Source organism: Luteimonas kalidii (genome assembly GCF_029887935.1).
GTDB lineage: Bacteria > Pseudomonadota > Gammaproteobacteria > Xanthomonadales > Xanthomonadaceae > Luteimonas > Luteimonas kalidii.
In genome coordinates, this window is sequence record NZ_JARXRO010000007.1 from 1 (window position 1) to 96,023 (window position 96,023).

The following is a 96,023-nucleotide window of genomic DNA, read 5'->3' on the forward strand; positions in this document are numbered from 1 at the left end:
CACGCCATCCATGGCGTGCTTGCCGCGGTCCCTGCCGGCCGCGCTCGGCTTCCGGTGACCGGTGGGCTTTGGATTCTTCAGCAGTTGCAACCTGTTGCCAAAGCTGCGTTCCGACACGTTTCCGGGACGGTCCAAATCCGCCGCGATTTCCTTCCCTGAAATCCAGCGCCTGCAGTCGCCGACGCCGTAGCCGACACACCCGACTGACGAAGCGACGCGGACGAAGCTCAACGAGCCGCGCCCTCTCGCCCGGTGGTCGCGGCCAGCGCGCCATGGATGGCGCGCGCCCGAGTCGGGGAAGGAGCCCCGACCGAGGGAAGAGCGACCACCGGGCGGGAGGGTGCGGCGTCCCACTCGAAGGCGCCCTGCAGCGCCATCAGCCACCCCATCTGCAACACATCGTGCGATCCGGATCCGCGCCCCGTCACGCCGCCCGGGTTAGCATCTTCCCATGTCCGCGTTGCCCGAAATCGCGAGCGACGACGAATCGGCCGCCGTGCTGCGCGACTGGCTCGCCCTCCACCGGCGCGTGTTCGTGCTGACCGGCGCCGGCTGCAGCACCGCCTCGGGCATTCCCGACTACCGCGACCGCAACGGCGAGTGGAAGCGCACGCCGCCGATCACGCTGCAGGCACTGACCGGGAGCGATGCCGCCTACCGGCGTTACTGGGCGCGCAGCAGCATCGGCTGGCCCCGTTTCCTCGCCGCACGGCCCAACGCGGCCCACCGGGCACTGGCCGAACTCGAAGCACGCGGCACGATGCACCGACTGCTGACCCAGAATGTCGACGGCCTGCACCAGCGTGCGGGCAATCGCGAGGTCATCGACCTGCACGGACGCCTGGACGGCGTCGTCTGCCTGGGCTGCGGCGCCCGCAGCGGGCGCGAGGCCATCCAGGCCGACATCGAAGCGGCCAACGCCGACTGGATCGCCGGCCCCGCGGGCACCGCCCCCGACGGCGACGCCGACCTCGACGACGACGCGGTCACGGGCTTCCGCCCGCCCTGGTGCGAACAGTGCGGCGGACAGCTCAAGCCCGATGTCGTGTTCTTCGGCGAGAACGTTCCGCGACAGCGCGTGGCCGACGCCCAGCAGGCGCTGCAGGCCTCGGACGCCCTGCTGGTGGTCGGATCCTCGCTGATGGTCTGGTCGGGCCTGCGCTTCGTGCGCATGGCCGCCACGGCCGGCCTGCCGATCGCGATCCTCAACCGCGGGCGCACCCGCGCCGACGAGCTGGCCACCCTGCGCCTCGACGCCGAGATCGCCACCACCCTGCACGGGGCCCTGCAATGATCCGGCGCCTGCGCCGCAGCCTGCTCGCCGCCGTGCTGTGCGCCTGCGTTGCCCCAGCCGCCGCCCAGCAGTGCGTGGCCGGGTTTCCCGAGATCTACGGTGACCTGTTCGCCGATGCCCAGCGCGCGCTGCCGGACGCGAAGGCGATGGTGGACGCCATTCCCGCCGCTGCCCCCGCGGCGATCGCCGCCGAGTACGCGCAGCGCCGCGACGAGCCCGGCTTCGACCTGCCGTACTTCATCGCGCAGCGTTTCGAACTGCCGGCGCAGGCCGCGGGCGGCTACCGCACCGATCCGCGCCACGACGCCTCCACCCACATCGACCGGCTCTGGCGCGAACTCGAGCGTCCTCCCACGGACGGCGATGCGCGCAGTTCGCTGCTGCAGCTGCCGCATCCGTACATCGTGCCGGGCGGGCGCTATGGCGAGATCTACTACTGGGATTCGTACTTCACGATGCTGGGCCTGGTCGAGAGCGACCGCCTGGACCTGGTGCGCGGCATGGTGGCGAACTTCGCCGACATGATCGACCGCTACGGGCACGTACCCAACGGCAACCGCACCTACTACCTCAGCCGCTCGCAGCCGCCCTTCTTCGCCGCGATGGTGCAGCTGCTGGCCGCGCACGACGGGCGCGACGTGCTGACGGACTACCTGCCGCAACTGGCGCGCGAATACGCGTTCTGGATGGACGGTGCCGACGCGCTGGCGCCCGGCAGCGCGTACCGGCGCGTGGTGCGTCTGGCCGACGGCACCGTGCTCAACCGCTACTGGGACGATTGCGACACCCCGCGCGACGAAAGCCACGTGATGGACGTGGACACTGCCGCCAGATCCACGCGGCCACCAGCCGAGGTCTACCGCAACCTGCGCGCCGGCGCCGAGAGCGGCTGGGATTTCAGTTCGCGCTGGCTGGCCGACGGGCGCAGCCTGCATACGATCCGCACCATCGAGATCGTGCCGCCCGACCTCAACAGCCTGCTGCACAGGCTGGAGTCGACGCTGGCCGAGGCCTACGCGCTCGCCGGCGATCCGGCGCGCGCAGCCGACCTGCGCACCCGCACCGACGCGCGCGCGGAGGCGATCCGGCGCCTGCTGTGGGACGAGGCTGCGGGCGCGTTCGTCGACCTGCTGTGGCGCGAAGGGCGGCCCAGCGGCCAGTTGACCCTGGCCACGGTCTACCCGCTGTACTTCGGCATCGCCGACCCGCCGCAGGCCGCGCGCGTCGCGGCCACCGTGCGGGCGCAACTGCTGCAGCGCCACGGCCTGGCCACCAGCACGGTGCGCAGCGGCGAGCAGTGGGACATGCCCAATGGCTGGGCACCGCTGCAGTGGCTGGCGATCGGTGGTTTCGAGGGCTACGGCGAGCAGGCGCTGGCCAACGACATCGCGCATCGCTGGATCCGCCGCAACCTCGAGGTGTTCCGCGCCGAGCGCAAGCTGGTGGAGAAATACGATGTCACCGGCGACGCCGCCGCGGGTGGCGGTGAGTATCCGCTGCAGGACGGCTTCGGCTGGACCAACGGCGTGCTGCGCGCGCTGATGGCGCGCTATCCCGACGTCGCCGGCGCCCGCTGACGCCGCGCCGTCCTCAGCGCGGCGCCACGTATCCGGCCGGCACGCCGCGCGGCGACAGCACCAGTTGCCAGAGCTGGATCAGCCGCACCCGGAAGCAGGCCATCGACGCCGCCAGGTAGTAGCGCCACATCCGCCGGAAGCGCTCGTCGTAGCGTGCGCCCAGTCGCGGCCAGGCGCCCTCGATGTTGCCGCGCCAGGCCTGCAGGGTGCGGTCGTAGTCGGCGCCGAAGCTGTGCCAGTCCTCGATCACGAAGCGGCCCTCCAGCGCGGTGGCCAGCTGCGCCGCGGACGGCAGCATCGAGTTGGGGAACACGTACTTCGCGATCCACGGGTCGGTGTGCGTGCGACTGCGGTTGCCGCCGATCGTATGCAGCAGGAACAGCCCGTCGGGCGCGAGCCAGCGGCGCGCCAGGTCGAAGTAGCCGGCGTAGTTGCGTACGCCCACGTGTTCGAACATCCCGATCGAGACGATCCGGTCGAAGCCGCCGTCGAATTCGCGATAGTCCTGTACCCGGATCTCGACCGGCCAGCCGGCGCACAGCGTTCGCGCGTAGGCCGCCTGCTCGCACGAGATGGTCAGGCCCACCCCGGACACGCCGTAGCGCTCGGCCGCGAACCGGAGCATCTCGCCCCAGCCGCAGCCGATGTCGAGCAGGGTCATGCCGGGCCGCAGCCCGAGCTTGCGGCAGCACAGGTCGAGCTTGGCCTCCTGCGCGGCGTCCAGGTCGGCCGCCTCGCGCCAGTAGCCGCAGCTGTAGACCAGGCGCCGCCCGAGCATCGACGCATACAGGTCGTTGCCCAGGTCGTAGTGGCGTTCGCCGACCGCGCGACCGCGGCGGCCGCGCTGCAGGTTGAGCAGGCGCGCGAGCAGCGCGATGCGCATGTCGGCCAGTCCCAGGACCCGCCGCTCGAGACCCGCGCCCAGCAGGCGCTGCAGGCAACCGTCGAGCGAATCCGCGTCCCAGCCGCCGTCCATGTACGACTCGCCGAGTGCCAGCGATCCACCCGCCAGCAGCCGCGCCGGCACCTGCGGATCGAGCACGCGCAGGTCCCACGGCCGCTCACCGTCCAGGCGTACGTCCGCCTCGGCCAGCAGGGATTGCAGACGGTTCCGGAACCGGTCCTCGCGCATGCTCCCGCCTTCGGGGCGGGACGTGGCCCGGCCCCAGCGGGAACGAGTCTACTGCGACGCGGACGGGTCGGAAAACAGCGGCCGGTACTGCTCGACGATGTGCGGCAGCAGCACGCCCGCAGGCACCTCGACGGTCTGCACGCCGTCCGAGTAGGGGCCCACCTGGTAAGGCGGGAAGACGAACCGCAGCGCGACCACACGACCGTCGGCGCCGATCACCGGCTCGAACTCGGCGAAGCTGTCGGCCTCGGGGGTGGCGCCCTCGTCGATCATGCGTCCGGCCGACCGCACCACGCGTTCGCGCTCGGCTGGCTCGAGGTCGTCGGCATCCACCCGCTGCGAGAGGGCGGCATGCAGCTGTTCGCGCACGTAGCGTGCGATCGTGCGCCAGGCCTCGGGATCGCGCACCAGCGCGTCGGCGGTCAGCAGGCGGTCGTGCTGCGGCAGCCACACGAAGCGCGCGATCAGCGGCGCACCGTGGGCGCCGCCGGTGAAGCTGCTGCCGTCGGCGGCCACGGCGAAGATCTCCGGCGTGTCGGCGATCACCTTGTACTCCAGGGCGAGGTCGTACATCGTGGTGCCCGACCCGCCATCGGCGTCGAGCCCGGCGACGGCCTGCATCAGGTCCTCGCGCGCGGCATCGGAATAGGCCTTCAGTTCGGTGGCGAGCCCCGGATAGCGATTGACCTCGGGCGGATAGGTGATGCCGACGATGTAGCGCGGATCGGATTCCACGACGTCGTTCAGCTCGACCGGCTCACGCGGCGGCGCGGGGTCCGGCGATTCGACCGCGGCCTGCGGCGCCCGGGTGTCCGGCGCGCGCGGCGCCTCGTCGCGGCAGGCGGCCAGTGCCAGCAACAGCAGCGGCAGGACAATCGGGCGAGACAACCGGTTCATTCCTCACGTCCCCTGTGAACGATGTCATGTGGAAGGCGCGCAAGCATACGCGCGGTCTAACGCTTTTGTAACAAGCCATCGGTGCACGCAGAGTCAAGGCCGCACATCGCGGCCGGGGGGCACCGGTCGACGCCGCCGACCTCCGGATGCTCCGCGGCGGCGCAGCGGCTGGCTGGCTCGAATGCCGTCGTGCAGGGAGACCGCCACGGACCCGGCAGCGGCCGTCCGACCGGGCGCCGTGCCGTCCGATCGCCGCATCGGTGTGCTGCAAGGCGGTGGCAGCAGGCAGGGACGACACCTGCGCGGCGCACAAAGAAGAAGCCCCGGGTGTCGCCACCCGGGGCTTCCTGGCATCGCGAATCGCGGCGTCGCTTAGAGCGGCTGCACTTCGTCGGCCTGCAGGCCCTTCTGGCCCTGCACGACCTTGAACGAGACCTTCTGGCCTTCCTGCAGCGACTTGAAGCCGGTGCCCTGGATCGAGCGGAAGTGGACGAACAGGTCCTGGCCGCTTTCCGGGGTGATGAAACCGAAGCCCTTGGCGTCGTTGAACCACTTGACGGTGCCGGTCTGGCGATCTCCAGTCATGGAGCTACTCCTTGAAACTAGACAGTGGATGGATACCAGGCTCCCTCTGGGATGCCTGGACTGTATCGAGCAAGGGGTAACGCGAACGATGGAGCGGATCGCCTGGAGCGGCCGCCGGGGGGGACGGCTGGAGACTCTTGTGATCTACCGCATCGGAGCCACGATGTACCGTGATCCCGGCCTTGAACAGTGGGCGAACGATATCGCACTTTCCGGGCGATGTGTAAATACCCTCGGGTACGCCCTACCACGCCTCCCGGCCGGGGACCAGGGCCGCCAGCTCGGGGTCGGTCAGGTTGCGCCACTGGCCGGGTTTGAGGTGTCCCAGCTGGACCGGGCCGATCCGCACCCGCCTCAGCTGTTTCACCCGCAGCCCGAAGTGCGCGGCCATCAGCCGGATCTGCCGGTTCAGTCCCTGCACCAGCACGATCCGGAATCCGAAGCGCCCGACCTTGCCGGTCCGGCACGGCAGGGTGACCTGGCCGTGCACCGGCACCCCGCGGCTCATGCCGCGCAGGAATTCGGGCGTCACCGGGTGGTTCACCGCCACCAGGTACTCCTTCTCCAGCGTGTTCTCGGCGCGCAGGATCGCGTTGACGATCTCGCCGTTGCTGGTGAGCAGGATCAGGCCTTCCGAATCCTTGTCCAGGCGCCCGATCGGGAAGATCCGCTGCTCGTGGCCGACGAAATCGACGATGTTGCCCTTGACCGAGGACTCGGTGGTGCAGGTCACGCCCACCGGCTTGTTGAGCGCGATGTACACGTGCCGGCGCCTGCCCTTCGCCGCACTGCGCGGCTTGAGCGGCTGGCCGTCGAGCAGCACCGCGTCGCCCTCGCCGACCTCGGCACCGATGCGCGCGCGGACCCCGTTGACGCTGACCCGGCCCTCGCCGATCAGGCGGTCCGCCTCGCGTCGGGAACAGTGGCCGGTGTCGCTGATGTAGCGGTTGAGACGCATCACGGGGCGGTCGGTCGGCGTGGGGCGCGCAGTCTGGCAGATCACGCGTGCGACGCGCAGCACGACGGCGGCGCGGCGCGCCCCGGGACCTCAGCCGGTCGCGAGCAGATCGGCGAACTCGGGATGGCGCCCGCTCCATTCGGCGGCGTAGCTGCAGCGCGGTTCCACCCGGAGTCCCGCGGCACGTGCGTGCTCGAAGGCTGCACGGACCAGTTGCCCGGCCACGCCGCGCCCGCGCAGTTCGGCCGGAACGCCGGTATGCACGATGACCAGGCGTCCGTCCGCCAGCTGGTAGTCCAGCACCGCCCGCCCTTCCGGAAAGACGGCCTCGAAGCCCTCGCCGTCACGGTGGCGGATGTCGATCGGGTCCATGGGGGGTTCCTGTGTCCGCTGGGGGGCCTGCATTGTGGGTCGGGCGGCGGTGGCCGTCACCTCGGCGCGCATCGCGCCTGCGGGTGACGCACCGGGGCGACAGATCGTTGACGGCGATCACGCTTCCGGCTGGCACGGAACCTGCTTCCCCATGGAACACACGCGCCAGACCGGGGGATCCATGATCGACCACGCAACCCAGCAGCAGGCCATCGTGCGCCTGTTCGACCTCGTCCGGAACGGCGATGTCGACAATCTCGAATTCTCGCAGCTCGACTCGCTGATCTACGGTGCGCTCGAGCAGACCTACCAGGTCACCGACGCCGGGAACGACCAGCACATGGTCCGCACCACCGCGCTGTAGTCCGGGCACGCGGCCCGGCCGCGTACCGCCCCGCCCTGCTCAGCCGAACGACGGGCTGAGCAGCCGCGACGCGAAGGTGGACGCCACCCTCGGCTCCATCAGCACCGTGAACAGCACGCCGTAGGCCGCGCCCCACAGGTGGGCGCTGTGGTTGACGTTGTCGCCGCCGCGCCGGTCCATCCAGATCGAATAGCCGATGTACAGCGCGGCGTACACGATTGCCGGCACCGGCAGGAAGAACACGAAGATTAGGTTCCACGGCGCGAACAGGATGAAGCTGAAGAGCACCGCCGACACCGCGCCCGATGCGCCCAGGCTGCGGTAGCCCGCGTCCTTCTGGTGCCGGAAGTAGGTCGGCATGATCGCCATCACGATCGCCGACAGGTAGAACGCGGCGAAGCCCAGGTGGCCGATGCGGTCGACGAACACCGGCTCGATCGAACGCCCGAAGAAGAACAGCGTGATCATGTTGAACAGCAGGTGCTGGGCGTCGGCATGGATGAAGCCGTGCGTCACCAGCCGGTCGTACTGGCGGTGGCGGTCGATCGCCGGCGGCCAAAGGATCAGGCGGTCCAGCAGGCGGCGGTCGTTGAACGCGCGCCAGGACACGAACACGGTGACGGCGATCAGGACGAAGGTGACGATGGATTGCATGCGGGCTGCCGGCTGGCCTCAGGTCGCGACGCGGTAATTGTCCTGCATCGGGTAGCGCCGCGCATACAGCGCGAACGCCAGCGCGGCCATGAACGCGAACGCGGCGAAGAAGAACATCAGGAACGCCGGCTCGCTCAGGCCGGTCTGCACGATCATCGCCTTGAAGCCGTCGTTGCGCACGCCGGCGTTGGTCAGCAGCACCCACAGGCTGCCGAAGGTGCTGGTGAGGTACCAGAACGCCATGATCACGCCCTTCATCGCGTGCGGCGCCTGGCTGTAGGCGAACTCCAGGGCGGTCGCCGACACCAGCACCTCGCCGAAGGTCAGCAGCAGGTACGGGAGCGACTGCCACGCCAGCGACACCTCGGCGCCGCCGTCGATCCACAGCTGCAGCACGCCGGCGACCACCCAAGATGCGCCGGAGATCGCGATGCCCCAGCCCATCCGCCGCAGCGCGGTGACCACGAAGCCCAGCCGACGCAGCAGCGGGTACAGCACGAGGTTGTTGAACGGGATCAGCAGCATCACCAGCAGCGGGTTGAGCGCCTGCATCTGCGCCGGCTCCTTGACCAGCCAGCTGGGCCACCACCACTGCTCGTGCGGCACCACCATCGCGTTGCCCTGGATGATCCAGGTCGAGGCCTTCTGGTCGAACAGCGACCAGAACGGCGTCACCAGCGCGAACACGATCAGGATCCGCAGCACCGCGCGCACGCCGTCCACCGCCGCGTCCGGGTGCCGGCCGCGGGCGCGTTCGAGCTGCAGCGACGCGCCCCAGCCGCCGAACGCGATCAGCACCCCCAGCGCCAGGCAGGCGGTGATGACGAACCCGAACGAGTCGGGCCACCACGCCAGGCCCACGCCCACTGCCTTGAGCGCCCACAGCACGAGCATCAGCGCCGCCACCGCGATCCCGCCCCACGCCACCAGCGTGCCGGCGTTGCCCTGCCCCGCGCGACGCTCGCGCAGCGCCGTGCGGATCACGCTGAGGAAGGAATCCGGGTCGTTGCCCGAAGGCGGAACGTTGACGTACTGCTTGCGCCCCATCCAGAAGATCACCGTGGCGATGAACATCAGCACGCCCGGCACCCCGAACGCGACCGCCGGACCGAAGTTGCGCAGCAGCAGCGGCGCGAACAGCGAGGCGAAGAACGAACCGAAGTTGATGATCCAGTAGAACGCGTCGAAGACCAGCTTGGCCTTGTCCTTGTTCGACTGGTCGAACTGGTCGCCGCAGAAGCTCACCACCAGCGGCTTGATGCCGCCCGAGCCCAGCGCGATCAGGAACAGGCCGGTGTAGAACCCGGTGCGGTGGCCCTCGAACAGCGCCAAGCACGCGTGGCCCGCACAGTAGATCAGCGAGAACCACAGCACGGTGTTGTACTTGCCGAAGAACCGGTCCGACAGCCAGCCGCCGAGCAGCGGGAAGAAGTACACCCCGATCACGAAGGTGTGGAACACGTCCTTCGCCATCGCCTCGCGTTCGCTGCCCTCGGGCAGGTAGCCCAGCAGCACCGAGCTGATCAGGAACGGCACCAGGATGTTGCGCATCCCGTAGAAGCTGAAGCGCTCGCAGGCCTCGTTGCCGATGATGTACCTGATCTGGCGCGGCATCGGCCCCTGCGGGGCGGGCGTCACGGGTGAGCTCATGCGGAAGGACCGGTCGGCGCGAAGCGCGCAGGCTACCCGATCCCGGCGCGGCGCGCGCCCGGACCATCGCCACATGCGCCCCGGCCGCGGGCTGGCATCATGCCCGCTCACCGAATGCCCCGGACTGCCGATGAAGCCGCTGCTGCTCGCCACCGCCCTCGTCCTGCTGGCCGCGCCGCCCGCCACACCGGCGCAGGCGCCGCTGACCACCGCCGCCGAACGCGGCGGCTTCGCCACGACCGGCCGCTACGACGAGACCATCGCCCTGTGCGCCGCCTTCGCCCGGGACTATCCCGACGCGGTGCGCTGCATCGACTTCGGCACCACGCCCGAGGGCCGGCCGATGAAGGCGCTGATGGTCTCGCGCAGCGGTGCGCTGACGCCAGGCGACGCGCACGCGGCCGGCCTGCCGGTGGTGCTGATGCAGGGCGGCATCCACGCCGGCGAGATCGACGGCAAGGATGCCGGCTTCCTCGCGCTGCGCCAGGTGCTCGAAGGCGAGGCCGCCGCCGGCGTGCTGGAGCGTCTGGTGTGGGTGTTCGTGCCGGTGTTCAACGTCGACGGCCACGAGCGTTTCGGCGCCTGGAACCGCCCCAACCAGCGCGGCCCGGAGCAGATGGGCTGGCGCACCACGGCGCAGAACTACAACCTCAACCGCGACTACGCCAAGGCCGATTCGCCCGAGATGCGCGCGATGCTGCGCCTGGTCGACGACTGGGACCCGATCGCCACCATCGACCTGCACGCCACCAACGGCGCCCAGTTCGAGCACGACATCTCGATCCAGGTCGAACCGCTGCACGGTGGCGACGAGGCGCTGCGCCAGGCAGGGCGGTCGCTGCGCACGCGCACCATTGCCGACCTCGCCGCGCAGGGCTCGCTGCCGCTGCCGTTCTATCCCTCGTTCGAGGACTACCAGGACCCGGCCTCTGGGTTCGAGGACGGCGTGTCGCCACCGCGCTTTTCCACCGGCTACTTCCTGCTGCGCAACCGGCTGGCGATGCTGGTCGAGACCCACTCCTGGAAGCCGTATCCGGTGCGGGTGCGGATCACCCGCAACACGATCGTCTCGGTGCTGGAGCAGATCGCCCGCGAGGGTCGCGACTGGATGGCGCTGGCGCGCGCCGCCGATGCGCGCGACCTGGCAGGCACGCCGGTGCCGCTGGACTACCGCGCCACCGAACGCGCGCGCACGATCGACTTCCGCGGCTATGCCTACACGCGCACGCCCTCGGAGATCTCCGGCGCCCTGATGACCCGCTACGACGAATCGACGCCGCAGGTGTGGAAGGTGCCGCTGCGCGACGAGATCGTGCCGCGCACGGTGGTCGAGGCCCCGCGCGGCGGCTACCTGGTGCCGGTCGCGTTCGCGGCGCGCGTGGGCGAGACGCTGCGCGCGCACGGGATCACCCACAGCGTGCTGGCCGGCCCCTGGCGCCACGACGAGACCGAGACCTTCCGCGCCACCGCCACCACGCTCGCCACCGGTACGGTGGAAGGCCACCAGCGGCTGGCCGTGGAAGGCGCCTGGGCGCGCGAGCGACGCGAGGTGCCGGCCGGATCGCTGTTCGTGCCGATCGCGCAGCCGAAGGCGCGGCTGGTGATGGCCCTGCTCGAACCGCAGGCGCCGGACTCGCTGCTGCAGTGGGGCGTGTTCAACAATGCCTTCGAGCGCAAGGAATACATGGAGGCGTACGTGGCGGAAGCCGTGGCGCGCGAGATGCTGGCTGCGGATCCGGCGCTGCGCAGCGCGTTCGAGCGCCGCCTGCGCGAGGACGAGGCGTTCGCCGCCAGCCCCACCGCGCGGCTGGAGTTCTTCCATCGCCGCCACCCGTCGTGGGACGAGCGGCTCGACCTGTATCCGGTCCTGCGTACCGCGCACCGGCCCGAGTGACCCCGCCGCGTCGGCATCGCGCGGCCGGTTTGCGCCGCTGCCGCGCATGGCCGACAGTGGCGTCCCGGCCCCCCGCGGAGACCCGCCATGCGTCAGCCCGCATTCCGCCCCGTGCTGTCCTGCGTGCTCGCCCTGCCCCTGCTGCTCGCCGCCGGCTGCCGTCCGGCGCCGACGCCCGACGTCCCGGCTCCGGCACCCGACGCCGTCCCGCCCTCGGCCGATGCCGCGGCGCCGCCTGCACCGCCCGACACCGCCTCGGCCCGCTTCCGCTGCGGCGACATGCTGGTCTCTGCCCGCTTCGACAACACCGCCGGGCAGGTGACCCTGTCCACCGGCCTGCGCCAGGTGCAGCTGCCGCAGGCGATGGCGGCCTCCGGCGCCCGCTACGCGGATGCCGCCGGCAACGAATTCTGGAACAAGGGCGACCAGGCGAGCCTGACGCTGGACGGCGCGACTTCCGGCTGCCGCGTCACCGACGACGTATCGCCCTGGGACGAGGCCCGCGACCGCGGCGTCCGGTTCCGCGGCCTGGGTACCGAGCCGTTCTGGTCGCTGGAAGTCGGCGAAGGCGAGCCGCCGGAGATCGCGCTGGCGCTGGACATGGGCGAACGCGAACTGGTGGTGGCCGGCGCCGGCCCGCTCGCATCGGGCGAGGGCTTCGCCGGCCACGCGGACGACGGCAGCCCGGTCACGCTCCGCATCACCCGCGGCGACTGCAGCGACGGGATGAGCGACCAGGTCTATCCGGCGGCGGTCGAGCTGGGCGTCGGCGACCAGGTCTACCGCGGCTGCGGCGCGTTCCTGCAGGAGTAGCGACGACGGGCGCGATGGGCCGCGCGGTGGCGATGGGCCGCGCAGGGGCGATGGGCCGTGCGGGGCGTTCGCATCGACCGGCCGGCCCGCCCCCGCCCCGTGCCCGGACGGCCGGGCGTCCTGCCCCTGTGCGCCCGGCGCGCGCCGCAGTAAGCTTGCGCCGCCAACCACCGGGAGACCGCCATGGCCAAGAACCTGGACAAGCGCAAGGAAGACAAGAAAAAGCCGGAAAAGTCGCTGAAGGAAAAGCGCGCGGCGAAGAAGGACAAGAAGGCCGGCAAATAGCCGGCCTTTTTTTGCCTGCTCCCACATGGGACAGGCACTGGACCGGCGCGCGTCACGGCATCAGGAATGGCCACCTCGAGCATGGGGCCGCCTGCGTGAGTGCCGGGTGCCAGCGTCGTCAGGAGCTGCACGACAGCATCGAACACCCCGCCCGCGTGCGCGCCCACTCCGGACGCTTCGCGGCAAAGGCCTCGCGACCCGGCTGGTCTTCGTAGGGCCGGCGCATGACGTCCAGCAGTTCCGCGACGCCCGCCACGTCGCCGGCTTCGGCGCGGTCGATCGCCTGCTGGGCGAGGTAGTTGCGCAGCACGTACTGCGGGTTGGCCGCCGACATCCGCGCGCGGCGGGCAGCGGCGTCGAGCGGGTCACGCGCCAGCCGCTGCGCGTAGGCCTGCAGCCACGCATCCAGCCCGGGCGCATGCGCCTCGCGCAGCGACGGATCGTAGAACGCGTGTGCCAGCACGTCGGCCGAGGGATGCGCCGGATCGAGCCTAGCCAGCGCGCGGAAGCCCAGGGTCATGTCGACCTGCGCGGCCTGCATCAGCGCCTGCATACGCTGCATCAGGGCGACGTCGTCGTCGTCGCAGGCGGCCAGGCCAAGCTTGCGCGCGATCGTGTCGCGCTCGGCCTGCACGTAGACGTCGGCATAGCGGTCGAGCCCCGCCTGCAGCGGCGCGGCATCGTCGAACAGCGGCGACAGGGCCTGCGCCAGCCGCGACAGGTTCCAGTGCGCGACGCGCGGCTGCCAGCCGAAGCGGTAGCGCCGGCCCTGGGCATCGGTGGTGTTCGGCGTCCAGTCCGGATCGTAGTCGTCGATCCAGCCGTAGGGCCCGTAGTCGATGGTCAGGCCCAGGATCGACATGTTGTCGGTGTTGAGCACGCCGTGCACGAAGCCCACCCGCATCCATCCGGCCACCAGCCGCGCGGTGCGCTCGCAGACCTCGGCGAACCAGGCGGCGTAGCGCGCCTGCGTGAAAGCGCCACGGCGCTGCAGCGTCGCGAGCGGTTCATCGGCATCGGACTCCAGCAGGTGCGGGAAGTCGCGCCGGATGCAGACGTCCGCCAGCTGCCGCAAGAGCGCCGTGTCGCCGCGCGCGGACGGCAGCTCGAAATGGCCGAAACGCAGGAACGAGGGCGCGACCCGGCACACGACCGCGCCCGGCTCCGCCTGCGGATGGCCGTCGTAGAACATGTCGCGCACCACGGTTTCGCCCGTAGCCACCAGCGACAGCGCGCGCGTGGTCGGGATGCCGAGGTGGTGCATCGCCTCGCTGCACAGGAACTCGCGCACCGACGAGCGCAGCACCGCGCGGCCGTCGGCGCTGCGCGAGTACGGGGTCAGTCCCGCACCCTTGAGCTGCAGTTCGCGTCGCTCCCCATCGGGCAGCACCGCCTCGCCCAGCGTGATCGCGCGGCCGTCTCCGAGCTGCCCGGCCCAGTGGCCGAACTGGTGGCCGCCGTAGTTGGTGGCGAACGGATCCATGCCCGGCACCAGCGCATTGCCGGCGAAGACCTCGGCGAACGCGGGCGCGCGCACCTCGGCCTCCGACCAGCCAAGCTCGGCCGCCACTTCGCGCGAGTGTGCGAGCAGGACCGGCGCGGCGACCGGCGTCGGCCGTACCCGCGACCAGGCCGCCTCCACCTGGCGCAGGCGCGGGCCCTGCTCGGGATCGCCCGGCAGTTCGCGCAGCAGCACGTTGTCGAAGCGCGGCGCGTGCATGTTCAGCGGCCCGCCGCAGACCGGGCCTCGCCGGCAGCGTGGCCGACGGGGTCGGCCGAGCGGCGGATGCCGGGCAGCGGCGGCGAATGGAGCATGGCGTGGCCGAAGATCGGGAATTCCATCGTAATGCGTAGTCCGTCACCGGCACGCGACGGCGCCCTGATGGCGCGGCGCGTACACTGTGTCCCCCTTTTTTTCACGAGACCGGCGCAGCCCGGATCCCCATGAGCGCCGAAGCCATTCCCACGCCGTTCGCCGATTTCGGCCTGTCCGAGCCGCTGCTGCGGGCGCTGACCGACGTCGGCTACGAGTCGCCCTCCCCGATCCAGGCCGCGACCATTCCGCCGCTGATGGCGGGCCGCGACGTGCTCGGCCAGGCCCAGACCGGCACCGGCAAGACCGCCGCCTTCGCCTTGCCGGCGCTGGCGCGGCTCGACGCCGCCGCCCGCAAGCCGCAGGTGCTGGTGCTCGCGCCCACGCGCGAGCTCGCCATCCAGGTGGCCGAGGCGTTCCAGAAGTACGCCACCCACCTGCCCGGTTTCCACGTGCTGCCGGTGTACGGCGGCCAGGGATACGGCCCGCAGCTGGCCGCGCTCAAGCGCGGCGTGCACGTGGTGGTCGGTACCCCCGGGCGCGTGATCGACCACCTCGACCGCGGCACGCTGGACCTGTCGGAACTGCGCACGCTGGTGCTCGACGAGGCCGACGAGATGCTGCGCATGGGCTTCATCGACGACGTCGAGGCGGTGCTGAAGAAGACCCCCGCCACCCGCCAGGTGGCGCTGTTCTCGGCGACCATGCCGTCGCAGATCAAGCGCATCGCCCAGACCTACCTCAAGGATCCGGTCGAGATCGCGATCAAGTCGCAGACCACCACCGCGGCCAACATCCGCCAGCGGGTGTGGATGGTCAGCGGCACCAACAAGCTCGACGCGCTCACCCGGATCCTGGAGGCCGAGCCGTTCGACGCGATGATCGTGTTCGCGCGCACCAAGCTGGGCACCGCGGAACTGGCAGAGAAGCTGGCGGCGCGCGGATTCGCCGCGGCCGCGATCAACGGCGACCTCGACCAGAAGCAGCGCGAGAAGACCATCCAGTCGCTCAAGGACGGCCGCATCGACATCCTGGTGGCGACCGACGTCGCCGCGCGCGGGCTGGACGTGGACCGCATCAGCCACGTGCTGAACTACGACATTCCCTACGACACCGAAAGCTACGTGCACCGCATCGGCCGCACCGGCCGCGCCGGACGCAGCGGCGAGGCGATCCTGTTCGCCGCGCCGCGCGAACGCGGCATGCTCGGCGCGATCGAACGCGCCACCCGGCAGAAGATCGAGGCCATGCAGCTGCCCAGCGTGGAGACGGTGAACGAGCGCCGGGTGTCGAAGTTCATGGAGCGCATCACCGGCGCACTCGAGAGCCCGGACCTGGCCCTGTTCCGCGACCTGGTGGAACGCTACGAGCGCGAACACGACGTGCCTGCGGCCGAGATCGCGGCGGCGCTGGCCAGGATCCTGCAGGGCGATACGCCGCTGCTGCTGGCCGCGTCGGTCGAGCGCACGCGCAAGGATCGGGACGAGGGGCGCGGCCCGCGCGAACGCATGGAGCGTCGCGAGCGCGATGCCCCGGCCGCGGCCTCATCGGCACCCGCCTCGGCACCCGTATCGGCGCCGGCATCCGCTCCCGCGCAGCGGCCCGCGCGGCGCGAGCGACCCGCCAACGCCGGTGAGACGCTGTTCGAAGAGGCCCCTTCGCCCGCCGAGCGTGCGTCGCCGCGACCGCGCGGCGCGCCGGCGGCGCCGCCCGTCGCGGGCGGCGACTTCGCGATGGAGACCTTCCGCATCGAGGTCGGCCATGCGCACGGCGTGCAGCCGGGCAACATCGTCGGCGCGATCGCCAACGAGGCCGACCTGGAGAGCCGCTTCATCGGCCGCATCGACATCCGCGACGACCACAGCCTGGTCGACCTGCCCGAGGGCATGCCGCGCGAGGTGCTCGAACACCTGAAGAAGGTCTGGGTGTCGGGCCAGCAGCTGAAGATGCGCCGCGCCGAGGCCGGCGACGCGCGTCCGCCGCGCGGTCGGGCCCCGCGTCCCGGCACCGGCCCCGGCGCGGGCAAACCGCGGCCTCGACCAGGCGGGAAGCGGCCGCCGCGGTAGCGCGGGGACGCTCCCGCTTCCTGTGAAGCGCACGGGCGGCTGGACGGGGAGCCCGCAGCCGCACCCCATCCGCCTTCGTCACCTTCCACCCGTGAAGGGTGCACTGCCCGCAAACGTGGGAAGGAAAGCGCGGACCGGGCTGGTACGAGCACGCGCCTGCGGCACGACCCTGTCCGCGTTCGCCGCCGTCCCGCCGTGAAGGGCGCAATGCCTCCGCAGGCGAAGGGCCGGCCGAACCGGGATTGGTCCGAGGCCGACCGCCCGGCCAGGCGATCGCGTCCGCCTGAAGATCGACTCCCGCCCCGATGCAATCCGGACCCCGATCCGGTCCGCATTCGTCACAGCCGCAACCGCGTGGTTCCGCTCCAGGCCATCGCTTCCTAGAATCGCTGCATGCCCCGCATCCTCGTCTTCCAGCACGTGGCCGCCGAACCGCTCGGCACCCTCGACCCGCTGATCCGTCGCCGCGGCCACCGCATCCGCTTCGTCAACTTCGAGCGCGACCCCGACGCCCAGCCCAGCGTCGACCGCTACCAGGGGCTGGTGGTGCTCGGCGGCCCGATGAACGTGCAGGAGCAGGCCACGCGCCCGCACCTGCGCACCGAACTGGCCGCGATCGAGCGCATGCTCGGCCAGGGCAAGCCGGTACTCGGCATCTGCCTGGGCGCGCAGCTGCTGGCGCACGCGCTGGGCGCGCCGGTGAAACGCCACCACGTGCCCGAGATCGGCTGGTACCGCCTGCGCGCGACGCAGGCCGGACGCGACGATCCGGTGCTCGCCCCGCTGGGCGAGGACGCCCCGGTGTTCCAGTGGCACGGCCACCACTTCGAGATCCCGCGCACCGCGACCCATCTCGCGCGCAGCGATACCTGCGAACAGCAGGCCTTCCGCTGGGGCGAGAAGGCCTACGGGTTCCAGTTCCACCTGGAGATGGACGAGCCGCTGATCGAACGCTGGCTGGCCACGCCCGGCTACCGCGAGGAACTCGAACGCCGCGAAGGCCTGCACGACGAAGCCGCGATCCGGGCCCATACCCGCGAGCACATCGCGACGATGCAGGCCGGCGCCGACGCGGTATTCAACAATTTCCTCGACCTGGTCGGGCGCCCGGACCGGCGCATCGCCCTGCCCTCGCGCGAGTTCGGCGAGTAGCGCCGCGCCAATCGACGGCGGGCCGCTGCCGGCGCGCCGTCGCGTTGGCGGGCTCAGGCGCGGGCCACCGGCCGCGCGCGCAGCCCGAACCAGCCCAGCTCGGCGAACGCCAGTACCGCCAGCGCCTGCGCCAGCACGAAAGCGACGCCCATCGGGCCCGGTTGCCAGGCCCCGCCCCACACGACCCATGCGCTGGCCGCGACCCATGCGAGGTTGACCACGACCACCGCGGCCACCCAGCGCCGTGCCGGTGCCACCTGCCGCGACAGGCCGTAGACCAGCGCCACGAACGGCAGCAGCACGACGCCGGCGCCACGCAGCAGTCCGGCAGGCAACTGCAGCACCGGGGCGAGCACGTCGGCGGCGGCCACCAGCACCACCGCCGTGGCGCCGGAGGCGACGGCGTCGAGCAGCAGCACGCGCGGCAGGAAGCGGGGATGGGCAAGCATCTGGCGCAGTGTCATGGCGATCTCCTCGGGTCGGATGGGACGCCGTCATGCTGGCTGCGCGGCGTCACCGCCGCGATTACCTCCCGGGTAAGGTCAGGGCGCCGGGCCAGCGGCTATCGTGTGGTCCATGAACACACCTTCCCCCATGCGTCCCGCCGTCGGCACCCAGCTGCGCGACTGGCGCCAGCGCCGGCACCTGTCCCAGCTCGACCTCGCCGGCCTGGCCGACATCTCCGCGCGCCACCTGAGCTTCGTCGAGACCGGGCGCTCGCTGCCCAGCCGCGCGATGCTGCTGCGCCTGTCGGACCGGCTCGAGGTGCCGCTACGCGAACGCAATGCGCTGTTCGTGGCTGCGGGCTATGCCCCGGTCTACAGCGAGCGCCGCATCGACGATCCCTCGCTCGACCAGGCGCGGCAGGCGATCGAACTGGTGCTGCGCGGCCACGAGCCGTATCCGGCGCTGGCGGTGGACCGCCACTGGCGGCTGCAGGCGGCCAACCGCGCGCTCGCACCGCTGCTGGCCGGGGTGGCGCCACACCTGCTGGAGCCGCCGGTCAACGTACTGCGCCTGAGCCTGCACCCCGAGGGCGTCGCGCCGCGGATCGCGAACCTGGGCCAGTGGCGCGCGCACCTGCTCCACCGCCTGCGCCAGCAGGTGGCGGCGACCGGCGACCCGGTGCTGGTGGCGCTGGACGCCGAACTGTCGGCCTACCCGTCACCCGACCACGACGAGACGCCGGACGCGAACGCGGTGGTGGTGCCGATGCGCCTCCATTCCGCACTGGGCGAACTGGCCTTCCTCAGCACCACCACCGTGTTCGGCACGCCGGTGGCGGTGACCCTGTCGGAACTGGCGATCGAATCGTTCTTTCCGGCCGATGCGCAGACCGCGGAGGTGCTGCGCAGCGCCGCGTTCGCCGACGCGATCGAAGCGAGTCCGTTCCTGGCTCCGGGCGCGTGAGCGCGCCACGCCCGGGCCTGCCGCGTGCGACCGCATCGCGCCGCAGCCGTGCACCGGGGCCGCATGCAGTCCGCACGCTGCCGCGCGCGCCCCGCACCTGCCGTGGGCGATGGCATTCCGCCCGCGCCGTGGCGACAAGACGCCCTACCGAATCGGTTGCACGTCCCCGTCGGCCGGCACCGGCGGCGCCGGTTGGTCCGCCGGCGCGACCTCGGGCGGGGATCCGGGCGCCGTGACGCGCTCCATCACCCCGTCGGCCACCTGGTCGGCGACCCGCCCGGCCACCTCGCCCGCCACGGAGGACGGTTGCAGGACCTCCTCGATGCGGCGCCCGCCGAAGTCCGGCCCCAGCACGTAGACCAGCTCCGAGACCGTGGGCCAGCCCAGGTGCGGGGCGAGGAACCAGTACGCGCCCACCAGCGCCAGCACGAAGAACACGATCTTGAGCAGCGCGCCGACCAGCTTGTAGGCCAGGTAGGCGCCGAGCACCAGCAGTACCAGCCCCATCCAGCTCATGCGGCCTGCACTCCCGCATGGACCGGCGCGGGATGCGCGCCGCCGGCCAGCGGCCGCAGGTCGGGATCGAGTGCGACCCGGTCGTCGAACACGAAGCAGCGCCCCTCGAAGCCCTCGCCGCCCACGGCTTCGAAGTAGCCGAGGATGCCCCCTTCGAGCTGGAACACCCGGTCGATGCCGCTGGCGCGCATCCACGGCGCCGCCTTCTCGCAGCGGATGCCGCCGGTGCAGTAGCTGACCACGGTGGCGTCGGCCAGCGCGGCGCGATGCGGAGCCAGCGCCGCGGGCAGGTCGGTGAAGTTGTCGATCGGCAGGGTCAACGCCCCGGCAAAGGTGCCGTAGCCGGTTTCCTCGCGGTTGCGCGTGTCGAGCGTCACCACCGGGCGGCCATCGTCGTCGCGGCCCTGGCGCAGCCAGCGCGCCAGCACCGCGGGCGCGACCGCGGGTGCGCGTCCGGCACGCAGCGGCGACGCCCCGTCACGCCGGAAACTGATGATCTCGCGCTTGAGCTTCACCTTCAGCCGCGCGAACGGCACCGCCTGGCTCCAGCTGTGCTTGACTCCGATCGCGGCGAAGCGCGGATCCGCGCGCAGCCGATCGAGGAAACCCTCGATCGCGTCGTCGGCCCCGGCCAGGAACAGATTGATCCCCTCGGGCGCCACCAGCACAGTCCCGCGCAGCGCACCGGCCTCGGCCCAGGTGCGCAGGTCGGCGGCGAGGGCCGGCGGGTCGTCGACCTCGACGAAACGGTAGGCGGCGATGTTGCGGATCATGGCGCCATTGTAGGGGGCCGACCGGCGCTACTCGTGGTGGTCGCGCACGAAGCGGTCGAGCAGGCGCACGCCGAAGCCGGAGGCTCCCTCGGGCACGGTGGGATCGGCGCTGTCGTTCCAGTCCGCGCCGGCGATGTCCAGGTGCGCCCACGGCAGCGCGCGATCCACCCATTCACCGATGAAGTAGGCGCCGACACCGGCCCCGGGCGAACCGCCCCCGTTGCGCAGGTCAGCGATCGGCGATTCCAGGCGCTTGCCGTAGTCGTCGCGCAGCGGCAGCCGCCACAGCGGCTCGCCGCTGGCCTCGCCGGCCGCGAGCAGTTGCGCCGCCAGGGCGTCGTCGCGCGAGAACAGGCCCGCGTAGTCGCCGCCGAGCGCGGTGACCACTGCACCGGTGAGCGTGGCCACGTCGATCACCAGCTTCGGGCTGTCCTGCCGCTTCACGTACCACAGCGCGTCGGTCAGCACCATGCGGCCCTCGGCGTCGGTGCTCATGATCTCGAAGGTCTTGCCCGATGCCGTGCGCACCACGTCGCCGGGTCGCGACGCGCTGCCCGAGGGCATGTTCTCGGCCAGCGCCGCCACCGCCACCGCGTTCACCGGCGCCTGGCGGCCGGCCAGCGCCAGCACCGTGGACACGACCGTCGCCGCGCCCGTCATGTCGCCCTTCATCTGCCACATGTTGGTATTGGGCTTGATCGAGATGCCGCCGCTGTCGAAAGTGATGCCCTTGCCGACGAAGGCCAGCGGCGGCTCGCCCGCGGCACCGCCGGCGTAGCGCACCAGCAACAGGCGCGGCGGGCGCACGCTGCCCTGACCGACGGCGAGGATGCCGCCCATGTCCAGCGCCCGCATCGCCGGCACGTCGAGCACTTCGATGCTGAGCGGCAGGCCGCGCGCGGCGGCACGCACGCGGTCGACGAACTCCTCGGGCCACAGCGCGTTGCCCGGTTCGGTGGACAGGTCGCGCGCGAAGGCGACCGCCCCGGCCACCGGCTGCCACTGCGCGCGATACCCCGCTTCGGCCGCGGCGCCCTCGCGGGTGCGGATCGCCAGCGTTCCCTGCCCGGCCGCGGCCGGCGCGTCCTCGTCGGACTTCGAGCGGTACTTGTCGAAACGGTACTGACCGATCGCGGCGCCGAAGGCCAGGTGCGCGGCGGCCCCGGCTTCGGCGCCGTCCCACACCAGGTCCACGCGCGCGGCGCGGCTCTTCGCGAACGCCTGCGCCACGCGGCCGCCGACGTCTTCCAGCTCGCGCGCCGACTGCAGACCGGCGTCGCCCAGTCCGAGCACCAGCAGGCGCTCGTAACCGGCGAAGCCACGCAGCTCCAGCCGGCTGTCGGCCTTGCCGCGGAAGCCGTCGGCCTCCGCCGCGCGCCGCAGCGCCCCGCCTGTGCGCGCATCGACGATGTCGAAGCTGCCACCAGTGGGCAGCCCTTCGGCAACCGTGATCGCGACCGAGCCGTTCTCCGGGACCTGGTGCGCCTCGAACGCCAGCGCGCGCTGCGCCAGGGCCACGGACGGCCATGCGGACACCATGCCCAGGAACATTGCGAGCGCGAACAAGAATCTGGACATCGGATGCCCCATGAGGACGGAACGGGAGATTGCGCGCGACGCACTCTGAAGCGCCGGCGCAGGAACGACGACCTTACCCCGCGCCATCCGGCGTCGCGGCCTGCCGAAAGTCATGCGCGCTGCGAGCTGCGCTTCCCCATCGCCGCCGCCAGCGCCATCAGGGCCGCGCCGACCGCCATCGCGATCGCCACGTTGCGCAGTTCCGCCAGCGCCGCGTGCGCCACCAGCCAGGCGATCACCAGCATCGCCGCGGCGGCGACCCAGCCGCCGGCCGGGACCCGGAACGCGGCCGGTGCGATGCCCGCCCCTTCACGCCGCCGCAGGACCGGCAGCGCGAGGCAGGTCGCCGCATAGGCCAGCAGGCGCGTGATCGTGCTCAGCGCCACCGCGGTGAGGAACGATCCCGACAGGGTGAGCGCCAGCATGCACACGGCGGTGAGCGCGATCGCCCAGTGCGGCGTGCGGTAACGCGCGTGCGTGCGTGCGAACGCGGCCGGCAGCTGGCCGTGTTCGGCCATCGCGTACAGCAGCCGCGGCGCGGCCAGCACCAGGCCATTGAGCGTGCCCGAGATCGACACTACCGCGCCGAACACGATCACCGCGGCCCCGAGGCTGCCCGCGAAGCGCCCCGCGGCATCGGCCAGCGGCGTGGTGGAATCCGCCAATTCGGGCAGGGTGCCGATCGAGACCACCTGGATCAGCAGGTAGAGCGGCACGATCACCGCCATCGAGGCCAGGATCGCGAACGGCAGGGTGCGCCTGGGTTCGCGCACTTCGCCCGCCGGCACCGTGGCGGTCTCGAAGCCGGTGAAGGCGAACACCAGCAGCAGGATCGCTGCCGGGTACTCGCCCGCCGCAGGCGTGGCGGTCGGCACGAAGTTCGCGGGCGCGACGAAGAACAGGCCCACCGCCACGAACAGCACCAGCGGCACCAGCTTGCCCACCGTGAACACGTTGGCGACGATCGCCGCGGTGCGCACGCCGCGGATGTTGATCGCCGCGATCACCAGCGTCGCCAGCGTCGCCACCGCCACGCGACCGGGGAGCGAGGCGACCGCCGGCCACGGATGCGCCAGGTAGTCGATCAGCAGGTTGCACAGCGCCGCGAACGCGGTCACGCGCGTCAACCAGACCAGCCAGCCGACCTGGAAGCCCACCAGCGGGCCGAACGCGGTGCGCGCGTACAGGTACGGTCCGCCGGTGTCCTCGAAGCGGCTGCCCACCTCGGCGAAGCACAGCACCACCAGCAGCACCAGCAGCGCGCACGCCAGGTAGGCCAGCAGCGCATACGGCCCGAGGAGGTCGTGCACGCGCGAGGGCAGCCCGAAGATGCCGGCGCCGATGACGGAATTGATGAACAGCGCGACCATGCTGCCCCGTCCGATGCCGCGGACGAGGTCGCCCTGCGCGCGTGACCCCATCGATCAGCGCCCGATCAGGATGGCGGGCAGCGCCATCAGCCCGAGTAGCAGCGCGATCGCGACCACGATCAGCGCCACCCGCAGCGGATTGGCGCGCGCGATGTCGGCGAAGGTCTCCGCGGTGCCATCGCGCACGGCCTGTGCGTGCTCGCCCCGTACGCGTTCGGCGCGCTGGCGCTGGTACTCGGCCATGCGGCGCTTGGCCTCGGGCACGTCGGTGTCGTGGCGGACCCAGATCCCGCCGGCGGAAATGCCGAACGGCCCCGGCCGGGTCTCGTAGTGTTCGATCCGCGCCGCGTCGAGGAAGGCGCGGACGTCGTCGGCCTCGTCGTCGGGCACGTGGCGCAGGTTGAGCAGGAGTTTCGCCATCGACGCGATCATAGCCCGATCCGCCGCGAGGCCGTCGCCACGATCGTCTTCCCGCCTACGCGGATCCGCCGGTTTTGAGCGCACGACACCTGCGCGCCATCGCAATGCACCCGGTGGAGCGCCGCGCCACGCTCGCAGACGGGCGCGCGCGATCGACCGCACGGTGCATGCTCAGCGCTTGCCGGTGACGACCCGCCGCAGGTTGGCGCGCGCCTGCGCGTCGAGGCGCGCATGGAAGAAGTCGCTCAGGTAGATCCGCGGCCTGGCCAGCAGCGCCTTGAGGAAGCGGCGGCGGTTGATCCGGAACAGCCAGTCCGGCACGTGGCCGCGATATTCGGCGGCGATCGCACGGTCGTAGGCGTCGAACACGTCCGGGTCGGCGCCGAGGATCGCCATGTCGCAATCGAGGAAGTGGCAGCTGTCGACGGCGACCGCGGTCTTGCCGAAATCGTGGGCCGACAACTGGCCGTGGCGTGCGGTGAGTTCGATCAGTTCGGCCACGCGTGCGCGGTCCAGCGGCGCGTCCGGCAGCCAGCGCGCGATCTCTTCCAGCGCGAACTGCGCCGAGCGCGCCTCGTTGTCGCGCCGGCCGGCCTCGTACACCGCATCGTGGTACAGCACCGCCAACCGCACCTCGTCGGGCTGCACCCAACCCGGACCCGCCGCGACCGCATCGTAATGACGCAGCACCTCGCGCACGTGGTCGAAGTGGTGGTACGCGCGCGGCGGCGTGGCATAGGCGGCCTCGAGCGCCTCGAGCTGTCCCGGCGGCAGCGCGATCACCTGCGCCGTCAACCCGACTGCCAGGGGCGCACGACCAGCGCCGCGCCCACGATCACCAGCAGCGCGCCCGTGACGCGCACGAGGTCGGCCGGCCGTGCCGTTCCGAGCACGCCGAAGTGGTCGAGCACCAGCGACGACACCACCTGGCCGAGCACCACCAGGCAGATCATCGCGCCGGCGCCGAGCGTCGGCACCAGCCAGGTGGCCGCGAACACGAACACCGCGCCGATCGCGCCGCCGACCCAGATCCACGCCGGCAGCGCAGCCACCGGCACAGCGGGCAGCAACGGCGTGCGCGTGACGACGATCACCACCCCCAACAGGCAGGTCCCCACCAGGAACGAGACGAACGCGGCATACAGCGCGCCCTGCGTGAGCGCGCCCAGGCGCGCGTTCACCAGCGCCTGCAGCGGCAGCAGCGCCCCGATCGCGACCGCCGCCACGATGCCCAGCGATGCCCAACCCTTCATGCCTGTCCCGCTCCGGAGATCGTTCGTCGGATGTTGACCAGTCTAGTGGGTCGGGCGTGGAAAGCCGCATCCGTGGCCGTGGGCGCCCTGAGGGCCGATCACCGCCCCCGGGTGCGCTGCGCTTACCCGGGCTACGCCGACAAGCCCCCCGTCGGGCATGAACTTCGCCACGGGTCGACCTGATCGACGCCACGACCGCACCGACGGACGCCACAGGCTCCCGGCGCGGAGGCGTTGCCAGGCACAGGGACGTGCCACGGCCGCGAGCGCGGTTACGGACGCGTGCCCGAGCGGGGCCACGCCCCGGCGCCGTGGGCCTGCGGCCGATCCGGAGCCCTGTACGCCGCTCGCGATGCAGCGACTACCTGCCGCGCGAATCCCGCCGCACCGTGAGCAGCGCCAGCAGCGTCAGCCCCCCCATCGCCGCCAGGTACCAGCCCACCGACTGCAGCCCGTAGCGCTCGCCCAGGCGCGTGGCGATGTAGGGCGCGGGAGACGCCCCCAGGATGCCGGCCAGGTTGAAGGCCAGCGACGCGCCGGTGTAGCGCACCGCGGTCGGGAACATCTCGGCCAGGATGGTGCCGCACGGCCCGTAGGTCAGCCCCATCGCGCCCAGGCCCAGGGCGAGGAACGCGAGCACGCCCCAGTCGCTGCCCGATTCGAGCAGCGGCGCGAACGCGAATCCGAACGCGATGATCAGCACGGTGGCGGCGAGCATCGCGTTGCGCCGGCCGAACCGGTCCGCGTACAGCGCCGCGGCCGGGATGGTCAGCGCGAAGAACAGGACGCCCAGCATCTGCAGCCAGAGGAAGTGCTCGCGCGAATAGCCGAGCTTCGAGGTGCCCCAGCTCAGTGCGAACACCGTCATCAGGTAGAACAGCACGAACGTCGCCACCAGCGACAGCGTGCCCGCCAGCAGCCGGCCCGGATGCTCGCGCAGCACGCTCGCCATCGGCAGGCGCACGCGCTCGCCCTGCTCCAGCGCCTGCTGGAAATCGGGGGTTTCGGTGATGCGCAGGCGCACCCACAGCCCCACCAGCACCAGCACCGCGCTGGCCAGGAACGGGATGCGCCAGCCCCAGGCCAGGAACGCCTCATCGCTCATGAAGTGGGTGAGCGCGAGGAACACGCCGGTGGACAGCAGGAAGCCGATCGGCGCGCCCAGCTGCGGGAACATGCCGTACCAGGCGCGCTTGCCCGGAGGCGCGTTCTCGGTCGCCAGCAGCACCGCCCCGCCCCACTCGCCGCCCAGGCCCACGCCCTGGCCGAGCCGGCACAGCGCCAGCAGCAGCGGCGCGGCGATGCCGGCCTGGGCGTAGGTGGGCAGCAGGCCGATCACCACCGTCGACACGCCCATCGTCAGCAGCGCCGCCACCAGCGTCGCCTTGCGCCCGACCCGGTCGCCGAAATGGCCGAACAGCGCCGAGCCGAACGGCCGCGCGATGAAGGCCAGGGCGAAAGTCGCGAACGACTGCAGCGTGGCCGTGGCCGGATCGCCGGGTGGGAAGAACAGGTGCGGGAACACCAGCACCGCCGCCGTGGCGTAGATGTAGAAATCGAAGAACTCGATCGTGGTGCCGATCAGGCTCGCGAACAGCACCCGGCGCTTGTCGGCGCCGGACACCGTGCGCACCGCCGCTGGGGCCGCTGCGCTCATCGCGTCGCCGCCCGCCACCGGACGCGAACGTCGCTCACTTGCCTTCGGCTTCCGGCAGCGCGTATTCGAGCGCGTACGCCGGCGGCTCGCCGCCGGGGCCCTTGAGGTAGTGGTCCATCCACCGCATCAGCCGCAGCGAGTAGTCGTAGCGCGACGCTCCGCGCGCGTTGCCGTGGCCTTCGCCCGGATACAGCACCAGCCGCACCGGCGCCTGGCCGGCCAGCTTGAGGTAGCGGTACATCATGTGGGACTGCATCACCGGCACCCGCGGGTCGGCCTCGCCGTGCAGGATCAGCGTCGGCGTCTTCGACTGCTGCGCGTAGGTGATCGGGCTGGTCTTGCGGAACAGCTCCGGGTCTTCCCAGGGCCACGTGCCCATGTGCACCAGGTGCTGTTCCCAGGGGATGTCGCCGGTGGTGACCAGGCTGGCCTGGTCGGAGATGCCGACGAACATCACCGAAGCCGCGAAGCGCTCGCTGTAGTACGTCGCGCCCCAGGCGCTGGCATAGCCGCCGTAGGAACCGCCGGTGATGCCGACCTTGTCCCTGTCCACCAGGCCGATGTCGACCAGGTGGTCGACGCCATCCACCACGTCGTCGAATTCCTCCATGCCCGGACGCCCGAAGCCCTTCTTCGAGTACTCCACCCCGCGGCCGGTGCTGCTGCGGTAATTGGGCAGGAACACCGCATAGCCCTGCGCCGCAGCGTGGTGCAGCGGCTGCGAGTACGCCGTCAGCCAGCCGTTGGTGTAGTGCGATTCCGGGCCGCCGTGGACCACGACGATCAGCGGTACGCGCGCATTGCCGCGCCGCTGCAGCGGATGCACCAGCAGCCCTTCGATCCCGAGTCCGTCGCGGGCCTGATAGCGGATCACTTCCTGGCGCGCGAGCTGCACGTCTGCGAGCCACGGATTGCTGTCGGTCAGCCGGCGCGGCGATGCGCCTTCGCCGGTGAGCAGGAACACCTCGTTCGGATGCGACGGTGTGCTGCCGATCAGCGCGATGTCGCCGTTGCCGGCGCGGTCGAACCCGCTCCACACCGGCCCCTCGGGCGCCAGCACGGTGCGCTGCGGGCCACCCGCCACGCCGACTTCGCCCAGTCGGGCCTGCACGCCTTCCCAGCTCAGGAACAGCAGCGTGTCCGCATCGCGCCACTCCACGTCCACCACGTGCCCGGGCAGATCCGGCAGCAGGTCGCGCCAGGCGCCGCCATCGCGGCCGACAACGAACAGCCGTCCCTGCTGCGCGTCGTGCTCGTCCTGCGCCGAAATGAAGGCCAGGTGCGCGCCGTCCGGACTCCACGACAGCCCGCCCACCTTGCCGGGATTGTCGACGCGCCCCAGTTCCTTTCCGTCCGGGGACACGATGCGCACGCGGGTGAACACCAGGGTGTCGTCGGTCAGCTGGCGGGGCGCGACCAGCAGCGCGAGGCGATCGCTACCCGGGCTCCACTGCACCGACTGCACGCTGCCCTCAAGCTCGATCCGGCGCGGCGATCCGGCATCGCTGCCGACATCGGCGATCCACAGCTGGACCGGGCGCCAGTCCTCCTCGTACACCTTCTGGCTGAAGCCCTGCTTCTTCAGCGCCTTGGCCTCGTCGCTCTCGGGTGCGGTGGCCAGAAGCGCGACGCGGCGTCCGTCGGGCGACAGGCTGAAGGCGGTGATGTCGGACTCGAGCGTGGCGATCGCCTCGGATTCGCCGCCGTCGACCGGGATGCGGTAGAGCGTGCGCGTGTCGTCGCCCTGGCGCTTGGCCAGGTACGCCAGCGAGCGTCCGTCCGGGAACCAGGCCACGCCGGCCACGTTCACCTTGCCGGTGACGAAGCCGCGGCCGGCGCCTTCGCGCGAGAGCGTGTGCAGTTCGGCCCAGGCCGGACCGTCGTCGTCCTTGCCGATCTCGCGCGGCACCGACAGCACGTACGCCATTCCGCGCCCGTCCGGGCTGATGGCGGCCTGGGTGACGGCCCGCGTCTTCGCGATCTGTTCGAGCGTCAGACCGCCACCGGCGGCGGACGCCGGCAGTACGAGCGCGAGCAGCAGCAACAGGCCCGCGGCCCGCAACATCGGATGGCGCATCATCGAACCCCTGTCAGGCATGAGCGGGAAACTTTGGCCCGGCCCGGGCGCGATGGCAAGCCGAACGGTCAGCGCGCGCGCCACGCCGCCGCGACCCGTTGGAACTCGCCGGCCAGGTCCTTGGCCAGGCGCGGGGGAAGGACACGCGCGATCGCCGGCAGGTCGATGCGCCCGTCCGGGAACGGATCGCCCACCCACGCGAACGCCACCCGGTTGCTCTGCCGCGCCTCCTCCAGCATCCAGACATGCTCCGCGCCGAAACTGCGCCGCAGTTTGGACAGGTGGTCGGCGAAATCGGTGGCGTAGAGGTTGCTGGCGAACACGCCGCCCGGCGCCAGCGCATCGCGGCAATCGTCGTAGAAGCGCTGGCTCGACAGTTCGGCCGGGATGCCGGACGCGTCGTATCCGTCCACCAGCAGGATGTCGAACCGACCGCGTCGTTCCTGGACGAATCGCGCGCCGTCGGCAAGCAGCACCTGCAACCGCGCGTCGTCGCGCGGCACGCGAAACGTGCGTCGCAGCGCGATCACGTGCGGATTGTTTTCCGCCACCTCCAGCCGGGTCTGCCGCAGGTAGCGATGGCAGAACTTCACCTGCGATCCGCCGCCCAGCCCGACCATTCCGATCAGTGCCGGCCGCGGACACCAGAGCAGGCTCGCCATCATGGTGCGCGTGTAGTCGACCGCGAGATGCCCGGGCCGGAAGGTCCGCATCCGGCTCTGCGACACGCCGCCCGCGAACTGCAGGTCGGTGTGGCGCCAGCCGCGCAGGATCACCGGTTTGGCGGAGGCCGACGTGGCGTCGGCACCGCCGCCGGCAGTCTCGCCGACACACGGGACGTCGGATCCGGTGCGCACGGCATGTTCCCCCGCCCGCTGCCAAGTCGAGGCCCGGTGTTGCGTCGAGGTTCGCTGATCCCGCTCGTCGCCCGGCTCCGCCATGTCCCCATCGTGTCCCGAAAAAGCGCCCGCGCAAGGCTACCCCAAGCCCGACCGCACAGGATCGCCCTTGTCGACAGGGACCGGTGTCGTCGGCGATGCACCGCTGTCGCAGCGCAGCATCCGGATTCCCGCCACGGCGTACACTGTGGACGGCTGCCACGCCCAGGAGGAGGCCGCCATGATCGCCTGGTTGCTGGCGGCTGCACTGGCCGCATCCCCGGCCACCCCCGTGGATCACGGGATGCCATCACCGACGGTGCCATCGCCCGAACAGGTGATGGAACTGCCCCCGCCACTGGCGCAGGCGCTGCAGACGCAGGTCATCGACCGCACGCCACGCAGCATGGCGCGGCTCGAACGCCTGGTCGCGTTCATGTACGAGCCCGACGGGCTCGGTATCCAGTACCGCCACGATGCCAACCACACGGTCGGCGAGACCTGGAGCACGCGCGAGGCCAACTGCCTCTCCTTCACCCTGCTCACGATCGCCCTGGCGCGTGCGGCGGGCATCGAGGCCTACGGCCAGGAAATCGCCAGGACGCTGGCGTGGTATGCCGAAGGCGACACCCTGTATTTCAGCAACCACGTCAATGCCGGCATCCGCATCGGCAGGCACGAGTACACGGTCGACGTGGGCAGCGACAGCCTGATGACCCTCGACACGCCGCAACGGGTCGACGACCGCCGCCTGATGGCGGTCTACTACAGCAACCGGGCCGCGGACCTGTTGGGTCGCGGCGCAACCGTCGACGCCGCGCGCTACATCGACGCCGCGCTTGCGGCCGATGGCGGTTACGCCACTGCCTGGAACAATGCCGGCGTGCTCAGGGTGCGCTCGGCGCAGCCCGACGCCGCCGAACAGGCCTTCACCCATGCGCTCGAACTCGACAAGGCCCACGACGGGGCGCTCATGAACCTCGCCTCGCTGTACACCGCACGCGGCGACGACGCGAGGGCGGCGCGCTACCGCGACCGGCTCGAGCGCCTGCGCCTGCGCAACCCGTACCACCACTTCATGCAGGCCGTGGACGCCGAGCGCCGGGACGATCATGCCGCGGCCGCGCGCCAGTACCGGCGGGCGATTTCCCTGTACGACGGCGAGCACCGCTTCCACTCGGGCCTGGCGCGTGCGCTGCTGCACCTGGGCGATGCGCGCGGGGCCGGGCGCGAACTGCAGCGCGCCCACGACCTCAGTAACGGCGACATGCAGGCGCGCTATCAGAGCAAGCTGGACCGGCTGCGGCGCGCAACTCCCTGAGTCAACGCAGCTGGCTGTCCTTGCTGCCGCGGCGGTTGTAGCCGCTGCCGGGCTGCTCCTCGCTCTCCTCCGCCTCCTGACAGGCGATGCACAGCCGCACCCCGGGCATGGCCTTGCGCCGCGCCTCCGGGATCGGGGCGTCGCACTCCTCGCAGTGCATGCGGCCGGGGCCCTGCGGCAGCTGGCTGCGCGCACGCTTGATCGCATCCTTCACGGTCGCGTCGATCTGGTCCTGCACCGCGCCGTCACCCGCCCATCCGGTCGCCATCGCCGTCCTCCCGGCTTTCGCCTGCCTGCGGTTGTACCCCAGGCGTTGTCTACGTCTCGTCGGGCCAGCGGACCGCCGGCGCCGACGCTTCCCGCGGCATGGGCACGGCGGCCACCGCACTCCAGACCTTCAGCGCATCCACGGTCGCGGCCACGTCGTGGACGCGCACGATGCCCGCGCCCCGCTGCACCGCAACCAGGTGCGCGGCGACCGAGCCGGCGACCCGCTCACGCGGCAGCTCCCGCCCGGTCAGCTCGCCGATCGTGCGCTTGCGCGACAGCCCCGCCAGCACCGGCACGCCGAGCTCGATGAACCGCTGCAGTTGCGCCAGCAGCTGCAGGTTGTGGGCGGTCGTCTTGCCGAAGCCGAAGCCGGGGTCGACCAGCAGGCGCTGCTTCGGGATGCCGGACATCTCCGCGGCGAAGATGCGCTCGGCCAGGAACCGGTGCACCTCGCCGACCACATCGTCGTACTCCGGTGCCTCCTGCATCGATCCCGGCTCGCCGTGCATGTGCATCAGCACCACCGGGACGCCCAGGGACGCGGCCGCGTCCAGCGCGCCGTCGCGGCGCAGCGCCTGGACGTCGTTGATCATGCCTGCGCCGGCCGCGACCGCCGCACGCATCACGTCCGGCTTCGACGTATCGACGCTGACCGGAAGCGCCGTTTCACGCACCAGGCGTTCGATGACCGGCACCACGCGCCGCAATTCTTCCTCGACCGGCACGTCGACCGCGCCCGGACGTGTGGATTCGCCACCGACGTCGAGCACGTCGGCCCCTTCTTCCACCAGCCGCAGTCCATGCGCGACCGCGGCGTCGGCATCGAAGTGCTCGCCGCCGTCGGAGAACGAATCGGGCGTCGCGTTGACGATGCCCATGACCCGTGGCCGGTCGAGCCGCAGGATGCGTCCGCCGCAGTCGATCTGCGGACTGGTATCGAACATGGGCAGGCTCCGCGCCAGGGCGTTGCATGATAGCGGGCGCCGCGTTCAGTCCAGGCAGGCGAGGATCCGGCGGTAGCGCGGCAGCCCGCGGACCGACGCCAGCTCCGGGTCACGTTCGATCCAGTCGCCGAAGCCCTGCCCCGTGGCGACCGCCCGCTCGAGCAGGTCCAGGGCCCGGTCCGCCTCCCCGGCCATGGCGTGGAAGCAGGCGGCGTTGTAGAGCACGTCGAAGTCGGCCGGACGCAGGGCAAGGGCAGTCACGACACACTGCCGCCCGCCCTCCACGTCGCCCTGCCGCAACAGCAGCGCCGCGGCCATGTAGTGGGCGCGGGCATTGTCCGGGTCGATCTCGACCTGGTGCAGCGCCGCCTCCAGCGCCTCGCGCGCCAGGCGCGCCGTCCGGTCCCGGTCTCCCTCGGCCTCGGCCGCGCCCACCGCCAGCGACAGCGCCTGGAATTCGCCGGGATCCACCGCGTGCGCGGACTCGAACAGGTCGGTCGCGCGCGCGAACTCGCCGCGTGCGAAACAGTGCCTGGCGAAGTAGTAGTGCGCGACATACAGCGTCGGGTCGAGCTCGAGCGCGCGACGGAACGACGCCGCGGCCGCGTCGTGCCTGTCCTCCAGCCACAGCGTGTGCGCGAACGCCACGTGCGCCTCGGCGAGTTCCGGCGCCAGCTCCAGCGCCCGGCGGGCGGCGGCGCGGGCCTCCTCCAGCACGGTGTCCGCCGGTTCCAGCCGCCACAGCGACAGCTCCACCAGCGCGTCGGCGAGACCCGCGTGCGCATGCGCGTAGCCGGGGTCCAGCGCGATCGCCCTGCGGAACATCTGCGGCGCCTGCCGCCAGCTCACCGCGGTCGTCCGCCCCTCCAGCTGGCGGCCACGCAGGTAGAACTCGTATGCACGCATGTCGCGTGGCGCATACCGCTGCAGGTCGAGTTCGGGCGCGGATCCGCACGACGGCCGCATCAGCTCGACCACCTTGCGCGCGATCTCTTCCTGGATCGCGAAGATGTCCTCCAGCCGGCGGTCGAAGGTGCGCGACCACAGGTGGTAGCCGTTGCCCGCGTCGATCAGCTGCGCGGTGACGCGCACCTGGTCGCCCGCCTTGCGCACGCTGCCTTCCATGACCGCCGCGACCCTGAGCAGGCGGCCGATCTCGCGGGTATCGGTCGCGCCATCGCGAAACCGGAAGGAGGACGTGCGCGACGCCACACGCAGGCCACGCACGCGGGTGAGCGCGTTGAGGATCTCTTCGGCCAGACCGTCGCAGAAGTAGTCCTGGTCGTGGTCTTCGCTCAGGTCGGCGAACGGCAGGATCGCCACCGAGGCTTCGGCCGGGGCGACGCCAGCGGCCGCAGTCGCGGATTGCGGCAGGACGTCGGCAGGTGCGGGCGGCTCCGTCGGTCCGGGCGGAGGCAGCGGGGTGCGGGCCACGCCCTGCGGCCCGATGTCATAGATCCATGCAAGCACCACGGTAGGCGCGAAGCCCAGCGCCAGCAACACGATCAGCAGCCGCGCCGACCACTCGGGCAGCGCCAGCGGCTCGAACGTGGCATCCGCGACCTGCACCAGCAGCCAGGCGACCACCAGGTAGACGGCCATGACGCGGAACACCCTGCGCCGCCGGAATTCGGCCAGGCCGCGCCTGAGCGCTCCGATCCAGTCCGACATGGCGGTGTGCCCCTCCCTGCGGTCGCGGCCCGCGAGCGTCCGGAGGTGCACGACATGCACCTACGGCCTTCCGGCACCGTCATCCACAGGCAGAACGCGCGCAGCGGCCGGCAGCGGCCGCCGCGCCCGGGTCAGGTCTGCTCGGCAGGCCCGCCGATCGGGGGCAGCGGACGCGAATCGCCATCGCCACCCTTGCCGCTGCCACCCTTGCCCGACTCGATCCAGCCCATCGGCGGAGGCGGCTCGCGACCTTCCATGATGGCGTCGATCTGCGGCACGTCGATGGTCTCGTACTCGAGCAGCAGTTTGGCCATCGAGTGCAACTTGTCGATGTTCTCCGTGAGGATCGCCGTGGTGCGGCCGTAGGCCTTGTCGAGGATGCCGCGCACCACCTCGTCGATCTTGCGCGCGGTGTCGTCGGAGACGCTCTTGTGCTGCGTCACCGAGCGGCCGAGGAACACTTCATCCTCGTCCTCGCTGTAGGCGATCGGCCCCATCTCGTCGGACAGGCCCCACTTGGTGACCATGTTGCGCGCCATCTTGGTCGCGCGCTCGATGTCGTTCGACGCGCCGGTGGTGACCTTGTCGTTGCCGAAGATCAGTTCCTCCGCCACCCGCCCGCCGTACAGCGAGCACAGCTGCGACTGGATCGCGGTGCGGTTGTAGCTGTACTTGTCGCCTTCGGGCAGGTACATGGTCACGCCCAGGGCGCGGCCGCGTGGAATGATCGTCACCTTGTAGACCGGGTCGTGCTCGGGCACCAGGCGGCCGACGATGGCGTGGCCGGCCTCATGGTAGGCGGTGAGCGTCTTCTCTTCCTCGCTCATCGCCATCGAGCGGCGCTCGGCGCCCATCAGGATCTTGTCGCGCGCCTTGTCGAAATGGTCCATGCGCACGTCCTTGCCGTTCTCGCGCGCGGCGAACAGCGCCGCCTCGTTCACGAGGTTGGCCAGGTCCGCACCGGAGAAACCGGGCGTACCGCGCGCGATCACCAGCGGTTCGACGTTGTCGGCCAGCGGCACCTTGCGCATGTGCACGCGCAGGATCTGCTCGCGGCCCTTCACGTCCGGCAGGCCGACCACCACCTGACGGTCGAAGCGTCCCGGGCGCAGCAGCGCGGGGTCGAGCACGTCGGGGCGGTTGGTCGCGGCGATAACGATCACGCCCTCGCCACCCTCGAAGCCGTCCATCTCGACCAGCAACTGGTTGAGGGTCTGCTCGCGCTCGTCGTGACCGCCGCCCAGGCCGGCGCCGCGATGGCGGCCGACCGCGTCGATCTCGTCGATGAAGATGATGCAAGGTGCGTGCTTCTTGGCCTGCTCGAACATGTCGCGCACCCGGCTGGCGCCGACGCCGACGAACATCTCCACGAAATCGGAACCGGAGATCGAGAAGAACGGCACCTTGGCCTCGCCAGCGATGGCCTTGGCGAGCAGGGTCTTGCCGGTGCCGGGCGGGCCGACCATCAGCACGCCGCGCGGGATCTTGCCGCCCAGCTTCTGGAACTTGGACGGGTCGCGCAGGAACTCGACCAGTTCGGAGACCTCCTCCTTGGCCTCGTCGCAGCCGGCGACGTCGGCGAAGGTGACCTTGGTCTGGTCCTCGTTCAGCAGCTTCGCGCGCGACTTGCCGAACGACATCGCGCCCTTGCCGCCGCCCTGCTGCATCTGCCGCATCATGAAGAACCAGAAGCCGATGATCAGCGCGACCGGCAGCAGGTTGATCAGGATGTACACCAGCGACGGCCCGCTCGACGGCGGCGCGGCCTGGATGTCGACCTTGTGGTTGATCAGGTCGTCCATCATCCCTTCGTCGCGGCGCGGTGCGATCACGGTGCCGCTCTCGCCGCCCTTGGTGACGAACTCGACCGTCTTCTCGTCCTCGGCGATCTTCACCGACTTGATCTGGTCGCGCCGCACCTGCTCCATGAACTGCGAGTAGCGCACTTCGCTCGACGCGCCGGTGCCCGGGCTGAAGCTGTTGAACACCAGCATCAGCACCACGGCGACCATCGCCCACAGCAGGAGGTTCTTCACCAGGTCGTTCATCGGGGTTTCCGGGACTCCAATAGGGGCATGCTACTTGATTGCCGCCAGCTTGCCCTGCGCGAGCGCATAGACTTCCGGCGAACGCCGACGCGATGCGGCCGGCTTGCGGATCGCGACCTTCGCGTAACGCTTGCGAAGGTCACGGACGAATCCGTCGAACCCCGTTCCCTGGAACAACTTGATCAGGAACGTGCCGCCGGGCTTGAGGTGGCGGTCGGCGAACTCCATGGCCAACTCGGACAGGTGCATCGCCCGTGGCTGGTCGACCGCTTCCACACCGCTTTTGTTGGGGGCCATGTCGGACAACACAAGGTCCACCGACTGTCCGGCCAGCAACGTCTCAAGGCTGGATAAGACCGCATCCTCCCTGAAATCGCCATGAAGGAACTCGACCCCGGCCAGCGGTGGCATCTCCAGGATGTCGAGCGCCAGCACCCGGCCGGGGCGCGCCGGATCGAGGCGGTCGAGCTCCTGGCGCACCCACTGCGACCAGCCTCCCGGCGCCGCGCCGAGATCCACCACCAGCATGCCCGGCTTGAGCAGGCGGTCGCGGCCGGCGAGTTCCTCGAGCTTGTACGCAGCGCGCGAACGCAGGCCCTCGGCCTGCGCCTTCTTCACGTAGGGGTCGGAGAAATGTTCCTTCAGCCAGCGCTGGCTGCTCTTGCTGCGGGTGGCCATCGGGTCATCCCCCTCCCCGCGGCGGGGAGGGTCGGTCGGGCGCGGTTGCCGCGCGGGCGGGCGCGGTGGCGTCCCGGTAAGGAGTCGCGGGGCGGCATGATACCCTGCCCGCACTCCTTCCCTCGCCGCCCTTCCCGATGTCGACCGTCCTGACCGCCGCCCAGAACCGCTTCCTGCGCGGGCAGGCGCACGACCTCAAGGCGATGCTCCAGGTCGGGGGCAAGGGCGTCACCGACGCGCTGGTGGCCGAGATCGACGGGGCGCTGGAGCACCACGAGCTCATCAAGATCAAGGTCGCCGCAGCCGACCGCGACGAGCGCGACCAGCTGATCGCCCGGATCGCCGAATCCGCCGGCGCGGCGCTGGTGCAGCGGATCGGGCACGTGGCGGTGCTGTACCGCCCGTCGAAGGACCGACGCCAGATCGTCCTGCCGCGGGCGTAGGACCGGGGTCGCGATGCAGCTGGTCCACGAACGGCCCGACTTCGACTATTTCCTGCGCGGCGCCGACGGCCATTCGGCGCTCGTGAACGACCGGCGCCTGGAACGCAGCTTCCTCGTCGCTCCGGATCGCCTGGTCGAGGATTGGCCGGTCGACGACGTCAGGGCGCTGCAGGTATCCGACCTCGAACCGGTCCTGGCGCTGCAGCCCGAGCTGATCGTGCTCGGCAGCGGCGCGACCCAGGCGTTTCCGCCACCCAAGGCCATGGCCGCCTGCCTGGCACGCGGGGTCGGCCTCGAGACGATGACCAATGCGGCAGCCGCGCGCACCTACAACGTGCTTGCCGGCGAGGGCCGCCGCGTCGTCGCCGGGTTCATCCTGGGGGACTGACCGGCGTCAGACGCCGCGACGCCTCAGCGGCAGGGGAGGTACTGGAGCGGATCGACCGGCTTGCCGTTGTAGCGGGTGAACGGACGCGGCTCGCGATCCGCAGGATCGCGCGTCCGTGAACGCCCGGCGCGCTGCGCCGGGCCGGGGATCCGCCGGCTCCGCACGCCGCGATGCCTCAGCGGCGCGGGAGGTACTGGAGGGGGTCCACAGGCTTGCCGTTGTAGCGGATCTCGAAATGCAGCATGTCGCGCGCTGTGCCGGTGCTGCCCATTTCCGCGATCTGCTGCCCGGCCTGGACGCGCGTGCCCTCGTTCACCAGGCGGGTGCGGTTGTGGCCATAGGCCGACAGCCACTGCTCGTCGTGCTTGACGATCACCAGTTCCCCGTACCCCACCAGTCCCGAGCCCGAGTACACCACCACGCCATCGCCGGCGGCGCGCACCGGCTGGCCACTCTTGCCGGTGATGTCGATGCCCTGACGGGTCGGGTCGCCGCCGGAGAAGCGGTTCAGCACCTGGCCGTCCGTCGGCCAGCGCCACCGCACGGCACTGTTCACGGGCGGCGGGGCAGATGGCTGTGGTGGTGCCTGCGTGGGACGCACCGGCGGTCGCTGCACGGTGGACGCGCCGCCGGACGGACGCGATGCCTGGCCGCGGGTCGCGCCCGCGGCGGGATACAGCCGCAGCCGCTGTCCGGGATAGATCGTGTACGGCGACGGGATGCCGTTCCAGAGCGCGAGGTCCATCGGACTGATGCCGTTGTCGACCGCCAGCCGGTAGAGCGTATCGCCGCGCCGCACCACCACGCTTGCACCCGGCTTGGGCGTGGACGTGCCCGGTGCGGTCGATGCATCCGATGTCCGCACCACCTTGCTGCTGCAGGCCGCCAGCAGCGCAAGCGCAAGTGCCGCGACCACCACTCCTGCGACGCGCCGCGCCGTCGATGTCGTCCGTGGATCGAAAGAAGCCACCGTGCCCCCCGTGTCCGTATCGGTGCGGATCATGCCGTGAACCGCTTGAACAGTTCCTGCGCGACCATCCCGCCGCCGCCGATCAGCAACGCGAAGTACACCATGGTGCCGACATTGGCGAGGTGGCCGAGCAGCACCGCACCGCCGTCGCGCTGGATGAATCCGACCCCATAGGCCAGCAGGGCCAGGGCCGGCAGCGTGTTGCTGAAGGGGACGAACCCGAACGGCGCCATCAGCAGCAGCGCGGCGAGGATGAAGCCCAGGTTGTTGACCACGTCCTGCGTGCGCCCGTCCACCAGCGCGGACAGTCGATGCGGCCGGCTGAGCCGTTCCATCCGCTGCACCCACCGCAGGCCACCGAGCAGCCCGGGCCGCAGGCGGTCCGACGGCAGCCGCCGGTCGCGCACGCGCCCGGGCAGCCACAGCTGGCGCGACAGCAGGCGGCTCACGCCCACCAGCAGGATCGCGGCGCCGAACACGGTGCTCACGCCGGGGATCGACACCGGGATCAGGAACACCAGCGTCAGCAGGATGCACAGCAGCAGCAGGCCTTCGTCGCCGAACAGGTCGAGCAGCTCGCCGAGGGTGACGTGGTCGGGCGGCAGGCGCTCGATCATGCCGGCGATCTGCGCGCCCAGGCTCTGGCCGTCCGGATCGGGCGGCATGGCGGTCTGTCCTGTCACCGGTCAGTCGACCGTGCCGGAAAGCAGCGGCACGAACACCACCGGCCCGAGGTCGCGGCGCGTGATCGAGCCGTCGGCCTCCTTGCGCAGCATCAGCAACTGCTGTGCGCTTGCGGCGCCCACCGGTGCGACCAGGATGCCGCCGGGGGCGAGCTGCGCGGACAAGGCGTCCACCAGGGCCGGCGCGCCGGCGGTGACCAGGATACCGTCGTAGGGGCCGTTCTCGGGCCAGCCGATGCGGCCGTCGTCATGCTTGCTGCGCACGTTCAGGCCGAGCGAGCGGAAGCGCTTGCGCGCCACGCGCAGCAGGTCGCCAATGCGCTCGACCGTATGCACCTCCAGGCCCAGCGCGGCCAGCACGCTGGCTTGATACCCCGAACCCGTGCCCACCTCCAGCACGCGCGCGGGGGCATGGCCGTCCGTGAACAGCGCTTCGGTCATGCGCGCGACCACCCAGGGCTGGGAGATCGTCTGGCCGTGGCCGATCGGCAGCGCGGTGTCCTCGTAGGCGCGGGTGGCCAGCGCCTCGTCGACGAACAGGTGGCGCGGCACGGTGCGGATCGCGTTGAGCACACGCTCGTCGCCAATTCCGTTCGCGCGCAGTCGTTCGATCAGCCGGTCGCGCACGCGCTGCGAGGTCATGCCGACACCGATGGCCTCGGGCTGCAGCCGCAGCCGCGGCGTCATCATCATCGCGCCGGCTCCGCGAGTTCGGCGGCCAGGCTGCCGACCCAGCTTGAGACCTGCTCCAGCGCCTGGTAGCGCGTCAGGTCGACGTGGATCGGGGTGATCGAGATGTGGCCGAAGCGCACGGCGTGAAAATCCGTGCCGGGCCCGGCGTCCGCCTCGGACCCGGCTGCGCCGATCCACCACCAGGTTCGCCCGCGCGGATCCTCCTGCTTGGTGCAGGGCTCGGCGCGGTGGCGGTTGCCCAGGCGCGTCACCTCGAAGCCGGCGATCTCGCCCCAGGCGCGATCGGGCACGTTGACGTTGAGAATGGTGTCGGCGGGCAGCGGATCGGCCTTGAGCCGTTCGACGATCTCGACCGCCGCGCGCGCCGCGGTCTCATAGTGGCGCCCATCGTGGTTGACGGTGGCCAGCGACATCGCGATCGCCGGCAGGCCGAGGAAGCGGCCTTCCATCGCCGCAGCCACGGTACCGGAATAAATCACGTCGTCGCCGAGGTTGGCGGTGTTGTTGATGCCTGACACCACGATGTCCGGCTCATGCTCGAACATGCCGGTGATGGCCACATGCACGCAGTCGGTGGGCGTCCCGTACACGCGCCAGACCGACCCCTCGAGCTGCTGCACGCGCAGCGGCATGTCGAGGGTCAGCGAATTGCTGGCACCGGAGCGATCGCGATCGGGGGCGACGATCAGGACCTCGTGGCCGGCATCGCGCAGACCCTGCGCCAGGATGCGGATGCCGGGGGCATCGACGCCGTCATCGTTGCTGACCAGTACGCGCATGAACCTCTGGGACCAACCTCGTCGCGGATGTCGTGTCGCCATGATACCGGATGCGCACGCACGCATCCCGGACGTTCGCGACGGCTCGCGTCATACTGCCCGCAGATGGCGAAACACCGTCCCCCGCCCGACACCGCCGCCGCGGCCCCCGACGACGACGCGGCCCTGTTCCGCAGCGCGATCGGTCCGGTGCGCGAACTGCCGCCGGTGCCGGCACCGCCGCCACGCCCCAGGCCGCGTCCCGCCGCCCGCATGGCCGAGCGCGACGATGCCGAGGCCAAAGGTGACTTCCTGCGCCTGCTCGACGAGGCACCGATCGAGCCCGGCGATACCCTGCGCCATCGTCGCGACGACGTGCCGGCGCGCGTGCTCAAGCGCCTCGCACAGGGCGAGTATGCCGCGCAGGACGAGCTGGACCTGCACCACGCCACCGCCGCGTCCGCCGAAGCGATGCTGCGGCGCTTCCTGCACGATGCGCGCGACGCCGGCATCCACTGCGTACGCGTGATCCACGGCAAGGGCCTGAACTCGGAGGGCGTGCCGGTGCTGAAGAACCTGTGCGACCGGCTCCTACGCCAGCGCGCGGACGTGCTGGCGTTCCATTCGGCCCCCGCCTCGCAGGGCGGGACCGGCGCGGTGCTCGTGCTGGTGGCGCCGCGCCGGGGGTGAGCGCCCTGCTATTGCTGCCGAGGCGGTACGCGCGTCATCGGCGGGTTGACCCAGTGCACTTCGACGCCACGGCGCTGCGCCTTCGCGTGGACCGCCGCCATGTAGCCGCGATCGGTGACGGGCGTCCCGGGCGCCAGTGCGTCGGTGCCACGCGCGGCCGCAATTGGCGTGGTGCTCGCACATGAAGAGAACAGCATTGCCAGCGCGAACGTCGTTGCCAGACGAAAAACCCTGTTCATGAGCCATGCCTCCCGGTCGTGCGCGGGCGCACGCTGCGCCCGGCGCAACCGCAGGTATACGCCGACGGCGCGGCGGTGCCAGCACCGGGGATGTCATTCCGACGAATGGTCTCCCGCCTGCCGGCCGACCACCTCGCCCAGCTCGGCCAGCACGCTGGTGGCATAGGTGCCCGGCGGGAGGTCGAAGCGCAGGCGAAGTGTGGCGGCGTCGGGCCAGTCGCTTTCGAACGAGCCGGGTTTAAGTCGCGTCGCACGCCGCTCCTGCCGCAGCCCCGCCGCCTCCAGCCCCGCACGTAGGCGCAGGGCCATGTCATCCGACACGGCGTCGGTTTCCAGCGACTGCGCCAGGGCCTCGCTGCGCAGCGGTCCGCGCCCCCACAGCGGTGCGGTCGGGTGGATGTCGAACGCAGCCAGTCGCGCCGTGAGGCTGTCGTCGGGAGGGGGGACCGGGCCGAACACGCTGCGGCTGCCGTCGAGCATCCACACCTCTCCGTCCAGTCCGACGTCCCAGCAGGCCTCCTCCACCCGACGCGCCAGCACACGATTGAACAGTTCCGAACGGGCCGCCGACACCAGCAGCGGACGCTCGTCGCGCCTGACCCGGCGTCCGGCGAACATCGCCAGCGCACGCGCGACGTTGCCGCCCTCGCGTCCGAAGCGCTGTTCGCCGAAGTAGTTGGGAACGCCGCGCTGCGCGATCGCCAGCAAGCGCGCGTCGATGATGTCGCGCGCCCCTTCCACCTCGCGCAGCACCAGTTCGAAGCGGTTTCCGGCCAGCGCGCCGCGCGGCAGCTTGCGCGAATGGCGACGCGCATCGAGCACACGCAGCGACTCGCCGGTTCCAGGGTCGTCGAACGCCAGAGTGTCCAGTGGTGGATCCGGGCGCCCCGGCAACTGCACCGAGAAGCGCTGCCGGGCCACCGCGTGGCGATCCTTCAGGCCCGCATGCCCGACGGCGGAGTCCGCGACACCGGCCCACTGGGCGATCCGACGCGCCACGTGCGCAGTGTTGAGGCCGCGTTTCTCGAGCGTCAGCAACAGGTGCTCGCCGGCACCGTCGGCCGCGAACGCGTCGAGCTCCATGACGACGAAATCCTCGGGCGACTGGCGGAAACGCGCCCGCAACGCCGGGGCGCCATGCGCGCGCGGCAGGGTCATGCCGCGGGTCTCCCAGGTGGCTTCACCACGGAGAAACGCAACCGGGGTGCGCTTCGCCTGCCCGGGCGACGCGTGTGGGTCGAACCGGATCCCCCGCCCGGAAGAACGCCGCCGGGCAGGTGTGCGTCAGCGGCCGGCATCTCGCCGATCCATCCGCGTGCGCACGACAGCGCGATGCGGCGAATCGCCTGCTCAGCCCGCATCGCGGACCAGCAGGCACACGGCGAGCGCGGCGATGCCCTCGGCGCGACCGGTGAAGCCGAGCCGCTCGCTGGTCGTGGCCTTGATGGAGACCTCGTCGAGGGCGATGCCGAGGTCGTCGGCCACGACCGCACGCATCGCCTCGGCATGCGGCCCGACCTTGGGCCGTTCGCAGACGACGGTGATGTCGGCATTGCCGACCCGCCAGCCACGCTCGCGCAGCAAGGCATTGCAGTGGCGCAGGAAGGTCCGGCTGTCGGCATCCTTCCAGCGCGGGTCGGAGGGCGGGAAGTGGCGGCCGATGTCGCCCAGCGCCAACGCCCCGAGCATCGCGTCGCACAGCGCATGCAGCACCACGTCGCCATCGCTGTGCGCAATCACGCCGTGCTCGTGGGGCACGCGCACGCCGCCCAGCATCACGTGGTCGCCATCGCCGAAGGCGTGCACGTCGTAACCCTGGCCGATGCGGACATTCACGACGCACCACTCCCGTGCAGCCGCTGCGACAGCACGAATCCGAATCGCGCCAGGTCGCCCGCGGTGGTGACCTTGAAGTTCTCCTCGTCGCCCTCGACCAGCAGCGGACGCATCCCCAGCAGCTCCATCGCCATCGCCTCGTCGGTCACGGCGATACCCGACTCCCGCGCCGACTCCAGCGCGCGGCCCAGCTGCAGGCGCCGGAACAGCTGCGGCGTCAGCGCGCGCCACAGGCGCTCGCGCGGTTCGGTGCGGTCGATGCCGCCGTCGTCGCCGGCGCGCTTGAGCGTGTCGCGCACCGGCGCGGCCAGGATCGCGCCCACCGGATCGGCGCGTCCGCGTTCCAGCAGCGCGGTCAGGTCGTCGTGGCGCAGGTTGGGGCGTGCGGCGTCGTGCACCAGCACGAAGTCGTCCGCGCGGACCTCGTCGGGCAGCGCCTGCAGCCCCGCCAGCACCGAATCGGCGCGTGATTCCCCGCCAACGCAGCCCAGCAGCGGCTTGCCGGCCATCTCGCTCCAGCCCGGCCAGTGCGCATCGTCCGCCGCCAGGACCACCACCGCGCCGCGCACGCCGGGGTGCGAACACAGCGCCGACAGGGTGTGGCCGATCAGCGGCTGGCCCGCGACCGCGATGTACTGCTTGGGCAGGGCGGCGCCGACCCGCGTCCCGCGTCCGGCGGCGACCACGACCGCCCACACCCCGCCACGCGCCACGTCCTGGATCACGGCGCGTCCTCCTGAGGGGTCCCGGCTTCCGGCACGGGGGCCGCGGTATCCTCGTCCACCACGCGGTAGAAGGTTTCCCCGGGGCGGATCATCCCGAGTTCGTTGCGCGCGCGCTCCTCGATCGCCGCCTCGCCCGATTTCAGGTCCGCCACCTCGGCGGCAAGCGCCGCGTTGCGCTGCTCCAGCCCCTCGTTCTGCCGCCGCTGCTGCACCACCCGCGCGTCGAGTTCCTCGACCGCGCGGGTGCCGCCCTCACCGAACCACAGGCGGTACTGCAGCCAGCCCAGCAGGACCACCAGCGCCAGCAGCAGCACGCGCAACCAGCGCACGGTCGCGGATCAGCGCTTGAGCGAGACGAACGCGTCGCGACCGGCGTACGTCGCGCCCGCACCGAGCTGTTCCTCGATGCGCAGCAGCTGGTTGTACTTGGCGACGCGGTCGCTGCGGCACAGCGAGCCGGTCTTGATCTGGGTGGCGGTGGTGGCCACGGCGATGTCCGCGATCGTGGTGTCCTCGGTCTCGCCCGAGCGGTGCGACACCACCGCCGCGTAGCCGGCGGCGTCGGCCATCGTGATCGCCTCCAGCGTCTCGGTCAGGGTGCCGATCTGGTTGACCTTGATCAGGATGGCGTTGGCGGTGCCGCTGTCGATGCCTTCCCTGAAGATCTTGGGGTTGGTGACGAACAGGTCGTCGCCCACCAGTTGCACCTGGCCACCCACGCGTGCGGTGAGCTGCTTCCAGCCGTCCCAGTCGTCCTCGGCCATGCCGTCCTCGATCGAGACGATCGGGTACTGCGCGGCCCAGTCGGCCAGGAAGTCGACGAACTGCTCGCTGGTCAGGCGCTTGTTCTCGCCCACCAGGTTGTACTTGCCGCTGTCGAAGAATTCGCTGGAGGCCACGTCCAGGCCGAGCAGCACGTCTTCGCCGGCGCTGTAGCCGGCCTTGCCGATCGCCTCGAGGATGGTGTCGAGCGCTTCGACATTGCTGCGGAAATCCGGGGCGAAGCCGCCCTCGTCGCCGACCGCCGTGCTCAGGCCGTGGCCCTTGAGCACCGACTTGAGCGCATGGAAGATCTCGGTGCCGCAGCGCAGCGCCTCGGAGAACGAGGCCGCGCCGACCGGCAGCACCATGAACTCCTGGAAATCGACGTTGTTGTCGGCGTGCGCGCCGCCGTTGATGATGTTCATCATCGGCACAGGCAGCGCCGGTGCGCGATCGCCGGCCAGATGCTTCCACAGCGGCAGCTTGCGCGAGGCCGCCACCGCGTGCGCGTTGGCCAGCGAGACCGCGAGCAGCGCGTTGGCGCCCAGGCGACCCTTGTTCTCGGTGCCGTCGAGGTCGATCAGTCGCTTGTCCAGGCCGGCCTGGTCGGCGGCCTCGAAGCCGGCCAGCGCGTCCGCGATCGGGCCGTTGACGTTGCCCACCGCCCGGGTCACGCCCTTGCCGAGGTAGCGCGTCTTGTCGCCGTCGCGCAGTTCGACCGCCTCCTTGGCGCCGGTGGACGCGCCGGACGGTACCGCCGCACGGCCGAACGATCCATCGGCCAGCGTCACTTCGGCTTCGAGGGTGGGGTTACCGCGGGAGTCGAGGATTTCGCGGGCGTGGATCTTGGCAATCGTGCTCATTGGGGCCTCTGTAGGGATGCGAGTCTGCGGACTTCGGAAAGCATTGATTCACTTGCGGGTGTCGACGCCTCCGGCATCGGGGTCGACCCCCAGCGGACCTGCCAACGCCCGTCGTTCATGCGTGCCAGGAACAACAGGTGTGGGCGGCCGGCAAAGGACTGGTACAGGATGCGATTGGAACAAGCGATTTCGAAGACCACTCCGTCCGCGTTGGGTACAGCTGGTTCAATCGGCATCCCGATCTCGACCGCCGTCCCGAGGGCGGGGACATCGCCGCGGACCGTTTCGATCACACGGAACGAAGACTCGATCAAGAGCGCCCCGTCTTCGCCGGGCGATTCGACGAATGGTCCCAACTCCGCCACGACGATCGCATCGTCACCCTGGTAAGTCGCTTCCGTCCTCCAACCCGGCGGGGATGAGCACGCCATCGCGATCTGCGCTGGAGCAAGCATGATCAGCAGCGGCAGGGCCCACTTGAGCATCAAACAACGCTCTGCTCGATGAACCCGTTCTGCTTGGTCACGCGGTCGAGCTCGAGCAGGGTCGCCAGCAGCCCTTCCATCCTGTCGAGCGGCCAGGCGTTGGGCCCATCCGACAGCGCCTTGGACGGATCCGGATGGGTTTCCATGAATACGCCGGACACGCCCACGGCCACGGCCGCGCGCGCCAGCACGGGCACGAACTCGCGCTGGCCGCCGCTGGAGGTGCCCTGCCCGCCCGGCAGCTGCACTGAATGGGTCGCGTCGAACACCACCGGGCAGCCGATGTCGCGCATCACGCTCAGCGAGCGCATGTCGGAGACGAGGTTGTTGTAGCCGAAGCTGGCGCCACGCTCGCAGACCATGATCTGGTCGTTGCCGGTCGCCTTCGCCTTCTCGACCACGGGCTTCATGTCCCACGGCGCGAGGAACTGGCCCTTCTTGATGTTGACCGGCTTGCCGGCGCTGCAGACCTTGCGGATGAAATCGGTCTGGCGCACCAGGAAGGCCGGCGTCTGCAGCACGTCGACCACCGAGGCCACCTCGTCCATCGGCGTGTATTCGTGCACGTCGGTCAGCACCGGCACGCCGATCTGGCGCTTCACCTCGCCAAGCACGCGCAGGCCTTCCTCCATCCCGGGTCCGCGAAAGCTCGCCCCCGAGGTGCGGTTGGCCTTGTCGAAGCTCGACTTGAAGATGAAGTTGATGCCGAGCCGGCCGGTGATCTCCTTGAGCCTGCCGGCGACATCGAGCTGCAGCTGCTCGCTCTCGACCACGCAGGGGCCCGCGATCAGGAAGAACGGCCGGTCCAGGCCGACCTCGAATCCACAGAGCTTCATGCCGAGGCCTCCTTGAGCAGCTTGCCGCCCGCCGACCCTTCGTTGACCTTGTGCTCGCGCGCGGCGCGCACGAAGCCGATGAACAGCGGGTGCCCGCCGCGCGGCGTGGACAGGAATTCCGGATGCGCCTGGCACGCGATGAACCACGGGTGGCCCGGTAGCTCGATCATCTCCACCAGGAGGTCGTCCATCGACTTGGCGCTGATCACCAGGCCCGCATCCTCGAGCTGGGTGCGGTAGCGGTTGTTGAACTCGTAGCGGTGGCGGTGGCGTTCGCCCACCACGTCCCTGCCGTACAGCTCGCGCGCCCGGGTGCCGGGCTTGAGCCGCTGTTCCTGCAGGCCCAGGCGCATGGTGCCGCCGAGGTCGGATTTCTCGTCGCGCTTCTCGATCTCGCCGGTCTGCGTGCGCCATTCGGTGATCAGGCCGATCACCGGATGCGGAGTCTGACGATCATTCTCGGTGCTGTTGGCGCCTTCCAGGCCGGCGAGGTGGCGGGCCACGTCGACCACCGCCGCCTGCATGCCGTAGCAGATGCCGAAATACGGAATGCCGTGCTCGCGCGCATGCTGCGCCACCAGCACCTTGCCTTCGAAGCCGCGGTCGCCGAAGCCGCCCGGCACCAGGATGCCGTCGACGCGTCCCAGCGCCTTCTCCGCGCCGTCGCGTTCGATGTCCTGCGATTCGATCCACTTCAGGTTGACGCGCGTGCGCTGGCGGATGCCGCCGTGCTTGAGCGCCTCGCCGACCGACTTGTACGCATCCTTGTGATCGACGTACTTGCCGACCACCGCGATGGTCACCTCGTCGATCGGATGCTCGGCCGCGTCCACCACGGCCAGCCACTCGGACAGGTCGGCCGAGGCCGCGGCCCGGTCGTCCAGCCGCAGGCGCTCGACCACGATCTGGTCCAGCCCCTGTGCGTGCAGCCACATCGGAATCTTGTGGATGTTGTCCAGGTCCACCGCCGAGATCACCGCCTTCTCGGACACGTTGGTGAACGAGGCGATCTTGCGCCGCTCGCCGTCGGGCAGCGGCTGCTCGCTGCGACACAGCAGCACGTCGGGCTGGATGCCGATCGAACGCAGCTCCTTGACCGAGTGCTGGGTGGGTTTGGTCTTCAGCTCGCCCGCCGCGGCGATGTACGGCACCAGGGTCAGGTGCATGAACATGGCCTTGTCCGGGCCGCGGTCGGTGCGGATCTGGCGGATCGCCTCCAGGAACGGCAGCGACTCGATGTCGCCCACCGTGCCGCCGATTTCCACCAGCCCCACGTCGAAGCCCTGGGTGGCGGCGTCGATGCAGCGCTTGATCTCGTCGGTGATGTGCGGGATCACCTGCACGGTCGCGCCGAGGTAGTCGCCACGGCGCTCCTTGCGGATCACGGCCTCGTAGATCTTGCCGGTGGTGATCGAGTTCCTGCCGCTCAGGCGGACATTGATGAAGCGCTCGTAGTGGCCGAGGTCCAGGTCGGTCTCGGCGCCGTCGTCGGTGACGTACACCTCGCCGTGCTGGAACGGGCTCATGGTGCCCGGGTCGACGTTGATGTACGGGTCCAGCTTCATCATCGTCACGGTCAGGCCGCGGGCCTCGAGGATCGCGGCCAGCGAGGCCGCCGCGATGCCCTTGCCGAGCGAGGACACCACGCCGCCGGTGACGAAAACGAGCGGAGTGACGGAACTGGGGGAGGTCATGGGGAGTGTGCACCCGCTGGAAAGCCCCATTCTACAGGGTCGCGCCCCGGCCTGCCGGCCGGGGCCGGTCGCAGCCTCCGCGACGGCCCGCCGCCATCCTTGACCACCCCGACGCCGGCCCGCATCCTGCGCGCCACCCGCCGCCGCCCCTCCAGCACCTTCCGCCGATGAATTCCCGCTACAACGCCGCCGACATCGAAGTCCTGTCCGGCCTGGATCCGGTCAAGCGCCGGCCCGGCATGTACACCGACACCACCCGCCCGAACCACCTGGCGCAGGAGGTGGTCGACAATGCGGTGGACGAGGCGCTGGCCGGGCACGCGCGCGAGATCGCGGTGACCCTGTTCAAGGACGGCAGCTGCGAGGTGTCCGACGACGGCCGCGGCATGCCGGTCGACATCCACCCGGAGGAGAAGATCCCCGGCGTGGAGCTGATCCTCACCCGGCTGCACGCGGGCGGCAAGTTCAGCAACAAGAACTACACTTTCTCCGGCGGCCTGCACGGCGTGGGCGTGAGCGTGGTCAACGCGCTGTCCACGCTGGTGGAAGTGCACATCAAGCGCGACGGCAGCGAGCACCGGATCACCTTCCGCAACGGCGATCGCGCCAGCCCGCTCGAGGTGGTGGGCACGGTCGGGAAGAAGAACACCGGCACCCGGGTCCGCTTCTGGCCCGATTCGAAGTACTTCGACACGCCGAAGTTCGCGCTGCGCGCGCTGCGCCACCTGTTGCGGGCGAAGGCGGTGCTGTCGCCGGGCCTCGCCGTCACCCTGTTCGACGAGGCCAGCGGCGAGCGCGACCGCTGGCACTACGAGGACGGCCTGCGCGACTACCTGCGCGGCGAGTTGGACGGACGCGAGCTGCTGCCGCCGGACCTGTTCGTCGGCCAGCAGAAGAAGGACACCGAGATCGTCGACTGGGCGGTGGCCTGGGTGCCCGAGGGCGACCTGGTGCAGGAAAGCTACGTCAACCTGATCCCGACCGCGCAGCACGGCACCCATGTCAACGGCCTGCGCACCGGGTTCACCGACGCGCTGCGCGAGTTCTGCGACTTCCGCAACCTGCTGCCGCGCGGCGTGAAGCTGGCGCCCGAGGACGTGTGGGACCGGGTGTCGTTCGTACTGTCGCTGAAGATGACCGACCCGCAGTTCAGCGGCCAGACCAAGGAGCGCCTGAGCTCGCGCCAGGCTGCGGGCTTCGTCGAGGGCGCGGCGCACGACGCGTTCTCGCTGTGGCTCAACCAGCACGTGGACTTCGGCGAGCGCATCGCGCAGCTGGCGATCGAGCGCGCCAGCGCGCGGCTCAAGACCGAGAAGCAGATCGTCCGCAAGAAGGTGACCCAGGGCCCGGCCCTGCCCGGCAAGCTGGCCGACTGCATCAGCCAGGATCTCTCGCGCACCGAGCTGTTCCTGGTCGAGGGCGACTCCGCCGGCGGCAGCGCCAAGCAGGCGCGCGACAAGGATTTCCAGGCGATCCTGCCGCTGCGCGGAAAGATCCTCAACACCTGGGAAGTCGCCTCCGGCGGCGTGCTGGCCTCGCAGGAAGTGCACGACCTGGCGGTGGCCATCGGCTGCGACCCGGGCAAGGACGACATCTCCGGGCTGCGCTACGGCAAGGTGGTGATCCTGGCCGACGCGGATTCGGACGGCCTGCACATCGCGACGCTGCTCTCGGCGCTGTTCCTGCGCCACTTCCCGGCGCTGGTGGGCGCCGGGCACATCTTCGTGGCGATGCCGCCGCTGTTCCGCGTCGACCTGGGCAAGCAGGTGTTCTATGCCCTCGACGAGGAGGAAAAGCGCCTGCTGCTGGAGAAGATCGAGCGCGAGAAGGCGGAGTCGAAGAAGGGCCTGGGTCAGGTCAACGTGACCCGCTTCAAGGGCCTGGGCGAGATGAACCCGTCGCAGCTGCGCGAGTCGACGATCCATCCCGACACCCGCCGCCTGGTGCAGCTGACCATCGACGACGACGTGGAAACGCGCGGACTGATGGACATGCTGCTGGCGAAGAAGCGGGCGGGCGACCGCAAGGCGTGGCTGGAACAGAAGGGCGATCTGGCGACGCTGGAAGTCTAGGCAGGCGATTCTTTTGCGGGGGCCGTGGCGACGGCGTCGCCGTCATTGCGGCGGATGGCATCGGGCAGCGCGGCTGGAACAGAAGGGCGACCTGGCGACGCTGGAGGTCTGAGCTCCCGGGATTGCCTGTACGTCGCGACCGGATGGGCCTCGCCGCGACCGGGAGGCCTCCGCGGCGAATGTCCCCCGGCTTCCGCCTGGAGGCGGAAGCCTCCTCCTTGATTTCGCCGCAAAGGCCTCCCGATCGCAGCGCGGCTCGGCTGACGGCCGGTCCCGGAAATGCGCGCGACTTTGGTGCTTCGCCCCAGAACCAGCGCGATCCTGGGCACGTCGGATGCGGGGGTGCGCACACCTCCAGCCATCCCACCGTCCCCTGCTCGATGCGGCGCAAAAGACATGCATTCGTCCTGCTCCGACGCCAACGCACTAATGCGTGTCCTCCGGAGAACCCACTCGCAGGGCCAGTACCTATACCCCCCTTCCTTGAACCCCCGCGGATTCAGGCACGTCGGATGCGGGGGTGCCCGGGGACGAAATCAAGGAGGAGGCGACGCCCTGCAGGGCGTCGCCGGGGGACATTCGTCACCGGGCGCGCCCGTAGCCGGCGTCACCGCGTACCGACCCGATCGCTGCGGCGTTGCAGCGCTTGATCCGTCCACGCACAAACGGGTCACAACAAGACCGATGCTCGAAGGCGATCGAACTACGGCTCCGCTCCGGGCACCGCGCGAAGACTCGACTCAGTCCGCGGCGACCGCCCGCCACCGCAGCACGGTCCCGTCCTTGCGGTCGGGCCGCGGGCCGGGCCGGTCGGCGGCATAGGGTTCGCCGCTCTCGGGCAGGATGCCGAGATAGCGGTTCGTCTTCAGCGACAGCAGCATGAACTCGCCGCGCATCAGGTCCTGCCACAGGAACAGGCTGGCGTCGGATTCTGGCAGCAGTCGCACGTCGGCCGACAGTCCGATGCCGACCACGGTCAGGAAGCCGCTGCCGTCCATCGCCTCCAGCGCCACCCGGCCGCGGCCGCGGTCGTGCACGCGGAAGCGCCCGCCCGCCTCGCCCGCCTCCTTCGTGTCGGCGGCCACCGGCTGCAGCACGCCCAGCGGATGCACGCGCGCCACCGTGTCGTCGCCGAGGTTGTGCAGCGCGACCACCTGCCCCAGCGGCAGGTTGCGCGAGCGGTCCGCCAGCGGCTCGTCCACGCGGAAGTCGTCGAAGTCGGCGTGGCCGCCATCGCGGCCGTCCGCGTTGTAGGCGAACAGCGCGTAACGCGTGCCCTGGAAGGTCTTGAGCTGGTAGGGCAGCCGCACCGGTTCGCCGATATCGGTGAAGCGCTCGCCATCCGCGCTCCAGGAGAATTGCGCCAGGTCCTCGTCGTAGTCGCCCGCCACGCGCAGGAAGAGTTGCGGCGAGACCAGCGGCAGGTCGACATGGCGGTCGCCGAGCTGCGAATGCCAGCGCAGCGTCGCGCGCTCATCGCCCTGCACCACGCCCAGCCATGCAGCGGGCATGTTGAGCAGGCCGAGACCGGCGATGTCGCCGGCTACGAGTCCCGATACGTCGACGCGGACGGTCGCGGTGGACAGCGGCCCGATCACGCGCTGGGTCAGCGTGTTGCGTGCCCACAGGAAGTCGTCGGCCGGCGAGGCGTGCAGCCGCAACGCGTCCGGCCGCTCATCGAGCGACCAGCGCCCGGCCAGCGGCGCATGGTTCCACTGCCACACCGGCTGGAGGGTGGGCGCGGAGAAATCGTCGCTGCGCGCGTAGGTCGCGTGCGGCGCGGTGCCGGCGCCTACGTCGGGCTTGAACCAGGTGCGCGGCGAGCGGCCCAGGTTGCCGGGCAGTCCGAAGTAGGGCCAGCCTTCGTACCAGGTCACCGGCGAGAGGTAGGTGGTGCGGCCGATCGACTTGACGTCCATCATCGAGAAGCCCCACCAGCTGCCGTCCGGCGCCTGCACGATCCCGCCCTGGTGCAGCGGCACCGCGCCCAGCGCGTTGTCGCCCGGCTTGTGCATCGAGAACGCGGTGGTGCCGTTGGGCACCGGCGTGCGCTGGCCGACGCCGTCTTCCCACCAGCCGCGCTGCGTGCCCATGGTCTCGCTGGCACTGATCGCCACCGTTTCCCATGGCCCGTCGAGCGAGTCCGCGCGCGCCGCCTGCATCCGCCCTACCGGCGCGTAGTTGGCGCTGATGATGTAGTAGCGTCCGTCCACCTTGTAGAAGTGGTGGCCCTCGCCCATGCCGCTGCCGGCCGGGATGATCACCCGCTCGCTGCCGTCGACCACCCCGCTCAGGTCCGGTTTCAGCTCGACCAGGCGCACTTCGTTGTAGTTGAACACCGCCCACACGCGGTCGTCGTCGTCGAACAGCACTGACAGATCGTGCAGGTTGCGCTCGATCACCGAATGCGTCCACGGACCGGCGGCATCGGTGGCGGTGAACACGTGCAGCCCGCGCTGGTTGATGTTGGCGAAGATGTGGAAGCGGCCGTTGTGGTGGCGCAGGCTCGGCGCCCAGATGCCCTGCCCGTACAGGTCGCGGCCCTGTTCGAGCCGGTACTCGGGGCCCGGCGGGAAGTCCGCCATCGCATAGGAGACGAATTCCCAGTTCACCAGGTCGCGCGAGCGCAGCACCGGCAGGCCGGGCACCGCGTGCATGGTGGTGCCGGTCATGTAGAACCAGTCGCCGACGCGGATCAGGTCGGGGTCGGAGAACTCGTCGTGGAACAGCGGGTTGGTGTAGGTGCCGTTGCCGTTGTCGGCCATCCATGTGGGGGCGCGCGGGCCGGAGGCGTGGACGGTTCCGAGCGCGAACAGCAGGACCAGCCAGAAAACACATGCTCGCATCAGCGCAACTCCTTCAACGTGCCGGACGACGCGCGTCGGGCCGACTCGCCTGTCCCGCACACCAGGCGACCACCAGCCGTCACGTGCGTCCGTCACGAACCGGTGTCAGGCACGCATCCCAGACCCGGCCTGCAGACGAGCGCACGTCCCGGCGCGCGCTCACACGGCCCCGTCGCGGCGCGCCAGCAACCGCTGCATCAGGCAGAACGCCAGCAGCAGCGCGCCGATCGCGATGCGCGTCCACCAGGAGCTGAGGGTGCCGTCGAACACGATCAGGGTCTGGATCAGCCCCAGCACCAGCACGCCGAACACCGTCCCGAGCACGTAGCCGCTGCCGCCGGCCAGCAGGGTGCCGCCGATCACCACCGCGGCGATCGCATCGAGTTCCAGCCCGCTGGCGTGCAGGCTGTAGCCGCTGAGCATGTAGAACGTGTAGACCACGCCCGCCAGCGCCGAGCAGAAGCCGCTGAGCGCGTAGACGCGCACCAGGGTGGCGTCGACGGCCAGGCCCATCAGCCGTGCGGACTGCTCGTTGCCGCCGATCGCGTACACCGTGCGCCCGAAGCGGGTCAGGCCCGCCAGCACCGCGCCGGCGGCCACCACCAGCAGCGCGATCACCGCGCCCACCGACAGCGACGCGCCGCCGCCGACCGGGATGCGCAGCCCCGCCACCGCGACGTGGAAGGCATGGTCGATGCCGATCGAATCCACGCTCACCAGGGTCGCCGCGCCGCGCGCCAGGAACATGCCCGCCAGCGTGACCACGAACGGCTGCAGCCGGTAGCGCTGGATCATCGCGCCCATCGTCCCGCCGAACGCGGTGCCGGCCACCAGCACCGCCGCGATCGCCGCCAGCGGATGCCAGCCGTGGTGCTGCACCAGGCTCGCCAGCAGCACCGTGCTGAAGGCGACCACCGCGCCCACCGACAGGTCGATGCCGCCGGTCAGGATCACGAACGTCATGCCCACCGCGACGATCAGCACGAAGCCGTTGTCGATGAACAGGTTCAGGAACACCTGCGGGCGCAGGAAGCCGTCGTACAGCACGCCACCGGCGATCGACATCGCCACGAACAGCGACACCGTCACCGCCAGCGACACGTAGCGCGGGTCGCGCCACAGCCGGCCGAGGCCGCCAGCGTGCAGCAGGCCGCGCGCGGGGACGGCGCTCATGCCGGCGCCCCGCGCGTGCGCCACAGCAGCGCCCGCGCCTGCGCACGGAATTCCGGCGACTGCAGCAGCAGCACCACCAGCACCAGCAGCGCCTTGACCACCAGGTTGACCTGCGGCGGCACGCCGATGGCGTAGATGGTGGTGGTCAGGGTCTGGATGATCAGCGCGCCGACCAGGCTGCCGGCGAGGCTGAAGCGCCCGCCCGCGAGCGCGGTGCCGCCCAGCGCCACGGCGAGGATCGCGTCGAGTTCGAGCAGCTGCCCGGCGTTGTTGGCATCGGCACTGGCCACGTTCGCGCTCACCAGCACGCCCGCCAGCCCGGCGCACAGGCCGGAAAACACGTACAGCGACAGCGTGATCGCGCGCGCACGCACGCCGGCCACGTGCGCGGCCACCGGGTTGTGTCCGATGGCGCGTACGAACAGGCCCAGCGCGGTACGCCCGAGCAATGCCTGCAGGGCGAGGAACAGCGCCAGCACCACGAACAGCGCGATCGGCAGCCCGAGCACGAAGCCGGTGCCGAGGAACACGTACGGCGCGTAGTAGATCGTCAGGATCTGTCCGTCGCTGACCAGTTGCGCGATGCCGCGTCCGGCCACCATCAGGATCAGGGTGGCGATGATCGGCTGCATTCCCACCTTGACCACCAGCACGCCGTTCCACAGCCCGCACAGTGCGGCCGCGCCGAGTGCGGCCGCGACCGCGGCGAACAGCGGCGCGAGACCGTCGCCACCGCCGGCGGTCATGCGCGCGATGGTCCAGGCCGCGACGGTGGCGGCGATCGCCAGCACCGCGCCCACGGAGATGTCCAGCCCGCGCACCGCGATCACCAGGGTCATGCCGAGCGAGACCAGGATCAGCGGCGCGGCGCGGTTGGCGATGTCGACCAGGTTTCCGTACAGGCGGCCGTCGCGCCACTCCAGCGCGAGGAAGCCCGGATTGAACAGGCCGTTGCCCAGCAGCAGCAGCGCCAGCGCGAGCAGCGGCCAGGCCAGCGGATGCGCGGCCGCTCGGCGCCAGCGTGGCTGCACCATCGGCGCAGGATCGGGTGGCGCGCTCATGCGTGCCCCGCGATCAGGTCCATGACCTGGGCACCGTCGCAACCGCCCGGCAGCTCGCCCGCCTTGTGGCGGTCGCGCATCACCGCGATGCGGTCGCCCAGGCGCGTGAGTTCCTCGATCTCGGCGGAGATGAAGAGCACCGCCATGCCCGTACGGGCCAGGCGCACCACCTCGGCCATGATCTCCTGCTTGGCGGCGATGTCGATGCCGCGCGTGGGTTCGTCCAGGATCAGCAGCGACGGTTCGGTCGCCAGCCAGCGCGCCAGCACCACCTTCTGCTGGTTGCCGCCCGACAGCGAACCCGCCGGCGCCTCGGTGCCGGCGGTGCGGATGCCGAGCAGGTCGACGTAACGCCGCGCCAGTTCGTCCTGCTTCGCGCGCGGCAGCGAGCGGCGCCAGCCGCGCCGCGCCTGCAGCGCCAGCACGATGTTCTCGCGCACCGACAGCCCGGCCACGATGCCCTCGGTCTTGCGCTCCTCGGGGCACAGCGCCAGCCCGCGCGCGACCGCCTCGGCCGGATGCCGGAACTGCACGGCGCGGTCGCCCACGCGCAGTTCGCCCGCATCGGCGCGGTCGAGCCCGAACAGCAGCCGCGCAAGCTCGGTGCGGCCCGATCCGAGCAGCCCGCCGAGCCCGGTGACCTCGCCCGCGCGCAGTTGCAGGTCCACCGGCTGCAGCGCGCCGCGACGCGCCAGCCCCCGCGCCTCCAGCACCACCGGCGCATCGTCGGGCACACGCGTGTCCGCATCGCGCCCGCCCGCCAGCGCCACCTCGCGCCCGACCATCGCCTTGACCAGCGCCGCGCGCGGCAGTTCGGCGGGCGCGTACTCGCCCACCAGCGCGCCATTGCGCAATACGGTGATGCGGTCGGACACCGCGTACACCTGGTCGAGGAAATGGGTGACGAACAGGATCGCCATGCCGCGCTCGCGCAGGCGCTGCATCACCGCGAACAACTGCCGCACCTCGTCCTCGTCGAGACTGGAGGTGGGCTCGTCGAGGATCAGCACCCGCGCCGACACGCCCAGCGCGCGCGCGATCGCCACCATCTGCTGGATCGCGACCGGATAACCCGACAGCGGGCGGTCCACGTCCAGGTCCAGCTGCAGTTCGGCCAGCAGCGCGCGCGCCTGCGCCCGCACCCGCGCCCACTGCACCAGTCCGAACCGGCGCGGGAAGCGGCCGGCGAACAGGTTCTCCGCGACCGACAGGTTCGGGCACAGGTTCACTTCCTGGTACACCGTGCTGATGCCCAGCCGCTGCGCATCGAGCGGATCGGCGGGCGCGATCGCGCGGCCGTCCAGCGTCACCGTGCCCGCGTCCGGCGCCTCGACGCCGGTCAGCAGCTTGATCAGGGTCGACTTGCCGGCGCCGTTCTGGCCCATCAGGGCGTGGATCTCGCCCGCACGCAGGGTCAGGCCTGCACCGTCGAGCGCCCGCGTGGCGCCGAAGCGCTTGCGCAGGCCTTCGGCGTGCAGCACCACCGCGTCCGGGTTGCCGCCCTGCTCGCTCATGCCGGCTCAGTACTTGCGGTTCGGCAGTTCGGCGTCGGCCTGGTCCTGGGTGAACACGCCCTCTTCCACCATCACCCGCTTGGGCACCTCGCGTCCGGCATGCACCTCGCGGATCAGGTCCGCCAGCTGCGGGCCGAGCAGCGGGTTGCATTCCACCGTGGCGTTGAGCTTGCCGGCCTTCATCGCCTCGAACGCGCCGCGCACGCCGTCGATCGAGACGATGCGGATATCGGTGCCCGGCTTGCGCCCGGCTTCCTCGATCGCCTGGATCGCGCCGATCGCCATGTCGTCGTTGTGCGCGAACAGCACGTCGATGCCGTCGCCCTCGGCCTTGAGGAAGGCTTCCATCACTTCCTTGCCGCGGGCGCGGGTGAAGTCGCCGCTCTGCGAACGCACGATCTCGAACCGGCTGTCGCCGTCGATGACTTCCTTGAAGCCGCGCATGCGGTCGTTGGCCGGGGCCGAACCCACGGTGCCCTGCAGCTCCACGATGCGGATCGGCCCGTCCTTGCCCTGGCTGTCCTCGATCACCCAGCGCGCGGCGCGGCGGCCTTCCTCGACGAAATCCGAGCCGATCAGGGTCGCGTACAGCGCGTCATCGGACACGTTGACCGCGCGGTCGGTCAGCACCACCGGGATGTTGGCGGCCTTGGCCTCGCGCAGCACCGTGTCCCAGCCGGTCTCGACCACCGGGGAGAACGCGATCACGTCGACGCCCTGGGCGATGAACGAGCGCAACGCCTTGATCTGGTTCTCCTGCTTCTGCTGCGCGTCGGAGAAGCGCAGGGTGAAGTCCGGCGCCACCAGCGCCTCCTTCACCGAACGCGTGTTGGCGGTGCGCCATTCGCTCTCCGCGCCGACCTGGCTGAAGCCGACGGTGATCGCATCTTCGCCGGCAGCCGCCTGGCCACCCTCGCCGCCGCCGGAGCACCCGGCCAGCACCGCGGCGCACAGCAGCGCCGCCATTCCCAGAATCTTCCGCATCACTTCCTCCCGATACTCGAATCGTCGTCTGCGCGGGCGCCATGCTGCCATGGCAAGGCCGCGCGTGCGCTCACGCCGCCGTGTAGGCGGTCTTGACCGTGGTGTAGAACTCGACCGCGTGCCGGCCCTGCTCGCGCGGGCCGTAGCTCGAGGCCTTGCGGCCGCCGAACGGCACGTGCGGGTCGACGCCCGCGGTGGGCAGGTTGACCATCACCATGCCCGCCTGGGCGTGGCGCTTGAAATGCGTGGCGTGCTTCAGCGACGTGGTGCAGATGCCGGCGCACAGGCCGAACTCGGTGTCGTTGGCCAGCGCCAGCGCGTGCCCGTAGTCGTCAGCGCGCAGCAGCGCGGCCACCGGCCCGAAGATCTCCTCGCGCGCGATGCGGTCGCCGGGCGTGGCGGCAAACAGGGTCGGCGCCAGGAAGTGGCCGTTGCCGGCACCGTCCACGCGCCCGCCGCCGGCCAGCAGTTCGGCGCCGTCGTCGTGGCCGGCCTGGATGTAGGACAGGTCGGTGTCGAGCTGCTGGCCGCTGGCGACCGGGCCGATGTCCACGCCCTGTATCAGCGGGTCGCCCACGCGCAGCGCGGCCAGGCGCGCGCGCATGCGTTCGGTGAAGGCGTCGTACACCGCCGCTTCCACGATCAGCCGGCTCGAGGCCGTGCAGCGCTGCCCGGTGGAGAAATACGCGCCGTTGACGGCGCAATCCACCGCGATGTCCATATCCGCGTCGGCCAGCACCACCAGCGGGTTCTTGCCGCCCATCTCCAGCTGCACCTTCAGCGCGCGCGCCGCGGCCTGCACCAGCAGCGCGCGGCCGGTCGGCACCGAGCCGGTGAAGCTCAGCGCATCGAGCCGGGGATGTTCGACCATCGCCTGCCCGACCGTGCGCCCGCCGCCCAGCACCAGGTTGAACACGCCCTCGGGCAGGCCGGCGCGCGAGAGGATCTCGGCCAGCGCCCAGGCGCAGCCGGGCACGATCTCGGCCGGCTTGAACACCACCGTGTTGCCGTAGGCCAGCGCCGGGGCGATCTTCCAGGCCGGGATCGCGAGCGGGAAGTTCCAGGGCGCGATGATGCCGACCGTGCCGACCGGCTCGCGGGTGATCTCGACCTCCACGCCGGGCCGCGTCGAGGCCAGTTTCTCGCCGGGAATCCGCAGCGCCTCGCCGGCGAAGAACTTGAAGATCTGGCCCGCGCGCGCGGCCTCGCCGATCGCCTCGGGCAGGGTCTTGCCCTCCTCGCGCGCGAGCAGGCGGCCGAGCTCGTCCTTGCGCGCGAGGATCTCGGTGCCCACCGCGTCCAGCGCCTCGGCGCGGCGCTGCGGGGTCGACAGCCCCCAGGCGTGCTGCGCATCCGCGGCCGCGTCCACCGCCTGCGCCGTGGTGGCGGCGTCGAGCATGCCGTAGTGCCCCACCGGTGCGTCCAGGTCGGCCGGGTTCTCGTCCGCGTGGTCGCCCGCGCCGGCCACCCACTGGCCGTGGATATAGCTGCTGAAACGCGGTTCGCCCATCTGCGTCCGGCTCCCGTTCGTCGCCGCGCTAGAGCGCGCGGACCCCGCCGGGCGCGAACCCGGCGACCACGCTGCGCAGCGGGTTGCGCAGCGGCGCGCCCAGGCCGGGCAGCTCGATCTCGAACACGTCGCCGTCCTGCGCGCGAACGCCGTCGGCGAAGCTCAGCGTCGCGGTACCGAAGAAGTGCAGGTGCACGTCGCCGGACCGGCGGTGCGCGGCGTACTTGAAGTGGTGGTACTCGAGGTTCTCCAGCGAATGGCACATGTTGGCTTCGCCGGTGAGGAAAGGCTTTTCCCACACCACCTCGTCGCCGCGGCGCAGGCGGCTGGTGCCGCGCAGGTCGCGCGGCAGCGCACCGGTGCGCAGCTCAGGTCCCACGGCGCAGGTGCGCAGTTTCGAATGCGCCAGGTACAGGTAGTTCTGGCGTTCGGTGACGTGGTCGGAGAACTCGTTGCCGATCGCGAAGCCGAGCCGGTGCGGGGTGCCGTCCGGGCCGATCAGGTACAGGCCGACCAGTTCCGGCTCTTCGCCACCATCGAGCGCGAAGTCCGGCGATTCCAGCGGCGCACCGGGCGCCACCACGTGGCTGCCGTCGCCCTTGTGGAACCACTCGGGCTGCGCGCCCGCGCTGCCCGCGGCCGGCATTCCGCCCTCGACGCCCCACTGGAACATGCGCATCGAATCGGTGAGCGTGCCTTCCTGCGCCTGCTGCTGCAGCTTCTGGTGCATCGCGTCGCGGGCCGCGGCGCTACCCAGGTGGGTCAGGCCGGTGCCGCTGACATGGCAGTGCGCGGGGTCCGGGTGGTGCAGCGGCGACAGCACCCGGCCGTCGCGCAATAGCGCGGCGTACGCCAGGTGGGCGCCGCCGGGCACCTCGGCCGCCGCTTCGGCCAGGCTGGTGCCGGTCGCGATCGCGGCGCTGGCCAGCGCGTACATGCTGGCGTGGCCCTCGAGCACGCGCACGCTCTGGCCTTCGGCGTCGACCACGCCGACGCGCACCTGCCCCGCATCGTCTTTCAGCTGGATCAGTCGCATGCGTCGCGGCCCGTCGTTCCGGTGGAGGTGGAACGCCGATTCTGCCGGGTTGACGGATACGCATCCAATTCATTCCGGCGAGAACCCGATACCGGTTCTCGTATGGCGGCACTCAGTCGTGGAAGGCGTCCACCAGCGTGCGCCGGCCGAGCATGAACGCGTCGGCCACGTGCCGCAGCGGCGCCAGGTCCACGTCCGAGCGCCCGTCCCGGATCAGCGCGGCGAAGCGGCGGTACAGCGACGGATATTCCTGCTCGGGTTCCGCGTGCAGCAGCCGGCCATCGACCGACAGCTTCGCCCCGCCCTCCGACAGCCGCATCACCCCGGCGTCGGTCTCGGCCTCGATGTCCCAGCTCTGCGGGCCGGTCTGGCGCCAGTCGAACTCGGCCAGCAGGTCCAGCCCGTCGGCATCGGTGAAGCGGATCGTGGCCGCGATCGGCGCGTCGCGGTTCTCGGGAAACTCCAGCGTCGCCCCGGTGGCGAACACCGGCTGCGGCAGTATCCGGGTGACGATCGACAGCGCATTGATCCCCGGATCGAACACGCCCAGCCCGCCGGGCTGCCAGATCCACGCCTGCCCGGGGTGCCACTGGCGCACGTCCTCCTTCCACGACACCCGCATGGCGCGCAGCCGGGTGCCGGCCAGGAACCCGCGCGCGGCCTCCACGGCCGGCGCATGACGCGAGTGCCAGCTGGCGAACAGCGACACGCCCTTCTCGGCGGCGCGCGCGGCCAGGTCCTCCACCTCCGACAGCGTGGCCCCCGGCGGCTTCTCCAGGAGCACGTGCTTGCCGGCATCCAGCGCCGCCACCGCAGCTGCGTAGCGATACTGCGGCGGCATGCACAGCGAGACGGCGTCGATCGACGGCACCGCGGCGAGCATCTCCCCGATGGCGCCGAAGTTCTCGATGCCCTCGACCCGCCCGTTGCGGCTGGCGGCCGCCACGAGTCGGTAGTCGGCATTGCCGGCAACGGCGGGCAGATGCTGGTCGCGCACGATCTTGCCGACGCCGACGATCGCGAGGGAAATGGTCACGGATGCAGTCTCCAGAAGCAGGCGCGCAGGCAGGAATGATGCCGGGGATGGCGACGCTGCGTGCGCGGCCGCAGGGCGTGGCGCCGGATCACGCGCGCGCCAGTGCCGCGGCCACGTCGTCCCAGGCGCAGTCGCACCCCGGACAGCCGAAGCGGTAGAGGATCCGGCGCCGGTAGGCCGTGCCCGGTCGCAGCACGGCGGGCGGGAAGCCCGGGTGGTTGGGCGCGTCGGGATAGTCCTGCGGCTCCAGGCACAGCCCGTCGCCGAGCCCGGGATGCTGGCGCGCCAGGCCCTGGCCGCCGTAGAGCTGCAGCGCCGGCGCGTCGCAGTCGATGCGCATCGCCACGCCGCTGTGCGGCGAGTACAGCTGCGCGGCACAGGCGTGGCCGGGTTCGAGCACCAGGCAGTGGTCGAAGCCGCCGGCGACGCGCAGCTGCGGATCGTCCGCGCCGAGCTTGGACCGCAACGTGGCGGCGGTTCTGAAATCGAACGGCGTGCCGTCCGCCGGTTCCACCCGGCCCAGCGGGATCAGGTCGTCCGCCACCGGCAGCACGCCCGCCACCGGCACCTGCAGCACCTGCGACGCCGCCGGCACGTTCGCGTCGCCGGCCAGGTTGAAGTACGGATGGTGGGTGGGGTTGAACGGCGTGGATGCATCGCTGCGTGCTTCGAACAGCAGTTCCAGGCGCGTGCCGTGCACACGATACGTGGCGACCACATCGAGGTTGCCGGGATACCCCTCCTCGCCCTCGGGCGAGCGCAGCCGCAGCACCAGCGTGTCGGCGGTGTGCGATTCCACGTCCCACAGCCGACGCCCGAAGCCCAGGTGTCCGCCATGCAGGTGGTTGCGGCCCTCGTTGGCCGAGAGCGCGTGTTCGCGCCCGGCGAGGGAAAAGCGCGCGCCACCGATGCGGTTGCCGTAGCGGCCCACCAGGATGCCGAGGTACGCCGGATCGGCGAGATAGGCCCGCGCATCGGGCAGCCGCAGCACGGCATCCACGCGCCCGTTCGCGCCAGGCACCTGCAGCCGGGCGAGGATTCCGCCAAGGTCGAGGACCTCCGCGCAGATGCCGTCGTCGCCACCCAACCGGTAGGCGTGTACCGCGCGGCCGTCGTCGAGCTGGCCGAATGGGCGAATCCGTTCCACGCGCGTCTTGCTCCCGGTGGCCATGGGCAGAAGCGCGGCAGCATAGGGGTGGCAGCGACGGCGGCGCCATCCCGCATCGGGTATGGCAGCCGGCGGGAAACGAATCCCATGGCCGGTCCATCGCGCTGCCCGCGCGGGATCCGTACCGGGATGCGGTTGCGACGGCGCGTGGATGCGGTCGCGTATCCTGCGCGCTGTCGGAGCCCGGACAGATCCGGACTGGGGAGGCGTACACATGTTCTCTGGCCCAGGTAAGGACCCGTCGAAGTCCGGGCATCGCCTTCTCCATGCAGGACGCCGGTCGCCGGGACGGGTGGGATCGCGATTGCGTCAGCGCACAGGCGCCTGCGGCAATCCCGGACGTCACCCCGCCGCCCTGGCGCAAGTCGATGTCCGGGGGGCCGCATGAGCATCCTGGCCGAGATCGGCGGCGCGCTCGCCCGCGAGTACCAGCTCCCGAGCGTGGCGACGCTGACCATCGTCGTGGCGCGCGTGTTCACCGCGGCCATCCTGGGCGGGATGATCGGGTTCGAACGCGAGCGCAAGGGGCGCTCCGCGGGGTTCAAGACGCACATCCTGGTGTCGATCGGATCGGCCCTGTTCGTGCTGGCGCCGGCCATGTCCGGCGTGCCGATGGAGGACATCACCCGCGTGATGCAGGGCATCGTGTCCGGCATCGGTTTCCTGGGCGCGGGCGCGATCATCAAGATGGACAAGGACGCGCGCGTGGAAGGGCTCACCACCGCGGCGGGCATCTGGATGACCTCGGCCGTCGGCATGGCGGCCGGCATGGGCATGGAGATCGTGGCCCTCGTCACCACCCTGATGGCGCTGATGGTGGTGGGCGTGATCCCCAAGATCATGGGCCGGGACGACCCTCCCCCGGATCGCGCGAAGCCCTGACGCCTGCAATGGCTGGCACAAGGAAGTCCTTGTTCCGGGCTTCGGATGGATTTCGGGGCTTCGGATGGACGCCACGTCCGGGCACTTGGGGCCGGCAGGCGTCCAGGCCTGCGTCACAAGGGAGCCGTGGCACCCGACAGGGTGGGGTGACCGGTCGTGACGGGTCGGCACGTCCGCCTATCGTGTCTTCGGAAATCAGGAGCGGTCCGTGAAGCTCACAACCCTGCTGTCGCTGATCGTCCTGGGCGTCGTCGCCCTGGTCGCATTCGATCGGTATACGTCCTACACGGCCGAGCGTGCCGAGGTGGACGCGGCCGAGACCAAGGCCCGGGCGAAGCCCAGGGCACCGGCGGGGGATCCCGCCTGGGGATCCGGCACCCGAGCGGACTCCGCCGTGTCGGAAGGGGATCCAGACTGGGAATCGGTCCCCACGGTCGTGGCCCCGCCCGCGGCGGCGGCCAGCTCGTTCCGGTGCGACGGGCGCACCCACTGCTCGCAGATGACCTCGTGCGCGGAGGCCGAGTTCTTCCTGCGCAACTGCCCGAGCACGAAGATGGACGGCAACAACGACGGCGAGCCCTGCGAGCGGCAGTGGTGCGGGTGAGCCCCGCGGGACGAGAAGGGGATGGGCCGCTCCCCTCCCCGCTCGCTTGCCGGAGGACCGGGCCTCCCAACGTCGCTCGCAGGGATATGCAGCTGATGGGCAGATCGCCATAATCCATATCGAACCCGATATAGGATCCGGTCCGTGCCCAATCCGCCCTGGTACGTGCGTGCGCGCCTGAAGACCCGGCAGCTGATGCTGCTGATCGCGATCGAGGAACACGGCAACATCCACCGCGCGGCCGAGTCCCTGGCCATGTCGCAGCCGGCGGCGTCGAAGCTGCTCAAGGACCTGGAAGACCTGATCGGCGTGCCGCTGTTCGAGCGCCTGCCGCGCGGGATGCGCGCCACCTGGTACGGCGAGAGCATGATCCGCCACGCGCGCATCGCGCTGTCGAGCCTGGGCGAGGCCGGAGCGGAGATCGAGGCGCTCAAGGCCGGGCACGCCGGGCAGGTGTCGATCGGCGCGATCGCCGGGCCGGCGATGACCCTGGTGCCGCCGGCGTTGGCGCGGCTGGACCGCGAACACCCGGACCTGCGGATCTCGGTGCTGATGGAAAGCAGCGACGTGCTGCTCGAGCAGCTGTCGCAGAACCGGCTGGACCTGATGGTCGGGCGCCTGTTCGCGCGCCACGACAAGCGCAACCTGCACTACGAGCCGGTGGCCGAGGAAGAGGTGTGCGCCATCGCACGCCCCGGCCATCCGCTGCTGGAGCGGCGCAAGCCCACGCTGGCCGAACTGGCGAAGCTGCCGTGGGTGGTGCCGCCGGAAGGCAGCGTGCTGCGCCACCGCTTCGAGCTGATGTTCCAGAACGCCGGGCTGCAGGCGCCGCGCAAGGTCACCGCCACCGCCGCCCTGGTGCTGTTGCCGCGGCTGCTGCACGACGGCGACCAGCTGGCGGTGGTGCCGGTGGACGTGGCCCGCTACTACGTGGCGCACGGCATGGTCGGCATCGTGCCGATCGACCTTTCCTGCCGGATGGACTCGTTCGGCTTCATCACCCGCACCGACTGGCTGCTCTCGCCCGGGGCGCGCACGGTGCTGGACACGCTCAAGGCCGTGGCCGCGCAGGTGTACCCGGCGGCGCGGACCGGGCCGCGCCGTGCCTGATGCGCGGGCGGGCAGGCGAGCGATAGCGGTACGCATATCGCACGGGGCCGGATTGTTATTTTTCCGGCATCCCCGCTGCCGTTAGCATCGCCGCACGGGGCGCGGCCCGGCACGGGCGCCCCACCCTTCCACGGGCAGGACTCCCGACCGCATGAGCGCACCCAGCAAGCCCCCACGCCGCAGCCAGGCGTGGTTCGGCCGCGACGGCAAGCAGGGCTTCTACTACCGCAGCTGGCTCAAGGGCCTGGGCCTGCCGCACGAGATGTTCGACGGCCGCCCGGTGATCGGCATCTGCAATACCTGGTCCGAGCTCACGCCCTGCAATTCCTCGTTCCGCGAGCTGGCCGAGCACGTCAAGCGCGGCGTGTACGAGGCCGGCGGCTTCCCGCTGGAATTTCCGGTGATGTCGCTGGGCGAAACCCAGATGCGGCCCACCGCCATGCTGTTCCGCAACCTCGCCAGCATGGACGTGGAGGAATCGATCCGCGCCAACCCGATCGACGGCGTGGTGCTGCTGATGGGCTGCGACAAGACCACGCCGTCGCTGCTGATGGGCGCGGCCAGCGTGGACCTGCCGGCGATCGGCGTGTCGGGCGGGCCGTCGCTCTCCGGCAACTGGCGCGGCAAGCCGGTGGGCTCGGGCACCGGCGTGATCGAGATGTCCGAGATGGTGCGCGCCGGCACGCTGTCGCAGGACGAGTTCACCGAGGCCGAGGCCTGCATGCAGCGTTCCAAGGGCAGCTGCATGACCATGGGCACGGCGTCGACGATGGCGAGCATGGTCGAGGCGCTGGGCATGTCGCTGCCGGAGAACGCGGCGATCCCGGCGGTGGATTCGCGCCGCTTCCGCCTGGCGCACCTGAGTGGCCGGCGCATCGTGGAGATGGTGCGCGAGGACCTGCGCATGTCGAAGGTGCTCACGCGCAAAGCCTTCGCCAATGCGATCCGCGCCAATGCCGCGATCGGCGGCTCGACCAACGCGGTGATCCACCTGCTGGCGATCGCCGGGCGCCTGGGCGTGCCGCTGACGCTGGACGACTGGGACGCGATCGGTTCGCGCCTGCCCTGCCTGGTCAACCTGAAGCCGTCGGGCGAATACCTGATGGAGGATTTCTACTACGCCGGCGGCCTGCCCGCGGTGCTGCGCGAGATCTCGCAGCACCTCGACCTCGATGCGTTGACGGTGAACGGTCTCACGCTGGGCGAGAACATCGCCGACGCGCCGTGCTGGAACCGCGACGTGATCCGCCCGCTGGACCAGCCGCTGCGGCCCGAGGCCGGGATCGCCGTGCTGCGCGGCAACCTGGCGCCCGATGGCGCGGTGCTGAAGCCGTCGGCCGCGTCGCCGCACCTGCTGAAGCATCGCGGGCGCGCGGTGGTGTTCGAGGACATCAAGGATTTCAAGGCGCGGATCGACGACGAGGCGCTCGAGATCGACGAGCACAGCATCATGGTGCTCAAGCACTGCGGCCCGCGCGGCTATCCCGGCATGGCCGAGGTGGGCAACATGCCGCTGCCGCCGAAGCTGCTGCGGCGTGGCATCACCGACCTGGTGCGCATCTCCGACGCGCGCATGAGCGGCACCGCCTACGGCACCGTGGTGCTGCACGTCTCGCCCGAAGCCGCCGCCGGCGGCCCGCTGGCGCTGGTGCGCGAGGGCGATTTCATCGAACTCGACGTCCCGGGCCGACGCCTGCACCTGGATGTGTCCGACGCCGAACTCGCGCGCCGCCGCGCCGAATGGACGCCGCCGCCGGCACCGGCGCGCGGCTGGAGCAAACTCTACGTCGAGACCGTGCAGCAGGCCCACCTCGGCGCCGACCTCGACTTCCTGGTCGGCGGCAGCGGTGACACCGTCGCCGGCGACTCGCACTGACGGCGGCATCTTGCGGCTCCGCCGGAACGCCGCCTGTTCTTCCGCCGCTCCGGTACCGCACGATGCTGCGACTTCCCGCGCCCTTGTTGCCGACGCTGCACGATGCTGTTCCTTCCCCGCTTTGCGGGGGAAAGACGATCAGGACCTTCGCGCCGCGCGACACGGCAGTCCTCCCCCGTCAAACAAGGAAAGGACGACTGCGGTTGTGCCCGAACCTCCCTTGAAGGCTCCCACGTCCGATGCCTGATCCCCACGCCAGCCCGCAGCTGACCCGCCGCCACTTCGTCGCTGCGCTCGGCGCGGGCGCGCTGCTGCCCCTTGCGCCTGCGCTCGCGCGCGCAGCGACGCAGGCCGCAGCGCCCGCCCTGCAGCCCTTCCCGCTGTCCGCGATCCGGATCACGGACGGCCCCTTCGCCCATGCCCAGGCACTGAACCTGCGCTACCTCGCCGCGCTCGACGTCGACCGTCTGCTGGCGCCGTTCCGGATCGAGGCCGGTCTGCCCGCGCCCGGCGGGAAGTACCCGAACTGGGAATCGATGGGGCTCGACGGCCACACCGCCGGCCACTACCTCACCGCGCTGGCGCAGCAGGCCGCGCAGGGCGACGCCGCCATGCGCGCGCGCCTGGACGCGATGGTCGCCGGGCTGGCCGAATGCCAGCGCGCGAACGGCGACGGCTACCTCGGCGGCGTGCCGGACGGGCGCGTGCTGTGGAACCACATCGCCTCGGGCACGTTCGAGGCCGGTGCCTTCTCGCTCGAAGGCGCCTGGGTGCCCTTCTACAACCTGCACAAGACCTTCGCCGGCCTGCGCGATACCTGGCTCATGGTCGGCCACGCACAGGCGCGCGAGCTGCTCGTGCGCTTCGCCGACTGGTGCGAGGCGCTGGTGGCCAACCTCGACGACGTGCAGCTGCAGCGCATCCTCGACACCGAACACGGCGGCATGAACGAGGTGCTCGCAGACGTCCATGCCATCACCGGCGACCGCAGGTATCTCGCGCTGGCGCGGCGCTTCTGCCACCGCGCGATCCTCGATCCGCTGCTGCGGCGCGAGGATGCGCTCGACGGCCTGCACGCCAACACCCAGATCCCCAAGGTGATCGGCTTCGCCCGCATCGGCGAACTCGACGACGAGCCGGCGTGGATCGAGGCCGCGCGCTTCTTCTGGGAGACGGTGGTCGACCGCCGCAGCATCGCCTTCGGCGGCAACAGCGTGCGCGAGCACTTCAACCCGGTGGACGACTTCGGGCCGATGGTCGGCTCGCGCGAGGGCCCCGAAACCTGCAACAGCTACAACATGCTGCGGCTGACCATGCTGCTGCACCGGATCGCCCCGCAGGCGCGCGACGCCGACACCTACGAGCGCGTGCTCTACAACCACATCCTGTCCACCCAGCATCCCGGCCACGGCGGGCTGGTGTACTTCACCCCGATCCGGCCGCGCCACTACCGCGTGTACTCGCAGCCCACGCAGTGCTTCTGGTGCTGCGTGGGCACGGGGATGGAGAACCACGGCCGCCACGGTGCGTTCGCCTACGGCCACGGCGACGATGCGCTGGCGGTGCACCTGTACCTGCCCTCGGAGCTGTCGTGGCCCGCGCGCGGCCTGCGCCTGCGCCAGGAGACCGCGTTCCCTGAGCAGGCATCGAGCACGCTGCACCTGTCGCTGGACGCGCCGCAGGCGTTCACCCTTCAGCTGCGCCATCCGCACTGGCTCGACGGCCCGCTCGAGGTCTCGGTGAATGGCGAGCGCTGGCCGCTGGCGTCCGCGCCGGGCACGTACGCCGTGATTTCGCGCACCTGGGCCGACGGCGACCGCATCGACATCGCGCTGCCGATGCGCACCCGCATCGAGGGCCTGCCCGACGGCTCGGACTGGGTGGCCGTGATGCACGGCCCGCTGATGCTCGCCGCACGCACCGGCGAAGGGGATATGGACGGCCTGATCGCCGACGACGGCCGCGGCAGCCACATCGCGCCCGGGCCCTACCAGCCGCTCGACGGCGCGCCGATGCTGGTCGGCGAACGCGACGCGCTGGCCGCCGGCATCGTGCCGGTGCCGGGCGAGCCGCTGGTGTTCACCGCCTCGGCGCTCATCCGCCCTGGCGACTACCGAGACCTGCGCCTGGAACCGCTGTCGCGCGTGCACGACGCGCGCTACATGGCCTACTGGCGTACGGCCACCACGGCCGACTACCCAGCCGTGGTGGCGGCCGCCGAGGCGGCCGAACGCGCACGCGAAGTGCTCGACGCGCGCACGCTGGACGAAGTGCAGCCCGGCGAGCAGCAGCCCGAGGTCGAGCACGGCTACGCGGGCGAGGACTCGGCTACCGGGCAGATGCTCGGCCGTCCATGGCGCGATGCCGGGCGCGCGTTCGGCTATCGCCTGTCCGCGCGGCGTGAGGTCGCCGCGGGCATGCCGCTGGCACTGCAGCTGACCCTGTTCCCGGCCGAATGGGGCGCGGCGATGGATGTCGAGGTCGGGGGAACGGTGCTGGAGACGATCGTATTCGACGGCTCCGGGCGCGACGAACTGCAGCCGCGCGAGATCGCGCTGCCGGCCGCGCTCGCCGCGCAGGCGCGCGGCGACGGCATCCGCGTGCGCTTCGTCGCCCGCGACGGCAAGCGCACGCCGCGCGTGTTCGGCGTGCGCCTGCTGCGTGCCGAAGCGGCGCGCGACTGATGCGCGACGTGCGCCGCAGGTCAGCGCCGCGCCGATGCCCGCGCCGGGCCATTCGAGCCGCGGCCATCGCGCCGCCGGCCGGCCCGATGCGGCGGTGAGGTCATCCACGTCGCCCGATGCGATCCGGCCGCCGGTGCGATCCACGCGACCGACGCGAGGCGACCGGTCGCGATCCGGCCCCGCGTCAGTCGCCCGCCAGCGCCGCCTCGATCAAGCGATGCAGCACCGGCTGCAGCTGCGCGGCGCGGGCGTCGTCCCACGCGAAGCTGTCCTCGTCCATGTAGGTGCGCTGGCTGATCTCCAGCTGCACGGCCTGGATGCCGCGGGCCGGATCCGCATAGTGGCGGGTGATGTAGCCGCCGCGGAAGCGGCCGTTGTGCACCCAGTCGTAGCGCGCCTGTCCCGCCAGCACCGCTTCCAGGCGCCGCTGCAGCGCCCCGCCGGCGCTGGCGCCACCGGCGGTGCCGAGGTTGAGGTCGGGCAGCCGGCCGTCGAACAGGAACGGCAGTTCGCCGCGGATCGAATGGCCTTCCCACAGCACCACCGCGCCGTGCGCGGCGCGCAGGCGGTCGAGCTCCCCGCGCAGCGCGATGTGGTACGGCCGCCAGTACGTGTCCACCCGCGCGCGCACCTCGTCCTCCGAGGGCTGCTTGCCGTCGCGGTAGACCGGGTCGCCACTGAAGCGCACCACCGGGCACAGACCGGTGGTGTTCTGCCCGGGGTACAGCGAGACGTCGTCCTCGCCGCGGTTGAGATCGATGACGTAGCGCGAATGCGTGGGCACCAGCACCGAGGCACCGAAGTCGCGCGCGAACGCGTACAGGCGCGCGATGTGCCAGTCGGTGTCGGGCACGCGCCGCGCATCGTCGGTCAGCCGCGCGGCGATCGCCTCCGGCGCATGCGTTCCGTCATGCGGCAGGCTGACCAGCAGCGGCGCGCTGCCGCGATGCAGGGTGAAGATCTCCATGCCCTGGATTGTACGGCGCATGCCCGGAGTGGTCGCGCACAGCGCGTGCGCGCATTCTCCGCCCCTGCGTCCCGATGCGAAGGCCCGCACCTGCCCTGGGCATCGAACGTCGTCGCCATTGCCGGTGAGGCGCGATCCGCCTGCCGCCCCGCCCCCACACTTCCTGCCCCTGGACCCAAGCCATGAGATTCCTGCTGCTGCCGATCTGCTGCGCCCTGCTGCTGGCCTGTGCGACCCAACCTGTTGGCCGGTCCGCATCGTCGAACGGTACCCCGCAGCGCGCCGCCACCAATCCGCTGTTCACCGATCGCCACACCGCCGATCCCGCCCCGCTGGTGGTCGGCGATACGCTCTACCTCTACGTCGGGCACGACATGGCGCGCGGCGACCAGATGTTCAACATCACCGAGTGGCTGGTCTATTCGACCACCGACATGGCGACCTGGACGGCGCACGGCCCGGTCATGAAGCCGACCGATTTCAAGTGGGCCAGCCGGGATGCCTGGGCTTCGGAGGCGATCGAGAAGGACGGGAAGTTCTACTTCTACACCACGGTGGAACACGACGACACGCACCCGGGCAAGGCGATCGGGGTCGCCGTGTCCGACAGCCCGCTCGGCCCGTTCGTCGATGCGCGCGGCTCGGCCCTGGTCAGCAACGACATGACGCCGCAGGGGCCGCACACCTGGGACGACATCGACCCGACGGTATTCATCGACGACGACGGCAGCGCCTGGCTGATGTGGGGCAACGCCAACTTCTACTACGCCCGGCTCAAGCCGGACATGATCGAGCTCGATGGCCCGATCATGCAGGCCGAGCTGCCCAAGTATGAGGAAGGCCCCTGGCTGCACAAGCGCGGCGAACTCTACTACCTCACCTACGCGTCGCGGGACAAGTCCGTGTCCGAGGACGAGCTGATTTCCTATGCCACCGCGCCGTCCGTCACCGGGCCGTGGACCTATCGCGGCGAGATCAGCGGCCCGGCGCAGAACAGCTTCACCATCCATCCCGGGATCGTGGAGTTCAAGGGCGACTGGTACTTTTTCTATCACCACGGGGGCCTGACGGTCGGCGACCAGGGCGGCGGGCTCGGTCGTCGCGCGGTGGCGGTGGAGCACCTGTACTACCGCGAAGACGGCAGCATCGTGCCGATCACCCACACGGCCGAAGGCGTGTCGCGTCCGCGGACCCGGTGACCATGCGCGACGCGGCTGCGGCCGGTCGTCCACGACGGTTGACCGGCAACGGCGCGGTCACCACATGTGCGCGATGCAGGCGCGGCCACCGCGCCGCCGTCAATGCATCAGCACCACTTCCTCGGCACTGGTGGGATGGATCGCCATGGTCGCGTGCAGGTCGTCCAAGGTGATGCCCTTCTTCAGCGCGACCGCGAAGCCCTGCAGGATCTCGTCCGCGCCTTCGCCCAGCAGGTGCAGGCCGACCACGCGCCGCTCCGCGCCGCTGCACACCAGCTTGAACAGGCTGTGCTGGGGACGGTCGGCCAGCGCCTGCAGCATCGGCCGGAAGGTGCTGCGGTAGACGTGCACGTCGTCGCCGAAGCGCTCGCGCGCCTGCGCCTCGGTCAGCCCCACCGACGCCAGCGGCGGATGCGCGAACACCACGCTCGGGATGTTCTCGTAGTCGACCTTCGCCTCCGGCTGCCCGCCGAACACGCGGTCCATCGCCCGGCGCGCGGCGGCGATCGCCACCGGCGTCAGCGTCACCTGGCCGGTGACGTCGCCGACCGCCAGCACGTGCGGCTGGCTCGTGCGCTGGAACGCGTCGACGACGATGTTGCCGTCCCCGTCCACCTCGATCGCGGCTGCCTCGAGCCCGAGCCCGCTGCTGCTGGCGGCGCGCCCCACCGCCAGCAACACCTGGGCATAGTCGCCGCTGCTGCAGCCATTGGCATCGCGCAGCCGCAGCGCGCCGTCCTCGCCCTCGATCGCGGCGAGCCGGTAACCGAAGTGCATGCCGATGCCCTGGTGGCGGTAGTTCTCCTGCAGCCGCTGCGCCAGTTCGGCATCGGCGTGGCCGAGCAGGCGTTCGCTGCGCGCGAAGATGTCGACGCGGCTGCCGAGGGCCTGCAGCACGCCGGCCAGTTCGACCGCGATGTAGCCGCCGCCGATCAGCGCCACGCGCGGCGGCGCCTCGCACAGCGCGAAGAAATCGTCCGACACGCCGGCCAGGTCCGCGCCCGGCACGTCCGGCCTGCGCGGCGAGGATCCGGTGGCGAGCAGCACATGGGCGGCCTGCAGCCGGGTGCCGTTCTCGCATTCCACCGTGTGCGCGTCGAGCATCCGCCCACGCGCAGGCATCAACACCACTCCGGCCTCGTCCAGGCGCCGCAGGTAGCTGGCGTGGATGCCGTGGATGTATCGCTGGCGGCTGGCGACCAGCGCCGGCCAGTCCAGCGACGGGCGTTCGGGAACGTCGAAGCCGAGGTCCGAGGCCAGCCGCAGGTGCGCCGAGACTTCGGACGCCAGCCACATCGCCTTCTTCGGCACGCAGCCGACGTTGACGCAGGTGCCGCCGAGTTCGCCGGGTTCCAGCAGCGCCACCCGTGCACCATGGGCCGCGGCCCGGAACGCGCCGGCCAGCCCACCGCTGCCGCCGCCGAGCACGACCAGGTCGAAATCGAGGGACTCGTTGCTGCTCATGCGAAGCGTGCCGGCGTATAGGGGGTCGGATCGATGTGCGGCGCGGCGCCAGTCACCAGTTCGGCCAGCAGCCGTCCGGTCGCCGGGCTCATGCTCACGCCGAGCATGCCGTGGCCGGTGGCCAGCCACAGCCGTTCGAAGCCCGGCGCACGCCCGATCAGCGGCAGGTCGTCCCACGACAGCGGCCGCCAGCCGTACCACTCCTCGCGCTTCACCGGGCCGACCGGTTCGTGCAGGTATTCGGACGCGCCGCGTTCGAGCGCGTCGAGGCGGCGGCGGTTGAGGCTGGTGTCGTGACCGGAGAATTCCATCGTGCTGCCGAGGCGGAAGCCGTCCTCCCACACCGTGACGCAGACGCGGCGCTCGTGCAGCGTCATCGGCCGTTTCGGCACCAGGCCCGGACGCGAGTAGGTGATCGAATAGCCCTTGCCCGGCTGCATCGCGTCGCGCAGCCAGCGCAGCTTCAGCGCGCGCGCCAGCAGCGGCGACCAGGCGCCGGTGGCCAGCACCACCTCGCGCGCCAGGCGGGCGCCGTTGCGGGTCTCGACCCGCACGCCGTCGGCGTCTTCCGCCAGGCCGGTGGCCTCGCACTGGTCTTCGATCGTGCCGCCGGCGGCGCGCACCACGCGCGCGAGTTCGGCCACGTAGCGGTCGGGACGCAGCTGCGCGTCGCCCGGATAGCGCACCGCGCCGGCGACGCCGTCGCGCAGCGCGGGTTCCTGCGCCTGGTAGGCGGCGCCCCCGATCACCTCCGCGGCGATGCCCAGCTCCGCCAGCGCCGGCAGCTGGCGCACGTAGGCCTCCATCGCGGCTTCATCGCGGAACACGCAGTCGGCGCCGGATTCGGCGAACTCGCAGTCCAGCCCGTGCGCGGCGATCCAGTCGGGGAATGCCGCGCGCGAGGCGTTGAGCAGCTGCGCCCGCGGCCGCGCCGAGGCGTTCCAGTCGCGCGGGTTGCAGCGCCCGGCGAAGCGCAGCATCCACTGCCACAGCGACGGGTCGAGCCGTGGGCGCACGTAGAACGGCGCATCGGGCGTGAGCATCCAGCGCAGCGCGCGCGCCACCATGCCCGGCGCGTGCAGCGGCCCGGCGTGGCTGGGCGTGAGCGTGCCGCAGTTGCCGTGCGAACTGCCGCCGCCGACGCGCCCGGCGTCGATCACGCGTACCGTGCGCCCGCGTTCGAGCAGGCACAGCGCGCTGGCCAGTCCGGACACGCCGGCACCGATGATCAGGATGTCGCTGCGTTCGACCATGTGTGGAGTGTAGCGGCCAACGCCGCGCCTTCCCTCGCCGCGGCGCTCAGCGCACGCGCATCGGCGGACGCGCGCCATAGCTGAGCCAGCGCCACAGCCACTCCATCGGCCCGAAGCGGAAGCGCGCCAGCCACCAGTGACTGGCCGCCACCTGCAGCGCGAACACCACCAGCACCAGCAGCACCTGCCCCGCGCGACCCACCTGCCCCCACAGCCCCAACCCGTAGCCGTAGAACAGGGTCGAGGCGACCAGCGACTGCAGCAGGTAGTGGGTCAGCGCCATGCGCCCGGCCGGCGCCAGCCACGACAGCGGCCGCGCCAGCGCGCGCGTCCCCAGCCCCAGCATCAGCAGCGACAGGTAGCCCAGCGCGAGCGGCAGGCTGGCGAGCATCGCCAGACCGTTGGCCAGCAGCATCGGTCCGGCCTCGCGCATTCCGTCGAAGCGCGTGCCCACCGACAGCGACAGCGCCATCAGCACCGCGCCCGTCGGCAGGGTCCACGCCGCCAGCCGCGCGAACCAGCCGCGCTGCGCGACCGGGTCGTCCATGCGCCCGCTGCGCAGCAGCCAGGCGCCGAGCATGAACACGCCCAGTGCCATCGGCAGCAGCATCATCAGACCCTGCATGGCGACGGCGAGGAAGTCGCGAGCGCGCTGCGCAGTCGCCTGCCACCAGTCGCCGTGCGCGAGCGCGGCCGACGCCGCGGCGGCATCGGCGTCGACTTCGTCGGCCAGCGCCGCGAACGTCGCGCCGGCATCGGGCGGCAGCGCCGACAGCACCGCGCCACCGGCCAGGACCACCAGCGCGAGCGTGGCGTACAGGCCCGCGCCCAGCCACGGCCAGGCGCGCTCCGCGATGCCGTCCAGCGCCAGCAGCATCAGTCCCGCGATCGCATAGGCATGCAGGATGTCGCCGCTCCACAGCAGGGTGGCGTGCAGCACGCCGAAGCCCAGCAGCGCCACGCAGCGGCGCACGTAGGTGCGACGGAACGCCGGCCCCTGTCCGCCGCGCGCGGACATCAGCGCGAAGCCCATGCCGAACAGCAGCGAGAACAGCACCCAGAACTTGCCCTGCACGAACACGTACACGGCCCAGGCCGCGGCGCGGTCGAGCCCCGCGGCGGCCGGATCGATGCCGGTCCCCATGGCCTGCAGCGGCCGCGAGAACCATTCGATGTTCATCAGGAAGATGCCCAGCAGCGCAAAGCCGCGCACCACGTCCAGCGCCTGCAGGCGCCGTGCGGAATCGGTCGGGGCGGGTGCCGCCGGCAGGCGCGGCGGCAGCGGTGGCGGCGCGGCGATGCTCACGCGCGCGGTCCGGCCATCGTGTTCACCTGACCCGCGATCCGGGTCAGTGGTGGTGGCCGCCCTCGCCGTGCACGTGGCCGTGCTCGACTTCCCCGGGGCTGGCCTCGCGCACCTCGACGATCTCGATGTCGAAGTGCAGGTCCTTGCCGGCCATGGGGTGGTTGAGGTCGACGTCGACCACGCTCATGCCCACCTTCTGCACCGTCACCGCGCGCGGGCCGAAATTGGTGTTCAGCACCACCTGGTCGCCGGGCGCCAGCTTCTGCGCGCCGAAATGCTTCTTCGGCACGCGCTGGGTGAGGTTGTCGCGGCGCTCGCCGTAGGCATCGGCCGCGGGCACGTCGACGCCGAAGCTGTCGCCGGCCTCGTGGCCGTCGAGCGCCTTCTCCAGGCCGGGGATGATGTTGCCGTGGCCGACGAGGATCGACAGCGGTTCGCCCCCCTCCTTCGACGACTCCAGCGGCGACTGGCCGGCTTCGGAGACGGTGTAGTGGAAACGCACGACGCGGTCTTTCTCGATCTTCATGGGCGCTCGCTCGCGCGGCGCGGGCCGCGGCTTGTCTGGACGGGGCGGCCGGGGCAGGATGCCGCGCATGGAATCGATCCGCTGCAGCTCCGCCCCGGTCGACGGGGCCGCGCATTATCCGGCCTCCGTCGCGGCAACGCCAATCGGCCGCCGGGTATCGACCGCGGCAGCGCTCGCCCTCGCCGCGCTGCTGCTGGCCGGCTGCGGCCGCGACGACGTGCGCCCCACCCCCCGCGCCGCAGCCACCGTACCTGCGCGCGACTGGCCGGTGGTGTACCCGGACGATCCGGCCTCGGCCAACGCGGTGCTGATGCGCGCGATCAGCCTGGTCGGCACACCCTACCGCTACGGCGGCAACACGCCCGAGGGCGGCTTCGACTGCAGCGGGCTGGTGAACTACGTCTACCGCGACATGCTCGACCTGCGCCTGCCGCGCACCTCGCGCGACCTGGCCGCCTTCCAGGGCCCGAAGATCGAGCCGGCCCGGCTGGCGGCCGCCGACCTGGTGTTCTTCGGCAGCGGCGCCCAGGTCACCCACGTCGGGATCTACGTCGGCGAAGGCCGGTTCGTGCACGCCCCCAGCACCGGCGGCACGGTCCGCCTCGATCACCTGGACGGCAGCTACTGGCGCAGGCACTACAGCGGCGCCAAGCGGGTCCTGCGCTGATCCCGGGCGCCGCTCCCGGGGGAGATTCCGACGCGGAGCGCCCCGGCCCTGCGCCGCTTGCGCCCGCCGGGTAGCGGGGCAGCGCCATCCCTGCGGCATGGCCTTTCGCGTTATCGGACACACGAACCTGAATCAAATTGTGAGCAGAATCACAGACTTGGACAGGTTTGTATAACCTCCATTTAACATCACGCCATCTTCACTCGTGCACACTCCGTCGCTGATCCGGAAGACGTGAAGCCCGCGTGACGACAAAACCCGCCCCGTCCGGCCACATGACACCCCGCTCCACCCCGCCCGGACAGGGCCTGCGACTCGCGCTGATCGGCGCGCTGCTCGCGCTGGGTTCCGCCCCCGCCTTCGCCGGCCCGGGCCTGGCCGCCGATTCCGCCGACACCCTCGCCGCTCCCGCTTCGGTCACCCGCAACCTGCTGGCCGATCCGCTGCGCATGCCCGAGCGCGATCTCATGTTCGCCAGCGATGTCGACCAGCAGATCGCGGCCGCCGCAGCCGCGCTGCAGGCCGCGCAGGCCACCGAGCAGAAGCAGGAGGGCCGCGCCCAGACGCTGCTCAAGCGCGGCCTCGCGCTGCTCGGCACGCCCTACCGCTGGGGTGGTGCCAGCCCCGAAGCCGGGTTCGACTGCAGTGGCCTGGTGGGCTACGTGTTCCGCACCGCGCTGGGCATCGAGCTGCCGCGCGTGTCGCGCGACATGGCGCGCGACGGCCAGCAGGTCGAGCGCACTTCGCTGGTGCCGGGCGACCTGGTGTTCTTCGGCCGCCGCGGCAAGCGCGTCGACCACGTCGGCATCTACATCGGCGAGGGCCGCTTCCTGCACGCCCCGCGCACCGGCCGCGACGTGACCGTGTCGGAACTCGACACCGGCTACTGGAGCGGCAAGTTCCTGCAGGCGCGCCGCGTCGCGGGCCTGGGTACCGAGAGCTGACGCAGCCTGTGTCGATGCCGGACGAAGGCCGCCGCAGGGCGGCCTTCTGCGTTCAGCGGCACCTTGCGCGGCGCCGCATGTCGTTCCAGCTTCGGGTGCCGGCGCGCCCGCGGGCCGCTGCGGCAACGTTCCCGGTGCCTGGGGACTGTCGTATTCCCGGCCGGGGCTGCGACCAGCACCTGGTACGGAGACGCGACCCGTCAGCGCGCACTCGAACCGGTGCAGCACTCACCCGCCTTCGTCCGTCTGCTGTGCGATCCCGCCACGACCTGCGGCATGGCCACCCATTCGTGCGCGGCGGCCGCATGTGTGGGCGATGCTAGTATCGCCACGCTCCGCGCGTGCCGCGGACTCCGGGGAGGACGCATGATCCGCACGACGCTCGCCGTGCTGCTGGGCCTGGTGGTCGCGCTGGCGACGATGCTGCTGCTCGAATACCTCGGCATGTCGCTGTTTCCGCTGCCGCCCGGCATCCGTCTCGACAACGAGGACGATCTCGCACGGCTCATCCTCTCTGCGTCGATCGGCAAGAAGCTCTGGGTGCTGGCCGGCTGGACGCTCGCGGCCTTCATCGGCGGCTGGGTCGCGGCCAGGGTGTCGCAGCGCCACCGCACCGGTGCCGCGCTCGCCGTGGGCGTCCTCATCGTCGGCGGCGTGGCCCTCAATGCGCTGCTGCTGCCCCACCCGGCCTGGATGACCGTCGCCGGCGTGCTGCTGCCGCTGCCCGTGGCCTGGTGCGCGGCGCGGCTGGCGACGCCGCGCGGCGCAGTCGTCCCCGCCGGCTGATCCGGAGGAGCCGAACATGCAGGCCTCGCTGCTGACCACCGTACTGCTGCCGCTCGCGCTCGGCGTGATCATGCTGGGCCTGGGCCTGGGCCTGACGCTGGACGATTTCCGGCGCGTGGCGCGCTATCCGCGCGCGGTGCTGGTCGGCCTGTTCCTGCAGACGGGCGTGCTGCCGTGGGCGGCGTTCGCGCTGGCGCTGCTGTTCCGCCTGCCGCCGGAGCTCGCGGTCGGGCTGATGCTGCTCGCGGCCTCGCCCGGCGGCGCCACGGCCAACATCTACAGCCACCTCGCGCACGGCGACGTCGCGCTCAACATCACCCTGACCGCGATCAACAGCCTGCTGTGCCTGGTCACGCTGCCGGTGATCCTCAACCTGGCGCTGGAGTATTTCCTGGGCACCGGACAGTACGTCCCGCCGCCGGTGCGCAAGATCGTGGAGGTGGCGCTGATCATCGTGCTGCCGGTGGCGATCGGCATGCTGGTGCGGCGCTTCGCGCCGGGGTTCGCGGGGCGCATGGAGAAGCCGATCCGGTTGCTGTCGGTGCTGGTGCTGGCGCTACTGATCGTGGCCGCGGTGGCGCAGGCGTGGAGCACGCTGCTGGCGTGGTTCGCCGTGGTCGGCCTGGCCTGCCTGCTGTTCAACCTGGCGAGCATGGGCGCCGGCTACGCGGCACCGCTGGCGCTGAAGCTGCCGAAGCGGCAGGCGGTGGCGATCGCGATGGAGATCGGCATCCACAACGGCACGCTGGCGATCTTCATCGCACTCAACGTGCTCGGCAACGCGGCCATGTCGATCCCGGCGGCGATCTACAGCCTGCTGATGTTCTTCACCGCGGCGGCGTTCGCGTGGTGGGCCTCGCGGCGGGAACCGGCCGCCCCGAACTAGAGGTAGGCGATCATCCGTCCGGCGACGACGATCGCCGGCCACGCCAGCAGCGACACCGCGGCGCACGCGCGGGCGGCGGCCGGGACGTCCCCGGCCCAGGCCGCGCGTCCGCGGCCCGCCCAGGCATGGAACAGCGCGACGTTGGCGAGCGCCAGCAGCACCAGCGCCAGCTTGAGCCGCATCAGCGGATGGGTGGACAGCGCCACCGCATCGGCCGCGAACAGCGCCACGCCGCTGCACACGGCCAGCACCAGCCCGGCGCCCGCCACGCGGCCGAGGCAGCGCACGGTCTCGGCGAGCGGAAAGGCGCGGCCCAGGCCGAGCAGCCGCAGGTCCATGAGCAGCGCCGGCCCCACCAGCAGCGACAGGCCCAGCAGGTGGGCGACGTTGACCACCGCGTAAGCCTGGCCCGCGCCCCGGATCCACTCGCCCAGCGCCGAGGTCTCGAACGCGGCCGCGGCCGCGGCGATCGCCATGGCTCAGCGCAGCTCGATCGTCCTGCCGTCGACGACGATGCGCTCGGCGCGCAGTTCGGCAGTGCCGTCGCTGCGCGGATAGCCCTCGATGGTGATGGTCCTGCCCTCGGCCAGGTCGCCCTCGCCCATCCCGCGCGCGGTCATGCGCGAGACCGGCGCCAGGATCACGTCCCAGCGCCTGCCTTCGTGCTCGACCACCGCCTGCGCATGCGGGTTGGCGATGCGCACTTCGGCCAGTGCGGCGTCGAAGCGCATCACGCGTTCGGCGTCGTAGGCGCCCCAGCCGTGGTGCGCGAGGACCGGCACGGCCGCCAGGGCGGCAGCGAGGGCGAGGCTACGGAGCAGCATGGGGCGCATGGCGGCAGGTCCTGATCGGGGTGGAGGACATGGGTAGCACAGGCGGGGTCAATGCGCCGTCGCCGGTCGGGGTGCGGCAGAGTCCGGGGCGCAAAGGGACGGTCATTCGCCCGCGCGGAAGGGCCCGAACGGCTCCAGCTGTGCGGCGACCGCCGCGCCGTCGCCGACGACGATGATCGACTGGTGTTTCGGGTCGAAGTATTTGCGCGCCATCGCCTGCACCTGCGCGGCGTCGACCTCGCGGATGCGCGGCACGTAGCTGGCCAGGAATTCCGCCGGCAGGCCCAGCAGCCAGTTCGAGGCGAGGGTCGCGGCCACGGCGCCCTGCATCTGGTTGCCGATCAGGTAGCCGCCGGCGACGTAGCGCTTGGTGTCTTCGAGCTCCTGATCCGGCACCGGCTCGCTGGCGAGGCGTTCGAATTCGCCGAAGAACTCGCCCAGCGCGGCGCCGGCGACCTCGTTGCGCACGTCGGCCCCGGCCTGCACCCGGCCGCCGGCGCGCGAGGGCGCGAAGCCGGCGCTGGCGCCGTACGTGTAGCCCTTGTCCTCGCGCAGGTTCTGGTTGACGCGGCTGCTGAAGCCGCCGCCGAGCACGGTGCCGGCCAGCACCGCCGGCACGTAGTCCGGATCGGTGGCGGGAATCGCCGGGCGCCCGATCCTCAGCGTGGCCTGCACGCTGCCGTCGCGCTGGATCAGCACCCGGCTGGGTTCGACGCTGCGCGGCGCAGGCGGCGTCTCCGGCGCTTCGGCGCCCGGCACGCGCCAGTCGCCGAACGCGGCCTCGACCATGCGGAAGGCCTCGTCGGGCGCGACCCGTCCGGTGACCACCAGCAGCGCGCGGTCGGGATGGAATCGCAGCCCGTGCGCCTGCCGCAGCGCGGCCGGTGTGACGCCCGTGATCGAGGCTTCGGTCTGCTGGGTGCGCGCGTAGGGATGGTCGCCGAAGGTCGCGGCCAGCAGCGCGCGGGTGGCGCGGAACGACGGCTGCGCCTCGGCCGCCTTGAGCGCCTGCAGCGCATTGGCCTGGGCCAGCTTCACCTCGTTGTCGGGGAACGCCGGCGTGCGCGCGATCTCGGCCAGCAGCTCCAGCATCGGCGCGGCGTGGCTGGTCAGCGCATCGGCGTACACCAGCACGCCGTCGTTGCTGGCGCTGGCGCCGACGCTGCCGCCGTAGGACTGCGCGGTCTCCGCGATCGCACGCGAATCGCGCTGCGCCGTCCCCTCCGCGAGCAGGCCCACGAACAGGCTGGCGAAGCCGGGGGCATCGGGCGCATCCGCGGCATAACCGGCATCGCGCACCGCCAGCACGTAGTCCACGCGCGGAATGCCGTCGCGCGGCACGACCCAGACCTCCAGTCCGTTGGCGAGCGTCTTCTTCTCGATCTGCGGCACCGGCAGCGGCTTGTCGGCGCCGTAGGCGGGCAGGTCCCTGGGCAGGTCGCCGCCCGGGCCGGCGGCGACGGGCATCGACACCAGGCCGGCGACGGCCAGCGCGAGGGCATGCAGTGTCCTGGTCATGGCGGTCACTCCTGGGCCTTCGGGGCGGCGGCGCGCGCGGCGAGGATCGCCTCGGGCACGCGATCGATCACGGTACGGTTGGCGGCGGTGAGGTAGGTGCGCGCGGCGCGCTGCACGTCGGCCGAGGTCACGGCCTCGATCCAGCCGGGAATCCGGTTCGCCACTTCGGCATCGCCCCACAGCAGCTGCAGCTTGGCGAGGGTGTCGGCGCGCGAGATGAACGACTCCATCCCGTTGTACCAGTCGGCCAGCAGCTGGGTCTTGACCCGCGCCAGCGTGGCCTCGTCCACGCCTTCGGCGACGATCGTCGCGATCTCGGCGTCGACGGCGGCCACCACCGCATCGGCGTCGGTGGTCGGCTTGTACAGCGTGAACACGGTGAACAGCGTGGGCCCGTTGTATTCCCACTCGCTGGTCAGGCCGTAGAGCGAATCGACGTTGAGCGCCAGTTCGCGACCCTTCACCAGTCCCTGGTACAGCCGCGAGGCGTCGCCGTTGGCGAGCAGCGCGCCGAGCACCGACATCGCCGGCTGGTCCTCGCTGCCGCGGTCGGGCATCTTCCACGACAGCGCGATCGCCGGCACCTGCGCCAGCTTGTCCGGCTGCTGGATGCGCTTTTCCTGCGTGTTCAGGCCTTCGCTGAAGTCCGGGCCCTCGGGCACCGGGCGCGCGGGGATGTCGCCGAAGTACTTCTCCGCCAGCGCGAAGCCTTCTTCCGCCGACAGGTCGCCGGCCAGGCCGAGCACCGCGTTGTTCGGGCCGTAGTAGTCGCGATGGAACGCGCGCACGTCCTCGAGCGTGGCGTTCTCCAGGTCTTCGAAGCTGCCGTAGCCGTCGTGGTTGTTCTCCCACTTCTGGAACGCGTTGAAGCCCACGTCGAGCCACATGAACCCGCCGTAGGGCTGGTTCTGCACGTTGACCCGGATCTCCTCCTTCACCACGTCCTGCTGGTTCTTGAGCGTGGCCGGGTTGAAGTCGAGCATCTTCATGCGGTCGGCCTCGAGCCACAGGATCGGCTCGATCGCCGAGGACGGCGCGATCTCGATGTAGTTGGTGAAATCCGGCCGGGTGGAGCCGTTGTTGCGCCCGCCGCCGCCGGTGATGACGCGGTCGAACACGCCCTCGGGCGCATTCTCCGAGCCCTCGAACATCAGGTGTTCGAACAGGTGCGCGAAGCCGGTGCGGTTGCGCGGCTCCAGCCGCATGCCGATGCCGTAGACCACGCTCACGCCCACCACCGGCGCGCTGCGGTCCTCGGACACGACCACGGTCAGGCCGTTGTCGAGCTTCTTCACCGCGACCGGGATGTCCCAGCCGTCGGCTGCGCCGGCCAGCGCCGGCATCGCACACAGCACCATCGCCAGCATGGCGCCGGCAGCACTCCGCTTCATGGCTCCCTCCAGGGACCGATCGATCGCCCTACCCTACCGCAGCGGGCGCGCGCCTCGGGGGGCCGGAAGTCATGCCCGCGAGGCCGGGCCACGCTATGGGCGCGCGGTGTCCTCGACCCCGACGTTGCTGGACGCGCGCTCGTATACCTCGCGGTCCAGCAGCCCGGTCTGCCGCGCCACCAGTACCGGCACCAGCACCTGGCCGGTGACGTTGGTCATCGTGCGCATCATGTCCAGCACGCGGTCGATCGCGTACAGGATGCCGATCGCTTCCAGCGGGAGGCCCGCGGCGCTGATCACCACCGTGGCCATGATCACCGCGGTACCCGGCACCCCGGCCGTGCCGAAACTGCCCAGCACCGAAGCCAGCGCGATGATGAAGTACTGGCCGGTCGACAGCTCCAGCCCCATGAACTGGGCGATGAATACCGCGCCCAGCGCCGGGTAGATCGCGCCGCAGCCGTCCATCTTGATGCTCGCACCCAGCGGCACGGCGAAGCTGGCGTAGTCCTTGTTCACCCCAAGGTTGTGGGTGGCCGAACTGAGCGAGAGCGGCAGCGCGGCGAAGCTGCTCGAGGCCACGAAGCCGATCTGCATCGCCGGCGCCGCGCCGCGGAAGAATTTCAGCGGATTGAGTCCGTGCGCGAGCAGAAGGCCGCTGTAGACCACGATGATGTGGAAAGCGCAGGCCGCATAGAGTGCGATCACGAACTTGCCGAGCGGCAGCAGCTGACCGAAGCCGTAGCTGCCCACCAGCGCGGCGATCAGGCCGAAGGTGCCCAGCGGCGTGGCCTCGAGCACGAAGCGCGTGACCTGGATCATCAGCTCGCGCCCCTGGTCGAACAGCGGACGCAGCCCGGCGGTCTTCTCGCCGAGCCTGACCAGGGCGAAGCCGAGCAGGCCGGCGAAGAAGATCACCTGCAGGATGGTGAAATTGCTCGGCACGATGATGTTCTGGCCATCGGCAGCCTTGCCGGCGCCCAGCGCGGCCAGCGCCCGGAACGGGTTCTCCGGCACGATGTTGAACAGCACGTCCAGCGGCCCGGGCACCTCGCGCTGGCGGTAGTTCTCCGCCACCTGCAGGCTGGACATGTCGACGCCGAGACCGGGCCGGAAGAGCCAGCCGAAGGCCAGGCCCACCGCAACTGCCAGCACCGCGGTGATCGCGAACCAGACGAAGGTACGGCCGGCCAGCGCCGCGATCGAGCGCTGTCCCGCCAGCGAGCCGACCGCGCTGACCACGGCGAAGAACACCAGCGGGATCGCGATCATCTTGATCAGGTTGACATAGACCGTGCCCAGCGGGCCGAACCAGGTCTGCGCCGCGGGCCCCATCAGCCAGCCCGCCAGCGCGCCGAGCACGAAACCGGCGGCGACGCGCTGCCAGAACGGGATCTTCAGCCAGGTGCGGACCAGGGACATGCGGCTCGCGGATCGGGTGCCTGCCGGCGGACGTGCCACCTTAGCCGACGCCGCGCGCGATGGCGACGCGGCGCCTGGAACGGGCGGGTGTCATCGACAGGACACCGTGGTCGTGCATGCTGCCGGCCGCACGCGCCACGTCCCCCGTGCCCGCCTGACCGCTCCACCCGGATATCGGACAATCACGCCGGCGCCTCCGCCTCGCCATGCGTGCATCGGCGAGGCAGCGCCTTCCCTCGAGGTCGGCCGCGAGGCCTCCAGACAGTTCGCTCCCGCCACTGCGCAGACGCATCCTTCGTTTCGACCGGATCATCAATGCCCCGCCCATCCTTCGCCGCTCCGACGTCCCGCCCTATTCCGATCCTCGCCACCATGCTCACCGGGCTGCTCGCCGCCTGCGCGGGCACGCCGCAGCCCGCGGAACCCGCCACCTTCGCGGTCGAGGTCCCGAAGATCACCCATCCGGACGGCGAGACGCCGCAGTGGTGGTACCGCAGCGGCGCAGCGCGCGCGGCCGCCAACGGCGCGATGGCCGGCCGGGCGAAGAACGTCATCGTATTCCTCGGCGACGGCATGAGCCTGACCACCGTCGCCGCCGCGCGCATCCACGACGCGCAGCGCCAGGGCCGCCCCGGCGAAGAACACCTGCTGGCGTGGGAACACTTCCCGCACACGGCCTTCGCCAAGACCTACAACACCGATTCGCAGACCCCGGACTCGGCCGGCACCATGACCGCGATCGCCACCGGGGTGAAGTCGCACATGGGTGCCATCGGCGTGTCCGCCGGCAGGCGCGACGACTGCGCCGGGAGCCGCGGCCGCGCGCTTCTTTCGTCGCTGCGGCTGGCCGGCGATGCGGGCATGGCGACCGGCATCGTCACCACCACCCGGCTCACCCACGCCACGCCCGCCTCCACCTACGCCCACGTGCCCGAGCGCAACTGGGAATCCGACGGCGACCTCCCCGATGCGGCGCGCGCCGAAGGTTGCCGCGACATCGCCGCGCAGTTGCTCGACTTCGCTCCCGGCAAGGCGCCGACCGTGCTGCTCGGCGGCGGCCGCGGGCAGTTTCTGCCGGCGAGCGCGCGCGATCCGGAACACGAGGACAAGGTCGGTCTGCGCCAGGACGGCCGCCACCTGGTGGACGAATGGCTGCAGCGCACGCCCGGCGGCGCGTTCGCCTGGAACAGCGCGCAACTGCAGGCCGCCGCCGACGCACCGGCGGTGCTGGGGCTGTTCGAGTTCGACCACATGCGCTTCGAGCACGATCGTCCCGCCGACATCGCGGGCGAGCCCGACCTGGAGGCGATGACCCGGTTCGCGATCGGGCGGCTGTCCCGCGATCCCGACGGCTACGTGCTGCTGGTGGAAGCCGGCCGCATCGACCACGCCCACCACGAAGGCAACGCCTTCCGTGCGCTCGAGGACACCGCCGCGCTGTCGCGCGCGGTGCAGGCGGCGATGGACCTGACCTCGGACGAGGACACCCTGATCGTGGTCACCGCCGACCACTCGCACACCCTGGGCTTCGTCGGCTATCCGCGCCGCGGCAATCCCATCCTGGGCAAGGTACGCGGACCCGCGACCGAGGACGACGACCCCGAGGCCCATGCCCGCGACCTGCTCGGCCTGCCCTACACCACCCTGGTCTACGCCAACGGCCCGGGCTACGCGGGCGCCAGCGCGCGCCAGCCGGCCGGTCCCAAGCGCCACCTGCACGCGCCCGGCAGCGTCGAGCCCGCGCACGGACGCCCGGACCTGCGCGACGTCGACACCACGCATCCGGACTACATGCAGGAATCGCTGGTGCCGCTGAAGTCGGAATCGCACGGCGGCGACGACGTCGGCATCTGGGCGCGCGGACCGGGCAGCGACGCGTTCCGCGGCACGCTGGAGCAGCACGTGATCCACCACGTCATCATCCAGGCCACGCCGCGCCTGCGCGCGCGCCTGTGCGCGGCCGGTACCTGCGACGGCAACGGCGTGCCGGTGGAATTGCCCGACGCGCAGACGTTCTGAGCGCAGCGATCTGCGGGCGGTCAGCCTGCCGCTCGGCCCGGGGCGCTCCAGGCCGTCGTCCCGCTGCCGTCGGCGCCGCCGCCTCCGCCCGGCCCCGGTCGACCTGACCGATGCGGTACGGGCGATGATGCGCGCCACCCTCCCGCGCCTGCGGCCGCCGCGGGTTCCGGACTATCCTGATGCGCCCTGCTCCCGGAATTCGCCCATGAACCGACTCGACGGCAAGGTCTGCCTCGTCACCGGCGCGGCCAGCGGCATCGGCAAGCGCATCGCCGAGGTCTACGCGCAGGCCGGCGGCCGCGTGGTCATCGCCGACCTCAAGCTCGACGCCGCCGAATCCGCGGCCGCCGCGATCCGCGAGGCCGGCGGCGAGGCCATGGCCGTGGCGATGGACGTCACCGACGAGGTCCAGGTGGTCGACGGGGTCGCCGCGGTGGTGGCGAAGCACGGACGGATCGACGTGCTGGTCTCCAACGCCGGCATCCAGATCGTCAACAAGCTCACCGACTTCAGCCTGGCGGACTGGAAGAAGATGCTCGCCATCCACCTGGACGGCGCGTTCCTGACCACGCGCGAATGCCTGCGCGACATGGAGCGCCGCGGCGAGGGTGGCGCGATCATCTACATGGGCTCGGTGCATTCGCACACCGCGTCGAAGTTGAAGGCGCCCTACGTGACCGCCAAGCACGGCCTGCTGGGCCTGGCGCGCACGGTGGCCAGGGAAGCGGCCGCCTACGGCGTGCGCGCCAACGTCATCTGCCCGGGCTTCGTGCGCACGCCGCTGGTGGACAAGCAGATCCCGGAGCAGGCGAAGGAACTCGGCATCACCGAGGATGAGGTGGTCCGCAACGTGATGCTCAAGGACACGGTGGACGGCGAGTTCACCACCGTCGACGACGTCGCCAATGTCGCGCTGACGCTGGCGGCGTTCGAGACCAATGCGCTGACCGGGCAGAGCATCGTCGTCAGCCACGGCTGGTTCATGCAGTAGCCCCGGCCGTGGACGACGCGACCGACGCGCCACTGGCTCCTGCGATCGCGCGCGACCTGGCGCGCTATCCGACGATCGCCCTGGTGCTGCAGGGCGGCGCCGCCCTGGGTGGCTACCAGTGCGGGGTGTACGAACGCCTGCACGCGGCGGGCATCGCGCCGAACTGGATCGCGGGCATCTCGATCGGCGCGATCAACGCCGCGATCATCGCCGGCAGTGCGCCCGACGAGCGCGTGCAGCGGTTGCGCGGGTTCTGGGACGTGGTGTCCGAGCCGGCCGGCCCGCTGGCGCTGCCCGCGCTGGGCGTGCGCGCGGCGCTGGCGGCGATGCCCGACGACCACGGCCTGCTGTCGTGGGCGCGCAACCTGAGCGCGATGGGCGCCCTGGCGCAGGGCCAGCGCGGCTTCTTCCGCGCACGCACGCTCTCGCCGTTCCTGTTCAGCGACGGCAGCGATGCGGCCACCAGCTTCTACGACACCGCACCGCTGCGCGAGACCCTGCTGCGCTTCGTCGACTTCGAGCGCATCAACCGCGATCGCAGCGTGCGCCTCACCGTCGGCGCCACCCACGTCACCCGCGGCAACTTCCGCTACTTCGACAGCGCGCTCGAACCGGTCCGGGTCGAGCATATCCTGGCCTCGGGCGCGTTGCCGCCGGCCTTTCCCGCGGTGGAGATCGACGGCGAGCCGTACTGGGACGGGGGCGTGGTGTCGAATACGCCGCTCGAGTACATCCTCGGCTGCCGTCCGCACGAGGACACGCTGGCCTTCCAGGTCGACCTGTGGAGCGCGCGCGGATCCCGGCCGAAAACGATGCTGGATGTGCTCGAGCGGGTGAAGGACATCCGTTACTCCAGCCGCACGCGCCACGGCACCCAGATGGTGGAGATGGCGCAGCGCCTGCGCACCTCGTTGCGCGAACTGATCGACCACCTGCCCGACCGCGTCCTGCCGCCGCACCTGGAACAGGCGCTGTCGCCGTGGCTGGACGACCGCGTGTTCAACATCATCCACCTGATCTACCAGGCCAAGCCGCACGAGCAGGAGAGCAAGGACTACGCCTTCGGCACCATTCCGCTGCGCGAGCACTGGGACAGCGGCGTGCGCGAGATGGCGCTGACCCTGCAGCGCCCGGACTACTTCACCCTGCCCGACCGCGCCGCGGGCGTGGCCACCCACGACGTGCACCGCGATACCCGTTCGCGCGCCACGGACTGAACACTGCAGCCGGGCGTCAGAACGGCTTGGCCAGCACCAGCCAGATCACCGCCAGCAACCCGAACACCGGCACCTCGTTGAACACGCGCAGCGCCTTCGTGGACGGCAGCGGCCGTCCCTGCGCACTGCCCTTGAGCCAGCGGCCGGCGATGGTGAAGTGGATCAGCAGCAGTGCGACCAGCGCGAGCTTGGCGTGCAGCCAGCCACCGGTGATGCCGAAGTGCAGCCACAGCGCCAGCCCCGCGACCACCGCGAAACCGAACATCACGTGGCCGAAGCGGTACAGCCGGCGTCCCATGAGCCACAGCCGCTCCTGCACCGCGCGTTCGGGACCGGCCTCGACCAGGTTGATCAGGATCCGCGGCAGGTAGAACACCGCCGCGACCCACGCCATCACGAACAGCAGGTGCGCGGACTTGGTCCACAGGTAGGCGTGCATGCGGCTCTCCTGCGCGGCGCAGGCCGGCATCAGGCTATTGTAGCGACCCCGTTTCCGACCCGATCGCCGATGGCCAAGCGCTACGACCGCCGTTACTTCGACACCTGGTACCGCGGCGGCGGCATCGGCGGCGCGCAGCGGCTGGCGCGCAAGGTCGCGCTGGCGGTGGCCACGGCCGAGTACCACCTCGAGCGCCCCGTACGCAGCGTGCTCGACATCGGCTGCGGCGAAGGCGCGTGGCGCGCGCCGCTGCTGCGGCTGCGGCCGACGCTGCGCTACCTCGGTTTCGACGCCAGCGACTACGCGGTGGCCCGCTACGGGTCGCGCCGCAACCTGCACCTGGCGCGCTTCGCGGACTTCGCCGCGCTGCGCCCCTGCCCGCCGGTCGACCTGCTGGTGTGCAGCGACGTGATGCACTACCTGCCGCTGAAGGAACTCGACCGCGGCCTGCCCGGGCTGGCCGAGCTGTGCGGCGGCGTCGCGTTCCTGGAGTGCTTCACCCGCGAAGACCGCACCGTCGGCGACGACGTCGACTTCCAGGCCCGTCCGGCGCGCTTCTACCGGCGTCGCTTCGAAGCGCTGGGGCTGCGCCCGCTGGGCTCGCACTGCTGGCTCTCGCCAGCGCTGGCCGAAGACGTGGCGGCGCTGGAACTGCCTGTTCGAGCGGGCTAGACCGGGTCCCGGGCGGCGGAACTGGAGCGGTTTCCCGTCGCGGACTCCATCGCGGCGCGCGGCGGCCGTTACCGGATCGGGAAGTGCCGGCGAAGGCGCCCCGGCGCCCCTTGGTGCGCCGTTGCGGCGCCGGAACCGGCCTTGACTCCCTCCTCCGACCGATGCGTTATGCTGCGTTGCAGCAGCCGCCCACCGTGATGCCGATGCTCCTGTACCAGTTCCACGAACTCACCCGCTCCTGGATGGCCCCGCTCACCTACTGGGCGGAGGCCAACGCGAAGGCGTTTTCGGCGTCCGGCAGCTGGCTGTCCTCCACGCCCGGCGCCGAGCGCATCGCCGCGGCCAACGAGCTGCTGTACCGCGTCGGCAAGGACTACGAGAAACCCGCCTTCGACATCCATTCGATCGAATGGGAAGGCGAGGTGTACCCGGTGGTCGAGAAGACCGTCCTCGGTACCCCGTTCTGCAACCTGGTGCGCTTCAAGCGCTACACCGACGACGCCGGCACGATCGGCGAGATGCGCGGGCAGCCGTCGGTGCTGATCGTGGCGCCGCTCTCGGGCCATCACGCCACCCTGCTGCGCGACACCGTGCGCACCATGCTGCGCGACCACAAGGTCTACATCACCGACTGGATCGACGCGCGCATGGTGCCCAGGTCCGCCGGCACGTTCACGCTCGACGACTACGTCCACACCATCGAGGATTTCATCCGCCACATCGGCGCCAGCGAGCTGCACGTGATGAGCGTGTGCCAGCCGACGGTCCCGGTGCTCGCGGCGGTGTCGCTGATGGCCGCGCGCGGCGAGGCCGTGCCGCGTTCGCTGGTGATGATGGGTGGGCCGATCGACACCCGCCAGTCTCCGACCTCGGTCAACAACCTCGCCACCCAGAAGCCGCTGTGGTGGTTCGAGAGCAACGTCATCCACCCCGTGCCGCAGAACTACCCCGGCGCCGGGCGCCGTGTCTACCCGGGCTTCCTGCAGCACACCGGCTTCGTGGCGATGAACCCGGAGCGGCACTTCATGTCGCACTGGGATTTCTACCAGAACCTGCTCAAGGGCGATCTCGACGATGCCGAGTCGCACCGCCGGTTCTACGACGAGTACAACGCCGTGCTCGACATGCCGGCCGAGTACTACCTCGACACCATCCGCGTCGTGTTCCAGGAGCACCTGCTGCCGCGCGGACTGTGGGACGTCGGCGACGAGCGCGTGCAGCCGTCGAAGATCCGCGGCACCGCGCTGCTGACCATCGAGGGCGAACTCGACGACATCTCGGGCCTCGGCCAGACCCGCGCCGCGCTGGACCTGTGCACCGGCATCGATGCAGACCGCCGACACCATCTGACGGTCAAGGGCGCCGGCCACTACGGCATCTTCAGCGGCCGCCGCTGGCGCGAGCAGGTCTATCCGAAGGTGCGCGACTTCATCGCCGCGAACGCGGCGACCGAGGCCAAGGCGCCTGCGCGCAAGCGTTCGGCCAAGCCGGCCGCGAAGAAGGCCCCGCCACGCAAGGCGGCGAAGGCCACCACCCGGCGACCGGCACGCCGCTGAGGCTCGCACCGCGGCGCGAGCCGCGGGCGCCCGCCGGCGTCACGCGTACTGCGCGGTCTTGACCAGCAGGTGCTTGGCCAGCAGGCCGTGCAGGCGCCCGATGCCGCGCGCGATGTGCATGGTGGCGAACAGCAGCGCCACCCCGATGACGCTCATCAGAGCCAGCAGCCAGGGCGCCTGTTCGGGAATGTCGAGACCGAACATCCACACATTCATATGTACGCCCGGCAGCAGCGCCAGGGGGCTCAACGCGAACGACAGCGAGACCGCCAGCAGCGTCACCGCGATCGTGAAGTAGGTCACGCCCAGCGGCAGCATCAGCAGCATGTACAGCATCGTCGACCAGGTGCGCGCATCCGTGAACATGTCGCCGATGCGTTGCCAGATCGTGCGCCCCCGCACCGTGTACAGCGGCCGCCGCGGCATGCGCTCGCCCAGCATCACCTCCACGATCCGCCCTTCCACCAGCGACAGCACGCGCACCGAGCCGAAGAACAGGATCAGCAGCGGGATGCCGATGATGGTGATCGACAGTCCCAGCGAGACCGAGAAGCCCGCCACCACCCAGGTGAAGTAGAAGATGCCGGTGGCCAGCGACAGCAGCATGTAGAACAGCGAGGCGTAGGCGCGCGGGTCGGCGAACACGCCGAAGAAGCGCCCCAGCGCGGACCCCCGCGGCGGCGGCGCGGGCGGGCGCAGCGCGGTCTGCACCTTGACCTCGGTGTCGCGGTAGATGTCCGCCACCTCGTCGGGCGCGCCGTAGCTGGACGCCACCGCGGCGATCACCTCGGCCTCGCTGCGGCCCGGATTCTCGGCCAGTTCCGAGCGCAGGTATTCCTCCGCGTCGTACAGCGCGTCCTGCACCAGCGCCGGATCGGCACCGGCCAGCGAGCGGCGCAGCTGTTCAAGGTAGGCGGGGATGGTGGTGGGCAGGGCGTGGGTGTTCATGCGCGGGTCCCCTCCAGGACGGCGTCGACGGAGTCACGGGTGGCGCGCCAGGCGGCGGCCCAGTCGCGCAGGGCGGCATGCCCGGCGTCGGTGATGCGGTAGTAGCGGCGCGGCGGGCCGGCGTCGGACGGTTCGACGAAGCTGTCCAGCAGCCCGGCCGCCTGCAGGTTGCGCAGCACCGGGTACAGCGCGCTCTGCTTGCCGCTCAGCACGCCCTGGCCGACCTGCTCCAGCCGCTTGGCGATCTGGTAGCCGTACATCGGTTCTCCGGAGGCGGCCAGGACCGCCAGCAGCGCCAGCGCCACCGTGCCGGCGCTGAGTTCCTTCTGGAACTTGCGCAGGTGCGGATCGCCCGGTGCCTCGCCATCGACCATGTCGGATCTCCCGTATGGACCGGATACTAGTGCGGACTTCTCTATAGCGGATGTGCCATTAGTCGCGGGGGGCCGCGACGCGCCACAATCGGGGTCCGTTTCCGCACCGGACCGCCGCATGACCCGATCGAGCCTGCTGACCGCCGCCCTGGCGGCGACCCTCCTCGCGCCGGCCCTGGCCGCCGACCCGCCAGCCGGCACCGCGGCCCCGCGCACCACCCAGGAGGTGCTCGACGCCTCCGCCACGTCCGACTGGCGCACGCCCGATCCCGCCGACACCCTGTACCTGGACCTCGAGGCCGGACGGGTGGTGATCGAACTCGCGCCGGCATTCGCTCCGGACCACGTGGAAAACATCCGCACCCTGGCGCGTGGCGGCTTCTGGAACGGCACCAGCGTGTACCGCTCGCACGACAACTTCGTGGTCCAGTTCGGCGATGCCGATGCCGACGACGGGACGAAGGCGAAGCCGCTGGGGCGGGCGAAGACGGCATTGCCCGCCGAGTTCGAGCGCGACGCGCGCGGACTGGCCTTCCACGCCCTGCCCGACCGCGACGGCTGGGCGCCGGAGGTCGGCTTCGCCAATGGATTTCCGGCCGCGCGCGACGGTGCCGACGGTCGCGCGTGGATGGCGCACTGCTACGGCGCGCTGGGCGCCGGGCGCGGCAACGAGGCCGACAGCAGCAATGGCGCCGAACTCTACGTCGTCACCGGGCAGTCGCCGCGCCAGCTCGACCGCAACATGAGCGTGGTCGGGCGCGTGATCCGCGGCATGGAGCTGCTCAGCGCGCTGCCGCGCGGCCCCGGCCCGCTGGGCGTATACGACGACCCGGCGCGCCGCACGCCGATCCGCGCGATCACCCTCGCCGCCGATGTCCCGGAGGCCGGGCGCGAGCGCATCGAAGTGCTGCGCACCGACACCGACACCTTCGATGCCTACGTCGAATCGCGCCGCAACCGCCGCGACACGTTCTACAAGCGCCCGGCCGGCCACGTCGACCTGTGCAACATCGCCATCCCCGAACGCACTCCGCAAGACGGCCGCGGGTGAACGCAATCAGAGCGGCGTCCTCACGCCGCGTTTGCCGGGCGCGACCTAGGCTGCGGCTGCCCCCTACGCAGTCGAGGACCCGATGGCCCTGCTCCGCTTCCGCATCGCCGGCAATGACGACCACGTGCGCGCGATCATGAACCTGCTGCAAAGCCTGGACGGCATCGAGCACGTCGAGGAAGTCGACGACCTGATGCCGCACCTGGACGATGCGGATTCGAGTTCGGCCGGCCTGCACGACGTGCGCGGCGCCGACACGCACGAGGTGGAGGTCGAAGTGCCCAACCCGTCGACCGCGCGCAAGGTGCGCGAAGCGGTGGAGGCGCTGGCCTTCGATCTCGACGCGCTGGTCGAGATCGAGGAAGACGAGGCCTAGCAATCGCGGAACACGTGCCGGTCAGCCCGGTCAGCCCGCGGCCGGCAGTGCGTCGATGAACTCGGCCATGCGGCGACGCTGGTCCGCATCGGGCAGGCGGCCGCGCCCGCCACCCAGGTTGTCGATCATGTTGCGGGCCTTGCTGGTGGCCGGGGTCACGCAGGTCACGGCCGGGTGCGCGGCGACGTACTTGATCATGAACTGCGCCCACGAGGCGGCATCGAATTCCGCCGCCCATTCGGGCAGCGCGCGGTCGCCGATCCGGCTCCACAGCCGCGTGCGGCCGAAGGGCACGTACACCAGCACGCCGATCCTGCGCTCCTGCGCCAGCGGCAGGATGGTCTCCTCGACGTCGCGGTTGTCGACCGCGTAGTCGACGCCGATGAAATCGATCCGTTCGTTGCGCATCACCTCCAGCAGGCGCGGATAGGCCGGCTTGCTGGTCGAGGTGACGCCCACGTAGCGGATGCGCCCGTCCGCCTTGTACTGCTGCAGCAACCCCAGCTGGGTCGCGATGTCGGCCAGGTTGTGCACCTGCACCAGGTCCAGGCGCTCCTTGCCCAGGCGCCGGAACGAGGTCTCCAGCTGTTCGCGCGCCGCCGCCGGATCGGCCTTGTCGCCGCCACGCGGCACGGCGTTGAGCTTGGTCGCCCAGAACACGCGCTCGGTGATTCCCAACTCGCGCGCGATCGTGCCGGCCACCTCTTCGGACGCGCCGTACGCGGGCGCGGTATCGAACACCGAGCCGCCGCCGGCGACCAGTGCCTGCAGCACCTCACGCAGCGCCGAGACATCCTCGCTGCGCGCCACCTGGGCGAAAGTTGCCGAACTGCCCAGTCCCACCAGCGGCAGTGCCTCCCCACTGGACGGAATCGCGCGCGTGAGCAGCGGCGCCTGGTCCGCAGCGAACGCGCGCCCATGCGGAAACGCCGCGGCGATGGCGGCGGCGAGCGAGATCTTCAGGCAGTCACGGCGCGTGGTCATGTGCGTCTCCAGGGGAGTCGAAGGGTCGACCGAGTGTGGTCAATCCGCGGCGCCACTTCAAACCGGCGTTACGCAACGGCGCCTGCGGGCTGCCCCAGCGTCCCCGGCGTGCAGCGCGTGGACCCGACGCGCCAAACCCCGAAGCCGGATCCTCCCGGAAGCCGGATCCTCCCGGGAGTACGTCCATCGCCCTGCCGGGCCCCGCGCGCGATCGCGCGTGGACGGCTCGGGTCAGCCCGCGCG

At 71.1% G+C, this 96,023-nt stretch carries 90 protein-coding genes and 1 pseudogene; 30 read left to right on the top strand and 61 right to left on the bottom strand.

What is annotated here, in order from left to right:
• Positions 1-231: hypothetical protein (locus QFW81_RS00785; protein WP_280576654.1), on the bottom strand; the 231-nt coding region annotated here is incomplete at its 3' end.
• A 220-nt stretch (positions 232-451) separates the two neighbouring features.
• Here QFW81_RS00785 and QFW81_RS00790 point away from each other — a divergent pair.
• Both QFW81_RS00790 and treF read left to right on the top strand, forming a co-directional pair.
• On the top strand, positions 452-1,294 hold the full coding sequence (locus QFW81_RS00790) for an NAD-dependent protein deacetylase (RefSeq protein WP_280576655.1): 843 nt from the start codon (positions 452-454) through the stop codon (positions 1,292-1,294).
• The gene (treF, locus tag QFW81_RS00795) at positions 1,291-2,871 is read left to right on the top strand and encodes an alpha,alpha-trehalase TreF (protein ID WP_280576656.1); all 1,581 of its coding nucleotides are present in this window, start codon (positions 1,291-1,293) and stop codon (positions 2,869-2,871) included. The genes QFW81_RS00790 and treF overlap by 4 nt, the downstream gene beginning before the upstream one ends.
• A 13-nt stretch (positions 2,872-2,884) precedes the next feature.
• Here treF and cfa read toward each other — a convergent pair whose 3' ends face one another.
• From cfa to QFW81_RS00820, 5 genes and pseudogenes are all read right to left on the bottom strand, one after another.
• On the bottom strand, positions 2,885-4,003 hold the full coding sequence (gene cfa / locus QFW81_RS00800) for a cyclopropane fatty acyl phospholipid synthase (RefSeq protein ID WP_280576657.1): 1,119 nt from the start codon (positions 4,001-4,003) through the stop codon (positions 2,885-2,887).
• 48 nt (positions 4,004-4,051) lie between these two features.
• A complete protein-coding gene (locus QFW81_RS00805; RefSeq protein WP_280576658.1) occupies positions 4,052-4,900 on the bottom strand; it encodes a DUF3298 and DUF4163 domain-containing protein in 849 nt (282 codons plus the stop codon).
• A 372-nt stretch (positions 4,901-5,272) separates the two neighbouring features.
• Positions 5,273-5,485: a cold-shock protein gene (locus QFW81_RS00810; RefSeq protein WP_280576659.1), complete on the bottom strand. Its 213-nt coding sequence runs from the start codon at positions 5,483-5,485 to the stop codon at positions 5,273-5,275.
• Positions 5,486-5,729: 244 nt separating this feature from the next.
• Positions 5,730-6,483, bottom strand: a pseudogene (locus QFW81_RS00815) (pseudouridine synthase).
• Positions 6,484-6,533: 50 nt separating this feature from the next.
• A complete protein-coding gene (locus tag QFW81_RS00820) occupies positions 6,534-6,815 on the bottom strand; it encodes a GNAT family N-acetyltransferase (RefSeq protein WP_280576660.1) in 282 nt (93 codons plus the stop codon).
• Between the two features lie 181 nt (positions 6,816-6,996).
• Here QFW81_RS00820 and QFW81_RS00825 point away from each other — a divergent pair, with 181 nt between their 5' ends.
• Positions 6,997-7,179 (top strand): hypothetical protein, encoded by a 183-nt coding sequence (locus QFW81_RS00825; RefSeq protein WP_280576661.1) that lies wholly within the window; start codon positions 6,997-6,999, stop codon positions 7,177-7,179.
• Positions 7,180-7,218: 39 nt separating this feature from the next.
• Here the strand turns inward: QFW81_RS00825 and QFW81_RS00830 are convergent, their stop codons facing one another.
• Together QFW81_RS00830 and QFW81_RS00835 are read right to left on the bottom strand one after the other, a co-directional pair.
• The gene (locus tag QFW81_RS00830) at positions 7,219-7,824 is read right to left on the bottom strand and encodes a rhomboid family intramembrane serine protease (RefSeq protein WP_280576805.1); all 606 of its coding nucleotides are present in this window, start codon (positions 7,822-7,824) and stop codon (positions 7,219-7,221) included.
• 27 nt (positions 7,825-7,851) lie between these two features.
• Positions 7,852-9,483 (bottom strand): POT-type proton-dependent oligopeptide transporter, encoded by a 1,632-nt coding sequence (locus tag QFW81_RS00835; RefSeq protein WP_280576662.1) that lies wholly within the window; start codon positions 9,481-9,483, stop codon positions 7,852-7,854.
• Between the two features lie 130 nt (positions 9,484-9,613).
• Between QFW81_RS00835 and QFW81_RS00840 the strand changes: the two genes are divergently transcribed.
• Together QFW81_RS00840 and QFW81_RS00845 are read left to right on the top strand one after the other, a co-directional pair.
• Positions 9,614-11,377, top strand: coding sequence for a M14 family metallopeptidase (locus QFW81_RS00840; RefSeq protein ID WP_280576663.1), 1,764 nt, complete (start codon positions 9,614-9,616; stop codon positions 11,375-11,377).
• Between the two features lie 87 nt (positions 11,378-11,464).
• A complete protein-coding gene (locus tag QFW81_RS00845) occupies positions 11,465-12,190 on the top strand; it encodes an MliC family protein (protein WP_280576664.1) in 726 nt (241 codons plus the stop codon).
• Between the two features lie 403 nt (positions 12,191-12,593).
• On the opposite strand, the gene QFW81_RS00850 is transcribed toward QFW81_RS00845, so the two are convergent.
• Positions 12,594-14,195 carry a protein adenylyltransferase SelO gene (locus QFW81_RS00850; protein ID WP_280576665.1) on the bottom strand — a complete coding sequence of 534 codons (1,602 nt, stop codon included), beginning with the start codon at positions 14,193-14,195 and terminating at the stop codon, positions 12,594-12,596.
• Positions 14,196-14,419: 224 nt separating this feature from the next.
• Here QFW81_RS00850 and QFW81_RS00855 point away from each other — a divergent pair, with 224 nt between their 5' ends.
• A complete protein-coding gene (locus QFW81_RS00855; protein ID WP_280576666.1) occupies positions 14,420-16,354 on the top strand; it encodes a DEAD/DEAH box helicase in 1,935 nt (644 codons plus the stop codon).
• A 393-nt stretch (positions 16,355-16,747) separates the two neighbouring features.
• Positions 16,748-17,506, top strand: coding sequence for a glutamine amidotransferase-related protein (locus tag QFW81_RS00860; protein WP_280576667.1), 759 nt, complete (start codon positions 16,748-16,750; stop codon positions 17,504-17,506).
• A gap of 53 nt (positions 17,507-17,559) precedes the next feature.
• On the opposite strand, the gene QFW81_RS00865 is transcribed toward QFW81_RS00860, so the two are convergent.
• Entirely contained in the window at positions 17,560-17,970 is a 411-nt protein-coding gene (locus QFW81_RS00865) for a hypothetical protein (RefSeq protein WP_280576668.1), read from the bottom strand.
• A gap of 130 nt (positions 17,971-18,100) precedes the next feature.
• Between QFW81_RS00865 and QFW81_RS00870 the strand changes: the two genes are divergently transcribed.
• Positions 18,101-18,916 carry a helix-turn-helix domain-containing protein gene (locus tag QFW81_RS00870; RefSeq protein ID WP_280576669.1) on the top strand — a complete coding sequence of 272 codons (816 nt, stop codon included), beginning with the start codon at positions 18,101-18,103 and terminating at the stop codon, positions 18,914-18,916.
• Between the two features lie 144 nt (positions 18,917-19,060).
• Here QFW81_RS00870 and QFW81_RS00875 read toward each other — a convergent pair whose 3' ends face one another.
• The 10 genes from QFW81_RS00875 to QFW81_RS00920 all read right to left on the bottom strand — a co-directional run bounded on the left by QFW81_RS00875 (position 19,061) and on the right by QFW81_RS00920 (position 29,417).
• Complete coding sequence (locus QFW81_RS00875) at positions 19,061-19,432, bottom strand: hypothetical protein (RefSeq protein ID WP_280576670.1); 372 nt, start codon at positions 19,430-19,432, stop codon at positions 19,061-19,063.
• Positions 19,429-20,205, bottom strand: coding sequence for a sulfurtransferase (locus tag QFW81_RS00880; RefSeq protein WP_280576671.1), 777 nt, complete (start codon positions 20,203-20,205; stop codon positions 19,429-19,431). The genes QFW81_RS00875 and QFW81_RS00880 overlap by 4 nt, the downstream gene beginning before the upstream one ends.
• A gap of 27 nt (positions 20,206-20,232) precedes the next feature.
• Positions 20,233-21,783 (bottom strand): leucyl aminopeptidase, encoded by a 1,551-nt coding sequence (locus QFW81_RS00885; protein ID WP_280576672.1) that lies wholly within the window; start codon positions 21,781-21,783, stop codon positions 20,233-20,235.
• A gap of 110 nt (positions 21,784-21,893) precedes the next feature.
• Positions 21,894-23,153 (bottom strand): APC family permease, encoded by a 1,260-nt coding sequence (locus tag QFW81_RS00890; protein WP_280576673.1) that lies wholly within the window; start codon positions 23,151-23,153, stop codon positions 21,894-21,896.
• Positions 23,154-23,207: 54 nt separating this feature from the next.
• Positions 23,208-23,573: a DUF6164 family protein gene (locus tag QFW81_RS00895; RefSeq protein ID WP_280576674.1), complete on the bottom strand. Its 366-nt coding sequence runs from the start codon at positions 23,571-23,573 to the stop codon at positions 23,208-23,210.
• A gap of 171 nt (positions 23,574-23,744) precedes the next feature.
• Positions 23,745-24,368 (bottom strand): HD domain-containing protein, encoded by a 624-nt coding sequence (locus tag QFW81_RS00900; RefSeq protein WP_280576675.1) that lies wholly within the window; start codon positions 24,366-24,368, stop codon positions 23,745-23,747.
• Positions 24,365-24,826: a DMT family transporter gene (locus QFW81_RS00905; RefSeq protein ID WP_280576676.1), complete on the bottom strand. Its 462-nt coding sequence runs from the start codon at positions 24,824-24,826 to the stop codon at positions 24,365-24,367. The genes QFW81_RS00900 and QFW81_RS00905 overlap by 4 nt, the downstream gene beginning before the upstream one ends.
• 361 nt (positions 24,827-25,187) lie before the next feature.
• A complete protein-coding gene (locus QFW81_RS00910; RefSeq protein WP_280576677.1) occupies positions 25,188-26,483 on the bottom strand; it encodes an MFS transporter in 1,296 nt (431 codons plus the stop codon).
• 34 nt (positions 26,484-26,517) lie between these two features.
• Positions 26,518-28,560 (bottom strand): S9 family peptidase, encoded by a 2,043-nt coding sequence (locus QFW81_RS00915; RefSeq protein WP_280576678.1) that lies wholly within the window; start codon positions 28,558-28,560, stop codon positions 26,518-26,520.
• Between the two features lie 68 nt (positions 28,561-28,628).
• Entirely contained in the window at positions 28,629-29,417 is a 789-nt protein-coding gene (locus tag QFW81_RS00920) for a fused MFS/spermidine synthase (RefSeq protein WP_280576679.1), read from the bottom strand.
• A 151-nt stretch (positions 29,418-29,568) separates the two neighbouring features.
• Between QFW81_RS00920 and QFW81_RS00925 the strand changes: the two genes are divergently transcribed.
• Complete coding sequence (locus QFW81_RS00925) at positions 29,569-30,759, top strand: transglutaminase (protein WP_280576680.1); 1,191 nt, start codon at positions 29,569-29,571, stop codon at positions 30,757-30,759.
• A 1-nt stretch (position 30,760) separates the two neighbouring features.
• Here QFW81_RS00925 and QFW81_RS00930 read toward each other — a convergent pair whose 3' ends face one another.
• From QFW81_RS00930 to rlmE, 5 genes are all read right to left on the bottom strand, one after another.
• Positions 30,761-31,027, bottom strand: a complete 267-nt coding sequence (locus tag QFW81_RS00930) for a DksA/TraR family C4-type zinc finger protein (protein WP_280576681.1) — start codon at positions 31,025-31,027, stop codon at positions 30,761-30,763.
• Between the two features lie 49 nt (positions 31,028-31,076).
• Complete coding sequence (gene folP, locus QFW81_RS00935) at positions 31,077-31,973, bottom strand: dihydropteroate synthase (RefSeq protein ID WP_280576682.1); 897 nt, start codon at positions 31,971-31,973, stop codon at positions 31,077-31,079.
• Positions 31,974-32,018: 45 nt separating this feature from the next.
• Positions 32,019-33,644, bottom strand: coding sequence for a TPR end-of-group domain-containing protein (locus tag QFW81_RS00940; RefSeq protein ID WP_280576683.1), 1,626 nt, complete (start codon positions 33,642-33,644; stop codon positions 32,019-32,021).
• A gap of 131 nt (positions 33,645-33,775) precedes the next feature.
• Positions 33,776-35,692 (bottom strand): ATP-dependent zinc metalloprotease FtsH, encoded by a 1,917-nt coding sequence (ftsH, locus tag QFW81_RS00945; protein ID WP_280576684.1) that lies wholly within the window; start codon positions 35,690-35,692, stop codon positions 33,776-33,778.
• A 30-nt stretch (positions 35,693-35,722) separates the two neighbouring features.
• On the bottom strand, positions 35,723-36,370 hold the full coding sequence (gene rlmE, locus QFW81_RS00950; protein ID WP_280576685.1) for a 23S rRNA (uridine(2552)-2'-O)-methyltransferase RlmE: 648 nt from the start codon (positions 36,368-36,370) through the stop codon (positions 35,723-35,725).
• Positions 36,371-36,507: 137 nt separating this feature from the next.
• On the opposite strand from rlmE, the gene yhbY reads away from it, so the two are divergent.
• Positions 36,508-36,813, top strand: coding sequence for a ribosome assembly RNA-binding protein YhbY (yhbY, locus tag QFW81_RS00955; protein WP_280576686.1), 306 nt, complete (start codon positions 36,508-36,510; stop codon positions 36,811-36,813).
• A 13-nt stretch (positions 36,814-36,826) separates the two neighbouring features.
• The gene (locus tag QFW81_RS00960) at positions 36,827-37,201 is read left to right on the top strand and encodes an Mth938-like domain-containing protein (RefSeq protein WP_280576687.1); all 375 of its coding nucleotides are present in this window, start codon (positions 36,827-36,829) and stop codon (positions 37,199-37,201) included.
• Positions 37,202-37,376: 175 nt separating this feature from the next.
• On the opposite strand, the gene QFW81_RS00965 is transcribed toward QFW81_RS00960, so the two are convergent.
• From QFW81_RS00965 to surE, 4 genes are read right to left on the bottom strand one after another with little or no spacing between them, the layout of a single operon-like run.
• Positions 37,377-38,204 carry a peptidoglycan DD-metalloendopeptidase family protein gene (locus QFW81_RS00965; protein WP_280576688.1) on the bottom strand — a complete coding sequence of 276 codons (828 nt, stop codon included), beginning with the start codon at positions 38,202-38,204 and terminating at the stop codon, positions 37,377-37,379.
• Entirely contained in the window at positions 38,201-38,836 is a 636-nt protein-coding gene (locus QFW81_RS00970; RefSeq protein WP_280576689.1) for an exopolysaccharide biosynthesis protein, read from the bottom strand. Before QFW81_RS00970 ends, QFW81_RS00965 begins: the two co-directional genes overlap by 4 nt.
• Before the next feature lie 21 nt (positions 38,837-38,857).
• Positions 38,858-39,541 (bottom strand): protein-L-isoaspartate(D-aspartate) O-methyltransferase, encoded by a 684-nt coding sequence (locus QFW81_RS00975; protein ID WP_280576806.1) that lies wholly within the window; start codon positions 39,539-39,541, stop codon positions 38,858-38,860.
• A 2-nt stretch (positions 39,542-39,543) separates the two neighbouring features.
• A complete protein-coding gene (gene surE, locus QFW81_RS00980) occupies positions 39,544-40,326 on the bottom strand; it encodes a 5'/3'-nucleotidase SurE (RefSeq protein ID WP_280576690.1) in 783 nt (260 codons plus the stop codon).
• A 105-nt stretch (positions 40,327-40,431) separates the two neighbouring features.
• Between surE and QFW81_RS00985 the strand changes: the two genes are divergently transcribed.
• Positions 40,432-40,995 carry a Smr/MutS family protein gene (locus QFW81_RS00985; protein ID WP_280576691.1) on the top strand — a complete coding sequence of 188 codons (564 nt, stop codon included), beginning with the start codon at positions 40,432-40,434 and terminating at the stop codon, positions 40,993-40,995.
• Positions 40,996-41,003: 8 nt separating this feature from the next.
• Here the strand turns inward: QFW81_RS00985 and QFW81_RS00990 are convergent, their stop codons facing one another.
• The 9 genes from QFW81_RS00990 to pyrG form a co-directional block, all read right to left on the bottom strand.
• Complete coding sequence (locus QFW81_RS00990) at positions 41,004-41,234, bottom strand: hypothetical protein (protein ID WP_280576692.1); 231 nt, start codon at positions 41,232-41,234, stop codon at positions 41,004-41,006.
• A 93-nt stretch (positions 41,235-41,327) separates the two neighbouring features.
• Positions 41,328-42,392, bottom strand: a complete 1,065-nt coding sequence (truD, locus tag QFW81_RS00995; RefSeq protein WP_280576693.1) for a tRNA pseudouridine(13) synthase TruD — start codon at positions 42,390-42,392, stop codon at positions 41,328-41,330.
• A gap of 192 nt (positions 42,393-42,584) precedes the next feature.
• A complete protein-coding gene (gene ispF / locus QFW81_RS01000) occupies positions 42,585-43,070 on the bottom strand; it encodes a 2-C-methyl-D-erythritol 2,4-cyclodiphosphate synthase (RefSeq protein ID WP_280576695.1) in 486 nt (161 codons plus the stop codon).
• The gene (gene ispD, locus QFW81_RS01005; RefSeq protein ID WP_280576807.1) at positions 43,067-43,792 is read right to left on the bottom strand and encodes a 2-C-methyl-D-erythritol 4-phosphate cytidylyltransferase; all 726 of its coding nucleotides are present in this window, start codon (positions 43,790-43,792) and stop codon (positions 43,067-43,069) included. Before ispD ends, ispF begins: the two co-directional genes overlap by 4 nt.
• Entirely contained in the window at positions 43,792-44,124 is a 333-nt protein-coding gene (gene ftsB, locus QFW81_RS01010; protein WP_280576696.1) for a cell division protein FtsB, read from the bottom strand. The genes ispD and ftsB overlap by 1 nt, the downstream gene beginning before the upstream one ends.
• Positions 44,125-44,133: 9 nt before the next feature.
• The gene (eno, locus tag QFW81_RS01015; protein WP_280576697.1) at positions 44,134-45,420 is read right to left on the bottom strand and encodes a phosphopyruvate hydratase; all 1,287 of its coding nucleotides are present in this window, start codon (positions 45,418-45,420) and stop codon (positions 44,134-44,136) included.
• Positions 45,417-45,905 carry a hypothetical protein gene (locus tag QFW81_RS01020; protein ID WP_280576698.1) on the bottom strand — a complete coding sequence of 163 codons (489 nt, stop codon included), beginning with the start codon at positions 45,903-45,905 and terminating at the stop codon, positions 45,417-45,419. Before QFW81_RS01020 ends, eno begins: the two co-directional genes overlap by 4 nt.
• Positions 45,905-46,741 (bottom strand): 3-deoxy-8-phosphooctulonate synthase, encoded by an 837-nt coding sequence (gene kdsA, locus QFW81_RS01025; RefSeq protein WP_280576699.1) that lies wholly within the window; start codon positions 46,739-46,741, stop codon positions 45,905-45,907. The genes QFW81_RS01020 and kdsA overlap by 1 nt, the downstream gene beginning before the upstream one ends.
• A complete protein-coding gene (gene pyrG, locus QFW81_RS01030; RefSeq protein ID WP_280576700.1) occupies positions 46,738-48,435 on the bottom strand; it encodes a CTP synthase in 1,698 nt (565 codons plus the stop codon). The genes kdsA and pyrG overlap by 4 nt, the downstream gene beginning before the upstream one ends.
• 167 nt (positions 48,436-48,602) lie before the next feature.
• Here pyrG and parE point away from each other — a divergent pair, with 167 nt between their 5' ends.
• Positions 48,603-50,507 (top strand): DNA topoisomerase IV subunit B, encoded by a 1,905-nt coding sequence (gene parE, locus QFW81_RS01035; protein WP_280576701.1) that lies wholly within the window; start codon positions 48,603-48,605, stop codon positions 50,505-50,507.
• A gap of 740 nt (positions 50,508-51,247) precedes the next feature.
• Here parE and QFW81_RS01040 read toward each other — a convergent pair.
• The 9 genes from QFW81_RS01040 to QFW81_RS01080 all read right to left on the bottom strand — a co-directional run bounded on the left by QFW81_RS01040 (position 51,248) and on the right by QFW81_RS01080 (position 62,814).
• The gene (locus QFW81_RS01040; RefSeq protein ID WP_280576702.1) at positions 51,248-53,353 is read right to left on the bottom strand and encodes a glycoside hydrolase family 43 protein; all 2,106 of its coding nucleotides are present in this window, start codon (positions 53,351-53,353) and stop codon (positions 51,248-51,250) included.
• Positions 53,354-53,512: 159 nt separating this feature from the next.
• Complete coding sequence (gene yjfF, locus QFW81_RS01045) at positions 53,513-54,526, bottom strand: galactofuranose ABC transporter, permease protein YjfF (protein ID WP_280576703.1); 1,014 nt, start codon at positions 54,524-54,526, stop codon at positions 53,513-53,515.
• A complete protein-coding gene (locus tag QFW81_RS01050; protein ID WP_280576704.1) occupies positions 54,523-55,587 on the bottom strand; it encodes an ABC transporter permease in 1,065 nt (354 codons plus the stop codon). Before QFW81_RS01050 ends, yjfF begins: the two co-directional genes overlap by 4 nt.
• Complete coding sequence (locus QFW81_RS01055; protein WP_280576705.1) at positions 55,584-57,101, bottom strand: sugar ABC transporter ATP-binding protein; 1,518 nt, start codon at positions 57,099-57,101, stop codon at positions 55,584-55,586. The genes QFW81_RS01050 and QFW81_RS01055 overlap by 4 nt, the downstream gene beginning before the upstream one ends.
• A 6-nt stretch (positions 57,102-57,107) precedes the next feature.
• Positions 57,108-58,085, bottom strand: a complete 978-nt coding sequence (locus tag QFW81_RS01060) for an ABC transporter substrate-binding protein (protein WP_280576706.1) — start codon at positions 58,083-58,085, stop codon at positions 57,108-57,110.
• A 70-nt stretch (positions 58,086-58,155) separates the two neighbouring features.
• Positions 58,156-59,595, bottom strand: coding sequence for an aldehyde dehydrogenase family protein (locus QFW81_RS01065; protein WP_280576707.1), 1,440 nt, complete (start codon positions 59,593-59,595; stop codon positions 58,156-58,158).
• A 28-nt stretch (positions 59,596-59,623) separates the two neighbouring features.
• Positions 59,624-60,631, bottom strand: coding sequence for an AraD1 family protein (araD1, locus tag QFW81_RS01070; RefSeq protein WP_280576708.1), 1,008 nt, complete (start codon positions 60,629-60,631; stop codon positions 59,624-59,626).
• 112 nt (positions 60,632-60,743) lie between these two features.
• Positions 60,744-61,667 (bottom strand): Gfo/Idh/MocA family protein, encoded by a 924-nt coding sequence (locus tag QFW81_RS01075; protein ID WP_280576709.1) that lies wholly within the window; start codon positions 61,665-61,667, stop codon positions 60,744-60,746.
• An 88-nt stretch (positions 61,668-61,755) separates the two neighbouring features.
• Positions 61,756-62,814: an aldose epimerase family protein gene (locus QFW81_RS01080; RefSeq protein ID WP_280576710.1), complete on the bottom strand. Its 1,059-nt coding sequence runs from the start codon at positions 62,812-62,814 to the stop codon at positions 61,756-61,758.
• 405 nt (positions 62,815-63,219) lie between these two features.
• Between QFW81_RS01080 and QFW81_RS01085 the strand changes: the two genes are divergently transcribed.
• From QFW81_RS01085 to QFW81_RS01105, 5 genes are all read left to right on the top strand, one after another.
• Complete coding sequence (locus QFW81_RS01085; RefSeq protein ID WP_280576711.1) at positions 63,220-63,717, top strand: MgtC/SapB family protein; 498 nt, start codon at positions 63,220-63,222, stop codon at positions 63,715-63,717.
• Positions 63,718-63,925: 208 nt separating this feature from the next.
• On the top strand, positions 63,926-64,321 hold the full coding sequence (locus tag QFW81_RS17685) for an excalibur calcium-binding domain-containing protein (protein ID WP_280576712.1): 396 nt from the start codon (positions 63,926-63,928) through the stop codon (positions 64,319-64,321).
• 195 nt (positions 64,322-64,516) lie between these two features.
• Entirely contained in the window at positions 64,517-65,431 is a 915-nt protein-coding gene (locus QFW81_RS01095) for a LysR family transcriptional regulator (RefSeq protein WP_425603947.1), read from the top strand.
• A 151-nt stretch (positions 65,432-65,582) separates the two neighbouring features.
• Positions 65,583-67,307: an IlvD/Edd family dehydratase gene (locus tag QFW81_RS01100; RefSeq protein WP_280576714.1), complete on the top strand. Its 1,725-nt coding sequence runs from the start codon at positions 65,583-65,585 to the stop codon at positions 67,305-67,307.
• A 239-nt stretch (positions 67,308-67,546) separates the two neighbouring features.
• Positions 67,547-69,991: a glycoside hydrolase family 127 protein gene (locus tag QFW81_RS01105; RefSeq protein ID WP_280576715.1), complete on the top strand. Its 2,445-nt coding sequence runs from the start codon at positions 67,547-67,549 to the stop codon at positions 69,989-69,991.
• Between the two features lie 184 nt (positions 69,992-70,175).
• Here QFW81_RS01105 and hutG read toward each other — a convergent pair whose 3' ends face one another.
• Positions 70,176-70,979, bottom strand: coding sequence for an N-formylglutamate deformylase (gene hutG / locus QFW81_RS01110; RefSeq protein ID WP_280576716.1), 804 nt, complete (start codon positions 70,977-70,979; stop codon positions 70,176-70,178).
• Between the two features lie 161 nt (positions 70,980-71,140).
• Between hutG and QFW81_RS01115 the strand changes: the two genes are divergently transcribed.
• Positions 71,141-72,157, top strand: a complete 1,017-nt coding sequence (locus QFW81_RS01115) for a glycoside hydrolase family 43 protein (protein WP_280576717.1) — start codon at positions 71,141-71,143, stop codon at positions 72,155-72,157.
• 99 nt (positions 72,158-72,256) lie between these two features.
• Here QFW81_RS01115 and gorA read toward each other — a convergent pair whose 3' ends face one another.
• The 4 genes from gorA to QFW81_RS01135 are packed head-to-tail and all read right to left on the bottom strand — an operon-like array spanning position 72,257 to position 76,706.
• Entirely contained in the window at positions 72,257-73,621 is a 1,365-nt protein-coding gene (gene gorA, locus QFW81_RS01120) for a glutathione-disulfide reductase (RefSeq protein WP_280576718.1), read from the bottom strand.
• Positions 73,618-74,874, bottom strand: coding sequence for an NAD(P)/FAD-dependent oxidoreductase (locus QFW81_RS01125; protein WP_280576719.1), 1,257 nt, complete (start codon positions 74,872-74,874; stop codon positions 73,618-73,620). The genes gorA and QFW81_RS01125 overlap by 4 nt, the downstream gene beginning before the upstream one ends.
• 46 nt (positions 74,875-74,920) lie before the next feature.
• Positions 74,921-76,180 carry a DUF418 domain-containing protein gene (locus QFW81_RS01130; RefSeq protein WP_280576720.1) on the bottom strand — a complete coding sequence of 420 codons (1,260 nt, stop codon included), beginning with the start codon at positions 76,178-76,180 and terminating at the stop codon, positions 74,921-74,923.
• A gap of 43 nt (positions 76,181-76,223) precedes the next feature.
• Positions 76,224-76,706 carry an FKBP-type peptidyl-prolyl cis-trans isomerase gene (locus QFW81_RS01135; protein ID WP_280576721.1) on the bottom strand — a complete coding sequence of 161 codons (483 nt, stop codon included), beginning with the start codon at positions 76,704-76,706 and terminating at the stop codon, positions 76,224-76,226.
• A gap of 67 nt (positions 76,707-76,773) precedes the next feature.
• Here QFW81_RS01135 and QFW81_RS01140 point away from each other — a divergent pair, with 67 nt between their 5' ends.
• From QFW81_RS01140 to QFW81_RS01155, 4 genes are all read left to right on the top strand, one after another.
• Positions 76,774-77,373: a C40 family peptidase gene (locus tag QFW81_RS01140; protein WP_280576722.1), complete on the top strand. Its 600-nt coding sequence runs from the start codon at positions 76,774-76,776 to the stop codon at positions 77,371-77,373.
• Positions 77,374-77,648: 275 nt separating this feature from the next.
• Entirely contained in the window at positions 77,649-78,317 is a 669-nt protein-coding gene (locus tag QFW81_RS01145) for a C40 family peptidase (protein ID WP_280576723.1), read from the top strand.
• A 366-nt stretch (positions 78,318-78,683) separates the two neighbouring features.
• Positions 78,684-79,103 carry a hypothetical protein gene (locus QFW81_RS01150; RefSeq protein WP_280576724.1) on the top strand — a complete coding sequence of 140 codons (420 nt, stop codon included), beginning with the start codon at positions 78,684-78,686 and terminating at the stop codon, positions 79,101-79,103.
• Positions 79,104-79,119: 16 nt separating this feature from the next.
• A complete protein-coding gene (locus QFW81_RS01155; RefSeq protein WP_280576725.1) occupies positions 79,120-79,989 on the top strand; it encodes a bile acid:sodium symporter family protein in 870 nt (289 codons plus the stop codon).
• Here QFW81_RS01155 and QFW81_RS01160 read toward each other — a convergent pair.
• The 5 genes from QFW81_RS01160 to QFW81_RS01180 form a co-directional block, all read right to left on the bottom strand.
• The gene (locus QFW81_RS01160; protein ID WP_280576726.1) at positions 79,986-80,465 is read right to left on the bottom strand and encodes a hypothetical protein; all 480 of its coding nucleotides are present in this window, start codon (positions 80,463-80,465) and stop codon (positions 79,986-79,988) included. The two genes, QFW81_RS01155 and QFW81_RS01160, sit on opposite strands and share 4 nt — an antisense overlap.
• A gap of 3 nt (positions 80,466-80,468) precedes the next feature.
• A complete protein-coding gene (locus QFW81_RS01165; RefSeq protein ID WP_280576727.1) occupies positions 80,469-80,822 on the bottom strand; it encodes a DUF6152 family protein in 354 nt (117 codons plus the stop codon).
• A 102-nt stretch (positions 80,823-80,924) separates the two neighbouring features.
• A complete protein-coding gene (locus tag QFW81_RS01170; RefSeq protein ID WP_280576728.1) occupies positions 80,925-82,340 on the bottom strand; it encodes a M16 family metallopeptidase in 1,416 nt (471 codons plus the stop codon).
• A 5-nt stretch (positions 82,341-82,345) separates the two neighbouring features.
• Positions 82,346-83,731 carry a M16 family metallopeptidase gene (locus QFW81_RS01175; RefSeq protein WP_280576729.1) on the bottom strand — a complete coding sequence of 462 codons (1,386 nt, stop codon included), beginning with the start codon at positions 83,729-83,731 and terminating at the stop codon, positions 82,346-82,348.
• Positions 83,732-83,824: 93 nt separating this feature from the next.
• Entirely contained in the window at positions 83,825-85,153 is a 1,329-nt protein-coding gene (locus QFW81_RS01180) for a dicarboxylate/amino acid:cation symporter (RefSeq protein ID WP_280576730.1), read from the bottom strand.
• Between the two features lie 315 nt (positions 85,154-85,468).
• Between QFW81_RS01180 and QFW81_RS01185 the strand changes: the two genes are divergently transcribed.
• The 3 genes from QFW81_RS01185 (at position 85,469) to QFW81_RS01195 (ending at position 89,380) form a co-directional block, all read left to right on the top strand.
• Positions 85,469-87,172 carry an alkaline phosphatase gene (locus tag QFW81_RS01185; RefSeq protein ID WP_280576731.1) on the top strand — a complete coding sequence of 568 codons (1,704 nt, stop codon included), beginning with the start codon at positions 85,469-85,471 and terminating at the stop codon, positions 87,170-87,172.
• Between the two features lie 205 nt (positions 87,173-87,377).
• Entirely contained in the window at positions 87,378-88,163 is a 786-nt protein-coding gene (locus QFW81_RS01190; protein ID WP_280576732.1) for a 3-hydroxybutyrate dehydrogenase, read from the top strand.
• 8 nt (positions 88,164-88,171) lie between these two features.
• Positions 88,172-89,380, top strand: a complete 1,209-nt coding sequence (locus tag QFW81_RS01195) for a patatin-like phospholipase family protein (RefSeq protein WP_280576733.1) — start codon at positions 88,172-88,174, stop codon at positions 89,378-89,380.
• 16 nt (positions 89,381-89,396) lie between these two features.
• Here QFW81_RS01195 and QFW81_RS01200 read toward each other — a convergent pair whose 3' ends face one another.
• The gene (locus QFW81_RS01200) at positions 89,397-89,819 is read right to left on the bottom strand and encodes a CopD family protein (protein ID WP_280576734.1); all 423 of its coding nucleotides are present in this window, start codon (positions 89,817-89,819) and stop codon (positions 89,397-89,399) included.
• Positions 89,820-89,888: 69 nt separating this feature from the next.
• Between QFW81_RS01200 and QFW81_RS01205 the strand changes: the two genes are divergently transcribed.
• Together QFW81_RS01205 and QFW81_RS01210 are read left to right on the top strand one after the other, a co-directional pair.
• A complete protein-coding gene (locus tag QFW81_RS01205) occupies positions 89,889-90,491 on the top strand; it encodes a class I SAM-dependent DNA methyltransferase (protein WP_280576735.1) in 603 nt (200 codons plus the stop codon).
• A 197-nt stretch (positions 90,492-90,688) separates the two neighbouring features.
• Positions 90,689-92,047: a polyhydroxyalkanoate depolymerase gene (locus QFW81_RS01210; protein ID WP_280576736.1), complete on the top strand. Its 1,359-nt coding sequence runs from the start codon at positions 90,689-90,691 to the stop codon at positions 92,045-92,047.
• 39 nt (positions 92,048-92,086) lie between these two features.
• On the opposite strand, the gene QFW81_RS01215 is transcribed toward QFW81_RS01210, so the two are convergent.
• Together QFW81_RS01215 and QFW81_RS01220 are read right to left on the bottom strand one after the other, a co-directional pair.
• Positions 92,087-92,995, bottom strand: a complete 909-nt coding sequence (locus QFW81_RS01215) for a sensor domain-containing protein (RefSeq protein WP_280576737.1) — start codon at positions 92,993-92,995, stop codon at positions 92,087-92,089.
• Entirely contained in the window at positions 92,992-93,369 is a 378-nt protein-coding gene (locus QFW81_RS01220; protein ID WP_280576738.1) for a PadR family transcriptional regulator, read from the bottom strand. The genes QFW81_RS01215 and QFW81_RS01220 overlap by 4 nt, the downstream gene beginning before the upstream one ends.
• 118 nt (positions 93,370-93,487) lie before the next feature.
• On the opposite strand from QFW81_RS01220, the gene QFW81_RS01225 reads away from it, so the two are divergent.
• Positions 93,488-94,420, top strand: coding sequence for a peptidylprolyl isomerase (locus tag QFW81_RS01225; RefSeq protein ID WP_280576739.1), 933 nt, complete (start codon positions 93,488-93,490; stop codon positions 94,418-94,420).
• Positions 94,421-94,502: 82 nt separating this feature from the next.
• The gene (locus tag QFW81_RS01230) at positions 94,503-94,796 is read left to right on the top strand and encodes a hypothetical protein (protein WP_280576740.1); all 294 of its coding nucleotides are present in this window, start codon (positions 94,503-94,505) and stop codon (positions 94,794-94,796) included.
• 30 nt (positions 94,797-94,826) lie between these two features.
• Here QFW81_RS01230 and QFW81_RS01235 read toward each other — a convergent pair whose 3' ends face one another.
• Positions 94,827-95,780, bottom strand: coding sequence for an aldo/keto reductase (locus QFW81_RS01235; protein ID WP_280576741.1), 954 nt, complete (start codon positions 95,778-95,780; stop codon positions 94,827-94,829).
• Positions 95,781-96,023: the final 243 nt, after the last annotated feature.

What these genes read in the sequence shown, in the direction of transcription:
- parE (WP_280576701.1), top strand. Translation starts at nt 48,603, where the DNA reads ATGAATTCCCGCTACAACGCCGCCGACATCGAAGTCCTGTCCGGCCTG.
- QFW81_RS01085 (WP_280576711.1), top strand. Translation starts at nt 63,220, where the DNA reads ATGAGCATCCTGGCCGAGATCGGCGGCGCGCTCGCCCGCGAGTACCAG.
- QFW81_RS01065 (WP_280576707.1), bottom strand. Translation starts at nt 59,595, where the DNA reads ATGGGCGAACCGCGTTTCAGCAGCTATATCCACGGCCAGTGGGTGGCC.
- yjfF (WP_280576703.1), bottom strand. Translation starts at nt 54,526, where the DNA reads ATGAGCGCCGTCCCCGCGCGCGGCCTGCTGCACGCTGGCGGCCTCGGC.
- QFW81_RS01115 (WP_280576717.1), top strand. Translation starts at nt 71,141, where the DNA reads ATGAGATTCCTGCTGCTGCCGATCTGCTGCGCCCTGCTGCTGGCCTGT.
- QFW81_RS00965 (WP_280576688.1), bottom strand. Translation starts at nt 38,204, where the DNA reads ATGATCCGCACCGATACGGACACGGGGGGCACGGTGGCTTCTTTCGAT.
- eno (WP_280576697.1), bottom strand. Translation starts at nt 45,420, where the DNA reads ATGAGCACGATTGCCAAGATCCACGCCCGCGAAATCCTCGACTCCCGC.
- QFW81_RS00895 (WP_280576674.1), bottom strand. Translation starts at nt 23,573, where the DNA reads ATGGCGAAACTCCTGCTCAACCTGCGCCACGTGCCCGACGACGAGGCC.
- QFW81_RS00975 (WP_280576806.1), bottom strand. Translation starts at nt 39,541, where the DNA reads ATGACGCCGCGGCTGCGGCTGCAGCCCGAGGCCATCGGTGTCGGCATG.
- QFW81_RS01150 (WP_280576724.1), top strand. Translation starts at nt 78,684, where the DNA reads ATGATCCGCACGACGCTCGCCGTGCTGCTGGGCCTGGTGGTCGCGCTG.
- pyrG (WP_280576700.1), bottom strand. Translation starts at nt 48,435, where the DNA reads ATGACCTCCCCCAGTTCCGTCACTCCGCTCGTTTTCGTCACCGGCGGC.
- QFW81_RS01020 (WP_280576698.1), bottom strand. Translation starts at nt 45,905, where the DNA reads ATGCTCAAGTGGGCCCTGCCGCTGCTGATCATGCTTGCTCCAGCGCAG.
- QFW81_RS00905 (WP_280576676.1), bottom strand. Translation starts at nt 24,826, where the DNA reads ATGAAGGGTTGGGCATCGCTGGGCATCGTGGCGGCGGTCGCGATCGGG.
- rlmE (WP_280576685.1), bottom strand. Translation starts at nt 36,370, where the DNA reads ATGGCCACCCGCAGCAAGAGCAGCCAGCGCTGGCTGAAGGAACATTTC.
- QFW81_RS01215 (WP_280576737.1), bottom strand. Translation starts at nt 92,995, where the DNA reads ATGAACACCCACGCCCTGCCCACCACCATCCCCGCCTACCTTGAACAG.
- QFW81_RS01235 (WP_280576741.1), bottom strand. Translation starts at nt 95,780, where the DNA reads ATGACCACGCGCCGTGACTGCCTGAAGATCTCGCTCGCCGCCGCCATC.
- gorA (WP_280576718.1), bottom strand. Translation starts at nt 73,621, where the DNA reads ATGAGCAGCAACGAGTCCCTCGATTTCGACCTGGTCGTGCTCGGCGGC.
- araD1 (WP_280576708.1), bottom strand. Translation starts at nt 60,631, where the DNA reads ATGCGACTGATCCAGCTGAAAGACGATGCGGGGCAGGTGCGCGTCGGC.
- QFW81_RS01205 (WP_280576735.1), top strand. Translation starts at nt 89,889, where the DNA reads ATGGCCAAGCGCTACGACCGCCGTTACTTCGACACCTGGTACCGCGGC.
- QFW81_RS01165 (WP_280576727.1), bottom strand. Translation starts at nt 80,822, where the DNA reads ATGCGCCCCATGCTGCTCCGTAGCCTCGCCCTCGCTGCCGCCCTGGCG.
- cfa (WP_280576657.1), bottom strand. Translation starts at nt 4,003, where the DNA reads ATGCGCGAGGACCGGTTCCGGAACCGTCTGCAATCCCTGCTGGCCGAG.
- truD (WP_280576693.1), bottom strand. Translation starts at nt 42,392, where the DNA reads ATGACCCTGCCGCGCGCGCATGGCGCCCCGGCGTTGCGGGCGCGTTTC.
- QFW81_RS00810 (WP_280576659.1), bottom strand. Translation starts at nt 5,485, where the DNA reads ATGACTGGAGATCGCCAGACCGGCACCGTCAAGTGGTTCAACGACGCC.
- QFW81_RS01145 (WP_280576723.1), top strand. Translation starts at nt 77,649, where the DNA reads ATGACACCCCGCTCCACCCCGCCCGGACAGGGCCTGCGACTCGCGCTG.
- QFW81_RS01095 (WP_425603947.1), top strand. Translation starts at nt 64,517, where the DNA reads ATGCTGCTGATCGCGATCGAGGAACACGGCAACATCCACCGCGCGGCC.
- kdsA (WP_280576699.1), bottom strand. Translation starts at nt 46,741, where the DNA reads ATGAAGCTCTGTGGATTCGAGGTCGGCCTGGACCGGCCGTTCTTCCTG.
- QFW81_RS00840 (WP_280576663.1), top strand. Translation starts at nt 9,614, where the DNA reads ATGAAGCCGCTGCTGCTCGCCACCGCCCTCGTCCTGCTGGCCGCGCCG.
- QFW81_RS01060 (WP_280576706.1), bottom strand. Translation starts at nt 58,085, where the DNA reads ATGCGGAAGATTCTGGGAATGGCGGCGCTGCTGTGCGCCGCGGTGCTG.
- QFW81_RS01180 (WP_280576730.1), bottom strand. Translation starts at nt 85,153, where the DNA reads ATGTCCCTGGTCCGCACCTGGCTGAAGATCCCGTTCTGGCAGCGCGTC.
- QFW81_RS01185 (WP_280576731.1), top strand. Translation starts at nt 85,469, where the DNA reads ATGCCCCGCCCATCCTTCGCCGCTCCGACGTCCCGCCCTATTCCGATC.
- yhbY (WP_280576686.1), top strand. Translation starts at nt 36,508, where the DNA reads ATGTCGACCGTCCTGACCGCCGCCCAGAACCGCTTCCTGCGCGGGCAG.
- QFW81_RS01170 (WP_280576728.1), bottom strand. Translation starts at nt 82,340, where the DNA reads ATGACCAGGACACTGCATGCCCTCGCGCTGGCCGTCGCCGGCCTGGTG.
- QFW81_RS01155 (WP_280576725.1), top strand. Translation starts at nt 79,120, where the DNA reads ATGCAGGCCTCGCTGCTGACCACCGTACTGCTGCCGCTCGCGCTCGGC.
- QFW81_RS01125 (WP_280576719.1), bottom strand. Translation starts at nt 74,874, where the DNA reads ATGGTCGAACGCAGCGACATCCTGATCATCGGTGCCGGCGTGTCCGGA.
- surE (WP_280576690.1), bottom strand. Translation starts at nt 40,326, where the DNA reads ATGCGCGTACTGGTCAGCAACGATGACGGCGTCGATGCCCCCGGCATC.
- QFW81_RS00835 (WP_280576662.1), bottom strand. Translation starts at nt 9,483, where the DNA reads ATGAGCTCACCCGTGACGCCCGCCCCGCAGGGGCCGATGCCGCGCCAG.
- QFW81_RS01220 (WP_280576738.1), bottom strand. Translation starts at nt 93,369, where the DNA reads ATGGTCGATGGCGAGGCACCGGGCGATCCGCACCTGCGCAAGTTCCAG.
- QFW81_RS00985 (WP_280576691.1), top strand. Translation starts at nt 40,432, where the DNA reads ATGGCGAAACACCGTCCCCCGCCCGACACCGCCGCCGCGGCCCCCGAC.
- QFW81_RS01105 (WP_280576715.1), top strand. Translation starts at nt 67,547, where the DNA reads ATGCCTGATCCCCACGCCAGCCCGCAGCTGACCCGCCGCCACTTCGTC.
- ftsH (WP_280576684.1), bottom strand. Translation starts at nt 35,692, where the DNA reads ATGAACGACCTGGTGAAGAACCTCCTGCTGTGGGCGATGGTCGCCGTG.
- QFW81_RS00875 (WP_280576670.1), bottom strand. Translation starts at nt 19,432, where the DNA reads ATGAGCTGGATGGGGCTGGTACTGCTGGTGCTCGGCGCCTACCTGGCC.
- QFW81_RS01040 (WP_280576702.1), bottom strand. Translation starts at nt 53,353, where the DNA reads ATGCGAGCATGTGTTTTCTGGCTGGTCCTGCTGTTCGCGCTCGGAACC.
- QFW81_RS00910 (WP_280576677.1), bottom strand. Translation starts at nt 26,483, where the DNA reads ATGAGCGCAGCGGCCCCAGCGGCGGTGCGCACGGTGTCCGGCGCCGAC.
- QFW81_RS00880 (WP_280576671.1), bottom strand. Translation starts at nt 20,205, where the DNA reads ATGATCCGCAACATCGCCGCCTACCGTTTCGTCGAGGTCGACGACCCG.
- QFW81_RS00865 (WP_280576668.1), bottom strand. Translation starts at nt 17,970, where the DNA reads ATGACACTGCGCCAGATGCTTGCCCATCCCCGCTTCCTGCCGCGCGTG.
- folP (WP_280576682.1), bottom strand. Translation starts at nt 31,973, where the DNA reads ATGTTCGATACCAGTCCGCAGATCGACTGCGGCGGACGCATCCTGCGG.
- QFW81_RS00885 (WP_280576672.1), bottom strand. Translation starts at nt 21,783, where the DNA reads ATGTCCAGATTCTTGTTCGCGCTCGCAATGTTCCTGGGCATGGTGTCC.
- QFW81_RS00825 (WP_280576661.1), top strand. Translation starts at nt 6,997, where the DNA reads ATGATCGACCACGCAACCCAGCAGCAGGCCATCGTGCGCCTGTTCGAC.
- QFW81_RS00860 (WP_280576667.1), top strand. Translation starts at nt 16,748, where the DNA reads ATGCCCCGCATCCTCGTCTTCCAGCACGTGGCCGCCGAACCGCTCGGC.
- QFW81_RS01140 (WP_280576722.1), top strand. Translation starts at nt 76,774, where the DNA reads ATGGAATCGATCCGCTGCAGCTCCGCCCCGGTCGACGGGGCCGCGCAT.
- QFW81_RS01050 (WP_280576704.1), bottom strand. Translation starts at nt 55,587, where the DNA reads ATGAGCGCGCCACCCGATCCTGCGCCGATGGTGCAGCCACGCTGGCGC.
- QFW81_RS01225 (WP_280576739.1), top strand. Translation starts at nt 93,488, where the DNA reads ATGACCCGATCGAGCCTGCTGACCGCCGCCCTGGCGGCGACCCTCCTC.
- QFW81_RS00855 (WP_280576666.1), top strand. Translation starts at nt 14,420, where the DNA reads ATGAGCGCCGAAGCCATTCCCACGCCGTTCGCCGATTTCGGCCTGTCC.
- hutG (WP_280576716.1), bottom strand. Translation starts at nt 70,979, where the DNA reads ATGCGCCGTACAATCCAGGGCATGGAGATCTTCACCCTGCATCGCGGC.
- QFW81_RS00890 (WP_280576673.1), bottom strand. Translation starts at nt 23,153, where the DNA reads ATGGTCGCGCTGTTCATCAATTCCGTCATCGGCGCCGGCATCTTCGGG.
- QFW81_RS00850 (WP_280576665.1), bottom strand. Translation starts at nt 14,195, where the DNA reads ATGCACGCGCCGCGCTTCGACAACGTGCTGCTGCGCGAACTGCCGGGC.
- QFW81_RS00930 (WP_280576681.1), bottom strand. Translation starts at nt 31,027, where the DNA reads ATGGCGACCGGATGGGCGGGTGACGGCGCGGTGCAGGACCAGATCGAC.
- treF (WP_280576656.1), top strand. Translation starts at nt 1,291, where the DNA reads ATGATCCGGCGCCTGCGCCGCAGCCTGCTCGCCGCCGTGCTGTGCGCC.
- QFW81_RS01230 (WP_280576740.1), top strand. Translation starts at nt 94,503, where the DNA reads ATGGCCCTGCTCCGCTTCCGCATCGCCGGCAATGACGACCACGTGCGC.
- QFW81_RS00960 (WP_280576687.1), top strand. Translation starts at nt 36,827, where the DNA reads ATGCAGCTGGTCCACGAACGGCCCGACTTCGACTATTTCCTGCGCGGC.
- QFW81_RS00990 (WP_280576692.1), bottom strand. Translation starts at nt 41,234, where the DNA reads ATGAACAGGGTTTTTCGTCTGGCAACGACGTTCGCGCTGGCAATGCTG.
- QFW81_RS01200 (WP_280576734.1), bottom strand. Translation starts at nt 89,819, where the DNA reads ATGCACGCCTACCTGTGGACCAAGTCCGCGCACCTGCTGTTCGTGATG.
- QFW81_RS01135 (WP_280576721.1), bottom strand. Translation starts at nt 76,706, where the DNA reads ATGAAGATCGAGAAAGACCGCGTCGTGCGTTTCCACTACACCGTCTCC.
- QFW81_RS01190 (WP_280576732.1), top strand. Translation starts at nt 87,378, where the DNA reads ATGAACCGACTCGACGGCAAGGTCTGCCTCGTCACCGGCGCGGCCAGC.
- QFW81_RS01100 (WP_280576714.1), top strand. Translation starts at nt 65,583, where the DNA reads ATGAGCGCACCCAGCAAGCCCCCACGCCGCAGCCAGGCGTGGTTCGGC.
- QFW81_RS00820 (WP_280576660.1), bottom strand. Translation starts at nt 6,815, where the DNA reads ATGGACCCGATCGACATCCGCCACCGTGACGGCGAGGGCTTCGAGGCC.
- QFW81_RS01055 (WP_280576705.1), bottom strand. Translation starts at nt 57,101, where the DNA reads ATGAGCGAGCAGGGCGGCAACCCGGACGCGGTGGTGCTGCACGCCGAA.
- QFW81_RS01175 (WP_280576729.1), bottom strand. Translation starts at nt 83,731, where the DNA reads ATGAAGCGGAGTGCTGCCGGCGCCATGCTGGCGATGGTGCTGTGTGCG.
- QFW81_RS00805 (WP_280576658.1), bottom strand. Translation starts at nt 4,900, where the DNA reads ATGAACCGGTTGTCTCGCCCGATTGTCCTGCCGCTGCTGTTGCTGGCA.
- QFW81_RS01210 (WP_280576736.1), top strand. Translation starts at nt 90,689, where the DNA reads ATGCCGATGCTCCTGTACCAGTTCCACGAACTCACCCGCTCCTGGATG.
- QFW81_RS00870 (WP_280576669.1), top strand. Translation starts at nt 18,101, where the DNA reads ATGCGTCCCGCCGTCGGCACCCAGCTGCGCGACTGGCGCCAGCGCCGG.
- QFW81_RS01160 (WP_280576726.1), bottom strand. Translation starts at nt 80,465, where the DNA reads ATGGCGATCGCCGCGGCCGCGGCCGCGTTCGAGACCTCGGCGCTGGGC.
- QFW81_RS00970 (WP_280576689.1), bottom strand. Translation starts at nt 38,836, where the DNA reads ATGCCGCCCGATCCGGACGGCCAGAGCCTGGGCGCGCAGATCGCCGGC.
- QFW81_RS00790 (WP_280576655.1), top strand. Translation starts at nt 452, where the DNA reads ATGTCCGCGTTGCCCGAAATCGCGAGCGACGACGAATCGGCCGCCGTG.
- QFW81_RS00915 (WP_280576678.1), bottom strand. Translation starts at nt 28,560, where the DNA reads ATGCGCCATCCGATGTTGCGGGCCGCGGGCCTGTTGCTGCTGCTCGCG.
- QFW81_RS00940 (WP_280576683.1), bottom strand. Translation starts at nt 33,644, where the DNA reads ATGTCGGACTGGATCGGAGCGCTCAGGCGCGGCCTGGCCGAATTCCGG.
- QFW81_RS00845 (WP_280576664.1), top strand. Translation starts at nt 11,465, where the DNA reads ATGCGTCAGCCCGCATTCCGCCCCGTGCTGTCCTGCGTGCTCGCCCTG.